This window comes from Sedimenticola hydrogenitrophicus (assembly GCF_029017505.1).
GTDB classification, from domain to species: domain Bacteria; phylum Pseudomonadota; class Gammaproteobacteria; order Chromatiales; family Chromatiaceae; genus Sedimenticola; species Sedimenticola hydrogenitrophicus_A.
The window spans coordinates 1-114,602 of sequence record NZ_JAQGEI010000011.1 but is presented as its reverse complement, the minus strand read 5'-3'; the positions used below and the strand labels follow the sequence as shown (position 1 = coordinate 114,602).

The 114,602-nt window shown below is 62.9% G+C and carries 106 protein-coding genes, 5 tRNA genes, 1 other RNA gene and 2 riboswitches (1 of these 114 running past the window's edge); of the genes, 58 read left to right on the top strand and 54 right to left on the bottom strand.

What is annotated here, in order from left to right; genetic code table 11:
- The 21 genes from rplD to O9K64_RS08890 form a co-directional block, all read right to left on the bottom strand.
- Positions 1 to 192, bottom strand: partial view of a 50S ribosomal protein L4 gene (gene rplD, locus O9K64_RS08990; protein ID WP_275097732.1) — the beginning only. It extends 423 nt beyond the left edge of the window; the window shows 192 of its 615 coding nt (coding positions 1–192); the start codon lies at positions 190 to 192; its stop codon lies beyond the left edge, outside the window.
- 6 nt (positions 193 to 198) lie between these two features.
- On the bottom strand, positions 199 to 846 hold the full coding sequence (gene rplC, locus O9K64_RS08985; protein WP_275097731.1) for a 50S ribosomal protein L3: 648 nt from the start codon (positions 844 to 846) through the stop codon (positions 199 to 201).
- Between the two features lie 10 nt (positions 847 to 856).
- Positions 857 to 1,168 carry a 30S ribosomal protein S10 gene (gene rpsJ, locus O9K64_RS08980; protein WP_029134315.1) on the bottom strand — a complete coding sequence of 104 codons (312 nt, stop codon included), beginning with the start codon at positions 1,166 to 1,168 and terminating at the stop codon, positions 857 to 859.
- 5 nt (positions 1,169 to 1,173) lie between these two features.
- Positions 1,174 to 2,364 (bottom strand): elongation factor Tu, encoded by a 1,191-nt coding sequence (tuf, locus tag O9K64_RS08975; protein ID WP_275097730.1) that lies wholly within the window; start codon positions 2,362 to 2,364, stop codon positions 1,174 to 1,176.
- A 17-nt stretch (positions 2,365 to 2,381) separates the two neighbouring features.
- Positions 2,382 to 4,472 (bottom strand): elongation factor G, encoded by a 2,091-nt coding sequence (fusA, locus tag O9K64_RS08970; protein WP_275097729.1) that lies wholly within the window; start codon positions 4,470 to 4,472, stop codon positions 2,382 to 2,384.
- Between the two features lie 62 nt (positions 4,473 to 4,534).
- Positions 4,535 to 5,005 carry a 30S ribosomal protein S7 gene (rpsG, locus tag O9K64_RS08965; RefSeq protein ID WP_275097728.1) on the bottom strand — a complete coding sequence of 157 codons (471 nt, stop codon included), beginning with the start codon at positions 5,003 to 5,005 and terminating at the stop codon, positions 4,535 to 4,537.
- A gap of 33 nt (positions 5,006 to 5,038) precedes the next feature.
- On the bottom strand, positions 5,039 to 5,413 hold the full coding sequence (gene rpsL, locus O9K64_RS08960; protein ID WP_144360289.1) for a 30S ribosomal protein S12: 375 nt from the start codon (positions 5,411 to 5,413) through the stop codon (positions 5,039 to 5,041).
- Between the two features lie 322 nt (positions 5,414 to 5,735).
- Positions 5,736 to 9,956: a DNA-directed RNA polymerase subunit beta' gene (gene rpoC / locus O9K64_RS08955; protein ID WP_275097727.1), complete on the bottom strand. Its 4,221-nt coding sequence runs from the start codon at positions 9,954 to 9,956 to the stop codon at positions 5,736 to 5,738.
- 70 nt (positions 9,957 to 10,026) lie between these two features.
- The gene (rpoB, locus tag O9K64_RS08950) at positions 10,027 to 14,103 is read right to left on the bottom strand and encodes a DNA-directed RNA polymerase subunit beta (protein ID WP_275097726.1); all 4,077 of its coding nucleotides are present in this window, start codon (positions 14,101 to 14,103) and stop codon (positions 10,027 to 10,029) included.
- A gap of 328 nt (positions 14,104 to 14,431) precedes the next feature.
- Positions 14,432 to 14,809 (bottom strand): 50S ribosomal protein L7/L12, encoded by a 378-nt coding sequence (gene rplL / locus O9K64_RS08945; RefSeq protein ID WP_275097725.1) that lies wholly within the window; start codon positions 14,807 to 14,809, stop codon positions 14,432 to 14,434.
- A 61-nt stretch (positions 14,810 to 14,870) separates the two neighbouring features.
- Positions 14,871 to 15,398: a 50S ribosomal protein L10 gene (gene rplJ / locus O9K64_RS08940; protein ID WP_275097724.1), complete on the bottom strand. Its 528-nt coding sequence runs from the start codon at positions 15,396 to 15,398 to the stop codon at positions 14,871 to 14,873.
- A gap of 240 nt (positions 15,399 to 15,638) precedes the next feature.
- On the bottom strand, positions 15,639 to 16,334 hold the full coding sequence (gene rplA, locus O9K64_RS08935) for a 50S ribosomal protein L1 (protein ID WP_260295830.1): 696 nt from the start codon (positions 16,332 to 16,334) through the stop codon (positions 15,639 to 15,641).
- A gap of 3 nt (positions 16,335 to 16,337) precedes the next feature.
- Positions 16,338 to 16,769, bottom strand: a complete 432-nt coding sequence (rplK, locus tag O9K64_RS08930) for a 50S ribosomal protein L11 (protein WP_260295832.1) — start codon at positions 16,767 to 16,769, stop codon at positions 16,338 to 16,340.
- Between the two features lie 98 nt (positions 16,770 to 16,867).
- Positions 16,868 to 17,401, bottom strand: coding sequence for a transcription termination/antitermination protein NusG (gene nusG / locus O9K64_RS08925; protein WP_275097723.1), 534 nt, complete (start codon positions 17,399 to 17,401; stop codon positions 16,868 to 16,870).
- Positions 17,402 to 17,410: 9 nt separating this feature from the next.
- Positions 17,411 to 17,779, bottom strand: coding sequence for a preprotein translocase subunit SecE (gene secE, locus O9K64_RS08920; protein WP_275097758.1), 369 nt, complete (start codon positions 17,777 to 17,779; stop codon positions 17,411 to 17,413).
- Between the two features lie 41 nt (positions 17,780 to 17,820).
- Positions 17,821 to 17,896 (bottom strand) — tRNA-Trp (locus O9K64_RS08915).
- Positions 17,897 to 17,986: 90 nt separating this feature from the next.
- Positions 17,987 to 19,177 carry an elongation factor Tu gene (tuf, locus tag O9K64_RS08910; protein WP_275097722.1) on the bottom strand — a complete coding sequence of 397 codons (1,191 nt, stop codon included), beginning with the start codon at positions 19,175 to 19,177 and terminating at the stop codon, positions 17,987 to 17,989.
- 79 nt (positions 19,178 to 19,256) lie between these two features.
- A tRNA-Thr gene (locus O9K64_RS08905) sits at positions 19,257 to 19,332 on the bottom strand.
- Between the two features lie 46 nt (positions 19,333 to 19,378).
- Positions 19,379 to 19,452: transfer RNA gene (locus O9K64_RS08900), tRNA-Gly, on the bottom strand.
- A gap of 40 nt (positions 19,453 to 19,492) precedes the next feature.
- A non-coding RNA gene (locus O9K64_RS08895) (RtT sRNA) lies at positions 19,493 to 19,628 on the bottom strand.
- Between the two features lie 48 nt (positions 19,629 to 19,676).
- Positions 19,677 to 19,761: transfer RNA gene (locus O9K64_RS08890), tRNA-Tyr, on the bottom strand.
- 375 nt (positions 19,762 to 20,136) lie between these two features.
- Here O9K64_RS08890 and O9K64_RS08885 point away from each other — a divergent pair.
- Positions 20,137 to 21,423 (top strand): OmpP1/FadL family transporter, encoded by a 1,287-nt coding sequence (locus O9K64_RS08885; RefSeq protein ID WP_275097721.1) that lies wholly within the window; start codon positions 20,137 to 20,139, stop codon positions 21,421 to 21,423.
- A gap of 383 nt (positions 21,424 to 21,806) precedes the next feature.
- Here O9K64_RS08885 and pth read toward each other — a convergent pair whose 3' ends face one another.
- The 6 genes from pth to O9K64_RS08855 form a co-directional block, all read right to left on the bottom strand.
- A complete protein-coding gene (gene pth / locus O9K64_RS08880; protein ID WP_275097720.1) occupies positions 21,807 to 22,397 on the bottom strand; it encodes an aminoacyl-tRNA hydrolase in 591 nt (196 codons plus the stop codon).
- Between the two features lie 236 nt (positions 22,398 to 22,633).
- On the bottom strand, positions 22,634 to 23,260 hold the full coding sequence (locus tag O9K64_RS08875; RefSeq protein WP_275097719.1) for a 50S ribosomal protein L25/general stress protein Ctc: 627 nt from the start codon (positions 23,258 to 23,260) through the stop codon (positions 22,634 to 22,636).
- Positions 23,261 to 23,508: 248 nt separating this feature from the next.
- Positions 23,509 to 24,462: a ribose-phosphate diphosphokinase gene (locus O9K64_RS08870; protein ID WP_260292095.1), complete on the bottom strand. Its 954-nt coding sequence runs from the start codon at positions 24,460 to 24,462 to the stop codon at positions 23,509 to 23,511.
- 86 nt (positions 24,463 to 24,548) lie between these two features.
- Positions 24,549 to 24,623, bottom strand: a tRNA-Gln gene (locus O9K64_RS08865).
- 54 nt (positions 24,624 to 24,677) lie between these two features.
- Entirely contained in the window at positions 24,678 to 25,559 is an 882-nt protein-coding gene (gene ispE / locus O9K64_RS08860; RefSeq protein ID WP_275097718.1) for a 4-(cytidine 5'-diphospho)-2-C-methyl-D-erythritol kinase, read from the bottom strand.
- 64 nt (positions 25,560 to 25,623) lie between these two features.
- On the bottom strand, positions 25,624 to 27,390 hold the full coding sequence (locus tag O9K64_RS08855) for a tetratricopeptide repeat protein (protein WP_275097717.1): 1,767 nt from the start codon (positions 27,388 to 27,390) through the stop codon (positions 25,624 to 25,626).
- A gap of 470 nt (positions 27,391 to 27,860) precedes the next feature.
- On the opposite strand from O9K64_RS08855, the gene hemA reads away from it, so the two are divergent.
- The 7 genes from hemA to O9K64_RS08820 all read left to right on the top strand — a co-directional run bounded on the left by hemA (position 27,861) and on the right by O9K64_RS08820 (position 33,882).
- Positions 27,861 to 29,126, top strand: coding sequence for a glutamyl-tRNA reductase (gene hemA / locus O9K64_RS08850; protein WP_275097716.1), 1,266 nt, complete (start codon positions 27,861 to 27,863; stop codon positions 29,124 to 29,126).
- A gap of 70 nt (positions 29,127 to 29,196) precedes the next feature.
- A complete protein-coding gene (gene prfA / locus O9K64_RS08845) occupies positions 29,197 to 30,273 on the top strand; it encodes a peptide chain release factor 1 (protein WP_275097715.1) in 1,077 nt (358 codons plus the stop codon).
- A 15-nt stretch (positions 30,274 to 30,288) separates the two neighbouring features.
- Entirely contained in the window at positions 30,289 to 31,173 is an 885-nt protein-coding gene (prmC, locus tag O9K64_RS08840; protein ID WP_275097714.1) for a peptide chain release factor N(5)-glutamine methyltransferase, read from the top strand.
- A 62-nt stretch (positions 31,174 to 31,235) separates the two neighbouring features.
- Entirely contained in the window at positions 31,236 to 31,646 is a 411-nt protein-coding gene (locus O9K64_RS08835; protein WP_275097713.1) for a hypothetical protein, read from the top strand.
- A gap of 94 nt (positions 31,647 to 31,740) precedes the next feature.
- Positions 31,741 to 32,484, top strand: coding sequence for a HesA/MoeB/ThiF family protein (locus O9K64_RS08830; RefSeq protein WP_275097712.1), 744 nt, complete (start codon positions 31,741 to 31,743; stop codon positions 32,482 to 32,484).
- A gap of 6 nt (positions 32,485 to 32,490) precedes the next feature.
- The gene (locus tag O9K64_RS08825; RefSeq protein WP_275097711.1) at positions 32,491 to 33,102 is read left to right on the top strand and encodes a class I SAM-dependent methyltransferase; all 612 of its coding nucleotides are present in this window, start codon (positions 32,491 to 32,493) and stop codon (positions 33,100 to 33,102) included.
- A gap of 159 nt (positions 33,103 to 33,261) precedes the next feature.
- Entirely contained in the window at positions 33,262 to 33,882 is a 621-nt protein-coding gene (locus tag O9K64_RS08820; RefSeq protein WP_275097710.1) for an ANTAR domain-containing response regulator, read from the top strand.
- Positions 33,883 to 34,009: 127 nt separating this feature from the next.
- Here the strand turns inward: O9K64_RS08820 and gatB are convergent, their stop codons facing one another.
- The 3 genes from gatB to gatC all read right to left on the bottom strand — a co-directional run bounded on the left by gatB (position 34,010) and on the right by gatC (position 37,386).
- Positions 34,010 to 35,446, bottom strand: coding sequence for an Asp-tRNA(Asn)/Glu-tRNA(Gln) amidotransferase subunit GatB (gene gatB / locus O9K64_RS08815; protein ID WP_275097709.1), 1,437 nt, complete (start codon positions 35,444 to 35,446; stop codon positions 34,010 to 34,012).
- Positions 35,447 to 35,470: 24 nt separating this feature from the next.
- Entirely contained in the window at positions 35,471 to 36,925 is a 1,455-nt protein-coding gene (gene gatA, locus O9K64_RS08810) for an Asp-tRNA(Asn)/Glu-tRNA(Gln) amidotransferase subunit GatA (RefSeq protein WP_275097708.1), read from the bottom strand.
- Between the two features lie 173 nt (positions 36,926 to 37,098).
- Entirely contained in the window at positions 37,099 to 37,386 is a 288-nt protein-coding gene (gene gatC / locus O9K64_RS08805) for an Asp-tRNA(Asn)/Glu-tRNA(Gln) amidotransferase subunit GatC (RefSeq protein WP_275097707.1), read from the bottom strand.
- Between the two features lie 415 nt (positions 37,387 to 37,801).
- Between gatC and O9K64_RS08800 the strand changes: the two genes are divergently transcribed.
- From O9K64_RS08800 to O9K64_RS08740, 13 genes are all read left to right on the top strand, one after another.
- Positions 37,802 to 38,851 (top strand): rod shape-determining protein, encoded by a 1,050-nt coding sequence (locus tag O9K64_RS08800; protein WP_275097706.1) that lies wholly within the window; start codon positions 37,802 to 37,804, stop codon positions 38,849 to 38,851.
- A gap of 41 nt (positions 38,852 to 38,892) precedes the next feature.
- On the top strand, positions 38,893 to 39,801 hold the full coding sequence (mreC, locus tag O9K64_RS08795; RefSeq protein ID WP_275097757.1) for a rod shape-determining protein MreC: 909 nt from the start codon (positions 38,893 to 38,895) through the stop codon (positions 39,799 to 39,801).
- A complete protein-coding gene (gene mreD / locus O9K64_RS08790) occupies positions 39,798 to 40,286 on the top strand; it encodes a rod shape-determining protein MreD (RefSeq protein ID WP_275097705.1) in 489 nt (162 codons plus the stop codon). Before mreC ends, mreD begins: the two co-directional genes overlap by 4 nt.
- A 3-nt stretch (positions 40,287 to 40,289) precedes the next feature.
- Positions 40,290 to 42,134, top strand: coding sequence for a penicillin-binding protein 2 (mrdA, locus tag O9K64_RS08785; protein WP_275097704.1), 1,845 nt, complete (start codon positions 40,290 to 40,292; stop codon positions 42,132 to 42,134).
- Positions 42,134 to 43,270: a rod shape-determining protein RodA gene (gene rodA / locus O9K64_RS08780; RefSeq protein ID WP_275097703.1), complete on the top strand. Its 1,137-nt coding sequence runs from the start codon at positions 42,134 to 42,136 to the stop codon at positions 43,268 to 43,270. Before mrdA ends, rodA begins: the two co-directional genes overlap by 1 nt.
- A gap of 37 nt (positions 43,271 to 43,307) precedes the next feature.
- Positions 43,308 to 44,327, top strand: a complete 1,020-nt coding sequence (gene mltB / locus O9K64_RS08775; RefSeq protein WP_275097702.1) for a lytic murein transglycosylase B — start codon at positions 43,308 to 43,310, stop codon at positions 44,325 to 44,327.
- A complete protein-coding gene (locus tag O9K64_RS08770; protein WP_275097701.1) occupies positions 44,327 to 45,184 on the top strand; it encodes a septal ring lytic transglycosylase RlpA family protein in 858 nt (285 codons plus the stop codon). Before mltB ends, O9K64_RS08770 begins: the two co-directional genes overlap by 1 nt.
- Positions 45,185 to 45,360: 176 nt before the next feature.
- On the top strand, positions 45,361 to 46,515 hold the full coding sequence (locus O9K64_RS08765) for a D-alanyl-D-alanine carboxypeptidase family protein (RefSeq protein ID WP_275097700.1): 1,155 nt from the start codon (positions 45,361 to 45,363) through the stop codon (positions 46,513 to 46,515).
- Between the two features lie 2 nt (positions 46,516 to 46,517).
- Positions 46,518 to 47,396, top strand: coding sequence for a D-amino acid aminotransferase (locus tag O9K64_RS08760; RefSeq protein ID WP_275097699.1), 879 nt, complete (start codon positions 46,518 to 46,520; stop codon positions 47,394 to 47,396).
- 5 nt (positions 47,397 to 47,401) lie between these two features.
- On the top strand, positions 47,402 to 47,674 hold the full coding sequence (locus O9K64_RS08755; protein WP_275097698.1) for a YbeD family protein: 273 nt from the start codon (positions 47,402 to 47,404) through the stop codon (positions 47,672 to 47,674).
- On the top strand, positions 47,671 to 48,342 hold the full coding sequence (gene lipB / locus O9K64_RS08750) for a lipoyl(octanoyl) transferase LipB (protein WP_275097697.1): 672 nt from the start codon (positions 47,671 to 47,673) through the stop codon (positions 48,340 to 48,342). The genes O9K64_RS08755 and lipB overlap by 4 nt, the downstream gene beginning before the upstream one ends.
- The gene (gene lipA / locus O9K64_RS08745; protein WP_275097696.1) at positions 48,335 to 49,321 is read left to right on the top strand and encodes a lipoyl synthase; all 987 of its coding nucleotides are present in this window, start codon (positions 48,335 to 48,337) and stop codon (positions 49,319 to 49,321) included. The genes lipB and lipA overlap by 8 nt, the downstream gene beginning before the upstream one ends.
- Positions 49,322 to 49,324: 3 nt before the next feature.
- Positions 49,325 to 50,083: a YdcF family protein gene (locus O9K64_RS08740; protein WP_275097695.1), complete on the top strand. Its 759-nt coding sequence runs from the start codon at positions 49,325 to 49,327 to the stop codon at positions 50,081 to 50,083.
- Positions 50,084 to 50,407: 324 nt separating this feature from the next.
- Here the strand turns inward: O9K64_RS08740 and murI are convergent, their stop codons facing one another.
- Together murI and O9K64_RS08730 are read right to left on the bottom strand one after the other, a co-directional pair.
- Positions 50,408 to 51,223: a glutamate racemase gene (gene murI / locus O9K64_RS08735; protein ID WP_275097694.1), complete on the bottom strand. Its 816-nt coding sequence runs from the start codon at positions 51,221 to 51,223 to the stop codon at positions 50,408 to 50,410.
- Entirely contained in the window at positions 51,213 to 51,659 is a 447-nt protein-coding gene (locus tag O9K64_RS08730) for an FxsA family protein (RefSeq protein WP_275097693.1), read from the bottom strand. The genes murI and O9K64_RS08730 overlap by 11 nt, the downstream gene beginning before the upstream one ends.
- Positions 51,660 to 52,040: 381 nt before the next feature.
- Here O9K64_RS08730 and cutA point away from each other — a divergent pair, with 381 nt between their 5' ends.
- From cutA to purD, 13 genes are all read left to right on the top strand, one after another.
- The gene (cutA, locus tag O9K64_RS08725; RefSeq protein ID WP_335342260.1) at positions 52,041 to 52,352 is read left to right on the top strand and encodes a divalent-cation tolerance protein CutA; all 312 of its coding nucleotides are present in this window, start codon (positions 52,041 to 52,043) and stop codon (positions 52,350 to 52,352) included.
- The gene (locus O9K64_RS08720) at positions 52,331 to 54,679 is read left to right on the top strand and encodes a protein-disulfide reductase DsbD (RefSeq protein WP_275097691.1); all 2,349 of its coding nucleotides are present in this window, start codon (positions 52,331 to 52,333) and stop codon (positions 54,677 to 54,679) included. The genes cutA and O9K64_RS08720 overlap by 22 nt, the downstream gene beginning before the upstream one ends.
- Positions 54,676 to 55,209: a TlpA family protein disulfide reductase gene (locus O9K64_RS08715; protein ID WP_275097690.1), complete on the top strand. Its 534-nt coding sequence runs from the start codon at positions 54,676 to 54,678 to the stop codon at positions 55,207 to 55,209. Before O9K64_RS08720 ends, O9K64_RS08715 begins: the two co-directional genes overlap by 4 nt.
- Positions 55,210 to 55,510: 301 nt before the next feature.
- Entirely contained in the window at positions 55,511 to 55,951 is a 441-nt protein-coding gene (gene aroQ / locus O9K64_RS08710) for a type II 3-dehydroquinate dehydratase (protein ID WP_275097689.1), read from the top strand.
- Positions 55,952 to 55,977: 26 nt separating this feature from the next.
- Entirely contained in the window at positions 55,978 to 56,427 is a 450-nt protein-coding gene (gene accB, locus O9K64_RS08705) for an acetyl-CoA carboxylase biotin carboxyl carrier protein (protein ID WP_275097688.1), read from the top strand.
- Between the two features lie 14 nt (positions 56,428 to 56,441).
- A complete protein-coding gene (accC, locus tag O9K64_RS08700) occupies positions 56,442 to 57,782 on the top strand; it encodes an acetyl-CoA carboxylase biotin carboxylase subunit (RefSeq protein ID WP_275097687.1) in 1,341 nt (446 codons plus the stop codon).
- 53 nt (positions 57,783 to 57,835) lie between these two features.
- Positions 57,836 to 58,714, top strand: coding sequence for a 50S ribosomal protein L11 methyltransferase (gene prmA / locus O9K64_RS08695; RefSeq protein WP_275097686.1), 879 nt, complete (start codon positions 57,836 to 57,838; stop codon positions 58,712 to 58,714).
- Positions 58,715 to 58,730: 16 nt separating this feature from the next.
- A complete protein-coding gene (locus O9K64_RS08690) occupies positions 58,731 to 59,864 on the top strand; it encodes a zinc-ribbon and DUF3426 domain-containing protein (protein ID WP_275097685.1) in 1,134 nt (377 codons plus the stop codon).
- 394 nt (positions 59,865 to 60,258) lie between these two features.
- Positions 60,259 to 61,245 (top strand): tRNA dihydrouridine synthase DusB, encoded by a 987-nt coding sequence (gene dusB, locus O9K64_RS08685; RefSeq protein WP_275097684.1) that lies wholly within the window; start codon positions 60,259 to 60,261, stop codon positions 61,243 to 61,245.
- The gene (gene fis / locus O9K64_RS08680) at positions 61,242 to 61,538 is read left to right on the top strand and encodes a DNA-binding transcriptional regulator Fis (RefSeq protein WP_275097683.1); all 297 of its coding nucleotides are present in this window, start codon (positions 61,242 to 61,244) and stop codon (positions 61,536 to 61,538) included. The genes dusB and fis overlap by 4 nt, the downstream gene beginning before the upstream one ends.
- Before the next feature lie 248 nt (positions 61,539 to 61,786).
- Complete coding sequence (gene purH / locus O9K64_RS08675) at positions 61,787 to 63,346, top strand: bifunctional phosphoribosylaminoimidazolecarboxamide formyltransferase/IMP cyclohydrolase (protein ID WP_275097682.1); 1,560 nt, start codon at positions 61,787 to 61,789, stop codon at positions 63,344 to 63,346.
- 214 nt (positions 63,347 to 63,560) lie between these two features.
- Entirely contained in the window at positions 63,561 to 64,337 is a 777-nt protein-coding gene (gene lpxA, locus O9K64_RS08670; RefSeq protein WP_275097681.1) for an acyl-ACP--UDP-N-acetylglucosamine O-acyltransferase, read from the top strand.
- A gap of 116 nt (positions 64,338 to 64,453) precedes the next feature.
- The gene (gene purD, locus O9K64_RS08665; protein WP_275097680.1) at positions 64,454 to 65,746 is read left to right on the top strand and encodes a phosphoribosylamine--glycine ligase; all 1,293 of its coding nucleotides are present in this window, start codon (positions 64,454 to 64,456) and stop codon (positions 65,744 to 65,746) included.
- Between the two features lie 177 nt (positions 65,747 to 65,923).
- On the opposite strand, the gene O9K64_RS08660 is transcribed toward purD, so the two are convergent.
- Entirely contained in the window at positions 65,924 to 66,907 is a 984-nt protein-coding gene (locus tag O9K64_RS08660; RefSeq protein ID WP_275097679.1) for an aminoglycoside phosphotransferase family protein, read from the bottom strand.
- Between the two features lie 266 nt (positions 66,908 to 67,173).
- Here O9K64_RS08660 and lptD point away from each other — a divergent pair, with 266 nt between their 5' ends.
- From lptD to pdxA, 3 genes are read left to right on the top strand one after another with little or no spacing between them, the layout of a single operon-like run.
- The gene (lptD, locus tag O9K64_RS08655; RefSeq protein WP_275097678.1) at positions 67,174 to 69,987 is read left to right on the top strand and encodes an LPS-assembly protein LptD; all 2,814 of its coding nucleotides are present in this window, start codon (positions 67,174 to 67,176) and stop codon (positions 69,985 to 69,987) included.
- Between the two features lie 11 nt (positions 69,988 to 69,998).
- Positions 69,999 to 71,318, top strand: a complete 1,320-nt coding sequence (locus O9K64_RS08650; protein ID WP_275097677.1) for a peptidylprolyl isomerase — start codon at positions 69,999 to 70,001, stop codon at positions 71,316 to 71,318.
- 19 nt (positions 71,319 to 71,337) lie between these two features.
- Positions 71,338 to 72,327: a 4-hydroxythreonine-4-phosphate dehydrogenase PdxA gene (gene pdxA / locus O9K64_RS08645; protein WP_275097676.1), complete on the top strand. Its 990-nt coding sequence runs from the start codon at positions 71,338 to 71,340 to the stop codon at positions 72,325 to 72,327.
- Between the two features lie 125 nt (positions 72,328 to 72,452).
- Here the strand turns inward: pdxA and O9K64_RS08640 are convergent, their stop codons facing one another.
- On the bottom strand, positions 72,453 to 72,806 hold the full coding sequence (locus O9K64_RS08640) for a TusE/DsrC/DsvC family sulfur relay protein (RefSeq protein WP_275097675.1): 354 nt from the start codon (positions 72,804 to 72,806) through the stop codon (positions 72,453 to 72,455).
- A 179-nt stretch (positions 72,807 to 72,985) separates the two neighbouring features.
- On the opposite strand from O9K64_RS08640, the gene cysB reads away from it, so the two are divergent.
- Positions 72,986 to 73,960 (top strand): HTH-type transcriptional regulator CysB, encoded by a 975-nt coding sequence (cysB, locus tag O9K64_RS08635; RefSeq protein WP_275097674.1) that lies wholly within the window; start codon positions 72,986 to 72,988, stop codon positions 73,958 to 73,960.
- A 235-nt stretch (positions 73,961 to 74,195) separates the two neighbouring features.
- Positions 74,196 to 74,588: a hypothetical protein gene (locus tag O9K64_RS08630; protein WP_275097673.1), complete on the top strand. Its 393-nt coding sequence runs from the start codon at positions 74,196 to 74,198 to the stop codon at positions 74,586 to 74,588.
- A gap of 181 nt (positions 74,589 to 74,769) precedes the next feature.
- Here the strand turns inward: O9K64_RS08630 and O9K64_RS08625 are convergent, their stop codons facing one another.
- The 4 genes from O9K64_RS08625 to O9K64_RS08610 all read right to left on the bottom strand — a co-directional run bounded on the left by O9K64_RS08625 (position 74,770) and on the right by O9K64_RS08610 (position 77,856).
- The gene (locus O9K64_RS08625) at positions 74,770 to 75,885 is read right to left on the bottom strand and encodes a DegT/DnrJ/EryC1/StrS family aminotransferase (RefSeq protein ID WP_275097672.1); all 1,116 of its coding nucleotides are present in this window, start codon (positions 75,883 to 75,885) and stop codon (positions 74,770 to 74,772) included.
- Positions 75,886 to 75,991: 106 nt separating this feature from the next.
- The gene (locus O9K64_RS08620; protein WP_275097671.1) at positions 75,992 to 76,939 is read right to left on the bottom strand and encodes a Gfo/Idh/MocA family protein; all 948 of its coding nucleotides are present in this window, start codon (positions 76,937 to 76,939) and stop codon (positions 75,992 to 75,994) included.
- A 104-nt stretch (positions 76,940 to 77,043) separates the two neighbouring features.
- A complete protein-coding gene (locus O9K64_RS08615) occupies positions 77,044 to 77,205 on the bottom strand; it encodes a hypothetical protein (RefSeq protein ID WP_275097670.1) in 162 nt (53 codons plus the stop codon).
- Positions 77,206 to 77,400: 195 nt separating this feature from the next.
- A complete protein-coding gene (locus O9K64_RS08610) occupies positions 77,401 to 77,856 on the bottom strand; it encodes an ankyrin repeat domain-containing protein (RefSeq protein ID WP_275097669.1) in 456 nt (151 codons plus the stop codon).
- A gap of 154 nt (positions 77,857 to 78,010) precedes the next feature.
- Between O9K64_RS08610 and apaG the strand changes: the two genes are divergently transcribed.
- From apaG to O9K64_RS08595, 3 genes are all read left to right on the top strand, one after another.
- Positions 78,011 to 78,394, top strand: coding sequence for a Co2+/Mg2+ efflux protein ApaG (gene apaG, locus O9K64_RS08605; RefSeq protein ID WP_275097668.1), 384 nt, complete (start codon positions 78,011 to 78,013; stop codon positions 78,392 to 78,394).
- Positions 78,395 to 78,577: 183 nt separating this feature from the next.
- Positions 78,578 to 79,207: a DUF2238 domain-containing protein gene (locus tag O9K64_RS08600; protein ID WP_275097667.1), complete on the top strand. Its 630-nt coding sequence runs from the start codon at positions 78,578 to 78,580 to the stop codon at positions 79,205 to 79,207.
- Position 79,208: 1 nt separating this feature from the next.
- On the top strand, positions 79,209 to 80,042 hold the full coding sequence (locus O9K64_RS08595) for a symmetrical bis(5'-nucleosyl)-tetraphosphatase (RefSeq protein ID WP_275097666.1): 834 nt from the start codon (positions 79,209 to 79,211) through the stop codon (positions 80,040 to 80,042).
- On the opposite strand, the gene folA is transcribed toward O9K64_RS08595, so the two are convergent.
- On the bottom strand, positions 80,043 to 80,546 hold the full coding sequence (gene folA, locus O9K64_RS08590; RefSeq protein ID WP_275097665.1) for a type 3 dihydrofolate reductase: 504 nt from the start codon (positions 80,544 to 80,546) through the stop codon (positions 80,043 to 80,045).
- Positions 80,547 to 80,813: 267 nt separating this feature from the next.
- On the opposite strand from folA, the gene O9K64_RS08585 reads away from it, so the two are divergent.
- On the top strand, positions 80,814 to 81,833 hold the full coding sequence (locus O9K64_RS08585; protein ID WP_275097664.1) for an ornithine cyclodeaminase: 1,020 nt from the start codon (positions 80,814 to 80,816) through the stop codon (positions 81,831 to 81,833).
- Here the strand turns inward: O9K64_RS08585 and O9K64_RS08580 are convergent.
- The 3 genes from O9K64_RS08580 to lgt all read right to left on the bottom strand — a co-directional run bounded on the left by O9K64_RS08580 (position 81,728) and on the right by lgt (position 84,447).
- Positions 81,728 to 82,696 carry an arginase gene (locus O9K64_RS08580; protein ID WP_275097663.1) on the bottom strand — a complete coding sequence of 323 codons (969 nt, stop codon included), beginning with the start codon at positions 82,694 to 82,696 and terminating at the stop codon, positions 81,728 to 81,730. The genes O9K64_RS08585 and O9K64_RS08580 overlap by 106 nt on opposite strands.
- 110 nt (positions 82,697 to 82,806) lie before the next feature.
- Positions 82,807 to 83,601 (bottom strand): thymidylate synthase, encoded by a 795-nt coding sequence (locus O9K64_RS08575; protein WP_275097662.1) that lies wholly within the window; start codon positions 83,599 to 83,601, stop codon positions 82,807 to 82,809.
- Positions 83,602 to 83,604: 3 nt separating this feature from the next.
- Entirely contained in the window at positions 83,605 to 84,447 is an 843-nt protein-coding gene (gene lgt / locus O9K64_RS08570) for a prolipoprotein diacylglyceryl transferase (protein WP_275097661.1), read from the bottom strand.
- A gap of 577 nt (positions 84,448 to 85,024) precedes the next feature.
- Between lgt and O9K64_RS08565 the strand changes: the two genes are divergently transcribed.
- Positions 85,025 to 85,363, top strand: coding sequence for a helix-turn-helix domain-containing protein (locus tag O9K64_RS08565; protein ID WP_275097660.1), 339 nt, complete (start codon positions 85,025 to 85,027; stop codon positions 85,361 to 85,363).
- A 102-nt stretch (positions 85,364 to 85,465) separates the two neighbouring features.
- Here O9K64_RS08565 and O9K64_RS08560 read toward each other — a convergent pair whose 3' ends face one another.
- Positions 85,466 to 86,662, bottom strand: coding sequence for a class I SAM-dependent rRNA methyltransferase (locus tag O9K64_RS08560; protein ID WP_275097659.1), 1,197 nt, complete (start codon positions 86,660 to 86,662; stop codon positions 85,466 to 85,468).
- Positions 86,663 to 86,784: 122 nt separating this feature from the next.
- Between O9K64_RS08560 and O9K64_RS08555 the strand changes: the two genes are divergently transcribed.
- The 11 genes from O9K64_RS08555 to O9K64_RS08505 all read left to right on the top strand — a co-directional run bounded on the left by O9K64_RS08555 (position 86,785) and on the right by O9K64_RS08505 (position 99,758).
- Positions 86,785 to 87,330 (top strand): PadR family transcriptional regulator, encoded by a 546-nt coding sequence (locus O9K64_RS08555; protein ID WP_275097658.1) that lies wholly within the window; start codon positions 86,785 to 86,787, stop codon positions 87,328 to 87,330.
- Complete coding sequence (locus tag O9K64_RS08550) at positions 87,327 to 88,361, top strand: efflux RND transporter periplasmic adaptor subunit (RefSeq protein ID WP_275097657.1); 1,035 nt, start codon at positions 87,327 to 87,329, stop codon at positions 88,359 to 88,361. The genes O9K64_RS08555 and O9K64_RS08550 overlap by 4 nt, the downstream gene beginning before the upstream one ends.
- Before the next feature lies 1 nt (position 88,362).
- A complete protein-coding gene (locus O9K64_RS08545) occupies positions 88,363 to 91,497 on the top strand; it encodes an efflux RND transporter permease subunit (RefSeq protein ID WP_275097656.1) in 3,135 nt (1,044 codons plus the stop codon).
- A gap of 173 nt (positions 91,498 to 91,670) precedes the next feature.
- Positions 91,671 to 92,006, top strand: coding sequence for a hypothetical protein (locus tag O9K64_RS08540; protein ID WP_275097655.1), 336 nt, complete (start codon positions 91,671 to 91,673; stop codon positions 92,004 to 92,006).
- Positions 92,007 to 93,164: an MFS transporter gene (locus O9K64_RS08535; protein WP_275097654.1), complete on the top strand. Its 1,158-nt coding sequence runs from the start codon at positions 92,007 to 92,009 to the stop codon at positions 93,162 to 93,164.
- Positions 93,165 to 93,222: 58 nt separating this feature from the next.
- Complete coding sequence (locus O9K64_RS08530) at positions 93,223 to 94,077, top strand: ATPase (RefSeq protein WP_275097653.1); 855 nt, start codon at positions 93,223 to 93,225, stop codon at positions 94,075 to 94,077.
- 12 nt (positions 94,078 to 94,089) lie between these two features.
- Complete coding sequence (gene metA / locus O9K64_RS08525; protein WP_275097652.1) at positions 94,090 to 95,160, top strand: homoserine O-succinyltransferase MetA; 1,071 nt, start codon at positions 94,090 to 94,092, stop codon at positions 95,158 to 95,160.
- A 332-nt stretch (positions 95,161 to 95,492) separates the two neighbouring features.
- Positions 95,493 to 97,613 (top strand): thioredoxin domain-containing protein, encoded by a 2,121-nt coding sequence (locus O9K64_RS08520; RefSeq protein ID WP_275097651.1) that lies wholly within the window; start codon positions 95,493 to 95,495, stop codon positions 97,611 to 97,613.
- A gap of 203 nt (positions 97,614 to 97,816) precedes the next feature.
- On the top strand, positions 97,817 to 98,362 hold the full coding sequence (locus tag O9K64_RS08515) for an RNA polymerase sigma factor (RefSeq protein WP_275097650.1): 546 nt from the start codon (positions 97,817 to 97,819) through the stop codon (positions 98,360 to 98,362).
- A complete protein-coding gene (locus tag O9K64_RS08510; RefSeq protein ID WP_275097649.1) occupies positions 98,359 to 99,078 on the top strand; it encodes a hypothetical protein in 720 nt (239 codons plus the stop codon). The genes O9K64_RS08515 and O9K64_RS08510 overlap by 4 nt, the downstream gene beginning before the upstream one ends.
- A 242-nt stretch (positions 99,079 to 99,320) precedes the next feature.
- Positions 99,321 to 99,758 (top strand): DsrE family protein, encoded by a 438-nt coding sequence (locus O9K64_RS08505; protein ID WP_275097648.1) that lies wholly within the window; start codon positions 99,321 to 99,323, stop codon positions 99,756 to 99,758.
- 220 nt (positions 99,759 to 99,978) lie between these two features.
- Here the strand turns inward: O9K64_RS08505 and O9K64_RS08500 are convergent, their stop codons facing one another.
- The 11 genes from O9K64_RS08500 to gcvT all read right to left on the bottom strand — a co-directional run bounded on the left by O9K64_RS08500 (position 99,979) and on the right by gcvT (position 109,751).
- Complete coding sequence (locus tag O9K64_RS08500) at positions 99,979 to 100,614, bottom strand: LysE family translocator (protein ID WP_335342259.1); 636 nt, start codon at positions 100,612 to 100,614, stop codon at positions 99,979 to 99,981.
- Between the two features lie 460 nt (positions 100,615 to 101,074).
- Entirely contained in the window at positions 101,075 to 101,533 is a 459-nt protein-coding gene (gene moaE, locus O9K64_RS08495; protein WP_275097646.1) for a molybdopterin synthase catalytic subunit MoaE, read from the bottom strand.
- A 95-nt stretch (positions 101,534 to 101,628) separates the two neighbouring features.
- Positions 101,629 to 101,883 carry a molybdopterin converting factor subunit 1 gene (moaD, locus tag O9K64_RS08490; protein ID WP_275097645.1) on the bottom strand — a complete coding sequence of 85 codons (255 nt, stop codon included), beginning with the start codon at positions 101,881 to 101,883 and terminating at the stop codon, positions 101,629 to 101,631.
- The gene (gene glp, locus O9K64_RS08485) at positions 101,880 to 103,091 is read right to left on the bottom strand and encodes a gephyrin-like molybdotransferase Glp (RefSeq protein WP_275097644.1); all 1,212 of its coding nucleotides are present in this window, start codon (positions 103,089 to 103,091) and stop codon (positions 101,880 to 101,882) included. The genes moaD and glp overlap by 4 nt, the downstream gene beginning before the upstream one ends.
- A 92-nt stretch (positions 103,092 to 103,183) precedes the next feature.
- A complete protein-coding gene (moaB, locus tag O9K64_RS08480) occupies positions 103,184 to 103,702 on the bottom strand; it encodes a molybdenum cofactor biosynthesis protein B (RefSeq protein ID WP_260292271.1) in 519 nt (172 codons plus the stop codon).
- Positions 103,703 to 103,723: 21 nt separating this feature from the next.
- Complete coding sequence (locus O9K64_RS08475; RefSeq protein ID WP_275097643.1) at positions 103,724 to 104,656, bottom strand: carbohydrate kinase family protein; 933 nt, start codon at positions 104,654 to 104,656, stop codon at positions 103,724 to 103,726.
- Positions 104,657 to 104,889: 233 nt separating this feature from the next.
- Complete coding sequence (locus O9K64_RS08470; RefSeq protein WP_275097642.1) at positions 104,890 to 105,258, bottom strand: diacylglycerol kinase; 369 nt, start codon at positions 105,256 to 105,258, stop codon at positions 104,890 to 104,892.
- The gene (gene gcvPB, locus O9K64_RS08465; protein WP_275097641.1) at positions 105,259 to 106,716 is read right to left on the bottom strand and encodes an aminomethyl-transferring glycine dehydrogenase subunit GcvPB; all 1,458 of its coding nucleotides are present in this window, start codon (positions 106,714 to 106,716) and stop codon (positions 105,259 to 105,261) included.
- A gap of 18 nt (positions 106,717 to 106,734) precedes the next feature.
- Entirely contained in the window at positions 106,735 to 108,132 is a 1,398-nt protein-coding gene (gene gcvPA / locus O9K64_RS08460) for an aminomethyl-transferring glycine dehydrogenase subunit GcvPA (RefSeq protein WP_275097640.1), read from the bottom strand.
- Between the two features lie 16 nt (positions 108,133 to 108,148).
- Positions 108,149 to 108,544, bottom strand: a complete 396-nt coding sequence (gene gcvH / locus O9K64_RS08455) for a glycine cleavage system protein GcvH (RefSeq protein WP_275097639.1) — start codon at positions 108,542 to 108,544, stop codon at positions 108,149 to 108,151.
- A gap of 115 nt (positions 108,545 to 108,659) precedes the next feature.
- A complete protein-coding gene (gene gcvT, locus O9K64_RS08450) occupies positions 108,660 to 109,751 on the bottom strand; it encodes a glycine cleavage system aminomethyltransferase GcvT (RefSeq protein ID WP_275097638.1) in 1,092 nt (363 codons plus the stop codon).
- Between the two features lie 156 nt (positions 109,752 to 109,907).
- Positions 109,908 to 110,003, bottom strand: a riboswitch (glycine riboswitch).
- A 15-nt stretch (positions 110,004 to 110,018) separates the two neighbouring features.
- Positions 110,019 to 110,106: riboswitch (glycine riboswitch) on the bottom strand.
- A 363-nt stretch (positions 110,107 to 110,469) separates the two neighbouring features.
- Between gcvT and O9K64_RS08445 the strand changes: the two genes are divergently transcribed.
- The 3 genes from O9K64_RS08445 (at position 110,470) to O9K64_RS08435 (ending at position 114,575) form a co-directional block, all read left to right on the top strand.
- The gene (locus O9K64_RS08445) at positions 110,470 to 111,486 is read left to right on the top strand and encodes a Fe(3+) ABC transporter substrate-binding protein (RefSeq protein WP_275097637.1); all 1,017 of its coding nucleotides are present in this window, start codon (positions 110,470 to 110,472) and stop codon (positions 111,484 to 111,486) included.
- A 361-nt stretch (positions 111,487 to 111,847) separates the two neighbouring features.
- Positions 111,848 to 113,521 (top strand): iron ABC transporter permease, encoded by a 1,674-nt coding sequence (locus O9K64_RS08440; protein WP_335342258.1) that lies wholly within the window; start codon positions 111,848 to 111,850, stop codon positions 113,519 to 113,521.
- Entirely contained in the window at positions 113,496 to 114,575 is a 1,080-nt protein-coding gene (locus O9K64_RS08435) for an ABC transporter ATP-binding protein (RefSeq protein ID WP_275097636.1), read from the top strand. The genes O9K64_RS08440 and O9K64_RS08435 overlap by 26 nt, the downstream gene beginning before the upstream one ends.
- Positions 114,576 to 114,602 lie beyond the last annotated feature (27 nt).

Genomic DNA, 114,602 nt, shown 5'->3' with positions numbered 1-114,602 from the left:
ACGAAAAGGCTTGATACCGCCACCGCTCACATCAGACCGGCTTTTTCCTGCCTTGGTGCCGGACCGTGCCGCCGCCATATACGCAGTGACCACCTGATGGATCAGTGCTTCATTATAATCGGCCGCAAATACCGCATCCGAAACCTGGATAGTCTCGGTGCCGCCATTGCCAGCCTGTACATTGAGGTCCATTTTTTATTACCCCTTGTTCAGCATCTTGATCGCGGGCGTGATGATCACATCACCGCCACGGGAACCTGGCACAGCCCCTCTAACCAGCAACAGGTTGCGCTCGGTATCGACTCTCACCACCTGGAGATTCTGAATGGAGCGTTTCACGTTGCCCATATGGCCTGCCATCTTTTTACCCTTGAATACACGGCCCGGCGTCTGACACTGTCCGATCGAGCCTGGCGCCCGGTGAGACAGTGAGTTGCCATGCGTGGCATCCTGCATCCGGAAACCATAACGCTTGACCGCGCCCTGGAATCCCTTACCGATGGTGATACCGCGCACGTCGACAATCTGGCCGGCCTCGAACATGTCGACCTTGATTTCACCGCCGACTTCAAAGCCATCGACCTCACCTGTAGAGAGACGGAACTCCCACATGCCGCGTCCGGCCTCGACTCCCGCTTTCGCCAGGTGTCCGGCTTCCGGCTTGGATACCCTGGAGGCCTTGCGGCTTCCGGTGGTCACCTGAACCGCGCTGTATCCATCGTTTTCGATAGTACGCAACTGGGTAACACGATTGGGCTCTACTTCAATGACCGTCACCGGTACTGAAACGCCTTCCTCGGTGAACACCCGAGTCATGCCGACTTTTCGTCCTACTATTCCTAACATCGTCATCACCTCAGTTCAGCTTGATCTGAACGTCAACACCCGCCGCCAGATCCAACTTCATCAGCGCATCTACCGTTTTGTCGGTAGGATCAACGATATCCATCAGCCGTTTGTGAGTACGGATTTCGTACTGATCACGCGCGTCTTTGTTTACGTGTGGCGAAATCAGCACCGTGAACCGCTCCTTCTTGGTAGGTAGCGGAATAGGTCCGTGGACCTGCGCCCCGGTACGCTTGGCGGTATCGACAATCTCACGTGCGGACTGATCGATCAGACGATGATCGAATGCCTTCAGTCGAATACGAATTCTCTGGTTGGCCATATTTATTACTCTATGATCTTAGCAACAACGCCGGCGCCGACGGTACGGCCACCTTCGCGGATCGCGAAACGCAGACCCTCTTCCATCGCAATCGGTGCGATCAGCTTTACCGACATCTTCACGTTGTCACCCGGCATCACCATCTCCACCCCCTCGGGCAGGTCACAGGCACCGGTCACGTCGGTGGTACGGAAGTAGAACTGCGGACGGTAGTTATTGAAGAACGGCGTGTGACGGCCTCCCTCGTCCTTGCTCAGCACATACACCTCGGCCTCGAAGTGGGTGTGCGGGGTGATGGTGCCCGGCTTCGCCAGTACCTGCCCACGCTCCACCTCTTCACGCTTGGTGCCGCGCAGCAGCACACCCACGTTGTCGCCCGCCTCGCCCTGATCCAGCAGCTTGCGGAACATCTCCACGCCGGTGCAGGTGGTCTTCATCGTGTCCTTGATACCCACGATCGACACTTCGTCGCCCACATGGACAATGCCGCGCTCGATTCGACCGGTCACCACGGTGCCACGACCGGAGATCGAGAACACGTCCTCGATCGGCATCAGGAACGGCTTGTCGGTGTCACGCTCCGGGGTCGGAATGTAGCTGTCCATCGCCTCCACCAGCTTGACGATTGACGGCGCACCGATCTCCGAGGTATCGCCTTCCAGCGCCTTCAGCGCCGAACCCACGATGATCGGGGTGTCGTCGCCCGGGAATTCGTACTGGTCCAGCAGCTCGCGAATCTCCATCTCCACCAGCTCGAGCAGCTCTTCGTCGTCCACCATGTCGGCCTTGTTCATGTACACAAGGATGTAGGGAACGCCAACCTGGCGCGACAGCAGGATGTGCTCGCGGGTCTGCGGCATCGGGCCGTCGGCCGCCGACACCACCAGGATCGCGCCGTCCATCTGCGCCGCGCCGGTGATCATGTTCTTCACATAATCCGCGTGCCCCGGGCAGTCAACGTGCGCATAGTGGCGCGCTTCCGACTCGTACTCGACGTGCGCGGTCGCGATGGTGATGCCACGCTCACGCTCTTCCGGTGCATTATCGATGTCAGCGTAGTTTTTAAATACTCCACCCCGCGCTTCCGCCATCACCTTGGTGATCGCCGCCGTCAACGTGGTCTTACCGTGGTCAACGTGACCAATGGTTCCCACGTTTACGTGGGGTTTTGTACGCTCGAATTTTTCCTTGGACACGGTTTACCCCTTCCAGATTACTGTTTCTTCACAGCCTCAGCGATATTCGCCGGGACTTCACTGTATTTAGCAAATTCCATGCTGTACGTTGCACGACCCTGCGTGGCCGAGCGAAGATCCGTCGCATATCCAAACATCTCGGACAGCGGAACCTCCGCCTTGATTTGCCGACCCGCCGGACAATCATCCACACCCTGAACTACACCACGTCGCCTGTTCAGGTCACCCATCACATCACCCATGTAATCCTCGGGCGTTATGATTTCGATTTTCATGATCGGCTCAAGGAGCACCGGCCTGGCATTGCCCGCCCCTTCTCTAAAGCACATCGACCCAGCGATCTTGAATGCCATCTCGCTGGAGTCCACATCATGGTACGACCCATCAAACAGGGTGACCTTGACATCCACCATCGGGTATCCAGCCAGAACGCCATTCTTCATCTGCTCCTGGACACCCTTGTCAACGGCGGGAATGTACTCCCTGGGCACCACACCACCCACAATGCCGTTGACGAATTCATAGCCGCTACCGGTCTCCGCGGGCTCGATCCGCAGGTATACATGGCCGTACTGACCGCGTCCGCCCGACTGCCTGACGAACTTGCCTTCCTGCTCCACGACCGAGCGAATGGTCTCGCGGTAGGCGACCTGAGGGGCACCGACGTTGGCCTCAACGCTGAACTCCCGGCGCATCCGGTCGACGATAATCTCCAGATGCAGTTCGCCCATGCCGGCGATAATGGTCTGTCCCGACTCCGGATCCGTCGTTACCCGAAACGAGGGATCTTCATGCGCCAACTTGGACAGCGCAACCGACATCTTCTCCTGGTCGGCCTTGGTTCTGGGTTCCACCGCCACGGCGATCACCGGCTCCGGAAAATCCATTCGTTCCAGGGTGATATGCGCATCGAGCGCACACAGCGTGTCGCCGGTGGTGACATCCTTGAGACCGACCGCTGCCGCGATATCGCCTGCGTGCACCTCCTTGATCTCTTCGCGCGAGTTGGAGTGCATCTGCAGTATCCGGCCGACCCGATCCTTCTTTCCCTTGACCGGATTAAAAACACTGTCGCCTGACTTGAGGACACCGGAATAGACGCGGAAGAACGTCAGATTACCGACAAAAGGATCGGTCGCTATCTTAAACGCCAGGGCAGCAAAGGGCGCGTCATCGCTGGACGGGCGCTCGGCCACGCTCTCCTCATCATCCAGCACACCCTTGATTGCCGGCACGTCAACCGGGGCCGGCATGTATTCGATAACGGCATCGAGCAGGGCCTGCACGCCTTTGTTTTTAAAGGCGGAGCCGCACATCATCGGCGTTATCTCACTGGAGAGCGTCCTGATACGCAATCCGGACTTGATCTCTGCGACGGAAAGCGCACCGGTATCCAGGTACTTTTCCATCAGCGCATCATCCGCTTCAGCGGCCGCTTCAACCAGCTTTTCGCGCCACTCGGCGGCCAGCGACTGAAGCTCGGCGGGAATTTCCTTTTCCTCGAAGGTCATGCCACGGGATGCCTCATCCCAGTAGATCGCCTTCATTTTGATCAGGTCAACCACCCCCTGAAAGGCCTCTTCCGCGCCGATGGGAAGCTGCAGGGGCACCGGATTGGCACCGAGCCGGGCGCGCACCTGCGCTACCACGCGCAGAAAGTCGGCACCCATGCGGTCCATCTTGTTCACGAAGGCGATGCGCGGGACGCCGTACTTGTCAGCCTGCCGCCACACCGTCTCGGACTGCGGTTCAACGCCGCCCACCGCGCAGAACACCGCGCAGGCGCCATCCAGGACACGCAACGAGCGCTCGACCTCGATGGTGAAATCGACGTGCCCCGGAGTATCGATGATATTGATACGATGCTCCGGAAATTGCTGATCCATCCCTTTCCAGAAACAGGTTGTTGCAGCGGAAGTAATGGTGATACCACGCTCCTGCTCCTGCTCCATCCAATCCATAGTCGCCGCACCATCGTGCACTTCACCGATCTTGTGAGAGACCCCGGTGTAGTACAGAATGCGCTCGGTGGTGGTGGTCTTACCCGCATCAATATGCGCCATAATCCCAACATTCCGATACCTATCAATAGGTGTGCTTCGCGCCACGACTCAATCCGATCAACAATGTAAAAGAGCAAAAAAAGGTAAAACGGGTTTAAACGCGTTTCTTACCAGCGGTAATGCGAAAACGCCTTGTTGGCTTCGGCCATGCGATGCGTATCCTCACGCTTCTTGACCGCGGAGCCGCGCTGCTCGGAGGCATCCGCCAGCTCGCCCGCCAGGCGGTGCGCCATCGACTTCTCGCTGCGCTTGCGCGAGGCATCGATCAACCAGCGCATGGCCAGCGTATTGCGACGACTCGCCCGCACCTCAATCGGCACCTGGTAGGTCGCGCCACCCACACGGCGGGACTTGACCTCTACCATCGGACGCACGTTCTCGAGCGCTTTCTCAAGAACATCCATCGGCTCGCCGCTGGTGCGCTCACTCACGCGATCCAGGGCGTCATAGATGATTTTTTCGGCCACCGATTTCTTACCATCAACCATGATCATGTTGATGAACTTCGCGAGCAACTGACTTCCGAACTTGGGATCAGGCAGGATTTCGCGTTTTGCTGCAACTCGTCTTCTTGGCATGACTTATTAACTCAGTCCTGTTAGTGAACCCAATCAGCTCTTAGGCCGCTTGGCACCATATTTCGAACGCCCCTGGCGACGCTTGTCCACACCGGAGGTGTCCAGGCTACCGCGCACAACGTGATAGCGCACGCCGGGCAAGTCCTTTACACGACCACCGCGAATCAGCACCACCGAGTGCTCCTGAAGGTTGTGCCCCTCACCACCGATATAGGTACTCACCTCGAAACCGTTGGTCAGACGCACACGCGCAACCTTACGCAATGCGGAGTTCGGTTTCTTCGGGGTGGTCGTATAGACACGTGTACAGACGCCACGCTTCTGCGGGCACGCCTCCAGCGCAGGCACATTACTTTTTTCTACTTTGCGCATGCGTGGCTTGCGCACCAACTGATTGATTGTAGCCATTAAATCCCGTCTCCAGAGAAGTGTCTTAGGCACCCTCTATCGCACCAGAAAAGCGCGCGGTCGGCACCCATCCGGTCATCTGACCGGAGCGCGTCAACCACAGGCTTAAACCTTGTCCCCGAGGCGGATAGCGCCTGGGAATTATCCTGAACCCCGGGCCAGAAGAGTACTTCAGCCCAAGTGAAGAGCGCGCATTCTACGCGCCTGGCAAGGAGGTGTCAACACTACCATGGCCACCCTGATTGTTGGACAAGGTGGCCGCCCAAGTTCTTTAGAATATAAATAACAGAGGGGCGACACGACGCCCCTCTGGGTTCGGCGATTACTCGCTATCCGCGGTATTCAGCGCCTGCTTGATAGCCTCGGCGACTTCATCCGCATCCATCTCCACCTTGGCCTCCACCGACTCGGCACCCAACTCCTCACCTCTGCGCTTGTGGCGATCGTTGTGATAGGAGAGACCGGTACCCGCCGGAATCAACCGGCCGACGATGACATTCTCCTTCAGACCCACGAGCGAGTCGCTGGAACCGCGTACCGCCGCTTCCGTGAGTACGCGCGTGGTCTCCTGGAACGAGGCCGCCGAAATAAACGACTCGGTGGCCAGCGAAGCCTTGGTGATACCCAGCAATATCGGGGTCCAGAGCGCCGGGTACTTTCCCTCCGCCTCGACCTGCTCGTTGTCTTCCAGCACCCGGGCCTTTTCGGCCTGCTCACCACGCAGGAAGCGCGTGTCACCCGCCGCGGTGATCTCCACCTTGCGCAGCATCTGGCGGATGATCACCTCGATATGCTTATCGTTGATCTTCACGCCCTGCAGCCGATACACATCCTGAATCTCCTTCACCAGGTAGTCCGCCAGCGCGGTAACCCCTTTCAGGCGCAGGATATCGTGCGGGTTGAATTCACCATCGGACACCACCTCGCCCTTGGCCACATGCTCACCCTCGAACACATTCACATGCCGCCACTTGGGGATTAGATCCTCGTGCTGCTCGCCATCCGCATCGGTAATGATGAGCCGCTGCTTGCCCTTGGTGTCCTTACCGAAGCCGACGGTACCGGTCGCCTCCGCCAGGATCGCCTGATCCTTCGGCTTGCGTGCCTCGAACAGGTCGGCCACCCGCGGCAGACCACCGGTGATATCACGCGTCTTGGACGACTCCTGCGGGATACGCGCCAGGGTGTCACCGATCTGCACCCGACCACCATCGGTCACGATGACCACCGCCCCGGAAGGAAGGTAGTAGTGGGCGGGGATGTCGGTTCCGGCAATATTCAGATCCTTGCCCTCGTCATCCACCAGCTTGACCATCGGCCGCATGTCCTTGCCGGCGGTGGGACGCTGTTTGGGATCGATAATCGCCAGCGAGGAGAGGCCGGTGACATCGTCAACCTGCTTCTGCACACTGACGCCGTCGGCGAATTCGACGAACTGCACCGTACCGGCCACCTCGGTGATCACCGGATGGGTATGGGGATCCCAGTTCGCCACCATCTGACCACCGGTAACCTGTTCGCCGTCCGCGGCGCGGATATTGGCACCATACGGCACCTTGTAGCGCTCACGCTCGCGACCCACCTCGTCGACCACGGTCAGCTCACCGGAACGGGAGACCGCCACCAGGGTGCCGCTGTGATGCTGCACCGTCTTGATGTTGTGCAGCCGCACGGTACCGGCGGTCTTCACCTCGATACTGTTGACCGCCGCCGCACGCGACGCGGCACCACCGATATGGAAGGTACGCATGGTCAGCTGGGTACCCGGCTCACCGATGGACTGCGCCGCAATCACACCGACCGCCTCGCCCATATTGACCTTGTGGCCACGCGCCAGGTCGCGCCCATAGCACATGGCGCAGACACCGACCTTGGATTGACAGGTGATGGCGGAGCGCACCCGCACATGATCCACACCCAGCTTCTCAAGCCGCTCCACCGAGGCCTCGGTAAGCAAGGTCCCGCGATCGAACACCATTTCATCACTGCCGGGCGTAAACACAGGTTCGGCCAGAACCCGACCGAGAATCCGCTCACGCAGCGGCTCGACCACATCGCCACCCTCGATGATGGGATGCATGTCCAGCCCATCTTCGGTACCGCAGTCCGGCTCAAGGACCACCATATCCTGGGCCACATCGACCAGGCGGCGTGTCAGGTATCCGGAGTTGGCCGTTTTCAGCGCGGTATCGGCAAGACCCTTACGGGCACCGTGGGTGGAGATGAAGTACTGCAGTACGTCCAGGCCCTCACGGAAGTTGGCGGTAATCGGCGTCTCGATGATCGAGCCGTCCGGCTTGGCCATCAGACCACGCATACCGGCCAGCTGCCGGATCTGCGCCGCCGAACCACGCGCCCCCGAGTCGGCCATCATGTAGATCGAGTTGAAGGAGTCCTGCTGGACCTCCTTGCCCTCGCGATCCACCACCGTCTCTTTGCCCAGGTGTGACATCATCGCCTTGGCTACCTGGTCATTGGTATGCGACCAGATATCCACCACCTTGTTGTAGCGCTCGCCGTTGGTCACCAGACCGGAGGCATACTGATTCTGGATCTCCTTCACCTCGCGCTCTGCGGCCGCCAGGATCGGCCCCTTCTCCTTGGGTATGGTCATATCGTTCATACCAATGGAGACGCCGGCACGGGTGGCGAAACGGAAGCCCATGTACATCACCTGATCGGCGAAGATCACGGTCTCCTTGAGGCCGACCCGGCGATAGCAGGCGTCCACCAGATTGGAGATGGCGCGCTTGCCCATGGCGTTGTTGATCAGTTCGAACGGCAGCCCCTTGGGCAGAATCTCCGACAGCAGCGCCCGACCGATGGTGGTATCAACCAGGCGGCGGACCGTCTGCTCCTGGCCGTTCTCGTCCGTCACTTTTTCGCTCAGGCGTACCTTGACCTTGGCCTGCAGGTCCACCATGCGCGATTCATAGGCGCGGTGCACCTCGGCCAGATCGGAGAACACCATGCCCTCGCCCTTGGCGTTGATGCGCTCACGGGTCATGAAGTAGAGACCCAGCACCACGTCCTGGGACGGCACGATGATCGGCTCGCCGTTGGCCGGTGAGAGGATATTGTTGGTCGACATCATCAGGCTGCGCGCTTCCAGCTGCGCCTCGATGGAGAGCGGTACGTGCACGGCCATCTGGTCGCCGTCGAAGTCGGCGTTGAAGGCGGTACAGACCAGCGGATGCAGCTGGATCGCCTTGCCTTCCACCAGCACCGGCTCAAACGCCTGGATACCCAGTCGATGCAGGGTCGGCGCACGGTTCAGCATCACCGGGTGCTCGCGGATCACCTCTTCGAGGATATCCCACACCTCGCCGGTGCCGCGCTCAACCAGTTTCTTGGCCGCCTTGATGGTGGTGGCCAGGCCGCGCAGTTGCAGTTTGGAGAAGATGAACGGCTTGAACAGCTCCAGCGCCATCTTCTTCGGCAGACCGCACTGGTGCAGTTTCAGGGTCGGTCCCACCACGATCACCGAACGACCGGAATAGTCGACCCGCTTGCCCAGCAGATTCTGCCGGAAGCGCCCCTGTTTGCCCTTGATCATATCCGCCAGGGATTTCAGCTGACGCTTGTTGGTCCCGGTAATGGCACGCCCGCGCCGGCCGTTGTCCAGCAGCGCATCGACCGACTCCTGCAGCATGCGCTTCTCGTTGCGCACGATAATGTCCGGCGCATTCAGATCCAGCAGCCGTTTCAGCCGGTTGTTGCGGTTGATGACCCGGCGATACAGGTCATTCAGGTCGGAGGTGGCGAAACGGCCGCCATCCAGCGGTACCAGTGGCCGCAGCTCCGGCGGCAGTACCGGCAGCACGGTCATCACCATCCACTCGGGACGGTTGCCGGAGCCATGCAGCGACTCGATCAGTTTGAGACGCTTGCTCAGCTTTTTCAGCTTGGTTTCCGAGTTGGTCCCCTGGATCTCCTCGCGCAGGGTCTCGATCTCCTTGGGCAGGTTCAGCGAGGTGAGCAGTTCATAGACCGCCTCGGCGCCCATGCGGGCGTCGAACTCGTCACCGTTCTCCTCGATGGCTTCCAGGTACTGGTCGTCGTTCAGCAACTGACCGCGCTCCAGCGGCGTCATGCCCGGATCGACCACCACGAAGGACTCGAAATAGAGCACCCGCTCGATATCCCGCAGGGTCATATCCAGCAGCAGGCCGATCCGCGAGGGCAGCGATTTCAGGAACCAGATATGCGCTACCGGACTGGCCAGCTCAATGTGGCCCATGCGTTCACGCCGCACCTTGGCCAGGGTCACTTCCACGCCGCACTTCTCACACACCACGCCGCGATGCTTGAGGCGCTTGTACTTGCCGCACAGGCACTCGTAGTCGCTGGTCGGGCCAAAGATCTTGGCGCAGAACAACCCTTCGCGCTCGGGTTTGAAGGTCCGGTAGTTGATGGTCTCAGGCTTTTTAACTTCGCCGTAGGACCATGATCGGATCATGTCGGGTGAAGCCAGACCGATTTTGATGGCGTCAAAATCCTCAGTCTGCCCTTGCTGCTTCAGAATTTTTAATAGATCTTTCAAGATCGTATCTCCTGCTGTCGGGTTCCGGTATTCGTCTCGGTATGCGCTACGTTACAACGCGTGCCGGACCCTATTCCCGCTCCAATTCAATATTGATGCCCAGTGAGCGTATCTCTTTCACCAGCACGTTGAAGGACTCCGGCATGCCGGCCTCCATCTGGTGGTTACCGTCCACGATGTTCTTGTACATTCGCGTACGGCCGGTCACATCATCGGACTTCACGGTAAGCATCTCCTGCAGAGTGTAGGCGGCGCCATAGGCTTCCAGCGCCCATACCTCCATCTCACCGAAGCGCTGCCCGCCGAACTGCGCCTTACCACCCAGCGGCTGCTGGGTGACCAGACTGTAGGGACCGGTTGAACGGGCATGCATCTTGTCATCCACCAGGTGGTTCAGCTTCAGCACATACATGTAGCCGACCGTCACCTGGCGATCGAACGCCTCACCGGTCCTGCCGTCAAACAGCGTCGTCTGCCCGCTCTCCGGCAGATCGGCCAGCTTCAGCAGCGCCCGGATCTCCTCCTCGGTGGCACCATCGAACACCGGCGTCGCCATCGGCACGCCACGCTTGAGGTTACTGGCCAACTCGACAATCTCGTCATCGCTGAAGCTGTCCAGATCCTCCGGCTTGCCGCTGGCGTTGTAGACCTTATCGAGATACTTGCGCAGCTCGGCGATCTTGGCCTTCGCCTCCAGCATCTTGCCGATCTTCTCACCGACGCCCTTGGCAGCCCAACCCAGATGGGTCTCCAGGATCTGTCCGACGTTCATACGCGACGGCACGCCGAGCGGATTCAGCACGATATCCACCGGCTGGCCGTTCTCGTCGAACGGCATATCCTCGACCGGCTGGATCATCGAGATGACACCCTTGTTACCGTGTCGGCCGGCCATCTTGTCACCCGGCTGGATGCGCCGCTTCACCGCCACATAGACCTTCACCATCTTCAACACACCCGGTGCCAGGTCGTCACTGGTGGTCAGCTTGCGCTTCTTCTCCTCGAACTTCTCGCGGAACTCCTCGCGCTGCTGCTTCACCTGCTCGGCAATGGCCTCCAACTGGGCCGCCGCCTCTTCATTGTGCAGACGGATCTCCAGCCAGCGGTCCTGATCCAGTTCGGCCAGATAGCCCTTGGTGATCTTGGCGCCGGCCTTCAGCTGATTGGGCCCGCCGTCGGCCACCTTGCCCAGCAGCATCTTCTCGACACGCTGGAAGGTATCCTCTTCCATGATCCGCAGCTGGTCGTCCAGGTCCTTCTTGACCCGTTCCAGTTCGGCATTCTCAATCTGCAGGGCGCGGGCGTCCTTCTCGACCCCGTCACGGGTGAACACCTGCACATCGATGACCGTACCGACCCGGCCGGAGGAGACGCGCAGCGAGGTGTCCTTCACATCCGCCGCCTTCTCGCCAAAGATGGCGCGCAGCAGCTTCTCTTCCGGGGTCAGCTGGGTCTCGCCCTTGGGGGTCACCTTGCCCACCAGGATGTCGCCCTCCTTCACCTCGGCTCCCACGTAGACGATGCCGGACTCGTCCAGCTTGGCCAGCGCGGCCTCACCGACATTGGGGATATCGCCGGTAATCTCCTCGGAACCCAGCTTGGTGTCCCGGGCCATGCAGGTCAGCTCTTCGATGTGGATCGTGGTGAAGCGATCCTCCTGAACCACCCGCTCGGAGACCAGAATGGAGTCCTCGAAGTTGTAGCCATTCCAGGGCATGAAGGCGACGCGCATATTCTGCCCCAGCGCCAGCTCACCCAGATCCGTGGAGGGACCATCGGCCATCACATCGCCCCGGGTGATGATGTCGCCGGGCTTGACCAGGGGACGCTGGTTGATACAGGTATTCTGGTTGGAGCGGGTGTATTTGGTGAGGTTGTAGATATCCACGCCCGCCTCACCGGCGACCGTCTCTTCGTCATTGACCCGCACCACGATACGCGCGGCATCGACCGCATCCACCAAGCCGCCACGCTTCGCCACCACCGTCACACCGGAGTCGACCGCCACGGCGCGCTCCATGCCGGTGCCTACCAGCGGCTTTTCGGCACGCAGGGTCGGCACCGCCTGACGCTGCATGTTGGAACCCATCAGCGCGCGGTTGGCATCATCATGCTCCAGGAACGGAATCATCGACGCCGCCACCGAGACGATCTGCTTGGGCGAGACATCCATATACTGGATCTTTTCCGGACCAGTGAGCATGGTCTCGTTCTGAAACCGGCAGGGAATCAGCTCCTCGAACAGATACCCCTTGTCATCCACCGCGGCACTCGCCTGGGCGATGACGTAGCGTCCCTCTTCAATCGCCGAGAGGTAGTCGATCTCATCGGTTACCAGGCCATCCTTTACCACCCGGTAAGGGGTTTCGAGGAAACCGTAATCGTTGGTACGGGCATACACCGCCAGCGAGTTGATCAGTCCGATATTCGGGCCCTCAGGGGTCTCGATGGGACAGACGCGGCCGTAGTGGGTCGGATGCACGTCGCGCACCTCGAAGCCGGCACGCTCACGCGCCAGACCACCCGGGCCAAGCGCGGAAACACGCCGCTTGTGCGTCACTTCCGAGAGCGGGTTGTTCTGGTCCATGAACTGGGACAGCTGGCTGGAGCCAAAGAACTCCTTGATCGCCGCGGAGACGGGCTTGGCGTTGATCATCTCCTGCGGCATCAGCCCTTCGGATTCCGCCAGGGTCAGACGCTCGCGCACGGCCCGCTCGACCCGCACCAGGCCGACGCGGAACTGGTTCTCCGCCATCTCGCCTACCGAACGGATGCGCCGATTGCCCAGGTGATCGATATCATCGACGATGCCGTGGCCGTTACGGATATTGATCAGCTCTCTGAGCACATCAACAATATCCTCATTGGAGAGCACCCCTTCACCGGTCACCTCGTCGCGGCCCAGACGCTTGTTGAACTTCATCCGCCCGACTGCGGACAGGTCGTACCGATCGGCACTGAAGAACAGGCTGTTGAACAGCTTCTCGGCCGCCTCCTTGGTGGGTGGCTCACCGGGGCGCATCATGCGATAGATCTCCACCTGTGCCTCCAGGGCATTGGCAGTGCTATCGATGCGCAGCGTGGTGGACAGGTAGGGACCCTGATCAAGATCATTGGTGAACAGGGTTTCAATCTTCTTGATGCCGTTCTCTATCAGGCTCTCGAGCAGCTCGGCAGTCAGCTCGTCATTGGCCGAAGCGAGCAGCTCACCGGTATCCTGATCGATCACGTCATGGGCAATGGTCTTGCCGTAGAGGAAGTCAAACGGTACGTCGAGGGACTTGACCTCGGCCTTTTCCAGTTCACGGATATGCCGCGCGGTGACCCGGCGGCCCGCCTCAACGATGACACTCTTGCCGACCTTGATATCGAAAGTGGCGGTCTCGCCGCGCAGGCGTTCCGGGACCAGGGTCAGTTTCGCCGACTTCTTGCTGAGCGCGACCTTGTCGGTCTCGAAGAACATGGCCAGCATCTGCTCGGTATTGAAGTCAAGCGCCCGCAGCAACACGGTCGCGGGCAGTTTGCGGCGCCGGTCGATACGCACAAAGACGTTGTCCTTGGGGTCGAATTCGAAGTCCAGCCAGGAACCGCGGTAGGGGATCACCCGGGCGGAAAACAGCAGCTTGCCGGAACTGTGGGTCTTGCCCTTGTCATGATCGAAAAACACGCCCGGCGAGCGGTGCAGTTGGGAGACAATTACCCGCTCGGTGCCGTTGATCACGAACGTGCCGTTATCGGTCATCAGGGGCATCTCGCCCATGTAGACCTCCTGCTCCCGGATATCCTTGACCACCTTGGACTTGGCCGGGGCATCCTTATCGTAGATCACCAGGCGCACCAGCACGCGCAACGGCGCAGCATAGGTGGCACCCCGCAACTGGCACTCCCGTACATCGAAGACCGGGGTACCCAGACGATAGCTGACATACTCCAGAACCGCGTTTCCGGAATAACTCTCAATGGGGAAAACCGATTTAAAGGCGGCATGCAGTCCCACATCCGCGCGGTCTGCTACTGCGACACCCTCCTGGAGAAACTTGCGATATGAATCGATCTGTGTCGCCAAAAGAAAAGGTACTTCCAGGATACTCGGACGCTTGCCGAAATCCTTACGAATACGCTTTTTCTCTGTGAAAGAATAGGCCATGTTGCCGTCCCTCGATTTCTTGAGATCCCGTGGATCTTCGAAAAGATACTCTTAATATTTTGCTTCCAGCTCATTCCCTGCCGGAACACTTCCCTGTAGCTGTGTTCCTACCCAACGCCCGCATCAGGTATATGCCAACGAACCATTCATTCTCTAACCCTGTAACATCCTGAACAGAAACAGTGCCGCCTGACTGTCTCTAAAACCTGCTTTCCAAAAGCATCCGCGGCAGCGCTTGGAAAGTAAGTCTAGAAGCGGGAAAAGGCCGGTGACGAAAACGCCACCAGCCCCAACCTCACGAGCGTGTGCAACTGTATGAAATCAAGAATTATTTGATCTCAACTGCAGCACCCGCCTCTTCCAGCTCTTTCTTCACGCTCTCAGCCTCGTCCTTGGAAACACCTTCCTTGACCGTGGTGGGAACGCCTTCCACAGCATCCTTCGCTTCCTTCAGACCGAGGCCGGTCAGACCACGCACGGCCTTGATGACGGAAACCTTGTTGGCGCCGAACGATGTCATGACAACGTCGAACTCGGTCTGCTCTTCAGCAGCGGCGGCTTCGCCACCAGCGGCAGCCGGAGCGGCAGCAACGGCAGCCGCGGCGGAAACACCAAACTTCTCTTCCATGGCGGAGATCAGTTCGACAACCTCCATAACGGTCATACCGGCGATAGTCTCCAGGATATCTTCTTTAGAAACGGCCATTGTAAAACTCCTGATAATGGGTTAACACTTACAACGTGTGTAGATTAAGGGATAAAAGCTATTAAGCAGCCTCTTTCGCATCACGGATCGCAGCCACGGTGCGGACCAACTTACCCGGTACCTCATTAATGGTACGCGCAAGTTTTTCCACCGGAGCCTTCATGACAGCCATAAGCATACTGACAGCCTGCTCGTAAGTAGGCATCTTGGAAAGCGCCTCAAGATCGGAAACGGCAAGCAGCTTGCCCCCGATTGAAACCACTTTCACAACCAGCTTGCTGTGATCTTTGGCAAAGTCTTTGATCACGCGCGCAGCAGCACCTGGATCTTCCTGTGAAAAAGCGATGACAAGCGGACCCGTCAACCCCTCTTTCATACATTCAAAATCCGTATTCTCGACCGCACGACGAGCCAGCGAGTTCTTGACTACACGGACGTAGACCCCTGCTTCACGCGCCTTGGCACGCAACTCAGTCATCTCACCCACGGTCAGACCCCGATACTCGGCGGCTATCGCGGAATAGGCAGTACTTGCTACTTCAGCGACTTCGGCGACGACAGCTTTCTTTTGCTCAAGATTGAGTGGCACTCGTCACCTCCTAACAAAATGACAACGTCATTTTACCTATCAGACCCTCACCCTTGCGGGTTTGGGCACTCCACTACAACGTGCACCATCATCAGAATTCAGAAAACCGAATCAGGAGCACCGTCTGCGCAGGCAATGATTAAGCCCATCAGGCGCCTGCGGTCTTTGACGGCATCCGGCCTGCTGGCCGGTGCCCCAAAGTTCCTTGGCGGCAGGAGGTACACCCCCTGCCCGCAACAATCAGATATCCAGCGAAGAGAGGTCCACCTGCAGCCCCGGACCCATGGTCGAGGAGACAGTCACCTTCTTCATGTACACACCCTTGGCGGCACTGGGCTTGATCTTTTTCAGATCGGCCAGCAGCGCCTCAAGATTCTGCTTCACCGCGGCCGGCTCAAAGCTGACCTTGCCGATGGTGCAGTGAATGATGCCGCCCTTGTCGGTGCGATAGCGCACCTGACCAGCCTTGGCGTTCTGCACCGCTTCGACCACGTTCGGGGTCACGGTTCCCACCTTGGGATTCGGCATCAGGCCACGCGGACCGAGAATCTGTCCCAGCTGACCGACCACGCGCATGGCATCGGGGGTGGCGATAACCACATCGAAATCCATCTTGCCGGCCTTGACATCGGCCGCGAGATCATCGAAACCGACCACGTCGGCACCCGCCTCTTTGGCGGCTTCGGCGTTCGCGCCCTGGGCGAATACGGCCACTCGTACCACCTTGCCGGTGCCGTTCGGCAGCACGGTGGAGCCACGCACGTTCTGATCCGATTTGCGCGGATCCACGCCCAGATTGACGGAGACATCAACCGCCTCGCCGAACTTCACGGTGGAGATCTCCTTCAGCAGTGCGACCGCGTCCAGAATCCCATACTGCTTGCCTGCCTCGACCTTCTCTTGGATGGCGCGGGCGCGCTTGCTCAACTTGGCCATGGCTTATACCCCCTCTACATCAAGGCCCATGGAACGGGCGGTACCGGCGATAGTCCGAACAGCCGCATCCATATCGGCAGCGGTAATATCGGGCATCTTCACGCCGGCGATCTCTTCCAACTGCTCGCGGGTCACCTTGCCCACCTTGACGGTGTTGGGTGTACCCGAGCCCTTGGCGACGCCGGCGGCCTTCTGCAGCAGTACCGCTGCCGGAGGGGTCTTGGTGATGAAGGTGAAGCTACGGTCGGCGTAGACGGTAATCACCACGGGAATCGGCAACCCCTTCTCAAGACTCTCGGTCTTGGCGTTGAAGGCCTTGCAGAACTCCATGATATTCACACCGTGCTGACCCAGCGCTGGACCGACCGGTGGACTGGGATTGGCCGAACCGGCCTTAACCTGCAGCTTGATATAAGCTTGAATTTTCTTTGCCATTTCTTACTCCTGGTCGGGTGCAAACGCCTTTCGGCTCCCCGGATACATAGGTGAGCGGGTACGCCGGCCCCGCACGAGGCCGGCAGACAGGGACCCGCTCAGCTTTTCTCCACTTGGCCGAACTCGAGGTCGACCGGGGTGGAGCGCCCAAAAATCAGCACGGAGACCTTGAGGCGACTCTTGTCATAGTCAACATCCTCAACCACGCCGTTAAAGTCGTTAAAGGGCCCATCAACAACGCGCACCACCTCACCCGGCTCGAACAGCACCTTGGGACGCGGCTTCTCCACACCCTCCTGAACCCGCTGCAGAATGGCATCGGCCTCACGCTCGGTGATCGGCGCGGGTCGATCGGCGGTACCGCCGATAAAGCCCATCACCTTGGGGGCATCCTTGACCAGGTGCCAGGTCTCGTCGGTCATCTCCATCTGCACCAGCACATAGCCCGGGAAAAACTTGCGCTCACTGCGCCGCTGCTGCCCGCTGCGCATCTCGACCACCTCTTCGGTGGGAACGAGTATCTGACCGAAATTCGACTCCATGCCGAAACGCTTGATACGCTCCTCAAGGGAGCGCTTAACCTGCGCCTCAAAACCGGAGTAGGCGTGAACCACATACCACCGCAATGCCATAGTATTCTCCTATCCGGTTACAGCCTGAACGATCGCCATCAATACCATATCGAACACCCAGAGCACGATACCGATCAATAACACCATGGCAAACACGATTAGCGTAGTCTGGATGGTCTCCTGCCGGCTCGGCCAGACAACCTTCCTTACCTCGGTTCGCGATGCCCTGGCAAAATCCCAGACACGACGACCCGCGACCGACTGCAGTGCGATAAACACCGCCACGCCAGTCACCGCCAACAGACCAATAACCCTTACCAGGGCAGAGTATTCATCTAGAAAATAGAACAGCGCTATGCCACCCACCAGCAGAATCACTGCCAGTAACAGCTTTACTGTATCCATCCCTGAACTTTCGACTTCAGCCTTTGCGTTCATTCCTGCCACTGAGCACCTCTTTGCAAAGGCGCCTTATATAATGGCAGGCCAGGAGGGACTCGAACCCCCAACCTGCGGTTTTGGAGACCGCTGCTCTACCAATTGAGCTACTGGCCTGTAAAAAAATTGTTAGTTGCCAGACGAAGAGGCGGCAGGACCTTGCGATCCGCCGCTTCTCCAGAGCCAGCTACAGATAACTAACAATGATCACTCTATGATCTTGGCAACAACGCCGGCGCCGACGGTACGGCCACCTTCGCGGATCGCGAAACGCAGACCCTCTTCCATCGCAATCGGTGCGATCAGCTTTACCGACATCTTCACGTTGTCACCCGGCATCACCATCTCCACCCCCTCGGGCAGGTCACAGGCACCGGTCACGTCGGTGGTACGGAAGTAGAACTGCGGACGGTAGTTATTGAAGAACGGCGTGTGACGGCCTCCCTCGTCCTTGCTCAGCACGTACACCTCGGCCTCGAAGTGGGTGTGCGGGGTGATGGTGCCCGGCTTCGCCAGTACCTGCCCACGCTCCACCTCTTCACGCTTGGTGCCGCGCAGCAGCACACCCACGTTGTCGCCCGCCTCGCCCTGATCCAGCAGCTTGCGGAACATCTCCACGCCGGTGCAGGTGGTCTTCATCGTGTCCTTGATACCCACGATCGACACTTCGTCGCCCACATGGACAATGCCGCGCTCGATTCGACCGGTCACCACGGTGCCGCGACCGGAGATCGAGAACACGTCCTCGATCGGCATCAGGAACGGCTTGTCGGTGTCACGCTCCGGGGTCGGAATGTAGCTGTCCATCGCCTCCACCAGCTTGACGATTGACGGCGCACCAATGTCCGAGGTATCGCCTTCCAGCGCCTTCAGCGCCGAACCCACGATGATCGGTGTGTCGTCGCCCGGGAATTCGTACTGGTCCAGCAGCTCGCGAATCTCCATCTCCACCAGCTCGAGCAGCTCTTCGTCGTCCACCATGTCGGCCTTGTTCATGTACACAAGGATGTAGGGAACGCCAACCTGGCGCGACAGCAGGATGTGCTCGCGGGTCTGCGGCATCGGGCCGTCGGCCGCGGAGACCACCAGGATCGCGCCGTCCATCTGCGCCGCGCCGGTGATCATGTTCTTCACATAATCCGCGTGCCCCGGGCAGTCAACGTGCGCATAGTGGCGCGCTTCCGACTCGTACTCGACGTGCGCGGTCGCGATGGTGATGCCACGCTCACGCTCTTCCGGTGCATTATCGATATCAGCGTAGTTTTTAAATACTCCACCCCGCGCTTCCGCCATCACCTTGGTGATCGCCGCCGTCAACGTGGTCTTACCGTGGTCAACGTGACCAATGGTTCCCACGTTTACGTGGGGTTTTGTACGCTCGAATTTTTCCTTGGACATCGACTCAATCTCCGAAAGGTTCGCTCTAAAACTTATGACAAATAAACCCGCGCACGGTGCGTGCCCGGGACTAGATTAATGGAGCCCATGAGCAGATTCGAACTGCTGACCTCACCCTTACCAAGGGTGTGCTCTACCAACTGAGCTACATGGGCCTTGCACTACGTACCATCATAATAAGCCCTGCCGAAGGACTTGATATGGAGCGGGTGATGGGAATCGAACCCACGTATTCAGCTTGGAAGGCTGAAGTTCTACCATTGAACTACACCCGCGCTGCCAAGCGACGGATCGCTTACCACAACCGCTTCAAATTCGGTGGTGGGGGGGGATTACTCCGGCCTGCGGCCTTCGCCCTCCGGGCCGTTGCGCTACGCGCAACGTTCGGGTCGCTGCGCGCCCCGTCGAACCTCTTATCGGTTCGCCTCCTCCCCCACAACCAACGCAGGAGAGCCTTCCACCTACCGTACCGCGCCACATCGCACAGTACAATTTAAGTTGGTGGAGGGGGGAGGATTCGAACCTCCGAAGGCGGAGCCGTCAGATTTACAGTCTGATCCCTTTGGCCACTCGGGAACCCCTCCACGAAGCCCGGCATTCTGCTTGATCACAGGGGTGGTGTCAATATCTTTTCCAAGAATTTAGCGAACCATTCGACCCCGCCAATCCGCCTCCCCCGACGCATAAAACCGCACCCTCGTCCGCCTCTTCCCGTGCTATTCTACCGGCCCTAGGGAAAACCTCCATACAATCCAATCAATTCACCTATAACATCCGTTAATAGACATAAGTTACTAATATTCTAATATTTTTTCTAGTTGACATTCATCAAATCGATGCGCATTATGGCGACGCAGATAACAAGAAGAATAGCAATACCAAGACAACCAAAAACAGTAGCGACCCTTATGCCGCAGCCACCCAGGTAGCGCCAGGCATAGTAGCGGAGGAATTAACAAATGCATTTCAAGAAACAGCTGCTCGTAACAGCGATCTCTTCCCTTTTCGTCTCCAGTGCCTGGGCCACCGATGGTTACTTCTCCCACGGCGTCGGGCAGAAAGCCAAAGGCATGGGCGGCGTCGGCGTCGCCTATTCCCAGGATGCGCTGGCCGGCGGCGTCAACCCGGCCGGCATGGTCCATCAGGGCAACCGCGTGGATATCGGCATCGAGTGGTTCCGGCCGATCCGCAGCTCGGATGTGTCCGGAAGTGGCGCGGGCGTTGACGGCCACTACGACGGCAGCGACACCAAGAACTTCCTGATCCCCGAATTCGGTTACAACCGGATGCTGAATGAGAACAGCTCCTTCGGCGTCTCGGTATTCGGCAACGGCGGCATGAACACCGACTACAAGAACGGCTTTGCCCTCTTCAACGGCGCGGCCTTCCCCTCCCGCACCGGTGTCGACCTGGCCCAGCTGTTCATCGTCCCCACCTACGCGTTCAAGCTGAACGAGAACCACTCGTTGGGCATCGGCCTGAATCTGGCGGCGCAGGCCTTCGAGGCACAGGGCCTGCAGAATTTTGCCCAGGTGGGTCCGGGCCAGTTCTCATCTGATCCGGGCAATGTCACCAACAACGGCCATGACTTCTCCTACGGCGCCGGGCTGCGTATCGGCTGGCAGGGCAAGGTCGCGGACAGCGTGACCCTGGGCGCCACCTACCAGACCCGCACCTACATGACCGAGTTCGACGACTATGCCGGCCTGTTCGCGGAGCAGGGCGACTTCGACATCCCCGAGAACTTCGCCATCGGTATCGCCGTCCAGGCCACGCCGAAACTGGTCATCGCCGCCGACGTGGTGCGCATCAACTACAGCGAGGTGAACGCGATAGGTAACGGCGGCCCCTCCACCAACCCAGGTTTCGGCACAGCCGCTGGCCTGCTCGGTGCCGACGGCGGCCTGGGTTTCGGCTGGGAGGACCAGACCGTCTACAAGCTGGGCGTTGCCTACCAGTACAGCAAGCAGCTCACCTTGCGCGCCGGTTACAACCACGCCGATCAGCCCATCCCCGCGGCGGAGACCCTGTTCAACATGCTCGCCCCCGCCACGGTCGAGGACCATCTGACCCTGGGCGCCACCTGGACCCTGGACAACGGCTCGGAACTCACCTTCAGCTATATGCACGCCTTCGAGAAGAAGGTGAAGGGCTCCGGCTCCATACCCGCCGCATTTGGTGGCGGCGAGGCGGACCTGAAGATGTACCAGGACTCCATCGGCGTCGCCTACAATTGGAAGATGTAATCTGATCCGGAGGATGCACGGACAGGCCGTCTGTCCGCGCATTCATCCCTAAAAAACCCCGTACGGATAATCCGTGCGGGGTTTTTTCTTGGCGGTAGCTGTAGGGGCAGCGCTCCTCGCGGTGAACAGCCCATTGCGCCAGAGGTGCATCTACTGGGAGGGAAGGTTGTAACTCAAATTTCGGGGTTCAACAGGCGTCGCTCAGGGCGGGCGTCCCCCTTGCCGGGACCGTCGGAGGCATTTGTGCCGACGCCGAGGGCATCCAGATACGTATTCACAGCGTGTCCCGGAAAGGGGTGGCCCACCTGGTGTCTGGAACTGAACTCCGATACTTGAGCTGTAAACACCACCGCGGAATATTCACCCATGCCGAGGCGCCACCATCAACCCGAGTGCAGTGAATTCATCGCCTGTTGAAACCGGCCCTCGACCAGATCCGGCAGCACCCGTTCGCTTTCTCCCAGGGCCCCGGCAATGGCATCGGCATCCTGCTTCGAGGGACGACCCAGCACATAGTTGACAACTTCACGGGCGTTCCCGGGGTGATCGATACCGATGCGCAGCCGCCAGAACTCCTTGCCGCCCAAGGCGCTGACAAGATCCCGCAGGCCATTGTGCCCGGCGTGACCGCCACCAAACTTGAGACGCACGACACCCGGCGGCATATCCAGCTCATCGTGGGCCACCAGGATCTCCTCAAGGCCGATCTTGTAGTATTTGGCCAGACTGGATACCGACTGCCCGCTGCGGTTCATGAAGGTGGACGGCTTGAGCAGCCAGCACTCCCGCCCCTTGACCAGGATGCGACACACCTGGCCATGGAATTTCGACTCCGACCTGAACACACCGCCATGCCTTTCCGCCAGGAGATCCACGAACCAGAATCCCGCGTTATGGCGCGTCGCGGCGTAATCGCCCCCCGGATTACCGAGGCCGACAATCAGGCGAATGGGTTGTGAGGGTTGGTTACTCATATGGGACTGTCACTTTCTCAAGTTTCGGAGTTCAGTTCCAGACACCGGACGGGCTTCGTCTTGCTCATCCTACTCCCCGCACCTCGAAACGCCAGGAGGCGAGAACGACATCCACGCAGCGGCGTGCGGACAAAGCCGCTCCCGGCCATCCCTGGCCTCCGCGGCATATGTCCATCCCTGGACAAAACAGATGGGCCGGGCATTGCCCGGCCCATCAGCTGGTACAGGAACGCGGATCACTCCTCCGCTGAACCCTCTTCTTCACCCGCCTCTTCCTCGGCCACCACATGCGCGGCGTGGATAGACACCACCTGCACATCCTGCGGCTCGTCCTGCGCCAGCGCCGGCAACTCGACGCCCTTCGGCAACGCCAGCTCGGACAGCAGGACCGCATCGCCAATTGCCAGCGCGGCGACGTTGACCTCGATATACTCAGGCAGATCGCCCGGCAGACAGCTCACCTCGACCTCGGTCAGCAGATGCGAGACCACGCCGCCGGCCTTGACACCGGGCGCCACCTCTTCACCCACGAAGTGCAGCGGCACGTGGGTCTTCAGCTTCTCCTTGGCACTGACCCGCAGGAAATCCGCATGCATGACAAACGGACGGGCCGGATGACGCTGCAGATCCTTCAGGATCACCTGCTCCGGCTTGCCATCGATATTCAGGCTCAGAATGTGTGAATAAAAAGCTTCGTGGTCCAGATGCTGAACCAGATCACTGTGCACCATAGAGATCATGGCGGGGTCCTGGTGGGCACCATAAACGATACCCGGAACCAGCCCGGCATGACGCAGGCGGCGGCTCGCACCCTTCCCTGTATCAGTGCGCAGCTGCGCGTTAACAACAAATACTTCTTTCATGATTTTCTCCAAACCATCAAGTTACGGATCTGTCCATAAATAACTACCACATCTTGCTGGTCTTTTCGTCCGCCTTCGGCGTTACGGCAAGACTTACATAGAACGACTATGCGCGCCTTGCCGTGCCTTGAAGGCAAACGCCCCTTCAAGTTAAAAAAAGCCCGGCGCAATATGCGGCAGTTATTTCTTTCCAAATCCTAAATAATCACTGCCTTCCGCGACCAGATTGGGCAGTGAAGGATAGGCGGTCACTCCATGAAGAGTGAGGTCACCGATTCATTCAGGGCGATCCTGCGCATGGTCTCCGCCAGCAGCTCCGCGATGCAGATCTGGCGAATCCGGGTGCAGTGCCGCGCCTCTTCGTGCAGCTGGATGGTGTTCGAAACCACCAGCTGATCGAGCACCGAATTCTCGATATTGCGGATCGCCGGACCCGACAACACCGGATGGGTACAGTAGGCGATCACCTGTTCCGCGCCCCGCTCCTTGAGCGCCTGGGCTGCCTTGCACAGGGTACCGGCGGTATCGACCATGTCATCTATCAGCACGCAGGTCCGGCCCTTGACATCACCAATGATATTCATCACTTGGGCGTCATTGGCCTTGGGTCGACGTTTGTCGATGATCGCCAGGTCCGCGTCATCCAGCTGCTTGGCCAGTGCCCGGGCGCGCACCACGCCACCCACATCCGGTGACACCACCATCAGATTGGGATACTTCTGGCGCCACACATCGCCCAGCAGCACCGGCAGTGCGTAGATATTGTCCACCGGAATGTCAAAAAAACCCTGGATCTGATCGGCATGCAGATCAACGGTAACCACCCGATCCGCACCCGCCGCCGCGATCTGCTTGGCCACCAGGCGGGCCGTGATCGGCACCCGGGCGGAGCGTGGCCGGCGATCCTGACGCGCATAACCGAAATAGGGGATCACTGCCGTGATACGCTCTGCCGACGCCCAGCGTAGCGCATCGATCAGCACCAACAGCTCCATCAGGTTGTCATTGGTCGGCTGCGAGGTGCTCTGAATGACGTACACATCACGTCCGCGCACGCTCTCCTGTATCTCGGCCATCGCCTCGCCGTCGCTGAAACGACCGACGATCGCCTTACCCGTACGCAGACTGAGCCGAGAGGTGATCTCGCTAACAAGTTCAGGATTGGAATTTCCTGAAAAAACCATCATGTGGCTATCTGGCATAACAAGCCTCTCCACCTGTCTGACTAACTAACGGGACTATATGCGGGCCGATTCAGGCGCCTGCCGTGCAGATACCTTAAATAATATGGCTGGGGCGGTAGGATTCGAACCTACGTATGCCTGGATCAAAACCAGGTGCCTAGCCGCTTGGCGACGCCCCAAAAAATCTTACTGGTCACCCTAATTCGAGTAGGGTAGATAAACCCGAAGGGCTCCTAGCCGCCTGACGACGTCTCGGGATACGGGTTCCGGCCCGCCACCCGCTCCAGCAACGGCGAGCTGTCCAGCCCCCGGGCGACAAACGCCTTATACAGGTCAGGGACTTGCTGCAACACCCGCCGCGCCTCGGCTTCCCCGGCAAACTCTGCGAAAACGGCCCCGCCGGTACCGGTCAACCGCGCGGGCGCGAAGGTTTCCAGCCACCGTACAGCCGCAGCGACCTCGGGATAGTGATTCAATACAACCGGCAGGCAGTCATTAACCTGACTGCCAGCGAGAAAGTCGCGTATTGTCGTTCGAGGCGCGTTCCGTGTCAATTGCGGATCATTAAAAACATCGGCCGTGGAGACATGGCAATCGGGCACCACCACCAGATACCAGGCCGGCGGCATCCGCAGCGGCGTCAACAGTTCGCCGACTCCCTCGGCCCAGGCCGCCTGCCCGCGAACAAAGACCGGCACGTCGGCACCCAGGCGCAGGCCCAGTTCGGCCAGCTTCTCCAGGGAATAATCGACCTGCCACAGACGATTGAGCGCCACCAGCACGGTCGCCGCATCGGAGCTGCCACCCCCCAGCCCGCCGCCCATGGGGATATTCTTCACCAGGGAGATATCCGCACCCAGAGAGAGGCCGGCTTGCTGCTGCAGCAGCCGGGCCGCCCGGACCATCAGGTCCTCCGACTCCGGCACCGCGGCATTTCCCAGTGGCCGCCGGATCGCCCCGTCCGACCTGATCCGGAACGCGATCCGGTCGCCATAATCGACAAAGCGGAACACCGTCTGCAGCAGGTGGTAGCCGTCTGGCCGGCAACCGACGACCCGCAGCATGAGATTGAGCTTGGCCGGCGCCGGCCACCAGTCGGTATCAGCGGTTAACATGGCGGATTGCAGGGCGTGGGCAGACGACAGGAGGGGTAATGACGCGGAGATTCATCGGACAGGATCAGATCTCGAGGCGCCGCATCACTTCCAGCACATGTTCACTTTGCGGGGTTTTGTCGAGGATACCCTGCCAGATCTCCCTTGCCTGCTGCTGCTCCCCGGTCACCCAGAGCACCTCTCCCAGATGCGCGGCGATCTCCGCGTCAGGCAGCTTGTCATAGGCCTGGCGCAGATAGCCTATCGCCTCCTGGTTCCGCCCCAACCTGAACAGCACCCAGCCCATGCTGTCCAGGATCGCCGCTGAATCCGGTTTCAGCGCCAATGCACGCTGAATATAGTCCAACGCCTCCTGATGCCGGGCGGTCTGATCGGCCAGGGTGTAACCGAGCGCATTCAGGGCATCGGCATGTTTGGGATCGTTGGCGATCACCCGCAGCAGGTCCCGCTCCAGGATATCCACCCGTTTCTGGGTGGCCGCATACAGGCCGCGGGCGTAGAGCAGTTCGTTGCTCTCAGGCAGTGCACCGATCGCCGTATCGAACAGCGCCATCACCTGCGCCGGCGTTCCGTGTTCGCGCAGTAGCTCCACCTCGATCAGGTAGTACCTGGCCGCCTGATCCGGATACTGGATACGCATCCGCTGCAGCCAGTCGAACGCCTCACGGGTCTCACCCATGGCCGCCATCAGCCTGACGCTGCGTACCTGGGCCTCGGCAAGGTATTCACCGCCGTCCACCCGCTGATACCACTGCACGGCCTGCCGCGACTGTTCCCTTTTTTCCGCGATCCGGCCCAGATAGTAGGCGGCGACGTCCGTCTGCTTATCGAGATCGAGCAGCCGCAGAAAATGTCCGCGCGCCGCCTCATCCTCGCCCAGCTCCAGGGCGATCAGCCCCAGCCAGTAGCTGGCATCCCCCCCTTCCGACTCTATCTCCTCCAGCCGCAGGAACTGTTCATAGGCCGGCTGCAGCTCCTTGGCATCCACCAGCAGCCGCGCATAAGCGGATAACAGGAACGGGTCGGCCGGAAAACGGCGAACGGCATCCGCCAGCAGCCCCCTGGCCTTCGGCTTGTCATCCTGGGACAGATAGACCCGGCTCAACACCAGGTAGCCCTTTGGCCAATCGGGATGGGCAGCGACCAGCCGGTCCGCCTCCTGTTCAGCCGCCGTATAATCCTTGTCCACCAGCGCGGCAATGGCCATGGCGTAACCACCACGGGGATCGCCGGGAAACTCCAGCACCAATCTGCGCATCAACCCCATGGCCGACTCCCGCTTCAGCTCGCGGTTGATGGCCGCCATCACATTGAGAAAACCATTCTCATCCTTGCCTTCACTGATGCGCACAATGGTCTTGAGATGATCCAGCACAGGCGCGTTTTCATCCTGGCGCAACATCAGCACCACCAGCAGCTGACGCGCCGTGAGATCCTCCGGCGCCAGCTCCACCCAGAGACCGGCCGCCTTGACGGCGAGCTCGCCCTTATTCAGATGCAGGGCCAGGCGGGTCGCCCGCTCGGCGGCGGTAGCGTCACCGGACAACAGGGCGGCCTGGAACTGGTGCGCATACGCCTCATCCAACGCCCCGCGTTGCGCGGCCACCTCGCCCGCCAACAGGTTGAACACGATATCCTCGGTCAGCTCAGGGGTCCCAGCCGCCGGAACCCCCGTGGGAATGGGGGTGTCAAGGGTGAGCCGTGGTGCTGCCGCCTGCCGCGGTAGCGGCTTGGCCGCGCTCTCGGGAACAGGGCCGACCGGGCTGGTTTGGCAGCTTACAAGTATCCAGGAAAATGCGAGGGTGAGAACCAGTTGAAGCGACTGCCGCATGAATATTACACCTGAAAAACGCCCAGCCCAGGGCCTGTTAGTGAGAATAGATGATAACCGAGTTTACAGCCACCGGACGACATTTAACCTCGGAACCACGTTATCTAAACACGCAACTGTTTGTGAGTGCGGATCTGACGGGTTGATTGACGGGTGTCTGCGGCCATGAATGGCCGCGGCAAGCCCCCCAGGGATCGGTTTCCGGCGTCCCGGCAAGCAAGCAGGCAGATCCGCGCCCGGTACAGCGTCAGATGACGTCGTCCTGCATTAAACGCCTAAAAAGTGCCCTGCGACTTGTATTTAACCTTTTGATAATACAAAATTTCACTTTCCTGGGTCCGGTAGACAACCGCTTGGCCCTGTCGTGGCCTGATGGAACCGACGCCTGAACCGGCTGCAACCAACCGGGGCGGGATGCGAATCCACCCCTAGCGAAATACTGAGACTGCCCTGATACGCGATAAGTTCATATGGCACTGATTACACTCGGCCTTAACCACAAGACAGCACCCATCGACATCCGGGAGCGGCTCACCTTCGGCCCGGATATCATCGTGGCGGCGCTGCGCAGCCTGTCGGAACAGCCCGGCATCGACGAAGCGGTGATTCTCTCCACCTGCAACCGGACCGAGCTCTACTGCGCCCACACCCGCTCCAGCCGGGAGGATATCTGCGCCTGGCTGGGTGGATTTTATGGCCTGGAGCAGGAGACCATCTCCCCCTTCCTGTACAGCCATCAGGACCAGGAGTGTGTCCGCCACCTGTTGAAGGTGGCCAGCGGATTGGACTCCATGGTGCTCGGGGAGCCGCAGATCCTGGGACAGGTGAAACAGGCCTTCCAGACCGCCAATGACGCCTCCAGTACCGGCAAGTTTCTCGGCCGCCTGTTTCAGCACACCTTCTCGGTGGCCAAACAGGTGCGCACCGACACCGCCATAGGCCACAGTCCGGTTTCGGTCGCCTTTGCCGCCGTCAGCCTGGCCCGCCAGATCTTCAGCGACTTGTCACAACAGACCGCGCTGCTGATCGGTGCCGGCGAGACCATCGAGCTGGCGGCCCGCCACCTGCATCAGCACGGCATCGGCCGGATCATCGTGGCCAACCGGACCCTGGAGAAGGCGCATCAGCTGGCCGGTCAGTTCGACGGCTTCGCCATCGGCCTTACCGAGATCCCCAACCACCTGGCGGAGGCGGACATCGTCATCTCGTCCACCGCCAGCCCGCTCCCGGTGGTCGGCAAGGGCACCGTGGAGAGCGCCCTGAAAAAACGCAAGCACCAGCCGATCTTCATGGTCGATATCGCCGTTCCCCGGGATATCGAAAGCGAAGTGAGCGAACTCAATGATGTCTACCTCTACACGGTCGACGACCTGCAGGAGGTGATCCAGGAGAACCTGCGCTCACGCCAGGAGGCGGCGGAACAGGCGGTGGAGATTGTCGATCTGCATGTCGATGAGTTCATGGGCTGGCTGCGCTCCCTGGATGCGGTGGGGATGATCCAGGACTATCGCCGCCAGGCAGAACGGATGCGCGACGAGGTGCTGGAGCGGGCGCTGAAGCAGATGCAGTCCGGCAAATCCCCCGAGGAGAGCCTCCGGTTCCTCGCCCACACCCTGACCAACAAGCTGCTGCACACCCCCAGCACCCAGATCAGGCAGGCCGGTTTCGAGGGCCAGTCGGAGATCCTGGAGGCGGCCAACACCCTGTTCCAGATCAGTGACAAAAACACTCAATGAAAAATTGGCAGGAGAGACAATTTTCACGGCCGAAGGCCGCCCGTCAGGGTGCGGCACAGGGATGTGCCGCATGAACGCATCCATACGCAGCAAGCTGGAGCAGATTGCCGAACGTTTTGAAGAGATCACCGCCCTCCTCGCCGAGCCGGAAGTCCAGCACGATCAGAACCGCTACCGAGTACTCGGCCAGGAGTATGCCCTGCTGGAGCCGGTGGTGGAGTGCTTCGGCCGCTACCGCGACCTGGAGGGTGAAATCGCCAGCGCCCGGGAGATGCTGGGCGACCCGGAAATGGCCGATCTGGCCAGGGAGGAGCTGAGCGAAGGGGAGCAGAAGCTGCACCGGCTGGAACCGCAACTGCAGCTGCTGTTGATCCCCCCCGATCCCAACGATGATCGAAACATCTTCCTCGAGGTGCGCGCCGGCACCGGGGGGGCGGAGGCGGCGCTGTTCGCCGGCGATCTGCTGCGCATGTACCTGCGCTATGCCGAGCAGATGGGCTGGCACACCGAGACCATCAGCCAGACACCTGGGGAACAGGGCGGCTACAAGGAGGTGGTGAGCCGGGTCTCCGGGTGCAATGTCTACTCGCGGTTGAAATTCGAGTCCGGCACCCACCGGGTCCAGCGGGTCCCGGAGACCGAATCCCAGGGCCGGGTGCACACCTCGGCCTGCACCGTGGCCATCCTGCCGGAGGCAGCCGAGGTCGACAACGTGGAGATCGGCAACAACGACCTGCGCATCGACACCTTTCGCGCCTCCGGGGCCGGCGGACAGCATGTCAACAAGACCGACTCGGCGGTGCGCATCACCCACCTGCCGAGCGGCATCGTGGTGGAGTGCCAGGACGAGCGCTCCCAACACAAGAACAAGGCCCGCGCCCTCTCCCTGCTGCAGGCCAAGCTGCTCGCCGGCATCCACGAGAAGCAGGCCAGCGAACAGGCCGAGTCGCGCAAGCTGCAGGTGGGCAGCGGCGACCGCTCGGAGCGGATCCGCACCTACAACTTCCCACAGAACCGGCTCACCGATCACCGCATCAACCTGACCCTGTACAAGCTCGACGAGATCATGACCGGTGCGCTCGACCAGGTGATCGATCCGCTGACCCAGGAACACCAGGCGGAGCTTCTCACCTCCCTGGCCCACTGAGCCTTGAATCCGCGCATGACTGCCGACAAACCGCTCTCCATCGCTGCGGCACTGCGGCAGGCCGCGCAGACCGCCGGCCTCGCCGCCCTGGAGGCGCAGGTGCTGCTGGCCCACGTCCTGCAACGCCCGCGCAGCCATCTCTACGCCTGGCCTGAACAACCCCTGACCGCGGATCAGCAGGCACAGTTCCTGGCCCTGCTGGCACGCCGCGAGCAGGGCGAACCGGTGGCCTACCTCACCGGCCACCGGGAGTTCTGGTCGCTCTCCCTGAAGGTCACGCCGGACACGCTGATCCCGCGCCCCGAGACCGAGCTGCTGGTAGAGTGTGCGCTGGCGCTGCTGGGAGCGGGAGAGGGCGCATGCGTGGCCGACCTGGGAACCGGCAGCGGCGCCATCGCCGCCGCCATCGCCAGCGAATGCCCCCTGGCACGGCTGATCGCCACGGATCTATCGGCGGCCGCCCTGGCGGTCGCCGCCGACAATTTCCAGGCGCTCGGCCTGACCCGTATCGAGCTGCGCCAGGGGAGCTGGTTCGCGGCATTGCACGACGGGGAACGCTGTGACCTGATCCTCAGCAACCCCCCCTACGTGGCCGAGGGCGATCCCCACCTGCTACGCGACGGCCTCCCCTGGGAGCCGGCCACCGCCCTGAGTTCAGGCGCCGACGGCCTGGATGACATCCGCCGGTTGATCCACGGCGCACCCCCCTACCTGCAGCCCGATGGGTGGCTGATTATCGAACACGGCCTGGATCAGGCCGCTGCCGTGCGCCGGCTCTTCGAACAGGCCGGGTATCGGGAGACGACGACACACCAGGACCTGGCGCTGCGCGACCGGCTCACCCGGGGCAAACGGCCGCTGCATAACACGGCCCAATCCCAGGGATATCATACCCTTTAAATTCATACCAAAATGTGTGCGCAACGCTTGATAATTTCTGCGTAGTGTTTAGGATCAACACTATGGAAAGCGGCGATAGCGACGTCATCAAGTTCCGGGAAATCGTTTTCACGGAGCTTCACCCCGACCCTGGGCAGGCACACTCGGCCGCCAGGCTATTGGACGGGATCGACGGCGTCATCGAGGTCCATCCCGAGACCCGGCTGCTACTCAAAGTGCGTTACCACGTCCTCAAGATCTCACTGGAGCACATCGAAACCGCGCTGATCGATTGCGGTTTTCATCTCAGCAGCAAACTGATCTATAAGATCTCGCGCGCCCTCTATTACTACACCGAGGAGATCCAGCGCGCCAACAACGGCTGCAGCGACGAGGACCACAACAGCACACGCAAGATTTTCATCAACCGCTACGAACATAGAAATCACGGCTGTTCGGACCACCGGCCCGAACACTGGCGAAAATATCTGTAGCAGGACCCTACAGCGAACCATACCCTACAGGGACCGGAAGGCGGGAGTTGCCATTCCGGGTCACGCCTGAGCATAGATAATTTGACCTCGACCTATGAATGACGACCAACTCCTCCGCTACAGCCGCCAGATCATGCTCCCCAGCATCGGCATCGAGGGACAGGAAAAACTGCTGCAATCCCGGGTAGTGATTTTCGGACTGGGGGGGCTCGGATCGCCCGCCGCCATGTATCTGGCCGCCGCCGGCATCGGCGAGCTGGTGCTGGTGGATTTCGACCGCGTCGACCTGACCAATCTGCAACGCCAGATCATCCACACCACCGGGAGCATCGGGCAATTGAAAGTGGATTCCGCCCGCCAAACCCTGCGCTCGCTCAATCCCGAATGCCGGATCGAGACCGTCTCCAGCCGGCTCGAGGGCGAGGAGCTGGAGCGGGAGATCCGGCGTGCCGACCTGGTGATCGACGGCACGGACAATTTCACCACCCGCTTCGCCATCAACGCGGCCTGCGTCGCTCACCGCATTCCGCTGGTCTCGGGCGCCGCCATCCGCATGGAGGGACAGGTCTCGGTCTTCACCGGCCAGGCGGACGAGCCGTGCTATCGCTGCCTCTACGGCAGTGCCGCCGAAATGGATGAAACCTGCTCCGCCAACGGCGTCCTGTCACCGCTGGTGGGCATTATCGGCAGTGTGCAGGCGCTGGAGGCGATCAAGGTGCTCACCGGTTCGGGCCATGCGCTGGTGGGCCGGCTGCTGGTGCTGGACGCCCTGGAGATGCAGTGGCGCACCCTGATACTGAAAAAAGATCCCGCCTGCAAGACCTGCGGCGGCCATTAGTCACCCATGAACAGAATAATAATCCCCGAGAATACCGTCACTTACCTGAACAATCTGCGCCGGGACATCGTATTCCGGGAGACCCTGCGCGGGCAGACCCTCACCTATCACACCACCTGGGGCCTGTTCTCCCCGAAAGGGATCGACGAAGGAAGCCGCCTGCTGCTCGATCACCTGGAGGTGCGGGAGAGTGACGACACCCTGGACCTGGGATGCGGCTATGGGCCGCTCGGCCTGACCCTGGCCCGGCTGGCGCCGTTGGGGACCAGTGTGCTGGTGGACAAGGATTTCGTCGCCATCGACTACAGCCGGAAAAATGCCGCGGTCAACGGCATCACCAATACGGAGATCTTTCTCAGCAACGGCTTCGATCAGGTGGGCGAGCGCCGTTTTGACCTGATCATCTCCAACCTGCCGGCCAAGACCGGCAAGGAGCTCTACTACCTCTACTTTTACGATGCCCTGGTACGCATGAACCCCGGTGCCCGCTTCTACGTGGTGACCATCAGCGGCCTGCGCAAATTCATCCAGAAGGCCTTCATCGAGGTGTTCGGTAATTACAAGAAACTCAAGCAGGGGGCGACCTATACGGTGGCCATGGCCAGTGTGCCGGATTAGGGTGCGGACATGCGGATTTGGGCTTCCCTGTTACATGCTTTATAATCCCGAGCGATAACGGGCGGCCGGCCACCGGGCGGCTGTTAGCTTCCTGATACCCGTCACCTGCATCCCTCGTGGATACGGAAGACCTAGCACACGGATCGGCCAGAGATCACCATGACCCAAAACAAAATCCTGGTTGCCGATGATGATCCGTTTACCCTCACCAGCATTACCAGCGGCCTGAGCGAGGCGGGCTACCAGGTTATCTCCGCCCAGGACGGCCGGAGCGCGGTCCGCCTGGGCCTGCGGGAGCGGCCCGATCTCGCCATTCTGGATATCCGCATGCCCGGCATGAGCGGAATCGAGGCGGCCCGGGAGCTGAAGGAGCGGGGGCGCATCAGCACCCTGTTCCTCAGCGCCTACGCCGATCGTGAGGTGGTGGAGGTCGCCACCCGCGAGGGGGCGCTGGGCTATCTGGTCAAGCCTATCAACACCCAGCAGCTGATACCGGCCATCGAGGCGGCCCTGAAGCGCTCCGCCGAACTGCAGCAGCTGCAGCAGAATGAGTCCGACCTGCTGGAGGCGATCAACCGCAACCGGGAGATCAGCGTGGCCGTGGGCATCTACATGCAGCGCTATGCCGCGGATGAACAGTCGGCGTTTGACGCCATCCGCGCCTTTGCCCGCTTCAAGAGCCTGAAACTGGCCAACCTGGCGCACGCGCTGGTGCGGGAGAGTGCCAGCCGGAATGGCCTGTTCGAGGCAATCTTCCAGCACGCACGGAAACCGCGCTGATTCAGCCCCGATCCGGTGGTCAGAGCAGGGGTCGGGCTCCATCCAGGCTACAAACTGAACAGGTTTTAAGCTTGGCGTACTTCGCGGTTATTCTGACAACCGGAATCCGTGACTTGGCTGACTGCGCTCAGAGCTTTTTCAGCAGCAGTTCGTTCACCTGTTGCGGATTGGCCTTACCCTTGGACTGCTTCATCACCTGGCCGACAAAGAAGCCGAGCATCTTGGGCCGCTTCTGCTCGTCCGCGTTGCGGTAGTTGGCCACCTGCTCCGGATTGGCCTGCAGTACCGCGTCCACCACCGCCTCGATCGCCCCGCTGTCGGTGATCTGCTTCAGCCCGCGCGCCTCGATAATCCGGTCGGCGCTGCCTTCGCCGGCCCACATGGCCTCGAACACCTGTTTGGCGATCTTGCCGGAGATGGTGTTGTCAACGATGCGCAGCAGCATGCCACCCAGCTGTTCGGCGCTGACCGGACTCTGCTCCAGGGCCAGCCCGGCCTGGTTCAGGGCCCCGGAGAACTCCCCCATCACCCAGTTGGCCGCCAGCTTGGCGTCGCCCGCCACCTTGGCCGCCAGTTCGAAATAGTCCGCCAGCCCCTTGCTGGCGGTGAGGACCGCGGCGTCGTAGCTGCTCAGTCCGTAATCCCGGGCAAAGCGGGCCCGCTTGGCGTCGGGCAGCTCCGGCATGCCCGCCCGGACCGATTCAATCAGGCCCGCATCCAGCTCCACCGGCAGCAGATCCGGGTCGGGAAAATAGCGGTAATCGTTGGCCTCCTCCTTGGAGCGCATGGAGCGGGTCTCATCCTTGTCGGCATCATACAGCCGAGTCTCCTGCACCACCGCGCCGCCGCCCTCGATCAGGTCGATCTGGCGCTCCACCTCGATATTGATGGCGCGCTCCAGAAAGCGGAAGGAGTTCAGATTCTTCAGCTCGGCGCGGGTACCCAGCGGCCCACCCTTGGGCCTGACCGAGACATTGGCATCGCAGCGGAATGACCCCTCCTGCATGTTGCCGTCGCAGATCCCCAGATACTGGACGATCTGATGGATCTTCTTCGCATAGGCCACCGCCTCCTTGGCGGAACGCATATCCGGCTCCGAGACGATCTCCAGCAGCGGCGTGCCGGCCCGGTTCAGGTCCACCCCGGTCATGCCGTGAAAATCCTCGTGCAGCGATTTCCCTGCATCCTCCTCCAGGTGGGCGCGGGTCACCCCGACCGGCTTCAGCGTGCCGTCTTCGAGCTCGATCTCCACCCGGCCCTTGCCGACGATCGGCAGCTCGAACTGGCTGATCTGGTAGCCCTTGGGCAGGTCCGGGTAGAAGTAGTTTTTGCGCGCGAATACCGAACGCGGGGCGATCTCCGCCTGGATCGCCACGCCGAAGGTGATGGCCATGCGCACCGCCTCCTGGTTCAGCACCGGCAATACCCCGGGCAGGCCGAGATCGATAGTGCACGCCTGGGTATTGGGTTCCGCCCCGAAGGCGGTGGAGGCCCCGGAAAAGATCTTGGATCTGGTCGCCAGTTGGGCGTGGATCTCCAGCCCGATTACGGTTTCCCATTGCATATGCTGTCTCTATATCCGTCTATGTTACTCAAAACCGGCCGGCGTGGCGCTGTGCCAGTTGGTCGCCTGCTGCAGCTGGTGGGCCACGTTCAACAAGCGCGCCTCCTGGAAATAGTTTCCGATCAGTTGCAGACCCACCGGCATGCCGTTGACCGGCCGCACCGGCACCGACATCCCGGGCAGTCCGGCCAGGTTCACCGCAATGGTGTAGATATCCGAAAGATACATGGTGACCGGATCGGCCGATTTCTCGCCAATGCCGAAGGCGGTCGAGGGCGCGGTCGGCCCCATGATCACGTCCACCTGCTCGAAGGCGGCGCGGAAATCGTCCGAGATCAGGTGGCGGATCTTCTGCGCCTTCAGGTAGTAGGCGTCGTAATAGCCGGCCGACAGGGCATAGGTACCGATCATGATGCGCCGCTTCACCTCGGCCCCGAAGCCCTCGCCGCGGGAGCGCTTGTAGAGATCCTCCAGGTCGCGCGGTTCGCTGCAGCGGTAGCCGTAGCGTACCCCGTCAAAGCGCGACAGGTTGGAAGAGCACTCGGCCGGCGCCACCACATAGTAGGTCGGCACGCCCAGGTGGGTATTGGGCAGGCTGATATCCACCAGCTCCGCCCCCTGACGGACAAACTCGCCCAGCGCCGCCTGAATGGAGTCGGCAATCGCCGCCTCCAGCCCCTCGCCCAGGTACTCCTTGGGCACACCGATACGCAACCCCTTCAGGTCATCGTTCAGGGTCGCGGAATAGTCGGGAACCGGCTGTTCGGCGCTGGTGGAGTCGCGGCCGTCGAAACCGGCCATCACCTGCAGCAGGGCCGCGGCATCCGCGGCACTGCGCGCCATCGGTCCGCCCTGGTCCAGGGAGGAGGCGAAGGCGACCATGCCGTAGCGGGACACCCGGCCATAGGTGGGTTTCAGCCCGGTGATGCCACAAAAGGCGGCCGGCTGGCGGATCGACCCGCCGGTATCGGTGCCGGTGGCGGCGACACAGAGGCGCGCCGCCACCGCGGCGGCCGACCCCCCGGAGGAGCCTCCCGGGACGGCACCCGCCTGCCAGGGATTGTGCACCGGTCCGTAGAAACTGTTCTCATTGGACGAGCCCATGGCAAACTCGTCCATATTGGCCTTGCCCAGCATGACCACCCCCGCCTGCTTCAACCGGGAGACCACATGGGCATCATAAGGGGCGATGAAGTTATCCAGCATTCTCGAGCCGCAGCTGGTTTTCACCCCGTCGGTGCAGAAGATGTCCTTGTGCACGATCGGGATGCCGGCCAGCTGGCCAACATCACCGGCGCGAAGCCGCCGGTCCGCCAGCTCCGCCTCCTGCAGCGCGCCCTCTTCGCAGACGCTGACCAGGCAGTTCAGCGTCGGGTTGTGACTGGCGATCCGGTCGAGGTGGACCCGGGTGAGCTCAACGCTGGTGAATTCACCGGTCCGCAGGCCGTGCGCCAATTCCGAAATACTTTTGTTATGCATACACTCTACCCATCACAAACATTAACCACACCGGTGGCCGGAGGAGCCGCGGGGTGGATAAGCGGCAGCGCATCGACCAAACCACCCAGGGGGGGAGTCCAGCCGCGCACCGGCGCGAAAAATTCTTCCTGGTCCGAGCGGCTTGACTCCGCCCCCCTCCCCCGAAAACAGGCCTACTCGATCACCCGGGGCACCAGATAGAGCCCCGCCTCGGTGAGCGGCGCGATCGCCTGGAACTTTTCCCGCTGATCCGTCTCGCTCACCGCATCCTCCCGCAACCGCTGCACCATGTGCAGCGGGTGGGCCATGGGCTCGACCCCCGCGGTATCGGCCAGCTCCATCTGCGCTACCAGGTGCAGGATGTTCGACAGATCGGCGGTGACCGCGTCCAGCTCATCCTCGCTCACGGCCAGACGTGCCAGATGGGCAATCTTCTCAACATCGGATCTTTGCAGCGACATGACTTCCTCGATATACAGGCGGTTGATCTGGGGCTATGATGGTGCGGTGATGCTTCGGGAGCAGGCAAACAGGGGGAACGCAGCTCCCCGTTTCCGCACGTCCATGAGCTTCACGGCATCAGTCCATTGCCGGACAAAAGACTGCCTCCCACACAGGCCGATCACAACCGGGATAACATAAGTACTCTGTCAGGATGATATTGACTAGAGTGCAAGAGGGGGAAATTAACACATTTAGTACCGCAGGTGCAGGTGCAGAAATGATAAACACACCCCCAAACCGGTATATTTTCCAGCAGAGTTCCTTGCCCAATGCCCCCCGCGATTGCTAGATTACGTCTTTTTCCGGGGCATCGCGATGGAAGTGGCGCCCTGCCATGATTAACAACACATCTCACGGGATATCAATTTCGCAATGTTCAGACGCATACGCGGGCTTTTCTCCAACGATCTGTCGATCGATCTTGGGACTGCCAATACCCTGATCTATGCACGCGGCCAAGGCATCGTGCTCAATGAACCCTCCGTAGTAGCCATCCGTCAGGACCGAGGGCCGGGGAGCGGCAAGTCTGTCGCCGCGGTAGGCGAAGAGGCGAAGCGGATGCTGGGGCGCACCCCCAACAACATCACCGCGATCCGGCCGATGAAGGACGGGGTGATCGCCGACTTCACGGTTACCGAGAAGATGCTGCAGCACTTCATCCACAAGGTGCATGAAGCCAAACTGATCCGTCCCAGCCCCCGGGTGCTGGTCTGCGTCCCCTGCGGCTCGACCCAGGTGGAGCGGCGCGCCATCCGCGAATCGGCCGCCGGCGCCGGCGCCCGCGAGGTCTACCTGATCGAGGAACCGATGTCCGCCGCCATCGGTGCCGGCCTGCCGGTGAACGAGGCGCGCGGCTCCATGGTGCTGGACATCGGCGGCGGCACCTCGGAAGTGGCCATCATCTCCCTCAACGGCATCGTCTATTCCAACTCGGTGCGGGTCGGCGGTGACCGTTTCGACGAGGCGATCATCAACTATGTGCGGCGCAACTACGGCACCCTGATCGGTGAAGCCACCGCTGAGCGGATCAAGAAGGAGATCGGCTCCGCCTTCCCCGGCAACGAGGTGAGGGAGATGGAGATCAAGGGCCGCAATCTGGCCGAGGGCATCCCCCGCAGCTTCACCCTGACCAGTAACGAGATTCTGGAGGCGTTGCAGGAACCGCTCTCCGGTATCGTCGGCGCGGTGAAGGCGGCGCTGGAGCAGACGCCACCGGAACTGGGGGCGGATGTGGCCGAGTGCGGCATCGTCCTGACCGGCGGTGGCGCCCTGCTCAGGGATATCGACCGACTGCTGGAAGAGGAGACCGGCCTGCCGGTGCTCATCGCGGAAGACCCGCTGACCTGCGTTGCGCGAGGCGGCGGCCGGGCCCTCGAAATGCTGGACGAGCGGGGTGGAGAGTTGCTGTTCACAATGGAGTAATGCCGTCAGGCGCTGATCAGAAGTCAAGAGGCTGATCCCCTATTAAACCGATCTTTACACAAGGTCCGTCCACCAGTATCCGCGTACTGCTCGCCGTGGTGCTTTCGCTCGTCCTGATGATTGTCGATCACCGCCAGCACCATCTGGAAGCGGTCCGCTCACTGCTCTCCACCGTCACCTACCCGTTGCAGTTTGTGGCCAATCTGCCCATCGCCATCGGCTACTGGGCCTCCGAGACGTTCGCCACCCGCACCCACCTGCAGGAGGAGAACCGCGAACTGCACCGGGAGAACCTGCTGCTGCAGGGCCGGCAGCAGAAACTGGCGGCCCTGGAGGCGGAGAACATGCGCCTGCGGGATCTGCTCGACTCCTCTTTCAAGCTCGGCGACCGGGTGCTGATCGCCGAACTGATCGCCGTGGACATGGACCCGTACCGCCAGCTGGTGCTGCTGAACAAGGGCTCCAGCTCCGGCATCTACAAGGGCCAGCCGGTGCTGCACGCCAACGCGGTCATGGGCCAGGTGGTGCACGTCAACCGCTTCACCTCCTCGGTGCTGATGATCACCGACGCCAGCCATGCACTGCCGATCCAGGTGAACCGCAACGGCCTGCGCACCGTGGCCATCGGCACCGGGCACATCAATGAGCTGGAGCTGCCGAATCTGCCGAACAATGCCGACATCGAGGTGGGCGACCTGCTGGTCACCTCCGGGCTGGGCGGCCGCTTCCCGTCCGGCTACCCGGTCGCCACGGTGACCACCATTAGCCGCGAACCGGGCGAACCCTTCGCCCGCATCAGGGCCCAGCCCAGCGCCCACCTGGAACGCGCCCGCGAGGCGCTGCTGGTGTGGACGCTGACACCGCCCGGCCAGGACACCGCCGAGGAGACCGAAGCGCCCCCGGAGACGTCCGGGCAGGCCGCGGCACAGACGCCGGCGGGGGAGCCATGACGCTGACACCCCGAAGCGGCACACCGGTCATCATTGCCAGCTTCTGCGTCGCCCTGCTGCTGGCCATCCTGCCGCTGCCCGACTGGGCGCAGATGCTGCGCCCGCAATGGTACACCCTGGTGCTGATCTACTGGACCATGGCGCTGCCCCTGCGGGTCGGCGTCGGTGTCGGCTGGCTGCTCGGCATCGTGGTCGATGTGCTCTCCGGCACCCTGCTCGGGCAGCACGCCCTGTCGCTGGGGCTGATCGCCTACATCACCTTCGAGATGCATCTGCGGATCCGCCTGTTTCCCCTGTGGCAGCAGTCGCTGACCATCCTGGTACTGCTGCTGCTGGAGAAACTGCTCTCCCTCTGGGTCATGGGTGCCGTGGGTCAGCCCACGCCGCCGCTCTCCTACTGGGCGCCGCCCCTGGTCGGCATGCTCCTCTGGCCCTGGGTGTACATCGTGCTGCGGGATCTGCGGCGCAAGTTCCAGGTCAGCTGAGCCATGTATCCAAACACGCTGAAGGATTACCTGCGCGAGAGCCGCCTGTTCCGCGCCCGCGCCGGCACCGCGGCCCTGATCATCCTGCTGCTGCTGCTGCTGCTGATCCTGCACCTCGCCAAGCTGCAGATCACCGACCACGCCCACTTCACCACCCTGTCGCGGGACAACCGGGTCAAGGTGGAACCGCTGCCGCCGACCCGGGGGCTGATCTATGACCGCAACGGCGTCATCCTGGCCCAGAACCTGCCCACCCACAGCCTGGAGATCACCCCGGAACGGGTCAAGGACCTGGACCGGACGCTACAGGAGCTGGGCCAGATCATCGACATCAGCGACAACGACCGGAAACGCTTTGCCCGGCTGAAAAGTCATCAGCGCCGCTTCGAGAGCATCCCCATCCGGGTCCAGCTCAGTGACGCGGAGGTGGCGCGCTTTGCCGTCAACCGCCACCGCTTCCCCGGCGTGGATATCCAGGCCAAGCTGCTGCGGGATTATCCGCTCAAGGATGTCACCGCGCATATCCTCGGCTACGTCGGCCGCATCAACAAGCGGGAACTGCAGAGTATCGATACCTCCAGTTACTCCGGGACCACGCACATCGGCAAGAACGGCATCGAGAAATACTATGAAGCGGAACTGCACGGCAAAGTGGGTCTGCAGCAGGTCGAGATCAATGCCCTGGGGCGGGTGATCCGGATCCTGGAAAGCGAACCGCCGGCCCCGGGCATGGACCTGCACCTCACCCTGGACGCCTCGCTGCAGCGGGTGGCCATGGAGGCGTTCGCGGCGGAAAACGGCGCGGCCGTGGCCATCGACCCGCGCACCGGGGATATCCTGGCCATGGTCAGCAAACCGGGCTTCGACCCCAACCTGTTTGTCGAGGGGATCTCCTCGGCGGACTATGACGCGCTGCAGAATTCGGACGACATGCCCCTGTTCAATCGCGCCATCCGCGGCCAGTACCCGCCCGGCTCCACCATCAAGCCCTTTATCGGCCTGGGGGGACTGGAGATGGGCGTCATCACCACGAACCAGAAAAAATACTGCCCCGGTTACTTCCAGCTGCCGAACCTCAGCCACAAATACCGTGACTGGAAAAAGGCCGGCCATGGCTCCGTCGACCTGGACAAGGCCATTACCCAGTCCTGCGATGTCTATTTTTACGATCTGGCACAGCAGATGGGGATCGACCAGCTGTCCGAGTACCTGGCGCCGTTCGGATTCGGCAAGAAGACCGGGGTCGATATCACCGGCGAACTGGGTGGATTACTGCCCTCCCGGGAGTGGAAAAGGGCGACCAGGAACCAGTCCTGGTATCCGGGCGAGACCCTCATCACCGGGATCGGCCAGGGCTACTTCCTGACCACGCCGCTGCAGCTGGCCAGCGCCACGGCCACCCTCGCCAGCCGCGGCGCACGCGTCCGCCCGCGGATTGTCCGATCGATCCGCCGCAACGGTGAGCCGGACCCGCAGGAGCAGCCGGTCAGCCAACAGCTGCAGATCGCCCGGCACTCCGATGCCAATTGGGATAGTATCGTCGAGGCGATGCTGCAGGTCACCGAGGGAGCGCGCGGGACCGCCCGGCTGGTCCGCAACGAGCATTATCGGATTGCCGGCAAGACCGGCACCGCCCAGGTGTTCACCGTCAAGCAGGAAGAGAAATACGAGGAGGAGAAGCTGGAGAAGAAGATGCTCGACCACGCCCTCTTTATCGCCTTCGCCCCGGCCGAGGCGCCAAGCATCGCCGTCGCCGTGATCGTCGAGAACGGCGGTCACGGCGGCTCGGTGGCCGCCCCCATCGCCAAGGCCATCATGGACCACCAGCTGCTCAAGGAGTCCCGCTGATGGCGCGCTACCAGCCGAGCGGCCTGCCGGAATCCAACCCGACCCGGGCCGAGGGTCTGCTGGCGGACCTGCACCTGGACCTCCCGCTGTTGACCGGCCTGATCCTGCTGTGCGGATTCGGCCTGCTGGTGCTGTACAGCGCCAGCGGCCAGGACATGACGGTGATCGAGCGTCAGGTGATCCGCCTGGGGATCGCCTTCGCGGTGATGGTGGTGGTCGCCCAGGTTCCGCCCGCCACGCTACGCCGCTGGGCCCCCTGGCTGTTTGCCGCCGGCATCCTGATGCTGATCGCGGTACTGGTGGCCGGACAGGTCGGCAAGGGCGCGCAGCGCTGGCTCAACCTGGGGCTGTTCCGCTTCCAGCCGTCCGAACTGGTCAAGCTGGCGGTGCCCATGATGATCGCCTGGTTCCTGGCGGAGAAATCCCTGCCACCGCGCTGGAGCCGGCTGGTCATCGCCGGACTGATGATCCTGGTTCCGGTACTGCTGATCGCCCGCCAACCCGACCTCGGCACCTCGCTGCTGGTGGCCAGCGCGGGCATCTTCGTGCTGTTTCTCGCCGGGCTCAGCTGGCGCTTCATCGGCGGCATGACCGTCACCGCCATCCCGGTCTCCTGGGTGCTGTGGGAGTGGGGCATGCGCGACTACCAGCGTAACCGGGTCCTCACCTTCCTCAATCCGGAGCGGGACCCGCTGGGCACCGGCTATCACATCATCCAATCGAAAATCGCCATCGGCTCCGGCGGACTCTTCGGCAAGGGGTGGTTGAACGGCACCCAGTCCTATCTGGAATTCCTCCCCGAGGGGACCACCGACTTCATCTTCGCCGTCCTCTCCGAGGAGTTCGGCTTCACCGGCATCCTGCTGTTGCTGGCGCTCTATCTGGCGATCATCCTGCGCGGCCTGTATATCGCCGCCCAGGCCCAGGACACCTTCAGCCGGCTGCTGGCCGGGGCCGTCACCATGGTCTTTTTCGTCTACCTGTTCGTGAATACCGGCATGGTCAGCGGTATCCTGCCGGTGGTCGGGGTGCCGCTGCCCCTGGTCAGCTACGGCGGCACTTCGCTGGTGACCATCATGGCCGGTTTCGGTATCCTGATGTCCATACACACCCATCGCAAACTGCTGCCCACCTGACAGGCAGCGGGGCGCGGAACCGCAAAAGGAACACGGCATGTTAAGCACCCTGACCAAAATCGGCACTCTGGCGGCCCTGCTTTACTGGCACGGTGCGGTCCTGGGGGCGCCCCCGGCAGACGAGGTCGAAGCGCTGATCCAGGATCTGGCCGCGGAGAAGGGGTACCCCGTGGAGACCCTGCGCGAACTGCTGCAGGGAGCCAGCCGCAACCAGCTGGTGATCGACAGCCTCGACCGTCCGGCCGAGACCATCCATACCTGGAAGAGCTACCGGCCGATCTTCCTCCAGCCCAACCGCATCGAGGAGGGGGTCGCCTACTGGGAGAAACACCGGACCACCCTGGAGCGAGCCCAGGCGGTCTATGGCGTGCCGCCGGAAATCATCGTGGCGATCATCGGTGTCGAGACCTTCTACGGCAAGCGGCCCGGCAGCATCCCCATCCTCGACGCCCTCTACACTCAGGCCTATCACTATCCGCGACGCCATGAGTTCGGGCGTACCCAGCTGAAGGCCTTCCTGCAGATCCTGATGGAGGAGCGAATGGAGCCGGCCATGGCGCTGGGCTCCTATGCCGGCGCCATGGGCACCCCCCAGTTCATCCCCACCAGCTACCTCAGCTATGCGGTGGATTTCGACGGTGACGGCAAGCGCGACATCTGGGGCAATGACGCCGATGTCATCGGCAGCGTGGCCAACTACTTCAGCCGCCACAACTGGCGCCAGGGGGAGGCCGTGGCCCTGCCGGCCCGACCGATCGAACCGGGGCAACCCCATTATATAGAGCCGGCCCAGCGGGCGGCGCCACCCAACACACCGCTGCTGGAGCTGGCGGCGGCCGGCGTCGTCACCGCCCCCCCCGGTGTTGCGGATGACACCAAGGCGACCATTCTCCACCTCCAGGGCGACGCCGGCGCCGAGTTCTGGCTGGGACTGAACAACTTCTATGTCATCACCCGGTATAATCACAGCAACCTCTACGCCATGGCGGTCTACCAGCTGAGCCAGGAGATCCTGGCGCTGAAAAACGGGGCGCTGAAAAACGGGACGTCCGGCTGATGGCCGCCGCCATGCCGGGAAAACTGCTGCTCCTGGGGCTGGCCTGCGCCACGCTGCTGGCGGCCTGCTCGACCCGCCCCTCCCTGCCGCCCGGCTTTCCGGACAGCGGCGACAGTGCACCGGCGCGGCGACTCGATCCCCATGCCATCGCCGATGCCACGCCGCGGGCCGAGCCGGTCAGCCGGCGCGGCAACCCGGCCACCTATGTGGTGCTCGGCCAGCGCTATCAAACCCTGCCGAGCAGCCGGGGCTACGTGGAGCGGGGCATCGCCTCCTGGTACGGAACCAAGTTTCACGGCCGCGCTACCAGCAGCGGCGAACCCTATGACATGTACGCCATGACCGCCGCGCACAAGAGCCTGCCGCTGCCTACCTATGTCCAGGTGACCAATCTGCGCAACGGCCGCACGGCCATCGTCAAGGTGAACGACCGCGGCCCGTTCCATGACAACCGGCTGATCGACCTCTCCTATGCGGCGGCCACCAAGCTGGGCATTCTCGGCGAAGGCACCGGCCTGGTGGAGGTGCGGGCCCTCGATCCCGGCATCCCGCCCGGACAGGCTCCGGCTGCGCCTCCGTCAGCCCCGGTCAGTCCGCTCATCCAGGCCAGCCATCCGGCGGCCCCCGGGCTGTTCATCCAGGTTGGCGCCTTCAGCAGCCGGCACAACGCCGACCAGCTGAGCCGGCGACTGGCCGGTTCCCTGGGCGAGAGGGTGCGCATCCAGCAGATCGACAACCGGGGGCAGCCGCTGTTTCGGGTGCAGATCGGCCCCCTGGCCGGCGTGGAACAGGTGGACAGCCTGAGCGTCAACCTGGCTTCGCTGGGCATTGTCGAGACCCAGGTCGTCATCGACTGACGACCACGCCGGGCGGCGCGGGTGAACCGGCGCACAGAAACGGCGACTCCGCTCGGATGGCGTCGGCCATCAGAAGCAGTTTTGACCCCGCATTCGGGTTAGAATAAACGGACAACCGACAGAACCTCGCCAGTTTTATGCTGTCTTCAGGTCCAAGTAACCGACAAAGGAATACCATGTTTGCACGTACCACCAGAGCCAACCGCCTCGCCCTGTTCGGTCTCTTCTGGACCGCCCTGATCGCCCTGCCCACCAATGCCGCGCCGGTACCGGCCCCACCCAGCGTCGCCGCCACCGGCCACCTGCTGATCGACTTCGACAGTGGCCATGTGATGGCCGAGAACAATGCCGAACAGCGCCTGGAGCCCGCCAGCCTGACCAAGATCATGACCGCCTATGTGGTCATGAAAGAGATCCAGGCGGGTCAGGTGACCCTGCAGGACCAGGTGCTGGTAAGCAAAAAGGCCTGGCGTACCCCCGGTTCGCGCATGTTCATCGAGGTGGGGAAAAAGGTTGCCCTTGAGGTGCTGCTCAAGGGCATGATCATCCAGTCCGGCAACGACGCCAGCGTCGCCCTGGCCGAGCATGTGGCCGGCAGCGAGGAGACCTTCGCCAACCTGATGAACGACCACGCCAAGCGCCTGGGGATGGTGAACACCCACTTCGTCAACAGCACCGGACTGCCGCACGCGGAGCACTACACCACACCACGGGATATCGCCCGGGTGACCCGTGCCACCATCCGCGAGTTCCCGGATATCTACCAGTGGTATGCCACCAAGGAGTTCACCTTCAACAACATCAAGCAGCACAACCGCAACAAGCTGTTGTGGCGCGACGACGCGGTGGACGGGGTGAAGACCGGTCATACCGAGGCCGCCGGATACTGCCTGGTGGCCTCGGCCAAAAAGGATGGCATGCGCCTCATCGCGGTGGTGATGGGAACCAGCAGCGAGGATAGCCGCGCCAGCGAGAGCCAGTCCCTGCTCAACTACGGCTTCCGCTTCTTCGAGACCCACCGGCTCTACAGTGCCGGCGAGAAGCTGACCAGTACGCGGGTATGGAAGGGCAGCCAGGAGCAGCTGCGCCTGGGGCTGGCCAGGGACCTCTACATCACCATCCCCCGGGGACAATACCAGAACCTGAATGCCGGGATGCGCATTGAGCCGCAGATCATGGCCCCGGTGGCCTCGGGACAGCCGCTCGGCGCGGTGACCGTCTCCCTGGACGGGCAGAACATCGTCGAGACCGAGCTGGTGGCGCTGGATTCGATCGCCGAGGGGGGAGTGGTGCAGATCGCCAAGGATACCGTCCTGTTATGGCTGGAATAACGATGACGGAGCGACCAGCGGAAATCTATCTCAATGGCCGCTTTCTGCCGCCGCAACAGGGCCAGATCTCGGTCATGGACCGGGGCTTCCTGTTCGGCGACGGGGTCTACGAGGTGATCCCCTGTTACAGTGGGCGACTGTTCCGGCTGGAGGAGCACCTGCGCCGGCTGGACAACAGCCTGCACGCCATCCGCATGCGCAATCCCCTGGAGCGGGATGAGTGGCGGGCGATCCTGAAACGCCTCATCAGCCAGCTGCCGGGGGCGGACCAGTCGATCTACCTGCAGGTCACGCGCGGCTCCAGCGGCCAGCGCGACCACGCCATCCCCGCCGGCATCGCGCCGACCGTCTTCGTCATGACCCAGCCGGCGCTCTACCCGGACCCCACCACCCTGGCGACGGGCATCAAGGCCATCACCCTGGCCGACAACCGCTGGCTGCGCTGCGACATCAAGGCGATCACCCTGCTGGCCAATGTGCTGCTGCGCAGCGAGGCGCTGGACCAGGGGGCGGGCGAGGCGATCCTGATCCGCGACGGACAGGCCACCGAGGGGGCCGCCAGCAACCTGTTCATCGTCCAGGCGGGGGAGCTCCTCACCCCGCCCAAGAGCGACCGGCTACTGCCCGGGATCACCCGCGACCTGGTGCTGGAGCTGGCGCACCAACACGGATTGCCCTGTCGTGAACAGGAGATCAGCGAGGCGATGCTCGACAGCGCCGACGAGATCTGGGTCACCAGCTCCACCAAGGAGGTGACGCCGGTGGTGGAACTGAACGGCCGCCGGGTTGGAAACGGCACACCCGGCCCCTTCTACACCCGCATGGCCGCCTGCTACGGCGAATACAAGGCCCTGCTCCAGGCGGGCCGGATACAATCCTGAGCAACATGAACGAACAGAAAGAGACCCTGCTGGAGTTCCCCTGTGAATTCGCCGTCAAGGCGATGGGGCTCGCCAGCCACCCGGACTTCGAGGCACTGGTGGTGGAGATCGTTTCGCTGCACGTGCCCGACCTGCCGCACCAGGCCAGCCGCAGCCGCGCCAGCAAGAACGGCAAGTACCTGTCGGTGACCGTCACCTTCCAGGCCACCAGCAAGGCGCAGCTGGACGCCATCTATTACGCTCTCACCGCCCACCGGGACGTGGTAATGAGCCTATGACGGCCGACCTCCCCACCCGGCCGCCGCTGATCCGGGAGCTTGGCCGCCAGCCCTACGAAACGGTGTGGCGGGAGATGCAACGCTTCACCGCCGAACGGGACGACACGACCCGCGACGAGATCTGGCTGGTGGAGCATCCGCCGGTATTCACCCTGGGCCAGGCCGGCAGACCGGAACACCTGCTTACCCCCGGCGATATCCCCGTCATCCGCACCGATCGCGGCGGCCAGGTCACCTATCACGGGCCGGGACAGCTGCTGGCCTACCTGCTGCTCAACCTGCGGCGTCACCGCCTGGGGGTGCGCCAGCTGGTCACCCTGATCGAGCAGAGCATTGTCGACCTGTTGCGGGACTACGGCATCGCCGCCTACGCCCGTGCGGACGCCCCCGGGGTCTATGTCGACGCCCGCAAGATCGCGGCCCTCGGGCTCCGCGTCCGGCACGGCTGCAGCTTCCACGGCCTGAGCCTGAATGTGGACATGGACCTGGAGCCGTTCAGCCGCATCAACCCCTGCGGCTTTGCCGACCTGCAGGTGACGCAGCTGCGCGATCTGGCGCGGCCGGAGGCGTTATTCAGGGTGGGTCACCGGTTGACCCGCCACATCCTCGGGCGACTCGGCTACAATCAACACCAACAGACGACAGGCGATCTCCCATCTCATGAGTAAAGTCGAAGACCACAACGCCCCGTCTCGGGCAACCCCCGAGACCCACCAGCGCGGCAGCGAGAAGCTGGCGAGAATCCCGATCAAGGTCGAGCCGACCCGGGTGATGCCGCGCAAGCCGGACTGGATCCGGGTCAAGCTGCCCAGCGGCGAACGGGTCAACGAGATCAAGCAGATCCTGCGCCAGAGCAAGCTCAGCTCGGTGTGCGAGGAGGCGGCCTGCCCCAATCTCGGCGAGTGCTTCAGCCACGGCACCGCCACCTTCATGATCATGGGGGATATCTGCACCCGCCGCTGCCCGTTCTGCGACGTGGCCCACGGCAAACCGCTGCCGCTCGATGCCAACGAACCGGCGGAGCTGGCCGAGGCGGTGAAGGCGATGCGGCTGCGCTACGTGGTGGTCACCTCGGTGGACCGGGACGACCTGCGCGACGGTGGCGCCGGCCACTTCGTCGACTGCATCACGGCGCTGCGCGAGCACAACCCGGAGACCCGCATCGAGATCCTGGTGCCCGATTTCCGCGGTCGTGTCGAGGTGGCGCTGGAGGCGTTTGCCGAAACCCGGCCGGACGTCTTCAACCACAACCTGGAGACCGTCCCCCGGCTCTACCGGCAGGCCCGCCCCGGGGCCGATTACCGGGGATCGCTGGAACTGTTGGACCGCTTCAAGCGGCGCCACCCCGAGGTGCAGACCAAATCCGGCCTGATGCTGGGGCTGGGCGAGACGCATGAGGAGGTGCTGGCGGTGATGCGCGACCTGCGCGACCACCAGGTCAACATGCTGACCCTCGGCCAGTACCTGCAACCGAGCCGGGAGCACCTGGCGGTGGACCGCTTCGTCACCCCGCGGGAATTCGATCAACTGCGCCAGGAGGGTGAGTCGATGGGCTTCTCCAACGTGGCCAGCGGGCCGCTGGTGCGCTCCTCCTACCACGCCGACCTGCAGGCCAACCCGCTGCTCGACCGCGACGAGCGGGGTTAGACGATGAATCAGGAGATCGTCTGGACCCTGAAAAATCTACTTCTGCCGCCCGGCATCCTGGTACTCCTCGGCCTGATCGGCCTGCTGATGGTCCGGCGGCTGCTTGGAAAGCTGCTGCTGTTGTGCAGTGTGGTCGCGCTCTACCTGGTATCGACCCCCTTTTTCTCCAGCCAGCTGATGGCTGGTCTGGAGTCCCTGCCCGCATTGACCGAGGCACAGATCGGCAGCTCCGACGCCCAGGCCATCGTGGTGCTGGGGGCGGGTCGGCGCGACGCGGCTGCGGAATTCGGGCCGGGGGACACCGTCAACACCCTGCATCTGGAACGGCTGCGCTACGCCGCCTGGCTATCGCGCAAAAGTGGCCTGCCCCTGATCACCAGCGGCGGCAAGCCGCTCAGCCGCGGCCTCAGCGAGGCGGCACTGGCCCGTGACGTACTGGAGAAAGAGTTCGGCGTGCCTGTGCTGACGATCGAAGAAGGGAGCCGCACCACCCGGGAACAGGCGCATGCCCTGAAGCCGCTGCTGGAGCAGCGCGGCATCCGCAAGATCCTGCTGGTGACCCACGCCTGGCACATGCTGCGCGCCCTGGATGTATTCGAGGCCGCCGGGATCGATGTACAGCCGGCGCCCACCGGTTTCGCCCACACCCCGGGCACCCAACCGAGCTACCACGACTGGCTGCCGAACGCGGGGGCGCTGCTGGACAGCTACTACGCCCTGCACGAGCAGCTCGGGCGCTGGTGGTATCGACTGCTCGGCTAAGGTAAGCACCAAGATAACCACCCCATAAGGGGTTGGGGCTCTTTTCCGTTTCGTATGGGTAATGCAGCGCCGTAGCCTGGATGAAGCCGCCACCGCCGAAACCGGAATGATCATGAGTGCCCGCGGCGGCGTAATCCGGGGTTTGGGGCAGACGCCGGGCAATGCCCCGGATTACGCCCGTCTGGGCTTGCGTGTCTATCGGGCTTTTGTGGGACGGGCTTCATCCGGGCTACAAACTGCCTCCCTTCCTACCCACACAATTCGGAAAGGACCCGGGGTTGGTAGTGGTTATCTTGGTGCTTACCGGCTGAGAGCTTGTGAAGATTACTCCACGCCGGCCGACAGCCGCTCCAGCGGACAGCCCGGCCGCCACAACCGGGCCAGTTGCATCCCGGAGGACTTGGGATCGCCGCTTACCCAGAAGTGTTCGCCGCCCGTCCCCGTCCCGCTCCGCAACAATCCCAGGGCATCCAGACGGCGCTGCAGCTCCCGGGCGATCGCCGGGCCGGTATCGACGATCTCCACTTCCGGTCCGGCCAGTTCCCGGATCAGCGGCGCCAGGAAAGGGTAGTGGGTACAGCCGAGCACCAGGGTATCCACCCCCTGTAGCCGCAGGGGCTGGATGATGGACGCCACCAGCTCCCAGGTCTCCTGACTCGCCAGGGCTCCCGACTCCACCTGTTCCACCCAGCCATGGCACGGCTGCACGATCACCCGGCGCTGTTGGCCATGGGTCGAGATGAGCCGCTGGAATTTTTCGCTACCCAGGGTACCCGCGGTAGCCAGGACCCCGACCACACCGCCACGGCTGCGGCTGATGCCCGGTTTCAGCCCGGGCTCGACGCCGATCACCGGCAGCGCAAACTGCCGCCGCAGCTCCGCCACCGCCACGGCCGTGGCGGTGTTGCAGGCCACCACGATGGCCTTCGCCCCCTGCTCCGCCAGGAACCGGGTGATCGCCAGGGAGCGGGCGACAACATAGTCCGCGGGCTTGTTGCCATAGGGAATATGGGCGCTATCGGCCACGTACAGCAGCGCCTCCGCCGGCAACAGCCGGCGAATCTGCGTCAGTACCGAGAGTCCGCCGATCCCGGAGTCGAATACGCCGATCGGCGCGGCCGCGTCCAGCTCACTCATCATCCCGACGGCATTCACCCTCGATGACGCGATGCTCCGTGTTGCGCTGTTGCGGATCATTCCCCGGAGCCGGATGCAAGGTGCCGGCGCGCTTCAGGAACCAGACGATCATGGCACGCCGTACCGGCGGCACCAGGCAGAGGAAACCGAACAGGTCGGTAAAGAAGCCGGGTAGCAGCAGCAGGATGCCGCTGAGCAGCAGCACCACCCCTTCCAGCATCTCGATCGCCGGTACCTCGCCCCGCTCCATCCCGGCCCTGACCCGCAGGGCGGTGGAGAAGCCTTGCAGGCGCACCAGCAGCCCACCCAGCACGGCGGTGAAGACGGTGAGGAAAATGGTCGGCAGGGCGCCGATCCGGGAACCGACCTCGATCAGGAAATAGAGCTCAACCAGGGGGATGCCGACAAACAGCAGCAGAAGCGCGAGTAATGGATTCATGGGGGCAGAGCTTACGCCCCGCCACTGCCCGTTTCAAGATGACCCCGACCAAACCGGCTCAGCCCGGATCGCCTGAATCTTTCTCCTGATGCCCCAACCCCCGCCCTCTTTACGCACGCCTGGTGCAGCACGAAGGCCGCCCCCCCGCCGGGTCGACTTAGGGCTCGCGCAAGAATAATTTCGCAGTACCGAGGGCGTAACTGGGCCACGCTGGCAAGGCACGCTTTGCAGGCAATGGCCGTTCCCTTGGCAAAAAGCGTAACGCCGCCAGCGGGGTTCAGTTGCGACCGAATACCGAAACTTATTTTTGCGCGAGCCCTTAACATTTTGCGCGCGAACGGGCAATCCTGTATCTTCCGCCACATGCCTGTGGACAAGCTTTTGATCTACTGTACCTGTCCCGACCAGGCAAGCGCCGACCGGATTGCCGGCCTCCTGGTTGAACAACGACTCGCCGCCTGCGTCAGCATCATCGCCCCGGTAAAGTCGATCTATACCTGGCAGGATAAGCTTGAGACGTCGGAGGAGTGGCTGCTGCTGATCAAGACCACGCAAGCGCGTTACGCGGACCTGCAGCAGGCCATTCTCTCCCTCCATCCCTATGAACTACCGGAGATTATTGCGGTCCCTGTACAACGGGGACTGCCGGCCTATCTCCACTGGATTGATGAATGCACACAACAACAAGATTGAATCTACTGACGCTGTTGCTGATCCTGCTGCTGTTACCGGGCCTCGCCGGCGCCCAGGAGGAACCGGACTACCTGCTGCCCCAGCAGGCGTTCAAACTCTCCGCCCTGGCCGAGGATGCCGGCAGCATCCGCGCGACCTGGCAAATATCCGACGGCTATTACCTCTACCGCGACAAGTTCAAGTTCACCAGCGAGACCCCCGGCATCACCCTGGGGGAGGCCGAATTCCCGGCGGGAAAAATCAAAACGGATCAGTTTTTCGGCGACATGGAGGTGTACCGTAACTCGGTATCCATGCGGATTCCCATCGAGCGCGCCCCCGGCGCGGACGCCACCCTGACCCTGGCCACGGTCTCCCAGGGCTGTGCCGATGCCGGTCTCTGCTATCCGCCGCAGAAGGAGACCGTGACCCTGTCGCTGGCCCCCGCCGCCAAGGCAGCCCCCGCCGCCACGCCGGCCCTCGCCGCCCTGGGTAAATTGGGCGGCAACCTGGGCCAGGCGCTGGGGCTGCAGGACGAGGACGAGATACTCACCCCGGAGCAGGCCTACCAGCTCTCGGCGGAAGTCGAGCGGCCGGACCTCATCCGCCTGATCTGGAGCATCGCCGACGGCACCTACCTCTATCAGGACAAGATCCATGTTGAACTGCTGAGCGGCGAGGGGGTACAACTGGGCCGCTTCCAGCTGCCACCCGCCGAGATGAAGCAGGATGCGCTGCGGCCCGACGGGACGATCGGCGATCTGCCGGTCTACCACAATGAGATCAACCTGCAGCTACCGCTGATCCGCAGCATCCCGGCCGCCACCGACATCCAACTCCAGGTGGGCTACCAGGGCTGCGCCGAGTTGGGAGTCTGCTATCCACCGATCCGCAAGACCCTGTCACTGGCGCTGCCGCCGCTGGCGGCCGCACCGGACACCCCCTCCCCCCTGCAGCAGGCGCAACAGGCGTTGATCGCCACCCAGACGCCCAACGCCGCCGTGGCCAGCCCCGTCGCAGCCAACGTGGCGGCGGAGCCGGTTTCCGAACTGGACAGCATCACCTCCGCCCTGGCCGGCGGCAACACCTGGCTGGTGATACCGCTGTTCTTCGGCCTCGGGCTGGCACTCTCCCTGACCCCCTGTGTCTTCCCCATGATCCCGATCCTCTCCGGGATCATCGCCGGGCAGGGCAGCCGCATCACCACCCGCAAGGCGTTCACCCTCTCGGTGGTCTATGTGCTGGCCATGTCCCTCACCTACACCGCCGCCGGGGTACTGGCGGGACTGTTCGGGCAGAATCTGCAGGCGGCCTTCCAGAACCCCTGGATTCTCAGCTTCTTCGCCCTGGTGTTCGTCCTGCTGGCCTTCTCCATGTTCGGCTTCTATGAGCTGCAGCTACCCAGCCGCTGGCAGAGCAAGCTGGCGGAACGCAGCAACCGGCAGAGTGGCGGAACCCTGGCCGGCGTCGCCGTCATGGGCTTCCTCTCGGCGCTGATCGTCGGCCCCTGCGTGGCGCCGCCCCTGGCCGGCGCGTTGATCTATATCGGCCAGACCGGCGATGCCATGCTAGGCGGCCTGGCGCTGTTTACCCTGGCCATGGGCATGGGCGCACCGCTGATCATCATCGGCACCTCGGCCGGCAAGTATCTGCCGCGCGCCGGCAGCTGGATGGACAAGGTGAAGGCGGTGTTCGGCGTCGGCATGCTGGCGGTGGCCATCATCCTGCTGGAGCGGATACTGCCGGTGGAGGTCTCGATGCTGCTGTGGGGCATCCTGCTGGTGGTGAGCGCCATCTACATGGGCGCCCTGCGCGAGCTGGCGGTGGAGGCCTCGGGCTGGGATCGTTTGTGGAAGGGCCTCGGCGTGGTGGTGCTGATCTACGGTACGCTGATGCTGATCGGTGCCGCGGCCGGCGGCCGGGATACCGTGCAGCCTCTACGTGGCCTGATGGCGGCCAGCGGCGGCAGTGAGGCGGCCCACCTGCAGTTTCGGCGCATCAAGAGCGTGGCCGACCTGCAGCGTGAGGTCGCTTCGGCCAGCGCCGCCGGGAGACCGGTGATGCTCGATTTCTATGCCGACTGGTGTGTCTCCTGCAAGGAGATGGAGCGCTATACCTTCAGTGACCCCAAGGTGATCGCCACGCTCTCCGACACTGTCCTGCTGCAGGCCGACGTGACCGCCAATGACGCCCAGGACGTGGCCCTGCTGCAGGGCCACTTCGGCCTGCCGGGCCCACCCAGCATCATGTTCTACGGCCGCGACGGCAAAGAGCGCAAGGGCTACCGCGTGGTCGGCTTCATGGGACCCGAAGACTTCAACAACCACGTAAGGAAGGCGCTGCAATGACGACCCGTTCTCTCCTGGGTTCCCTCCTGATGCTCGCCCTGCTCCTGCCGGGCCTCGGCCTGCTGGCCGGCTGTGAACAGGAGCCGCCGAAACCGAACCTGACCGGCAACGCCGAGAGCCGCATGCCGGCCTTCAGTTTTGCCAACCTGGAGGGTGAACAGCAGGCCAGCAGCCAGTGGAACGGCAAGGTTCTGGTGGTCAACTACTGGGCCACCTGGTGTCCCCCCTGCCGCAAGGAGATGCCGCTGTTTATTGAAACCCAGCAGAACTATGCCGACCGGGGGGTACAGTTTGTCGGCATCGCCATCGACGACCCGCTCATGGTGCAGGATTTCGTCGATATCTACGCCATCAACTTCCCGACCCTGATCGGCAATGCCGACGCCATCAGGCTCTCCAACCGCATGGGCAATCGCTTCGATTCGCTGCCGTTCACCGCCATCTTCGACCGCCAGGGCAACACCCGCTACATCCAGGTGGGCGAGCTGAGCCGCGAGGTGCTGGAGCGGGAGCTGCAACCCCTGCTGTAGTGGCAATTCCCCAGGTTGCAAACCGCCCATGGGGCGGGCCATGCCCGCCGCTCCACCCTGGCCCGCACACCGACAAAGGCGCCCACGGGACGCCCTATGTACCGGGGTATCCGAGGTGAGCGCCTTATGGGTAATCAAGTAATCCTTTTAATTCGCGATAAATTTTCGCCGAACGTGACGTTATCTTCGTTAAAATCTGGACAAACTGGAGCTGCTCCGTCAGAATTTGCCCTTAGCTGGAACTTTTTCAACCGCAGCATCACCGGTGCAGCGTCCGCGCGCACCGCTCAGGTAGACAATCATGGCGACCATCCTGGTACTGAACGGACCCAACCTGAATCTTTTGGGGACCCGGGAACCCGAGCTGTATGGCCGGGACACGCTGGCCGATATTGAAGAGCGGCTGACCCACCTCACCCAGGGTGCGGGACACAACCTCACCTTCACCCAGAGCAATGCCGAACATGAGCTGATCGAGCGCATTCACTGCGCCCGCGACGAGCAGATCGCCTATATCATCTTCAATCCAGCTGCCTTTACCCATACCAGCGTGGCGCTACGCGACGCCCTGCTCGGGGTGGGCATACCCTTCATAGAAGTGCACCTCTCCAATGTTCACGCACGGGAGCCGTTTCGCAGGCACTCCTATTTTTCCGATATCGCTGAAGGCGTCATCAGCGGCCTGGGGGTGCAGAGTTATGAACTCGCACTCGCCGCCGCCCTCAAGCGCCTCAGCCTCTAGCCACTGAACCGGGATTTACAGCCACAATGGATATCCGCAAAGTAAAAAAACTGATCGAACTTATCGAAGAGTCCGACGTCGCCGAGATCGAGATTCACGAAGGAGAAGAGTCGGTACGCATCAGCCGTGTCAGCTCGACCCCACCCACCATGTTCATGACCGCCCCGCAGCCCCAGGTGGCCGCGGCCGTGGCGCCGGTCGTTGCCCACGATGCCGTGGCCGAAACCAAGCCGGAGCTCACCGGCCACGCGATCCGTTCGCCCATGGTCGGCACCTTCTACCGCTCCCCCACCCCCACCTCAAAACCCTTTGTCGAGATCGGCCAGCACGTCAGCGTGGGTGAAACCCTCTGCATTATCGAGGCCATGAAGATCCTCAATCAGATCGAGTGTGACAAGTCCGGGGTCGTCACCCAGGTCCTGGTGGAGAACGGCCAGCCGGTGGAATACAACGAGCCCCTGTTTATTATCGACTAAAGGCCCCTGTCGCTATGATCGAAAAAATCGTCATCGCCAACCGGGGCGAAATCGCCCTGCGTATCCTGCGGGCCTGCCGTGAACTCGGCATCAAGACCGTGGCGGTCCACTCCGAGGCGGACCGGGAGTTGAAGCATGTCCGGCTGGCGGATGAGACCGTCTGCATCGGCCCCGCCCCCTCGGCCGGCAGCTACCTGCAGGTCCACTCCATCATCAGCGCCGCCGAGGTGACCGACGCCATGGCCATCCACCCCGGTTACGGCTTTCTCTCCGAGAATGCCGATTTCGCCGAACGCGTGGAGGAGAGCGGCTTCATCTTTATCGGCCCCAAGCCGGAAACCATCCGCCTGATGGGCGACAAGATCACCGCCATCGAGGCGATGAAGGCCGCCGGGGTACCCTGTGTCCCGGGCTCCGATGGCCCCCTCGACAACGATGAGCGCAAGACCCTGAAAATGGCCGCCGGGATCGGTTATCCGGTGATCATCAAGGCGGCCGGTGGCGGCGGTGGCCGCGGCATGCGCGTGGTGCACACCGAGGCGACCCTGCTCAACGCCATCTCCCTGACCAAGGCGGAGGCGGGTGCCGCCTTCGGCAACGATACCGTCTACATGGAGAAGTACCTGGAGAATCCCCGGCACGTGGAGTTCCAGGTGCTGGCGGATACCCACGGCAACGCCATCCACCTGGGCGAGCGCGACTGCTCCATGCAGCGCCGGCACCAGAAGGTGGTGGAGGAGGCGCCGGCCCCGGGCATCTCCGAAGAGCTGCGCAACCGCCTGGGCGAGCGCTGTGCCGAGGCGTGCCGCCGCATCGGTTACCGGGGCGCCGGCACGTTCGAATTCCTCTACGAGAACGGCGAATTCTATTTCATAGAAATGAACACCCGCATCCAGGTGGAACACCCGGTAACCGAGATGATCACCGGCGTCGACATTGTCAAGGAGCAGCTGCGCATCGCCGCCGGCGAGGCGCTCGCCTACCGGCAGTCCGACATCCAGATACGCGGTCACGCGGTCGAGTGCCGCATCAATGCCGAGGACCCGGTCACCTTCATGCCGAGCCCCGGTGACATCACCCATCTGCATATCCCGGGCGGCCCGGGTATCCGCGTGGACACCCACATCTATGACGGTTACCGGGTACCACCGCATTACGACTCCATGATCGGCAAGCTGATCGCCCATGGCGAGAACCGCGCCTCGGCCATTGCCCGCATGCGGACCGCCCTCGCAGAGATGGTGGTGGACGGCATCAAGACCAACATCCCGCTGCAGCAACGGATCATGGTGGACGAGGCATTCGTCAAGGGTGGCGCGAACATTCATTACCTGGAAAAGAAACTGGGTATCTAGTCGCAAGCGGCGGGCCCGCGGCGGAGACCGGGGCCGGCCAACAGGAGCTGAACGTGCCCTGGATACAGGCCCATCTGACCACCAGCAAGGATCAGGCGCCGCTGATCGAGCTGCTGTTTGAACACCTCGGCGCCCTCTCCACCACCCTGGAGGACGCCGAGGATGAACCGTTGCTGGAACCCAAGCCGGGCGAACTCCCCCTCTGGAAGCTGACCCGGGTCACCGGCCTGTTTGCTGGCGACATCGACAGCGACGAGCTGCGCCAGCGCATCAACCAGACCCTCAAGCGCGACGTCACCCGCAGCCTCGCCCTTGAGGTGCTGGAGGACCAGGCGTGGGAGCGCGCCTGGCTGGACAACTTCCACGCCATGTCCTTCGGCCGGCGGCTGTGGATCTGCCCTCAGGGCCGGCACGTAGAGCAGGACGACGCCATCGTCGTCGAGCTGGATCCGGGACTCGCCTTCGGCACCGGCACCCACCCGACGACCGCCCTCTGCCTGCAGTGGCTGGACCGCACCCCGCTGGAGGGGCTGGAGCTGATCGACTTCGGCTGCGGCTCGGGGATTCTCGCGGTGGCGGCGCTGAAGCTGGGGGCGAAGCGGGTGTACGCCACCGACCACGACCCGCAGGCGATGCAGGCCACCGTCGCCAATGCAGAGAAGAACGGCGTACTGGAGCGGCTGCAGCCTTGTGACCCCGCCGATCTGCCTGGACACCCGGTGGACCTGGTGCTGGCCAACATCCTCGCCGGCACCCTGATCGAGTTGAAGGAACAGCTGACCCGACTGACCCGGCCGGGCGGCCGCATCATCCTCTCCGGGATTCTCAGCGAGCAGGCACAGATGGTCAGCGACGCCTATGCCGAGGCCTTCAGCATGCAGCCGCCGCGGCAACAGGAGGAGTGGGTGCTGCTGGAGGGAACCCGGAAATGAACAGGACCCGCTGACCGTGCATACCCAGTGCCCCCACTGCCAGACCCTGTTCCGCATCAGCACCGAGCAGTTGAAAGCGGCCGCCGGCAAGGCCCACTGCTGCCGTTGCGACCGGGTGTTCAGCGCCCTGGACAACCTGCGCGACCCACCCCCGGCGACGGCCTGGCCGGAGTCCCGCCTGATCGAGGAGTATCCTCCACAACAGAACCTGGAACTGCCGTTCGACAGCCCTGCGCAGCAGATCAGTCCCCGGGAGATGCACAGCAGTCTGACCGAGCTGCTGCAGACCCTGCAGATCAGCCCGGAGACACCCACGCAGGAACCGGAGCAGCCGGAGGCCGCCGAGGGACTGGCCAGGGATGACGAGCGCGACCCGTTCGAGCCGCTCTATCACTTCGACGATCCGGATATGGACAGTGTCCGGATCGGCCTCGACTCGCAGCTGCATGAAGCTATCGACCCACCTGTCGGGCCGCTCGCCGAACCGGATCGCGAGGCCGACTCCGCACGCGAGCCGGCAACGGCCAGTGAGGCGACGGTCGATTCCGACACCGAGCCCGGCTATGCGGCGGCTGCGCCCCGCCCCGCCCGGGTTCCGTTCGACATCCCCCCCGACCTGCCAGAGATCCAGCCGGCCGAGACCGAGCCGCTCTCTCTGGAGGAGCGCCTGAAGGATGCCGGCGGCCGCCGTCGCGGCACCCTCGGCTGGTCACTCGCCATCTTGCTGCTGTTGCTGGTGGCCCTCGGCCAGCTCGCCTGGTTCGGCCGCGATCACCTGTTGCGCTATCCCGCCGGCCGGGAGCTGCTGGAGAGCGCCTGCGGGCTGCTGCTCTGTCAGCTACCGCCCCGGCATGAACCGGAAAAACTGCACGTGGTCTCCCGCGCCATCACCACCCACCCGGACCGGGAGGGCGCGCTGAAGTTGATGCTCATCCTGCGCAATGACGCCGACTTCATCCAGCCCTGGCCGCAACTGGAACTGAGCCTGCTGGACCGCAACGGCGACCTGATCGCCCGGCGCCGGTTCAGCCCGGAGGAGTACCACGATACGCCCAGGGGTCTGCTGCAGCCGGGCATTCCCGAGACCATCAACCTGGAGCTGGAGGACCCGGGCGACCAGGTTGTGGGTTTCCAGTTCGACTTCTACTGAGCTCCCGAACCACGGATCCACACGGATAAACACAGGTGGATTACCCCCGGCCGGGCACATATATGCCCTCCCGCACAGCCAACCGCCAGCGGGTAACTCCCCTATACAAAATCCGTGTGTATCCGCGTTCATCCGTGGTACTTCATCAGCAGATTGTATGGGCACGCTTTGTGTGCCCACATGGATGCTAATTCTACTCCATTAGATTCTGGCGCCGTGCGGAGATCTTCAGGCTGGATGGAGTCCAAGACGCACCGTAAACCCTTTCATGCTGCGCATGAAAGTCCGGCCCACCTATCCATGGGTCGGCGCTTGTTCCTCCCGGCGGATCGTCGTAACATAGCCGCCTCTCTTCGCGGCCGCTCCAGAATCAACCGACCTGTATAGACAGACGATGCGCATCGGTCCTTATCAACTCGACAACAATCTGCTGGTCGCGCCGATGGCAGGGGTCACGGACCGGCCGTTCCGCCAGCTCTGCCGCCGCCTCGGCGCCGGCATGGCGGTCTCCGAGATGATCTCCTCCGACGCCTCGCTGCGCGGCACCCGCAAGACGGTGCGCCGGCTCGACTTCGCGGGTGAGCCGGGCCCGGTCTCGGTACAGATTGTCGGCGCCGATCCGCGAACCATGGCGGAGGCGGCGCGGATCAATGTCGGCCATGGCGCCCAGATCATCGACATCAACATGGGCTGCCCGGCCAAGAAGGTGTGCCGGGTGGCCGCCGGCTCGGCACTGCTGGTGGACCCGCCCCTGGTGGGACGCATTCTCGACGCCGTGGTGCGGGCGGTGGAGGCACCGGTCACCCTGAAGATCCGCACCGGCTGGGACCCGGACAACCGTAACGGCCTGGAGATCGCGCGCATCGCCGAGGCCAGCGGCATCCGGGCCCTGGCGGTGCACGGCCGCACCCGCGCCTGCGGCTTCTCCGGCAGCGCCGAGTACCATACCATCCGCGCGATCAAGCAGGCGGTGGTTATCCCGGTGATCGCCAATGGCGATATCGAATCGCCGGAAAAGGCAAAAAAGGTGCTGGAACTGACCGGCGCCGATGCTATCATGATTGGCCGGGCCGCCCAGGGACGGCCCTGGATATTCCGCGAGATCGACCACTATCTGATGACGGGGGAAAAACATTCCGCTCCCCAACCGGCATGGATTCGCGATATCCTATTGGAGCACGTGGGGAACCTGTACACATTTTACGGCGAGTTTCAGGGGGTGCGCATCGCACGCAAACATATCGCCTGGTACAGCAGAACCCAACCGGGAGGCGCGCTCTTCAGACAGCGCATAAACACAACCGACTCAACGGAAAAACAACAAGCCCTGATCGTGGAGTTTTTCGATCAGCTGGCCATAAATAAGGAGCGGGCAGCATGACGATGGAAGCCTTACTGGCACAAGAAGCCAACAAACCACATTTTCCCGTGGCCAAGAACAAGGCGACAGAACCCCTGCGAGAATGCGTCAGGGATGCCCTGGCCAGCTACTTCAAACAGCTGGATGGTCACAGTGCGGCCAATATCTACCAGATGGTGCTGGCCGAGGTGGAGCAACCGCTGCTGGAGACCGTCATGACCCACACCGAGGGCAACCAGACCCGTGCCGCCGAGATCCTCGGCATCAGTCGCAGCACCCTGCGCAAGAAGCTGGCGCTGTATGACTTGGACTAAGGCAATTTCTGTCAATGAACATCCCGGCTTGCTGGTCTTTTCGTCCCCCTGCGGTGTTGCCCCAGGCATCACATAGTCCGACTATGCTTCGCCTGGGGCGCCTTGCAGGGAAACAAAAATCCTACGCAATCCAGGATGTTCATTTCCGTCAATCGCCTAAGACAATCAACCGAATTCCCTAACGAACCCATAACGCGGCCGGCCGGCCGCGTTTCCATTAATCATCCAGCAGAAGCAGGTTCAGGATCATGACAGCAATCAGCCGAGCCCTCATCAGTGTCTCCGACAAGTCCGGTATCGTGGAGTTTGCCCAGGCACTTCATCAGCGCGGCGTGGAGATCCTCTCCACCGGCGGCACCGCCCGCCTGTTGGCGGAACAGCAGATCCCGGTCACCGAGGTCTCGGCCCATACCGGATTCCCCGAGATGATGGACGGCCGGGTCAAGACCCTGCACCCGAAGATCCATGGCGGCATCCTCGGCCGGCGCGGCATCGATGACGCGGTGATGGCCGACAACGGCATTGCGCCGATCGACATGATCGTGGTCAACCTCTACCCGTTCGAGGAGACCGTCGCCAACCCGGACTGCGACCTGCCCACGGCGATCGAGAACATCGACATCGGCGGCCCCACCATGCTGCGCGCAGCGGCCAAGAACCACAAAGACGTCACCGTGATCGTGGATGCCGGGGATTACCCCCGCGTGCTCCAGGAGATGGACAGCAACGAAGGCCGCGTCAGCGACGCCACCCGCTTCGACCTGGCGATAAAGACCTTCGAACACACCGCCAACTACGACGGCGCCATCGCCAACTACCTGGGCGCCCGGGTAAGCGGCGAGACCGCGACGTTCCCGCGCACCATCAACCTGCAGTATCGCCAGGTGCAGACCATGCGCTACGGGGAGAACCCGCACCAGCAGGCGGCCTTCTTCGTCGAGCGCGACCAGCCCGAGGCGTGCATCGCCACCGCCCGGCAGCTGCAGGGCAAGGAGCTCTCCTATAACAACATCGCCGACACCGACGCCGCCCTGGAGTGCGTCAAGCAGTTCTACGAGGCCCCGGCCTGCGTTATTGTCAAGCACGCCAACCCCTGCGGGGTCGCCTTCGGCAGCGATCTGACCGAGGCCTACGAGCGCGCCTTCAGCACCGATCCGGAGTCGGCGTTCGGCGGCATCATCGCCTTCAACCAGACCCTGGATGCGAAGACCGCGCAGGCCATCGTCGACAAGCAGTTTGTCGAGGTGATCATCGCCCCGGAAGTCACGGACGAGGCGGTGGCGATCGTCGCCGCCAAGAAGAACGTGCGCCTGCTGGCCTGCGGCGCCTGGGACCGCGAGTCCAGCCACCGCCTGGAGATGAAGCGGGTCAACGGCGGCCTGCTGGTGCAGGATGCCGATTTGCAGCTGTACAACCAGCTCCAGGTGGTGACCCGACGCCCCCCCAGCGAAGCGGAGATGGAGGCGCTGCTGTTCAGCTGGCGGGTGGCCAAGTTCGTCAAATCCAATGCCATCGTCTATTGCCGGGACGGCATGACCATCGGTGTCGGCGCCGGCCAGATGAGCCGGGTCAATTCGGCGCGTATCGCCGCCATCAAGGCCGAGCAGGCCGGACTGGCGGTAGCGGGATCGGTGATGGCGTCGGACGCCTTCTTCCCGTTCCGCGACGGCCTGGACAACGCCGCCGCCGCGGGCATCCGCGCGGTAATCCAGCCGGGCGGCTCGATGCGTGACGAGGAGGTGATCGCGGCGGCCGATGAACATGACATCGCCATGGTCTTCACCGGCATGCGCCACTTCCGCCACTAGGCCGACACAGTCGATCTCTCGCCAACACGCCAAGAAGGCACGGATACCATGCAGATGTCGCAGAGCAGTTTTCGGATAGGGCAATGGACTGCGGTCCATGCGGAATTCCCTGTTTTTAAAACTTTGCGACCTTCGCGTCCTGGCGTGAATAGTGCGCTCCAGGTCTTCCCCTGATGCGGTAGCCTCCAGAGGGCACCTCTACAAAGCAATCGTTATGAAGATTCATCCAACCGCCATCATCCACGAAAGCGCCCGCCTGCACGAATCCGTTGAGGTCGGGCCTTACTCAATCATCGAGGCGGATGTCGAGATCGGCGATGGCTGCACCATCGAGAGCGGTGTGCGCATTTTCAGCGGCACCCGCCTGGGCAAACACAACCGGGTGTGCCATGGCGCGGTGCTCGGCTGCGAACCGCAGGATCTGGGCTTTGTCCCGGAAAACAGCCGCCCGCTGCTGATCGGCGACCACAACCAGTTTCGCGAAGGGGTGAACATCAGCCGCGGAGTGAAGACCGAGGGCGGCACCCAGATCGGCGACCACAACTATTTCATGTGCGGCTTTCATGCCGGCCACGACTGCCGGCTCGGCAGTCACAACGTGTTCGGTCCCAACAGCACCGTGGCCGGCCACGTCGAACTGGGCGAGCGGATCTTCATCTCCGGCCTGGTGGCGATCCACCAGTTCTGCTTTATCGGCGACTACGCCATGATCGCCGGCTGCGCCAAGGTGGTGAAGGACATCCCGCCCTATGTCACCTGCGATGGCAATCCGGCCCGGGTGATCGGCCTCAATACGGTCGGGCTGCGGCGTGCCGGCATGCCGGCGGCGAACCGCGCCGCCATCAAGCAGACCTACAAGATCCTCTACCACGCCGGATTGAATACCAGCCAGGCGCTGGCACGACTGAAACTGGAAGCCCCCACCCCTGAAACCGACAACATCACCCGCTTCTTCGAGCGCAGCGACCGCGGCGTGACCACGCACCGCTGACTGATACATTTTCTTGCTTGGTGATCTGACTCAGCCGCACCCACGAAAAAGATGCGCCGCGAGTGACCGCAAATGAACACGAATAACTTAATTTGAAAAATGCAGGGCAAACGAACATGAACATCCTGATTATCGGCGGCGGCGGCCGCGAACATGCGCTGGCCTGGAAGGCCGCCCAGTCACCCCTGGCGGAGAAGATCTTCCTGGCACCGGGCAATGCCGGCACGGCGCTGGAGCCGGGCATGGAGAATGTGCCGATCGGGGTGGAGGAGATCGACGCCCTCGTGGCGTTCGCCCGGGATCACCGGGTTGGCCTGACCATCGTCGGCCCGGAGGTCCCGCTGGTTCTGGGCGTGGTGGACGCGTTCACGGCCGCCGGCCTGAACTGTTTCGGGCCCAGCCAGGGGGCGGCCCAGCTGGAGGGCTCCAAGGCCTTCACCAAGGACTTTCTGGCGCGCCACCGGATCCCCACCGCCGCCTACGGCAACTTCACCGACATCGACCCGGCGCTAGACTACCTGCACCGGGTGGGCGTACCGATCGTCATCAAGGCGGACGGCCTGGCGGCCGGCAAGGGGGTGATCATCGCCGCGGAGATGAGCGTCGCCGAGGCCACGGTGCGCGACATGCTCGCCGGCAACAGCTTCGGCGAGGCCGGGCACCGGGTGGTGATCGAGGAGTTTCTCACCGGCGAGGAGGCCAGCTTCATCGTCATGGTTGATGGCGAGCACATCCTGCCCATGGCCAGCTCCCAGGACCACAAGGCGCGGGACGACGGCGACCAGGGGCCGAATACCGGCGGCATGGGCGCCTACTCACCGGCCCCGGTGGTCACCACCGAGATGCATGAGCGGATCATGAACGAGGTGATCCGGCCGACGGTGGCGGGCATGGCGGCCGAGGGGCTGCCCTACACCGGCTTCCTCTATGCCGGGGTGATGATCAACGCCGACGGCGTGCCCAAGGTGCTGGAGTACAACTGCCGCTTCGGCGATCCCGAGACCCAGCCGATCATGTTGCGCATGAAGTCGGACCTGGTGGCCCACTGCCTGGCCGCCCTGGAGGGCCGGCTGGATCGGGAACGGGCCGAGTGGGACGCACGTGCCGCCCTCGGGGTGGTGCTGGCCGCCGGGGGCTACCCGGACCGCTATCGCAAGGGCGATGTGATCAGCGGCCTGCCGACCCGGCCGGTGGCAGGCGAGAAGGTGTTCCATGCCGGCACCGCGACACAGGACGGTACGGTGGTCACCGCCGGCGGGCGGGTGCTGTGCGCCACCGCCCTGGGCGACAGTGTCGCCGAGGCGCAGGCGCGCGCCTACACCCTGGTTCGGCAGATCAGCTGGGATAACGTCTACTACCGCAGCGACATCGGCTACCGCGCGGTGGCCCGGGAACAGGCGGGCGAATAAACCGCCTGCGGATCGTAGGGTGGATGAGCCCGAAGGGCGCATGCCATCCTCAGGTCCGTAAACGGTACATCCCTGTACCACTACGCATGTACCACTCATCACCATTACCGCCGGGTATGCGTCCCCACGCGGAGCGCGGGAACGAGAGTACCCTACAAGGTGCCTGGAGCGCCTGAATTACAGCCGGGGCAGCACCCGCCGTTCAATCAGCTCGCCCAACCCCGCCAGCTCCGGATAGCGGCTGGCCACCTCGACGATATAACCCAGGGTGCGCGGTATATCCGCCAGATAACCGGGCTTGCCGTCGCGGTGGTTGAGGCGGGCGAAGATTCCGCTCGCCTTCAGGTGCCGCTGCACCCCCATCAGGTCGAACCAGCGCAGGAACCGCGCTTCGTGGGACGGCTGCAACACCCCCGACTGCACCGCTAGCTGGAAATAACCCAGAGCCCACGCCTGCACCCGCGCCAGCGGCCAGGCGATGTAACAGTCCTTGAGCAGCGACACCAGGTCATAGGTGACCGGCCCCAGCACCGCGTCCTGAAAATCGAGGATACCCGGACTGGGGGATCCGCTCAGCAGCAGGTTGCGGCTGTGGTAATCCCGATGCACGCAGACCCGGGGCTGTTCCAGGGCACTCGCCACCAGCAGATCAAAGCAGGCGTCCAGCCGCGCCTGCTCGGCCGCATCCAGGTTCAGTTCCAGATGCCGGCCCAGCAGCCAGTCGGGAAACAGCGCCATCTCCCGCCGCAGCAGCGCCTCATCATAGGGCGGAAGCCCATCGCGCGGCCCCACCGACTGCAGCACCGCCAGGGCGGCCAGGGCATCACCATAAAGCCGGTCCGCGGTCGCCGCGTTCAGCCGGTCCAGGTAATGCACCGTACCGAGATCCTCCAGCAGGATAAATCCCTGCGCCGGATCGGCGGCATGGATCATCGGCACATGCAGACCGACCGCACCCAACTGCGCGGCGATATGCAGAAACGGCACACAATCCTCCTGCGCCGGCGGGGCATCCATGGCGATCCGGGTCGCCCCGTCGGCCAGGGTAAGACGAAAATAGCGCCGGAAGCTGGCATCGTCCGAGGCCGGCTCGATACGGAAATCCCGCAGACCAATCTGCTCGGTCAACCATTGGGTCAGGGCGTGTTCTCTCTTGGGCATCACCGGTTCCGTACTGCGGCAGGCCGGCCGTCCCCCCCGCCTGACGAGTATCACGGTAGGTTGAAAGCCGTTGCGGCCATTGAAGAAAAGGCGATTCTATGCGATTTTATGCGGTTCTTGCCACGGCTTCTCATATTCGGAGGCCGCAGCGACCGCCAGGGGAGCGGCGCCCAGGGGCAGTATAGGGCGGGAGTGGCCGATAGGCCCCCTGCCGATCCAGCCAAATCAGAAGAATTCAGAGAGTTGCCGTGCCCGGAAAAAGAAGGATGCTACCACTTGCCATCAGTGGATTGCTGTTGGTTCCTGCCGCTCAAGCCGCTCCAAAATGGGATTGTCACGCATCCAGCGATGGCGGCTGGGAGTGCTTCCAGGATGGCCTACTGGTCCCTCCCGAACCGGTAGTGATCGAACGGCCCAGCGACAGGCCACCCACTACCAGCGGTAGTAGCGTGATGCAACCCGCTCAAGGGGGCGTCACCACCCAACCCCTGGAAGAGCCCCAGACACCCGGGGCGGTGGCGATCACACCGATGACGCCTGGCGGGGACGCCGAACAGGCCACGCAGGAGGAACAACCCACCTCCGGAACAGCCGCAGCGACGGAAGCCACGACGACCCCGCCCATGCAAGACAACGTCACCGAGGCGCCTGCGGCTCCGGTCGAGGTTGCGCCCGCGGTCATCACCACCAGTGAAACTGCCGCGTCGAATGATAACCAGGCGATGGAGCAGGCAGCCGAGGCTCCCGCGCCATCCACCCAGGCAGAGACGAATACTACCGCCAGCACGACACCCGTCATCCGTCCGCAAGCGCCGACCGCCGAGACACCCCCGGCCACGCCATCGGCGCCAGTGGTAGCTCGGCGCCCTGAAGCAACAATGACAGTCGCTTCATCACCTGCGGACGTAGCGCGGATCGACCGCGGCCTGGACTGGAGTCAGTGCGCCGCCGAGCGCCCCCCCCGGCGCCTGGCCACCCCGCAGATAACAGACACCAGCACCCGGATCGAGGCCGACGCGGCCGATCTCTACCGCAGTGAAGACCGTGCGGAATTCTCCGGCAATGTCCAGGTCGAACAGGGCAACGAACGCCTGGAGGCGGACCACGTCACTTACCTGAAAGGGAGCAATACCCTGGACGCCGAGGGCAACGTCTACCTGGAGCAGCCAGGGCTGCGAGTCACCGGCAGTGAAATGCACTACAACCTGAATACCCAGCAGGGCAGTGCGGAACAGGCCGAATTCCGCCTCACCGATCCGCTGGCGCGGGGCAATGCCGGCACGGCGGAGATATTGAATCCGGATCAGTCCCGCTATAGCGATGTCCGCTACACCACCTGCCCACCGGGAAACAGCGACTGGCAGGTAGAGGCCGAGGAGATCGAGATCGATCAGGCCAGCGGCGTGGGCGTGGCGCGCCACGCGAAACTGCGCTTCAAGGGGGTGCCCTTCATCTACCTCCCCTACGCCACCTTCCCGATCGATGACCGGAGAAAATCGGGTTTCCTGCCACCCTCCATCGGCAGCTCGGAGAACAGCGGCGCGGACGCCTCCATCCCCTACTATTTCAATATCGCCCCCAATCTGGATGCCACCTTCACCCCGCGCATCATGGGCAAGCGCGGCATCCTGCTGGGGGGTGAATTCCGCTATCTGACCGAGCACAACAAGGGCGAGGTTCGCGCCGAACTGCTGCCGAGCGACAGTGAACGGGGGCCGGGAGAGAACAGTACCCGTGGCGCGCTCAATATGCTGCTGAACGGCACGCCGGCGCCGCGCTGGAGCTATGACATCAATCTCAATTACGTCTCCGATAACGATTATCTCGAGGACCTGGGCACCAGTCTGGCCGCCACCAGCGCGCAACACCAGGAACGGCGCGGGGATATTCAATACTTTGGCGATGGCTGGAGTTTCCTCGGCCGCGTCCAACAGTTCCAGACCATCGACGATGCCATCGCCCTCAACGACCGTCCCTACAGCCGCCTGCCCCAACTGCTGCTCAACCTGGAGAAACCGGACCAGGCGATGGGTCTGACCTACCACCTGCGCAGCGAGTATGTCCACTTCGGCCACAGCTCGGACAGCAAGGTGAAGGGTGAGCGCTTCGATATGCAACCCGGGATCAGCCTGCCGCTACGCCGCCCCTGGGGCTTCACGACGCCCAAGCTGAGCCTGCGCCATACCCGCTACAGCCTGGAGAACCAGACCCCCGGGGCGAGTGACAACCCGAGCCGCACCCTGCCGACTCTGAGCCTGGACAGCGGACTCTACTTCGACCGCGGCGGCCGCTGGTTCGGCAACGCCATCACCCATACCCTGGAGCCGCGCCTGTTCTATCTCTACACGCCGAAGGAGGATCAGGGAGATCTCCCGGACTTCGACACCGGCGCGCTGGACTTCAGCTTTGCCAACCTGTTCCGTGAGAACCGCTTCAGCGGTGTCGACAAGGTGGGCGACGCCAACCAGCTCACCACCGCCCTAACCACCCGCGGGCTGAGCAGCGCCAGCGGTGAGGAACTCTTCCGCGCCAGTATCGGTCAGATCTTCTATTTCAGGGACCGGGAGGTACAGCTAAACAGCAGCGGCGCGGTGACCCAGGAGGACAGCTCATCGATCGTGGCCGAGGTGGCCACCCGGCTGAGCCGGGAGTGGCGCATGCAGGCGGGGCTGCAGTGGAACCCGCACGCCAGTGGCAACGAAACGGAAAAGGGGGCCTTCGGCGTTCACTACCTGGACGAGCGACGGCGCATCCTCAACCTGACTTACCGCTATACCAACGGCTCCATCGAGCAGACCGACCTGTCGGCACGCTGGCCGATCACCCACCGGTTGCATGCGGTCGGGCGCTGGAACTATTCGCTGCTGCATGAGACGAGCATGGAGACCTTTGCCGGGGTCGAGTACGAGAGCTGCTGCTGGGTCAGCCGTTTTGTCGTCCGCGACTACCGCACCGATGCCGATGGCGAAGGTAACCTCGCGCTGTTCCTGCAGTTGGAGCTGAAGGGACTCACCAGCCTCGGCGACAAGATTGATCAATTCCTGGAACGCGGTATCCTGGGCTATCACACAGACAACTGATTGACACATTCATGACCATTGGAAAGACCCTGTTAAACAACCTGGGGGCCCTGCTCCTGGGCGTGGCCCTCCTGTATGGACCAGCCACCTTCGCCCTCAGCCAGCCGATCGAACCGGTGGACGAGATCATCGCTGTGGTCGACGATGACATCGTCGTTCGCAGTGAACTGGACAGCGAGATCATGAAGATCGTCGCGCAACTGCGCCAGCAGGGACAGCGTCTGCCTCCCCAGGCGATTATTGAAAAACAGGTACTGGGAAGGTTAATCCTAAAGAAACTGCAGCTGGCCGCCGCCGCGCGGGCCGGCATCAATGTCAGTGAAGACATTGTCGCCCAGGCGATCAACAACATCGCCCGGAACAACAAACTGAGTCTGTCCGAATTCCGCCGCACCCTGGAGGAGGGCGGCATCAGTTTCCGCAGCTTCCGCCAGAACATCAAGGAAGAGATCACCCTGCAGCAGCTGCTGGACCAGGAGGTGCGCCGGCGCATCCGGGTCACCGACCAGGAGGTGGAGACCTATATCGCACGCCAGGCCGGCAGCCTGGGCGAGCGCTCCGCCTACCAGCTGCAGCATATCCTGATCGCCACCCCGGAGGCCGCCTCACCGGAGCAGATGGAGAGTGCGCGCCGACAGGCGGAGTCGCTGGTCGAATCGCTGCGCGCCGGCGCCGACTTCACCGATGTCGCGATCACCAAATCGGATGGCCGGCAGGCACTGGAAGGGGGCGATCTGGGTTGGCGGCCGGCCAACCAGCTGCCCACCATCTTCGTCGACCTGGTGATCAATATGGAGCGGGGGGAGATCAGTGACCCGATCCGCACCGCCAGCGGATATCACATCATCAAACTGAATGACTATCAGGGCGGTGAGCGCAATATCGTCACCCAGAGCCATGTCCGGCATATCCTGATCAGCACCAATGAGGTCACCTCCAACAAGGACGCCCGCACCCGTCTGGAGCAGTTGCGCCTGCGCATCCAGGGCGGCGACGACTTTTCCGCCCTGGCCCGCTCCCACTCGGACGACAAATCCTCCGCCATCAAGGGCGGCGATCTGGGCTGGGTCACCCCCGGCGCACTGCTGCCGCGGTTTGATGAGGAGATTGCCAAGCTGGCCCCCGGCGAGCTGACCCAACCGTTCCGCACCGATTTCGGCTGGCACCTGGCCCAGCTGCTGGAGCGGCGGGAACACGACAGCACCAGCGAGGTGCAGAAGGCGGAAGCCAGGAAGGCGATCAGCACTCGCAAGACATCCGAGGAGGGTGAACTCTATCTGCGTCGTCTCAAGGACGAGGCGTTCATCGACATCCGCCTCGGCGACTCCTGAGAGGGAAGCAGGATTGGGCATGCCGCTCCCACCTCTCGCCTTCACCCCGGGTGAACCCGCCGGCATCGGTCCCGACCTGTGCGTGCAACTTGCCCAGGAGACGCGGGAGTATCCGCTGGTGGCCGTCTGCTCGGCGCAGTTGCTGACGGAGCGGGCGGCCCGGCTCTCCCTCCCGCTCCACATCCGCCACTATGATCCCGCCCAACCGGCCGCACAGGCCGCCGGCAGCCTCAGTGTGGTTTCGGTGGACCTGGTCGAACCGGTCAGACCCGGCCTCCTGGAACCGGCCAATGCCGCTTATGTGCTGGAGACCCTGACCCAGGCAACGCGGGGCTGCCTGGCCAACCGCTTCAGCGCCCTGGTGACCGGCCCGATCCACAAGGGGGTGATCAACGACGCCGGCATCCCGTTCTCCGGCCATACCGAGTTTCTCGCCCGGCTGACCGATGCCTTCCCGGTGATGATGCTGGCCTGCCCCGGCCTGCGGGTGGCCCTGGCCACCACCCATCTGCCGCTCAAGGATGTCAGCGCCGCCATCACCCAGGCCTCCCTGGAACGCGTGCTCAGGATCCTGCACGGCGACCTGACCCGGCGCTTTGCCCTGCCCGACCCCGTGATCCTGGTCTGTGGACTCAATCCGCATGCCGGTGAAGGCGGGCATCTCGGCATGGAGGAGATCGACACCATCATTCCGGTCCTGGAGCGGCTGCGCCGCGAGGGTATGCATCTGGAGGGGCCACTGCCCGCGGATACCCTGTTTACCCCCCGGCACCTGAAACGGGCGGACGCGGTGCTGGCCATGTATCACGATCAAGGGCTGCCGGTACTGAAACACCTGGGTTTCGGCAATGCGGTGAACATCACTCTCGGCCTGCCGATCATCCGCACCTCGGTGGATCACGGTACCGCCCTCGATCTCGCCGGCAGCGGCCAGGCCGACATCGGCAGCCTGCACGCGGCCATAGTAGCGGCGCATCGGCTGGCAACGGCTGGAAAAAACGCTTCTTGATGGACAAAAAAACGCCCGGACGAACCGGGCAAAGGGAGGTATAACACGATGAAAGGGCGAGCCCTTAATACTGATACCGCCTTTCAGCGGTGCTGACCGGCCGGACCGGACAGAAAATTCTGGACTTAACTCAAATAGGTCCTGGCCTCTTCGCCCGGATTGGGCAGACCGGCGATGCGCCAGACCTGGAGGCAGCCGCCGAAAAGCGTCTTTACCTCGCTCCTTGAAAGCTCGCTGCTGCGGCATATCCGGCGCATGGGGGGGATGGCACCCAGCCGTAGAAAGCGGTCGCGCACGAAACGGATCACCCGCCAGTGGGCTGCCTGCAGGGGCGCGATGCCTTCCAACTCGGCAAGCCGCTCCGCCACCCGATCATCCCAATCCGCCACATCGCACAGGAAGCCATCCTCATCAAAACCGAGACTGGCCAATACGGGGCCGTTTCTTGCGGATTCATCTACTCTCTGTACTGCGCTCATTGAAAAGCTCCCTACAATGTAAATAGTCGCGGCGCGCATCCGGCTATTCCATCAACACGGAGCATGCTTGCATGAGACTATAGCGCGGCGCGACAATACATCAAAATAACTTTTCCGTCTATAGAAATAGTTGATTGTTATAGCGGTAATAAGAATCATTATATATATTGGGTCGTATCATGAAATTACAACAGCTCCGCTTTCTTCTGGCAGTCGCCCAGAATGATCTGAACATCACCGCAGCGGCCGAGCGCCTGTTCACTTCCCAGCCCGGCGTGAGCAAGCAGATCCGCCTGCTGGAAGAGGAGCTCGGTGTCACCATTTTCGAGCGTACCGGCCGCCAGCTGACCGGCATCACCGATGCCGGCACGGCGATCATCAGCCGTGCCGAGGCGGTGCTCAGGGAAGTGGACTCGATCCGCGATGTGGCTAGCGAATTCAGCGATCCGCGCGCCGGAAGCCTCTCCATTGCCACCACCCACACCCAGGCCCGCTACGTCCTGCCACCCGTGATCAAGGCGTTTCGCGCACGCTATCCCGCGGTCGACCTGCAGATGCACCAGGGCAACCCGGAACAGATTTCCGAGATGGCGGCCGGTGGCGCGGTAGATTTCGCCATCGCCACCGAGGCAACGGTGGACTTCGGCAACCTCATCATGATGCCCTGCTATCACTGGAACCGGACCATCATCACCCCCTGCGACCATCCGTTGCGGGAGGTTCACCCCTTGACCCTGGAGGCGGTGGCGGAGTACCCCATCGTCACCTACGTGTTCGGCTTTACCGGCCGTTCCCAGCTCGACAAGGCGTTTCGCCGTCACGACCTGGAGCCGAATGTGGTGTTCACGGCGACCGATGCCGATGTGATCAAAACCTATGTCAGACTGGGCCTCGGCATCGGCATCCTGGCCAAGATGGCCTACAGCCCTGATCAGGACAAGGATCTGTGCTCCCTCGATGCCACTCACCTGTTTCCCCCGAGCACCACCCGGCTCGGCTTCAGGCCGGGCCTGTTCCTGCGGGCATACCATTACGATTTCATCCAACTGTTTGCCTCGCACCTGACCCGGGAGCTGGTGGACCATGCCCTCGAGGCGGCCTCCGAGCAGGAGCGAAACGCCCTTTTCAGCGACCTGGTGCTACAGGAGTATTAGTCCCGCAACGGGGGCTATGGCCCGGCCCTCCAACGGGGTTCCGGAGGCAAAAACACAAGCCCAAAATTGCGCTAAAACTTCGTATCGGAAACTATTGTCGAACGCCTGATTTTAAAATAAGATCAGGCCGATTCCGCTCCTGCAGGCCCTGCATGACGCGGAGGTTTTTATCGCTATTCAGGCAGTTCTCCTCTGCGTTCCGCCTGGGAAAAAGGTTCAATGTTGCGGGGTAAAAATGAGCAAAAAGAATTATTGGCACGGTTTTCTTGAGGCTGGTACTAAAAGCTCACCGGTACTGCGCGATCTGAGCCTGGAAACGGGCAATGCCAATACCGTCTACCTCTATTCCCTGAACCGCAACAAGATCCTCGAATTCCAGGTGGGCATAGTCGAGCCCAAGCTGCGTGAGCTCACCAAGGATGAATCCTACCTGGTCAGCCTGCTCAATGCCGGTTATACCAAGGCGAAAAAGGAGTTCTCACCGCGTGCCTCCATGCGCCTGAAACAGGTGGAACTGACCCCCCAGCCCAGTACCGCAAAGGTGGAGTCGGAGGCGGAACTGGATGAGATCGAAGATCCGGGTCTGGAGGATGATCTGGATATCGATTTGGAGCTGGATGACGACTAAGGGCTCCGAAACCCGATCACAGGGCTCCCCATTGGCGCCGTCATCGGCGTGCGAGCCTGGATGGATCGGGGCGCATGGTCGGCCCTAGGGGCGGGATTGCATGCGTGAGCACCAGGATGTTGGCGTTTGTTCCTCACCCCAACGGACCATCCACCGGCCGCTCGATGCGGCCGGCAGCGTTTCAGATCCCGGCTACCCGGTCACAGACATAGTCGACCTGCGTCTCGGTCATGGCCGGGAAGATCGGTAACGACAGGGTCTCGCCACACAGGCGATCCACGACCGGCAGATCCCCGGGGCGATAGCCGAGCCCGGCATAGATCCGCTGCAGATGCAGCCCCAGGGGATAGCACTGGCTGTTGCCTATCCGGTGCTCATTCAGGTGTGCCCGCAGTGCATCCCGGCGGGGATGGCGGATGGTATAGAGATTGAACGCATGGCGCCCCCGGGCGGGGCGTAGCGGCGTCACCAGATCGAGTCCGGCAAGCCGCGCGTCATACCAGTCGGCCACCTGGGTGCGGGCGGCGATATCCTGCTCCAGCTTCTCCAGCTTGATCCGCAACAGGGCGGCCTGCACCTCATCCAGGCGGCTGTTATAGCCCAGTTCATCATGGGTAAAGGGTGCGCTGGCACCGTGATTGCGCAGTTTCAGCAGACGCTCCCGGGTCACCTCGTCGCTGGTACTGATCAGCCCGCCATCACCGTAGCAGCCCAGCACCTTGGTGGGATAGAAACTGAAACAGCCGCTGTCCCCCAGACTGCCCACGATGGACTCGCCGGCATGCGCGCCAAACGCCTGGGCACCATCTTCAATGACCTTCAGACCATGCTGCCGGGCCAGCTGGTTCAGCCGCTCCATATCCGCCGGGTTACCAAAAATATGCACCGGCAGGATCGCCCGGGTCCGCTCATTGATCCGGGCCGCCACGCTCTCGGGGTCGAGATTGAAACTCGCCTCGTCGATGTCGGCAAAAACCGGGGTCGCCCCGACGATGGAGATCGCCTCGGCGGTGGCGAAAAAGGTGAAGGGCGAGGTGATCACCTCATCCCCCGGACCGATATCCAGGGCGCGCAGCGAAAGCACCAGGGCGTCGGTCCCGTTGGCGACCGCCACGGCGAACTCGCTGCCGATATACGCCGCCGCCTCCTGCTCGAAGGCCCGCACATGGGGGCCGAGGATAAAGGCGCCGCCGGCGCCGATCGATTCGATGCGGCTGAACCACTCTGCCTGCAGGGAATGGAACTCCTGCTGCAGGCTGAGGTAGGGCACACCCTCGGGGGCTGTCTGTTGTGTCATTGTCGTTTCCGAAGCTGATTAAAGTGAATGGTTCCCGCCACGTCGCCGGCCCGATGCGATACAGGTCACCGGACCCCGGGGCGGCGGGGAGTGGATGAGAGACCGACTACGCCCCGAGACGCCCCATGATCTCGGCCTTGACCCGCATGGCCACGTCCAGCGCCTCAAGGCCTACCTGTCCGTCCACCAGCGGAGGCTCGCCGGAGATCACACTGGCGACGAAGGCCGCCAGCTCGGCATCCAGGGGTTTGACCGGCTCGATGGCCAGGCTCTCCATCACCACTTCGGGCCAGGCCTCGCCGGGTCGCGGCTTGGGATAGGCGGTCTCGATGCGCTGGTCGATAAAATCGAGCGACTCGTAGCGGTTCTCCTCAAACACCCGGATCCGCCGCATACGCTTTTCCGAGACCCGGCTGGCGATCACATTGGCCACCGTGCCGTTGGCAAATTCCAGGCGGGCATTGGCTATATCCACATGCGACGTGAGCACCGGCGTGCCCACCGCCGAGATGGCAATGATCTCCGACTTCACCAGCGAGAGGATGATATCGATATCGTGAATCATCAGGTCCGAGACCACGTCCACGTCGGTGGCGCGCTCGACGAAGCCGCCCATGCGGTGGGCCTCGATAAAACGCGGCCGGCGGATGCGCTCCGCCAGCGCCATGACCCCGGCATTGAAACGCTCGAGATGGCCGATCTGCAGAATGACGCCCGCGGCCTCGGCCAGTCGGACGATTTCCCGGCCTGCCTCGACCGTGGAGGCGATCGGCTTCTCCAGCAGCATGTGTACCCCGGCCTCAAGGAAGGGCCTGGCCTCATCCAGGTGGGCCGTGGTGGGCACCACGATACTGACCGCATCGACCTTTCCCAGCAGGTCGCTGCTGCTGCCGAAGGCGGTGCAACCGCACTCCTCGGCCACCCGGGCGGCGGTTTGCGGATCGATATCGACCACACCGACCAGCTCCACATTTTCCATTCGGGAATAGATCAGGGCGTGAAACCGCCCCAGATAGCCGACGCCGACGACCCCCACACGCAATTTTTTACTCATTGACCACCCGGATTCAGTTCAGGACTGTTCGCATAACGCCGCGAACCTGAAAAACCGGCTGATTTTAAACCATCTGGCCGGGAGTGGCACCTTCAGGAGGGCAATCAGCCCCGCGGATTGCTATAGGAGTGACTCTGATCAACTGCCGCCGGCCGATCCAGCAAGTGGAAATGGATCGACAGGGTCGCCAGCAGCGCCGCCCCGACCAGGGAATAGAGGAGAAGAAGAACATCCGGCTTGCGCCGGGGGTGTTGGGCTCTGAACACGCTACACCTCCTCCCGCATCACGGCTGCCAACCAGGGAGTGGAATCACCCGGGAGTAGAATCATAGGGATCGTGGGATATTCTGCTGCAAACGCGCCGTCGTGAAATTGACTCACTTCACATCGTCCGGCAATCACATCGGCGTCTGCGCAAAAATGCCAACCCACCCGCAAACACCGCCACTCCGGCGGCCGGCTCATTGGTCGGCCGCCTCGGTTGCGCCCGCTTCCTCCAGCAGCCTGATCACCGCCGGGTGCCTGCCCAGATTGGCCCGCTGCAAGGCACCGACGCCCACCTTGTTCTTGAGATTGACATCCGCACCGGCCTGGATCAGCGCCTCCACGGCCGCCGCATGGCCAAAGGCGGCGGCATCCATCAGGGCACTGTTGCCGACCCCATCCACGGCGTTCACATCGGCCCCGGCGGCCAATAACGCCCGCAGGGTACGGGCATTGCCATTGAATGCCGCCAGCACCAGCGCGGGACGGCCGGCGCCGTTCCGGGCATTGGCATCGGCACCCTGCGCCAACAGCGCCATCACCTGTCGCTCCTGTCCAAGACCGGCCGCCGACAGCAGCAATTGATTGGCATCGGCCGCCCACGCCGCCACACACCCCAGCCACAGCAGCAGGAATAATGATCGCTTGTTCATCCGCAGCATCCTATAGTCAACAGCGCACATCAGAGAATCTCTCAACTATCTAATTGAGCGACCGGACAACCAATATCTGAAGCTGTCATAATATCCACGAGTCTGTCGTTTCAGATAAAATCCCGTCCATTGGTAAAACGAGTCACACCTGTCCATGAGCAAATCAGCACGCAACAGCATTGAGGTGAAGGTACGCACCGCCTATGTCGAGGGAGAGTCCAATCCGGCAGAGGATCGCTATGTGTTCGCCTATACCATCACGATCCGCAATACCGGGGGGGCCGGCGCCCGACTGATAAGTCGCCACTGGCTCATTACCGACGCCAATGGCGACGTACAGGAGGTATTCGGCGAAGGCGTGGTGGGACAGCAGCCGTTTCTGCGCCCGGGTGAGGATTTCGTCTACAGCAGCGGCACGGCACTGCCGACCCCGGTGGGAACCATGCAGGGCAGCTACCAGATGCAGTCCGAGTCGGGCGAGCATTTTGACGCCCCCATCGCCCCTTTCTCCCTGGCGCTGCCGCGAATCCTGCACTAAGGCGATTTCTGTCAATGAACATCCCGGCTTACTGGTCGTTTCGTCCCCCTGCGGCGTTGCCCCAGGCATCGCATAGTCCGAACAGGCTGCGTCTGGGGCGCCTTGCAGGGAAACTAAAATCCTACGCAATCCGGGATATTCATTTCCGGCAATCGTCTAACGCTCATACCCCGGATTGAATGCATGAAGCGAACCGTCACCAAGGAACCGGCCGTGTTACTGCTGCTGGTCACCCTGTCGCTGCTGCTCAGTGCGATTGATCCGGTAGCCGACCGGCTCACCTGGTTCCTGGAGACCGCGCCGGTGATGCTGGGCCTGGTGCTGGCGACCTGGAGCAGACCCGTGTTCCCGCTGACCCCGCTGCTCTACCGGCTACTGGCCCTGCACGCCATAATCCTGATCATTGGCGGTTACTACACCTATGCCGAGGTCCCGCTGTTCAACTGGCTGCGCGACAGCCTGGATCTGTCACGCAACCACTATGACCGGATTGGCCATCTGGCCCAGGGGTTCATCCCGGCCATACTGGCGCGGGAGATACTGCTGCGCCGCTCGCCGCTGGCCCCGGGTGGCTGGCTGCTGCTCACGGTGACCAGCATCTGCCTTGCATTCTCCGCCTTTTATGAAATGATCGAGTGGTGGACCGCCCTGATCAGCGAGGAGGCCTCGGCGGCCTTTCTCGGCACCCAGGGCGACGTCTGGGATACCCAATGGGACATGTTCCTGGCACTGATCGGTGCACTGCTCTCCCAACTGCTGCTGGGCGGCGTGCACGACCGACAACTGACAACACTTCAGCGAGATGGATTCTAATATGGCGCTGTATGCCATCGGCGATGTTCAAGGCTGTTACCGGGAGCTGATACGGCTACTGAAACAGATCAGGTACAACCCCGACCAGGACACCCTCTGGTTTGCCGGAGACCTGGTCAACCGGGGCCCCGATTCCCTGAAAACCCTGCGCTTCGTCAAGGGTCTGGGGGACGGCGCCACCGTGGTGCTGGGTAACCATGACCTGCACCTGCTGGCGCTATCACAGGGCAACATGAAGCATGCGGAAAAGGACCACACGCTGTGCGCGGTGCTGAAGGCCAAAGACCGGGACGAGCTGCTGGAGTGGCTGCGCCACCGCCCGCTGATGCACCACTGCCCGGAACGGGGCTACAGCCTGATTCACGCCGGCCTGGCGCCGCAGTGGGACCTGGCCACCGCCCTGCGCTGCGCGGCCGAGGTGGAGGCGGTGCTGCATAGTGACGGACTCGGGGAGTTGTGTCTGCAGATGTACGGCAATGAACCCAGCCGCTGGTCGGATGAGCTGCGGGGCATGGAGCGTCAGCGTTTTATCATCAACTGCTTTACCCGCCTGCGCTTCTGTGACAACCAGGGCAACCTGGTGTTGAAGGAGAAACGGGCGCCGGGAAACCAGGCCCCCGGCTACCAGCCCTGGTTTGCCCTGCCCGGGCGCGCCACTCGCGACCAGCGCATCCTGTTCGGCCACTGGTCGACCCTGGGTTATCACCACAGCCACAACAGCTGGTGCCTGGATAGCGGCTGTCTCTGGGGAGGGAAACTGACGGCCGTGCAAATTCGCCGGGAGAAGCCGCCGAAGCCTACCCAGGTGGCCTGCAGCGGCTACAAGAAGCCCTGATCAGCGGTCGCTCCGCTCCAGCGTCACGAAGGTATAGGCAAACGGATTGCGCTCATCGGCACTGTGGTCCTCCCGTGCCAGCTCGCGCCAGGCGTCCACCGCATAGTCCGGAAACCAGGCGTCGCCCGCCACCCGGGTATGCACCAGCGTCAGATAGAGCCGGTCGGCCCGCGGCAACAACTGACGGTAGAGGTTGGCGCCACCGACAATCATGATCTCCGCTACATCACCGGCCGCCGCCAGCGCCTGCTCGACCGTGTGCACCAGCCGGCAGCCCTCGGCCCGGTAGGCCGGATTGGCGCTGATCACGATATGGCTGCGGCCGGGCAGCAGACCGGGCAGCGACTCCCAGGTTTTGCGCCCCATGATGATCGGCTTGCCCAGGGTCAGGCGCTTGAAATGTTGCAGATCGGCGGGGAGACGCCAGGGCAGGCGGTTATCACAACCGATGACCCGGTCTTCGTCCATGGCGGCGATGAGGGAAATGAGCGGCTTCTGTTGCATGCCGCGGAGCATACCACGTCCATGGTCTAAGCTTTACTCTAAGGACCCGCGCAAGAATAAGTTCCTGCATTCGGCCGCCCCTGTAACACGTCCACCGCGTTGCGCTTCTTGGTAAGGGAGCGGCCATTGCCTGCGAAGCGCGCCTTGTGGACGTGACCCAGGAACACCCTCGGTGCCACGGAATTATTCTTGCGCGGGCCCTAAACAACAGCCAAAAACTGATCGCATAATAGCGATAACACCAACTGACAACATGGGACTGACGGCATGCGGCTTATCACCATCAGCCACCTGAAACAGCTAATCCGGGAAACCGGGCTGGACCACTTCCTGCAACAGAATCTGGCATCCCTCGAAGCCGCCTTCGGGCGCTGGCACGAGTTCCGCAAATCCCCCCGCCACGCCACCCACTACCCGCAGGGGGTGATTGAACTGATGCCCTGCGCCGACGAGGAGTTGTACAGCTTCAAGTATGTCAACGGACACCCGAAAAATACCGCCGCGGGTCGTCTCAGTGTCGTTGCCCTGGGCATGCTGGCCAATGCGCGGAACGGCTACCCCCTGATGCTGAGTGAAATGACCCTGCTGACAGCCATCCGTACCGCCTCCACAACGGCGCTGGGGGCAAAATACCTGGCCCGCCCCGAGAGCCGTCACCTGGCGCTGATCGGCACCGGCGCCCAGGCGGAATTCCAGCTGCTGGCGCTCCGCCAGGTACTGCCGATCGAGCAGGTGTCCTATCTCGACAGCGACCCGCGGGCGATGGAGAAATTTGCCCGCAATATGGTCGGATACGCCACTCTGATCCCGTGTGAATCGATCGATGCGGCCCTGAGCGACAGCGATGTGATCATCACCGCCACTGCCGCCAGACGGCATAACCGGCTGCTGAAGCCGGGCATGATCCGCCCCGGCAGCCATATCCACGCCATGGGCGGCGACTGCCCCGGCAAGACCGAACTGGACCCCGCCCTGCTGGCGCAGTGCCGGATCGTGGTGGAGTATTTGCCGCAGAGCCTGGAAGAGGGAGAGATCCAGCTGTCAAAGGAGACCCCGGTGCACGCCGAACTCTGGGAGCTGGTCAACGGCAGCAAGCCGGGCCGGCAGGACCCCGGGGAGCTGACCCTGTTCGACTCCGTCGGCTTCGCCCTGGAGGACTTCGCTATCCTGCAACTGGTCTATCAGCTGGCCTGCGACCTGGAGATCGGCGAGGAGGTGGATTTGATCCCCTCGCCGGCCGATCCGAAGGATCTGTACAGCGTCCTGATCTCACCGCTCTCACCGTAAAGGGCGGCGATCAACCGGCCGATCAGCTGCACGGTCTTCTCTTCACGCTCATGCCGGGGACAGAACTCGGCGATCTCCATACCCACCAGCCGCGGGGCTCCCGCGATGGCGGCCAACGCCGCGACCAGCTCATCGCCGGCAATGCCGCCCGGTTCCGGCACCCCGACCGCCGGGGCGTCCCGGGGATCGACGGCATCCAGATCGATACTGATGCCGAGCACATCCACTTGCCGCGACAGGTGCGCCGCGGTCTCCACCAGCCGCGAACGCAGCGCGCCCGGCTCATTCAGCTCAGGCATACCGATCACCCGCACGCCGAGCCGTTCCAGCAGACGCTGTTCCGCCGGCTCATAACTGCGCACCCCGAGCAGCACCAGGTCTTCCGGTTGCAGGTGGCGCGTGCCGCCATAGACCCGGGTCAACAGCCGGTCCCCCTGCCCCAGCAGTCCGGCCACCGGCATGCCGTGGACATTGCCCGAGAGCGTGGTTTCGAAGGTATGGGCATCCATGTGGGCGTCGATCCAGATCAGGCCCAGCCGGTGACTCTCGGGAAGCGCCCCCATCACCCCCTGCCACACCCCCATGGCGGTGGCATGATCACCGCCCAGGAACAGGAACGGCCGGTGCTGACGCACCAGGGCCGAGGCGAAGCGCGCCACCTGCCGGCAGAGCCCGGTCACCGCCTCCAGCTTGCCGGCCCGCTCATCCGCCTGCAGCAGCGCATGCCAGACCAGCTGCAGCCCCTGGGCAGCGCAGTAGCGTTTCAAGCCCAGTGAATTGCGCAATACCAGGGGGCCGCGCCAGCATCCCCCATGCCGGCCCGCCTGGCCGGAGGCCACACCGACAGTCGCTATGCGCCGCATCAGCCACCTCCCGGAATCTATGCTTCAACAGTTTAGAGGCACACTATCCAGTATAGGTTTCCCTGTTGCATGACGCGGCGCTGGGTCGGTGCGGTAGGGATTGGTTGGTCTTAGACCGCCACCGGTGCCTTGATGTGGGGGTGACACTGGTACTGCTCCAGGGAGAAGTCGTCATAGACGAAATCGAACAGCGAGTCGACAGCGGGATTCAACCGCATGCGCGGCAGCGGAAAGGGGTCCCGAGCCAGCTGGGTCTCCACCTGCTCGAGGTGGTTGGTGTAGAGATGGGCGTCGCCGAAGGTATGGACGAACTCCCCCGGCTCAAGCCCGGTGACCTGGGCGATCATCAGGGTCAGCAGGGCATAGGAGGCGATATTGAACGGGACGCCGAGAAAGATGTCGGCACTACGCTGATAGAGCTGACAGGAGAGCCGGCCCTCCGCCACGTAGAACTGGAACAGGCAGTGGCAGGGCGGCAGTGCCATGCGCTCCACCTCGGCCGGGTTCCAGGCACTCACCAGCAGACGCCGCGAATCCGGATTGTGGCGGATATGCTCCACCAGCTGGGCGATCTGGTCGATGTGGCCGCCCTCGGGGGTCGGCCAGGAGCGCCACTGGGCGCCATAGACCGGCCCCAGGTCACCGTTTTCGTCCGCCCACTCATCCCAGATTCTGACCCCGTTCTCCTTCAGGTAGCGGATATTGGTCTCTCCCTTCAGGAACCAGAGCAGCTCATGGATGATCGAGCGCAGGTGCAGCTTCTTGGTGGTGACCAGGGGAAAGCCCGCGCCGAGATCGAAGCGCATCTGGTAACCGAACAGACTCAGCGTGCCGGTGCCGGTGCGGTCCTCCTTGCGGGTACCGTTCTCCAGGACATGGCGCATGAGATCGAGATATTGACGCATGATTCAATCCGTTCGTGTTCGGTTGCGATAGGCGAACCCGATCAGCAGGCCGCCGGCCAGCAGCATGGGCAGGGTCAGAATCTGCCCCATGGTGACCCAGTCGAAGGCGAGATAGCCGATATGGGCATCCGGCATGCGCACGAACTCGATGGCGAAACGGAACACTCCGTAGCAGACCAGGAACAGTCCCGAGACCGCCATGGCCGGACGCGGACGGGCCGAAAACAGCCACAGGATGGCAAACAGCGCTACTCCTTCCAGCAGGGCCTCATAGAGTTGATTGGGATGCAGCGGCGGGGTCATTGCCGTGCCGGGGGGCAGCTGCAATTTGTCCACGCAGAGCGCCATGAAGCGTTCGCAGGGTACCTGCATCGCCCAGGGCACTGAACCGGGCGCGCCCCACAACTCGCCGTTGATAAAGTTACCGATGCGCCCCGCCCCGAGACCCAGCGGAATCAGTGGCGCGATAAAATCGGTAGCGTGAAAAAAGCCCTTGTCATGGCGCCGTCCAAACAGCCACATGGCCACCAGCACCCCGAGCAGACCGCCGTGAAAGGACATCCCGCCCTGCCAGATCCGCAGCAGGGAGAGCGGGTCGCGCAGCAGCTCCTCGAAGCCGTAAAACAGGGTGTAGCCGAGTCGGCCGCCCAGCACCACGCCCAGGGCTATATAGAACAGCAGGTCATCCACCTGCTCGACACGCCAGCCGGAATCGGGCCGGGCGGCACGCCGGCGACCAAGCCACCAGCCCGCCACAAATCCCACCAGGTACATTGCACCGTACCAGTGTACCGAGACAGGCCCCAGGGAAAACAGCACCGGATCAATATTTGGGTAAGTCAGCATAGGGGGCTATCTTATGGTCAGGTTAAAAATAAATCACCCAAAGATTTCACGTGGCACGGGCCAGGCCTATACGACCGGCAAAGAGACGACCACCATCTCCGCAGAATGTGCACCATGTGGAGATAGCGACGCGGTAGCGGGCAACGCCTTCGAATCCAGCCGGACCGGTGATGTGAAAAGCGATACGCGTCAAGAATCGGGGCATTAAAATGAAATAAATGCTTTTGCAGGTACTGTTTTAGGACGCAAAATAGGGACAGCTTTAGGAAAAAGGGTTATGCTTAGCAGTGAGGATGATTATTCTCGTAAGATAATAATTTCCTTAATTTCAGTGATTGTATTCATTGATAGTTGATCGTGATGCAAAGAGCAAAACAGAAGCTGGTGCTCCTGAATGCGCGGGATTGTCGGGTAGACCGCCGGGCGATCCTGAAGTAATTGATGCGGTGGCTGGTCGTGCCCCGAACCCCCGGCATGACGGCGTGTGACAGGGGTCTGAAATAAAGACCCAAGAACAGCAATCGGTCACCCGACAGGGAGCTATACTCAAAATTGGACAAACAACAGGTTGAAGAAAATGACTAATGAGAATCCCCAAAACCCCGGGAGTCTGGGTCAACGGATGCGCTTCAGGCGCCAGGAAAAAGGCTGGACACAAGAGCAACTTGCGGTGCGAGCCGGGACCAACCAGGCCGTCATCCAGAAGATTGAAAATGGAAAAAGCCTGCGTCCACGCAAAATAGACCAGATTGCCGCCGTGCTGGATGTCAACCCCGCCTGGTTGATGTTCGGCGATGAACTGGCCGCATCGCTTCCACCTGATGCCATGGCGGTGGCCGAGGCGTGGCATGCCATGCCGGAGCCGCATAAATCGAGACTACAGCGGGAGATCATGGACCTCTCCTCGAAAGGGTAGGCGTCCTGCCCATCCCTGTGTCCTGTTCGGCACAGGGATGGGTCTGCCCTAGTAGTCTGCCGGACTTAACGCTGATCTACTGCGGAAAAGCCCGACAGCCGCCTAGAAGCTCGGCAGGACCCGCAGGTAGAAGGTCTTGAGATAGGCCGTCTCCGGTATTGCCGGATGGACCGGGTGGTCTGGTGCCTGAAAACCGCGCTCAAGGAGTTGTAGCGAGCGGTCGGTGTGCCGTGCCGCCTGCTGGATTTCATGCAACAGCGCCGCCTCGCCCATGTGATGGGAGCAGGAAGAGGAGACCAGGATGCCGTCCTTGCTCAGCACCTGGAGCGCCAGCTGGTTCAGTCGACGGTAAGCCATAACGCCCTCTTTGGCGTCTTTTTTTCGCTTGATAAAGGCCGGCGGATCCACCAGCACCACATCGAAACGTTCATTGGCCTGGCGCAGTTCGCGGAGCGCATCGAAGGCATCCCCCTGCAACCCGGCCACCCGCTCCGCCACACCGTTTTCCAGGGCATTGCGATCGACCGCGTCCAACGCGGTTGTCGAGGCATCCACGCAAATCACCTCCGCCGCCCCTTTCACCGCCGCCAACACACCCCAGGCACCGACATAGCTGCATACATCCAGCACCCGCCTGCCGGGAACATACGGGATCAGGCGCCCCCGGTTCGCCGCCTGATCAAAGAACCAGCCGGTTTTCTGCCCCGCCTGGGAGGGCAGGGTGAAACGCACGCCGTGCTCTTCGAGCGTGAGTTCGTCCGGCCAGCCGCCCAGGGCATCTTCCACGTAGAGCGCCAGGCCCTCCAGCTCCCGCGCCGACGAGTCGTTGCGAAACAGCACGCCGGCGGGGCGCAGCACCTTGACCACCGCAGCCAGAATCTCCGCCTTGAGCCGCTCCATGCCGGCGGTGGTGACCTGGATCACCAAGTGGTCGCCGAAGCGGTCGATGACCAGTCCCGGCAACCCGTCGCTCTCGCCGAACAGCAGCCGGTAGAACGGCTTCGGGTAGAGCCGTTCGCGCAGACTCAAGGCCACTTTCAGCCGATGCACGATCAGCGAGCCGCTGAGCGGGTGCTGACGATCACGGCTGACCAGGCGTGCGCAGATCAGGGAGTGGGGATTGACATAGCCGGTGCCGAGCAACTTCTCCCGGTCGCTGTAGACCTCCACTGGCTGTCCCGGCTCCAGCCCCTGCAACGGGGTGAGTACGGTATCGATCTCATTGCTGTAGATCCAGCAGTGCCCGGCACGCAGGCGTCGATCCTCGTTCTTCTTCAATCGCAGCGGGGCAAAATTCATGGTTTGGGGTCCTGGGGTAAAAATGCGGACGCAAGATTAACAGATTTGACAGGGCGGCGCCCAATAAATATATTGCCCCGATATATAACGACCCGATATAACCGATTCCCGATGAACTCCCTATGAACACCAGCCAACTCTGTCTCGGCATTCTCTGTCTCGGTGACGCCAGTGGCTATGAAATCAAGAAGGCGATCGAGCGGACCTTCAGCCACTTCCAGGCCACCAGCTACGGCTCCATCTATCCGGCCCTGGCGAAATTGACCCACCAGGGGCTGGTCAGTTTTCACGAACAGACCCAGCAGAAGCGGCCGACCAAGAAGGTGTTCACCCTCACCGAGGCAGGCCGGATACAATTTTTTCAGACCCTGATGGCCACCGAGCCGACCGAGCAGCACCGCAGTGACTTCCTGTTCCTGATGATGTTCGCCCATCTGCTGCCGACCGAACAAAACAGGGCGCTGCTGGAGAAACAGACCGCCCATCTGCGGAGTGAACTGGACATACTGGAGCGCATCATCAATGAGTGCCCGACCCTCACCCCGGGCATGCGCTTCACCCTGGAGTACGGCATTGCCGCCAACCGGGCCCTGCTCCGGCTGATGCAGGGCCGCAGCACCGCGCTGCTCCGGGAGATCGATGCGGCAAGGAGCCCGACAGCATCATGAGAATGAAACAACCGACCGGGCACCTGCCCGGCCTGCTACTGGCAGGCCTGCTGACCCTCATCATGCGGCCCGGGGCGGCCGAGGAGCGGCCCATCCAGGTCACCACCGCGCGGCTGGGGGAGGTCACCATTTACCAGGAGTACTCGGCACCCGCCACCACCCTGAGCCTGAACGAGAGCCGGATCAGCGCCGAGACCACCGGCACCGTGCTGGACATCCCGGTACGGGTCGGCGACCGGGTGGAGCGGGACGCCCTGCTGACCGCCCTGGATTGTCGTGACAACCAGCTCAGGCTGCAGCAGGCCGAGGCGGGACTGGCCAGTATCGCGGCGCGGATCACCCTGGCCAGCCGCCAGATCGAACGGACCCGGCTGTTGCGCAAGAGCCGCAGCGCCTCCGAGGAGCAACTCAATCAACAGGAGGCCGACCTGCAGATCGCCGAGGCCGAGCGCCGGGCGCAACAGGCCAGCATCGCCGAGGCGAGACTCAACCGGCAGCGTTGTGAGATCCGCGCCCCCTTCGCCGGCGTGGTCCGGGAGCGGCTGGTCGGGGAGGGCGAATGGGTCAATCCGGGTCAGCCGCTGATCCGCCTGACCGACCTGGAACATCTGGAGATCTCCGCCCAGGTCTCCGTGGACCTGATCGGTTCACTGCGGGAGGCGGACACCATCGTGCTGGAGACCAACCAGGGCAGCTACCCGGTGCGGCTGCGCCGGATCGTCCCGGTGGTTGAAGCACTCGGCCGCAACCGCGAGGTGCGCCTGCAGTTCAGCGACGGCGGCACCCTGCCCGGCAGCAGTGGCCGCCTGCTGTGGCGATCGCTACGGCCCCAGGTGCCGGCCGACCTGCCGGTGCGGCGGGAAGGCCGCCTGGGGCTGTTCCTGGTCGAGCAGGAGAAGGCCCGCTTCTTCCCCCTGCCCGATGCCCTGGAGGGTCACCCGGCACGGGTGGACCTGCCGGCCGATACCCTGCTGGTCATCGAGGGACGCCAGGCCGTGACCAATGGCACCCGCATAGAGCAGACCAACTGACATGCTGGCACGCCTGTTCAGCAATCACGTGCTGGCCAACCTGACCTTCGGCCTGGTGCTGGTGGTCGGTTTTCTCTCCTACAACCTGATGCCGCGGGAGCAGGATCCCAGCATCAACTTCAACTGGATCGATATCACCACGGTACTCCCCGGCGCCGCCGCGGCCGACGTGGAGAAACGGGTCACCGAGGTGCTGGAGAAGCAGATCCGCCGCATCTCCGATATCAAGTTCGTCTCCAGCGTCAGCCGCGAGAGCATCTCCAGCATCCTGGTGCGCTTCGAGGATATCGAACCCGAGGTGTTCGACAAACGGGTGGCGGATCTGCGCCGCGAGGTGCAGAACGCCGACGATGAGCTGCCGGCCAATGCCACCACCCCGTTCGTGTTCGAGATCACCACCGCCAATGCCTTCCCCAGCGCCACCCTGGCAGTGGTGGGGCCGGCCGACGACGAGAACCTGCGCCGCCAGGCGGAGAACGTGAAGAAGGATCTGGAGCGTATCAAGGGGGTCGACCGGATACTCGACACCGCCCTGCGCGATCCCGAGCTGCAGATCAACTTCTATCCGGAGCGCCTGGAGGCCGCCGGCATCAGCCCCGGTCAACTGGCCGATACCGTCACCCGCAGCTTTCAGGATCTGGCCGCCGGCAGTGCCCGGGTGAACGACCAGAACTGGCTGGTACGCATCATCGGCCAGGAGAGTGATCCGGGCTATCTGGCCGCCCTGCCGGTGGCGGGGGTCAGCGGCGAGGTGCCGCTGGGCGATCTGGCCCAGGTGGTGCGGGCACGGGAGAAACAGGACAAGGCAGTGTTCTACCAGGGCCGGCCGGCGGTGATGCTGGCGATCACCAAGAAGGAGAGCGCGAACACCCTGGAGCTGGTGCGGCAGATCGCCGACTACGCCGACACGCGCAACCGCTTCCAGGACAAGACCGGGGTCGAGGTGGTGCTGATCGACGACCAGACCGAGATCACCCGCAACGCCCTCAACATCATGCAGACCAACGCCCTGCTGGGCTTGATCATGGTGCTGTTTGTCACCTGGCTGTTTCTCGGCAGCCGTATCTCCCTGCTCACCACTATCGGCATCCCATTCATCCTCGCCGGCACCTTCCTGGTGCTCAACGCCCTGGACCAGACCCTCAACGTGAGCGTGCTGCTTGGGGTGGTGATCAGCCTCGGCATGCTGGTGGACGACGCCGTGGTGGTGGTGGAGTCGATCTACTACCGGCTGCAGCGCGGCATGGCGGTGCTGCCGGCCACCCTGGAGGCACTGCGGGAGGTGTTCGCCCCGGTCACCACCGCGGTACTGACCACCATGGCCGCCTTCCTGCCGCTGATGCTGTTGCCCGGCATCCTCGGCAAGTTCATGCTGATCATCCCGCTGGTGGTGACCATCGCCCTGGCCATCAGCCTGATCGAGGCCTACTGGATACTGCCGGCCCATATGCTGGGGGCCAACATCAGCCTGCGCAATCCGTCGCGCCTGCAGCGCCGGCGCAGCGAGGCCCTGCACTGGATCCGCATCAAGTACACCAAACTGTTGGTGCGCGCCCTGCGCTGGCCGAAGACCCTGTTGATCGGCGTGTTGCTGATGTTTGTCGGCGCCGTCGTGGGCGCCACCAACGGACTGGTCAAGATCGACTTCTTCGCCTCCGACCCGATCCGCCTGTTCTATGTCAGCCTGGAGATGCCGGCCGGCACCCCGCTGGATGTCACCCGCGACAAGGTGTTGCAGGTAGAGCAGAAGATCCGCCGCCACATCCGCCCGGGCGAAACGCGCAACATTCTCAGCTACGCCGGGCAGCTGTTCACCGAGACCGCCCCCTTCTTCGGCGATCATTACGGCCAGGTGCTGGTGGCGCTCAACCCCAAGAGTAACGGTTTGCGCGGTGTGGATGCCATGATCGAATCCATGCGCGCCGATATCGAGGCCACCGCCGGCCCCGACAAGATCACCTTCCTGCGCCTGGCCGGTGGTCCGCCCACCTCGAAACCGATCCAGGTGAAGGTACGGGGGGATGATACCGGCACCATCCGTGAGGCGGTGGCGGAGCTGAAGTCTATCCTGCGGCAGAACCCGGCGATCCGCGATATCACCGACGACGACAGCCAGGGCCAGATGGAGCTGGCGCTGCGGGTGAACCAGGATGCCGCCCGCCGCGCCGGCATCAGCCCGGCCGAGGTGACCCGCACCCTGCGGATGCTGGTGGACGGCGAGATCGTCAGCCAGATGCAGGACCGGGGCGAGGAGCTGGAGGTGCGGGTGCGCGCGCTGCCGCGCACCCTGGCCACCATAGGCGCCCCGGGCAACTACACCCTGCCGTTGCCGGGCGGTGGGCGCATCGCCCTCAAGGAGCTGGTGCACAGCACCACCCGGCCCAGCGACAACAGCATTCGCCACTACAACTTTCGCCGTACCATCACCGTGGAGGCGGACCTGGACAAGCAGCAGATGGACACGGTGGCCGCCAATGCGCGGATCCAGGAGGCTTGGGACAAGATCGCGACGCGCTATCCCAGCATCGATCTCGACTTCTCCGGTGAGCTGGACGACATCCAGGAGAGCCTCGACGCCATTGCCGTGCTGTTCCTGTTCGGTGTCGGCCTCATGTACCTGATCCTCGGCACCCAGTTCAAGAGCTACTTCCAGCCACTGATGATCCTGGCCACCGTGCCCATGGCCTTCACCGGCGTGGTGATCGGCCTGGCCATCACCGCCAACCCCCTGAGCCTGTTCACCCTGTACGGGGTGGTGGCCCTGGCGGGTATCGCGGTGAATGCCGCCATCGTGCTGATCTCCGCCGCCAATGCGCGGCTGGCGCGGGGCATGAGCGTACTGCACGCCACCCTGTACGCGGCCCGCCGCCGGGTGATCCCGATCCTGATCACCTCCCTGACCACCATCGCCGGGCTGTTCTCCCTGGCTACCGGGCTGGGCGGATCGTCCCTGATGTGGGGGCCGGTGGCCACCGCCATCGTCTGGGGCCTGGCCGTCTCCACGGTGCTGACCCTGTTTGTCATCCCGCTGCTCTACCGGCTGTTCATGGGCGCCGGCTGGGTCACCCGGCGGCGCCTGGCGGCCCAATTCAACGCCCAATCCGCACTACGGGCGGGCGCCCTGGATCGGTTATAATCCCCGACCTGAGCTGCAGGGGTCGGAGTCAAACCAACCTGAACGGGCAGGTGATCTCACCGCACCCGCCAGATTGCTTGCAACCCCTCGCACCCGGACCCGTTGACTCCGACCCACGGGGAAAAAGGACCGCCGATATTCCACAGTGGGCACCACCTTATATTTCGAGAAACATGAGTAATCCATTCACCGCCACCTGGAGCGAACAGGGCCACCTGATCTGTCTCGGCCGCTGGGAGATCCGCTACCGGGGGCGCCCCCTGGAGATCCCGGCCCCGCGCCATGAGGAGGACATGGGCACCCACGGCATCTACTCTTTCCTCTATCCCGACGACCCGGTATTCGCCGAGGGACTGGAGGAGGATGACTGGGTGCTGGAGAACATCGACTGGCTCAGCGACCTGTTCATCGCCCACGACATCCCAATCGACGAACAGCACGCCCGCTGGTTCTTCCAGGCGGTCAACGCCAGCGACTGGCGCTGCGGCAGCTGCGGCGGCTGCACCTGAATGAGTAAGGACTCACATCTGCGCCTGCAGCTGGTGGTATTCGCCCTGGTGGCCGCCTCCTTCACCAACGTCTACCTGACCCAGCCGGTGCTGCCGGTGCTGCAGGCGGAGTTCGCCGCCAGCACCTTGCAGGTCTCCTTCACCGTGGCCGCGGTGATCCTCGGCATCGCCCTCTCCAATCTGCCGTTCGGGGTGCTGGCGGACCGCCTGCCGATCCAGCCGATCATCCTCACCGGCGGCATCGCGGTGGCGGCCGGCGGCCTGATCTGCGCCTTCACGGATAACCTCTGGGTGCTGATCGGCGCCCGTTTCCTGCAGGGGCTGTTCATCCCGGCGCTGACCACCTGCATCGCCGCCTACCTGGCCAAGACGCTGCCGATCGAACGGCTCAACGTGGTGATGGGCGCCTATGTCTCGGCCACCGTGGTGGGCGGTCTGGGCGGCCGCCTGCTGGGTGGCTGGATCCACCCGCCGCTGCACTGGCGCTACGCCTTTGTCTCCGCCGCGGTGCTGATCCTGGTGGCCACCTTCGTGGCGTTGAAGCAGCTGCCCCGGCAGCCGAAGGTGGACAGCGTGGTCACTGAACAGCCGCGCTTTCTCAGTCTGCTGCGGCGCTGGGAGCTGGTGCGTATCTACCTGGCGGCGGCCGGCGGCTTCTTTATCTTCTCCTCGGTATTCAACTACCTGCCGTTCCGCCTGGCGGCCGAACCCTTCTCCTTCTCCACCGAGCTGATCACCCTGCTCTACCTGGTCTATGTGATGGGCATCTTCATGGGCCCGCTGTCGGGCCGCATCAGCAACCGCATCGGCAGCGGCAACACCCTGATCGGCGGCACCCTGCTGCTGGGCGCCTCGGTGGCGCTGACCCTGCTGCCCTCCATCAGCGCCATCATTCTCGGACTGCTGGGACTGTGCGCCGGCTTCTTCGCAGTGCACGCCGCCGCCGTCGGCTCCCTCAACCGGCGCCTCACCGGTGGCCAGGGCCGTGCCAACGCCCTGTACGTACTCTTCTACTACGTGGGCGGCTGGATCGGCATCACCGGCAGCGGCTTCGCCTACACCCGCTGGGGCTGGCAGGGGGTGATCCTGATCTGCCTGCTGCTGCTGTTACTGCCATTTATGGCAGGTATAGGAGAGCGTAGGGACGCCCGCCGCTGATTTGGGTTATATTATGTCGCTTGAGCATCACCAACCCTTATAGAGAAGGCCGTAATCCGTGAAGTTGAGTCTGCAAGAGTTCCTCGCCTGGAAAAACAAGAGCATCACCCTGCTGGGCATGTCCGGCGTGGGCAAGACCCACCTCTCCAAGATCATGCGCCGCTACAACTGGTTTCACTACTCCGGCGACTACCGTATCGGCACCCGTTACCTGGACGAGGCGATCCTCGACAGCATCAAGCAGGAGGCGATGCGGGTGCCGTTCCTCAAGGAGCTGCTGCGCAAGGACTGGATCTACATCCGCAACAATATCAAGGTGGATGACCTGGGCCCGGTGCTCTCCTACGTCGGCAAGCTGGGCAACCCGGAGCTGGGCGGCGTGCCGCTGGAGGCGTTCCAGCAGCGCCAGGCGCAATACCGCCAGGCCGAGATCAACGCCATGCGCGATGTCCCCGAGTTCATCCGCAAGGCGCGGGAGATCTACGGTTACCAGCACTTCGTCAATGACGTGGGCGGCAGCCTGTGCGACATGGAGGAGCCCGGGGTGATCGACCTGCTGGCCGAGCACAGCCTGATCCTCTATATCCAGGCCACCGCGACGGACGAGGAGGCGGAGCTGGTGCGGCGTGCCCAGGACGACCCCAAGCCGCTCTATTTCCGCCCCGCTTTCCTGCGCCAGCAGGTGCAGGCCTATCTCCTGGAGCAGGGCCTGCGCTACACGGCGCAGATGGACCCGGATGACTTCACCCGCTGGGTGTTTCCGCGCCTGTTCCGTTCGCGCCTCCCCCACTACGAGGCGATCGCCGGACCGCTCGGTTACACCGTCACCTCCCTGGAGGTGGCCCAGGTGCGCGACGAGGCCGATTTCCTGGCCCTGCTGGAGCTGGCCATTTCACGCAAACAACCGGATTGACCGGGAGCCGCCATGCCACTGGTATCACACAACAACCTGCCCACCTTCGAGCGCCTGAGAAAGGCCGGCCAGACCGTGCTGGAGCCGACCCGGGCCCAGCACCAGGATATCCGCGAACTGCACATCGGCCTGCTCAACATGATGCCGGACGGCGCCCTGGAGCCGACCGAACGCCAGTTCTTCCAGCTGATCGGCGAGAGCAACCCGATCGCCCAGTTCTACGTCCACCCCTTTACCCTGGACGAGCTGCCGCGCGGTGACAAGGCGCGCCGGCATATCGACCAGTACTACGAGCCGCTGGCGAAGATCCAGGAGGAGGGGCTGGACGCCCTGATCATCAGCGGCGCCACCCCGGTCCACCCCAACCTGGCCGACGAACCGTTCTGGGAGCCGCTGGAACGGGTGGTGGAGTGGGCCTATGCGAATGTCACCTCGACCCTCTGCTCCTGCCTGGCCACCCATGCGGTGCTGGAGGCGCGCCACGCCACCAAACGTCAACCCCTCGGCTTCAAGCGCTGGGGGGTGTTTCCCCACCGGGTGGTGGACCGGGTGCATCCGCTGGTGAACGACGTGAACACCCGCTTCGACGTGCCCCACTCCCGCTTCAACGAGATCTCCCGCCAGCAGTTCGAGGCAGCCGGCCTGCATATCCTGGCCGAGAGCGAGGAGGCCGGGGTGCATCTGGCGGTGAGCCAGGACGGCTTCCGCATGGTCTATTTCCAGGGCCATCCGGAATACGAAACCATCAGCCTGCTGAAGGAGTACAAGCGCGAGGTGCTGCTCTATGCCGCCGGCAAGCGGGAGAGCTACCCGCCCTTCCCGGACAACTACTTTATGCCCCGGGTACAGGCCATCTTCAACGAGTACCGGCTCTATCTGCAACGCGCCCTGCAGGAGGGCAGCGAGCCACCCGAGTTCCCGGAAGCGTTGATCAGCGCGGAGCTGGACAACACCTGGCACGACACCGCGGAGGGCATCGTCGGCAACTGGATGGGCCTGGTCTACCAGATCACCCACAGTGACCGGCGCCTGCCGTTCATGGCGGGGATCGACCCGCACAACCCGCTGAATCTGAAGTGGTAGGCAATCGATAACGGATAGGCGCAATTAGGGGTCGGAGTCAAACCGCACAATTACACGGGATTGCCTGGCTGCCAGCGCCTAGGCTTTGACTTCGCCCCCGCCCAACACCCGCCGGCCAATTCCACCGGGAATTGCCGGTTGAAGCGGCTATAGTTTCTGTCATGATCCCAGAAACATCCGGAGGGGCGGCGGGACCATGTCTATTGACTAAAATCCGTAGCATGCGGTGAGCGCTACGAACCGCGTCATGCGCGACCGGTGCGCATCGCCACGCACCTTCCCGAACCCTCATGCCACCCATCCGAATACCTTAAAGACCGACAGGATAACCCATGCCCAGCAATCACCTGAGCCAGTGCACCAGCCCCTATCTGCTACAGCATGCCGACAATCCGGTGGAGTGGTATCCCTGGGGCGAGCAGGCGCTGGAAAAGGCGCGCCGGGAGGATAAGCCGATCCTGCTCTCCATCGGCTACTCCGCCTGCCACTGGTGCCACGTGATGGCCCATGAATCGTTCGAGGATGCGGCCACCGCCGCGGTGATGAACCGGCTGTTCGTCAACATCAAGGTGGACCGGGAGGAGCGTCCCGACCTGGACCGGATCTACCAGTCGGCCCACCAGCTGCTGGCCCAGCGTCCCGGTGGCTGGCCGCTGACGGTGTTCCTTACCCCGCACGACCAGACCCCGTTCTTTGCCGGCACCTACTTCCCCAGGGAGGAGCGCCACGGCCTGCCCGGTTTTGTGGCGATCCTGGAGAATATCGCCACCGCCTACCGCCAGCAGCGCCCCGACATCGAGCGCCAGAACCAGGCGCTGATCCGCGCCATCCGTCAGCTCGACCCGATTTCCGGCGGTCAGGCCGCAACCCTCGATTCGACCCCGCTGGAGACCGCCCGCCAGCAGCTGGGCAGCAGTTTTGACGAGACCCATGGCGGCTTCGGCAACGCCCCTAAATTCCCCCATCCCAGCAGCCTGGAGCAGCTGCTCAGGCACTGGGCGGCCACCGACTCCGGCGACCCCCGCTCCCTCTACATGGTGGACTTCACCCTGACCCGGATGGCCCTGGGCGGGATCAATGATCAGCTCGCCGGCGGTTTCTGCCGCTACTCGGTGGACGACCAGTGGATGATCCCCCACTTCGAGAAGATGCTCTACGACAACGGCCCGCTGCTGGCCCTCTATGCCGACCTCTGGCAGGCCACCGGCAAGCCATTGTTTCGCGACACCGCACGGCGGACCGCCCACTGGGTGATGAGCGAGATGCAGTCCCCGGAAGGGGGCTTCTACGCATCCCTGGATGCCGACAGCGAGGGCCACGAGGGGCGCTTCTACGCCTGGGACCGGGACGAGGTCGAACAGCTGCTGGACAAGCAGGAGTACCGCCATTTCAGCCACTTCTACGGACTGGACCGGGAGGCCAACTTCGAGGGCCGCTGGCACCTGCATGGCGATATCGATCTCGCCACCCTCGGCCGCGAGCTGGGCAGCAGCCCGGAGCAGGCCCGGGAGCTGCTGCAACAGGCCCGGGAGAAACTGCTGGCGCGGCGGGCGTTGCGGGTACGCCCCGGGCGGGACGAGAAGGTGCTCACCACCTGGAACGCGCTGATGATCAAGGGGCTGGCGCGGGCCGGCCGTCTGCTGGACGAACCGGGACTGATCGCCTCGGCGCGCCGCGCCGTCGACTTCATCCAGCAGCAACTATGGCGCGACCGCCACCTGCTGGCCGCCTGGAAGGACGGCCAGACCCACCTGAACGGCTATCTGGACGACTATGCCAACCTGATCGATGCCCTGCTGGAGCTGTTGCAGGCACAGTGGGACAGCCGGCTGCTGGCCTTCGCCAGCGACCTGGCCGACACCCTGCTGGAGCGCTTCGAGGACCGCGAACAGGGCGGTTTCTACTTCACCTCCAACGACCACGAGGCGCTGATCTACCGCCCCAAGCCGTTCGGCGATGAGTCGATCCCGGCCGGCAACGGCGTGGCCGCCTCGGTGCTCACCCGGCTTGGCCACCTGCTGGGCGAGGTGCGCTATCTGCAGGCGGCCGAGCGCACCCTGCAGTGCGCCTGGGAGCACCTCAGGCAGATCCCCCACGCCCACTGCACCCTGCTGAAGGCGCTGGATGAGCTGATCAACCCCACCGAGCTGATCATCCTCCGGGGCGAGGCGGCGGTCATGCAGCCCTGGCTGCAACGGGCCAACCGGCACTATGCGCCGCGCCGCCTCACCTTCGCCATCCCCGCCACGGCCAGCGGCCTGCCGGAGGCCCTGAACCTCAAGCCGGCCGGCGCGGATTGCAGGGCCTATCTCTGTCACGGCTCCCGCTGCGAGGCCCCGATCCACGCCTTCGCCGAGTTCGATAAGGCCCTGCGCGGCAGCGAGGCGACGGCCGACGCGGAGAGCCAGCGGTTCGACGGCGCGGTGGGCTCGTTCAAACGTTTCCGGGAATAGTCGCGACGCGTAGGCTGGGGTGAGGAACGAACCCCAACATCATGGCGCACCCGCATGAAACCCCGTTGGGGTTCGCAAGCTCACCCCAACCTACGCGCTTCGGTCCGGAGGCGTGGCGGGTCGGGTAATCGATAAAAAAGATGGAATAAATCCACCGGCTGCCGCGTCTTATTCACAACAACTGGAAAGGGGACGGCTGTTTGATGTTCACCGCGTGGCGCAACGAGAGCAAAAACCGGCAGCGGCTGGCGGCACTGAGCCCGCGGCTCCGACGCCTGGCACTGGGCTGGTGCGGCGAGGAGAGCCTGGCCGATGACCTGGCCCAGGAGGCGCTGACCCGGGCGCTCGCCGGGCTCGCCTCGCTCAAGGACGGGGCGGCGCTGGAGGGCTGGGCCTTCGCCATCCTGGCCAACTGTTTTCGCGATCACTGCCGGCGCCAGCGGCCGGCCGATCGCTTCGACGAGTGCATCGACCCCACCCTGCAACCCGCCGACGAGCAGCTGTTGCAACAACAGACAGTAGACCGGGTCCGCCAGGCCGTCGCCCGGCTCAGCCCGGCGCGGCGGGAGGTGCTGATGCTGGTGGATCTGGAGGCCTGCAGCTACGCCGAGGTGGCGGAGATCCTCGGCATCCCGGTGGGTACCGTGATGAGCCGGCTGAGCCGCGCCCGACAGCAACTGAAACAGCTGATGGCGTCGGAAACGCGGGCAAAAACCGACGGCCGGCCCTTCATGGAGCGTATCAAATGAACGCGGACCACTACAGCGACGAACAGCTCAACGCCTTCATCGACAACGAACTGGCCCCGCAGGAGCGCCTTGAGCTGCTGCGCGCGGCCGCCGATTCCGATCCGCTGCGCAGGCGGCTGTTGCAGTTGCAGTACCTGAAGGAACTCACCCGCGCGGCCTATCCGCTCAGCGGGCCGAAGAACGGCGAACGGCGGGCGTTGGCCGCCGGCGGGGGCCTGACCCGTTATCTGACGGCCGCCGCCATCGGCGGGCTCTCCCTGTTCGCGGTGCAGCTGGTGACCGAGGCGCCCTCCTCTTCCGATCACAACCGGCGGGCACCGCTGGCCGCCTTCGGCGACGCCCGGACGTCACAGACCCGGGTGGTGTTCCACATCAGCAGCGACAGCCGCGAGGACGCGGCGCTGCTGCTGGATCAGGTGGAGACGGTCCTCGAGGAGCATCGCGCCAGCGGGCAGCCACTGCGCCTGGAGGTGGTGGCCAACAACCAGGGGTTGCGGCTGATGCAGCAGGGGCTTTCGCCCTTTCCGGAGCGGATCCGGCGGTTGAGCGAGACCTACCCCAACCTGGTATTCGCCGCCTGCGGCAACACCCTGGAGCGCATGACCAAGGAGACCGGCGAGCAGATTCAGATTGTGCCGGAGGCGGTGATCGTCCGCTCCGGGATCTCTTATATTACCCGGCGCCAGCAGACCGGCTGGGCCTATATCAAGGTCTGATTCAGACCATTACCAACTGCAGTAAGCGGCCGCTACCCAAAGAGCCAAACGCTGCAGACCATAAGGCGATTGCCGGAAATGAACATCCTGGATTGCGTAGAATTTTCGTTTCCCTGCAAGGCGCCCCAGGCGAAGCATAGTCGGATTATGTGATGCCTGGGGCAACGCGGCAGGGGGACGAAAAGACCAGCAAGCGGGGATGTTCATTGACAGAAATCGCCTAACCAAAGAGAGGATGAAAGATGAAAACCATAAACCATAGCCTGATGGCCCTGCTGCTGTTTTTCGGCCTGTTCACCGGACAGGCCCTGCTGGCCGCGGAAGGCGCCCCCCACAAGGTGGTGATCCAGGTCAGCACCGACGACCCCCGCACCCAGACCATCGCCCTGAACAACGCCGTCAATCTGCAAAATGCCCTGGGACAGGACAATGTCCAGATTGAGATCGTCGCCTATGGGCCCGGACTCGGCATGCTCACCAGCGAATCCAAAGTGGGACAACGTATCACCAGCCTGGCGATGCAGGACATCCAGTTCAGTGCCTGCGGCAACACCATGAAGGCTGTGGAAAAGAAGACCGGGACAATGCCGGTGCCCCTGGAAGGGGTCTCGGTGGTCCAGGCCGGCGTGTTGCGCATCATGGAACTGCAGGAGCAGGGTTACGCCTACGTTAGGCCGTAATTCAAGTAGTCAAACCGGTGCGACCACACTCCCGTGGCGCACCAGTAAAATAACCGGCCCGGCAATGCCGGGCCGGTTATTTTAACTACCGGGGGGTTACAGGCCAGACGGCCGCTCGAACGGATAGTCCTGCACGCTGCTGAAATGCCCCTGCATCGGTTTTTCTGCCATCCTGCCGGCGCGGTAGCCGGCAGCCAGGTCAGGTCCTCTGACTGCGCCGTCAGCCGAACGCCAGCCAGACGCCCACCCCTATCATCAGGCTGCCTGCCAGGCGATTGAGCAGACGCACATTGCCGCGCTGCCGCAACAGCAGGCTCAGGCTGCGGCCGCCACTGGCATAGAGCACCAGACAGCTGAACTCAATCAGCAGGATCAGACCCAGCAGCACGCCGAGCTGCGGAACCATCGGCTGCTGGTCACTGATAAAGGGCGGCAGCAGGGAGATGAAGAAGGCCCAGCCCTTGGGGTTGGCCACGGCGGTCACGAAGCCCTGCAGCGCCAGCGCCATCCCGGTGGCAGGCGCCTGCCGCGGGCCATCGAGATTGATCGCCAGCTTGCCGCGCGAACGCCACATCTTGAGACCGAGATAGCCCAGATAGGCGCCCCCCCCGTACTTGAACAGCTCGAACAGCAACGGGTAGTTCAGCATCAGGGTGGCCACGCCGATCACCGCGGCGGCCGCCACCAGCCCCACCCCGAGCAGTTCGCCCGCCATCATCCAGAAGGTGCGCCGCAGGCCGATGGTCATACCCAGGGTCATGGAGAGGGTCATGCACATCCCCGGCGTCACGGAGACAATAAAGAAAGTGGGTATGAAGACCCCCAGCAGGGTGGGATTGAGGGTGGTGTTCATCATTCCAGCCTGGTGATTCGATAAAGCGCTCGCAAAGACGCCAAGTACGCAAAGATAACACGGAGAGGATGTGGATTTATCCCCGCAAATATCAGGGAAGGGAGTGTGCCGCTATCCACCTCAAAAGTTCTTGATTCTAACCTTTGTGGTAGCCACTCACCCGAGGTGTCCTTAAAGCCTCACCAATGCACCACGGAGGCACAGAGGACACAGAGGACACAGAGGACACAGAGGTTAACTGAACAATGTAGCGTGCGGATAATTGGAGCAGCCATTGCACTCAGTGCTGGAATGTACAGCTTACGGACTACAGGATGCAGGAGTGGTACAGGGGTATACCGTTTACGGACCTGAGGATGGAGCCCGCAGGAGAATCTTGTGGTTTCTCTGTGCTCTCTGTGTCTCCGTGGTGAGGATAGGGGTGAGCAGTTACCCTTTGCGTACTTTGCGAATACAGCTGCCGCTAGGATCTTTTCCAGCGCCGCTCCGCTGCATCGTCGCTGTGGCGTGCATCAACCCAGCGCTCGCCCTCCGCGGTCTGCTCCTTTTTCCAGAACGGCGCCCGGGTCTTGAGATAGTCGATCACGAACTCGCAGGCCTGGAACGCCTCGCCGCGGTGGGCGCTGGCCACCGCCACCAGGACGATGGGATCCAGAGGGTGCAGCGGGCCGACCCGGTGGATTACACGGATGCCCAACAGTTGCCAGCGCGCCCCGGCCTCGTCGACGATCGCCTGCAACGCCTTCTCGGTCATACCGGGGTAGTGTTCCAGGGTCATGGTGCTGACCCGGTCGCCCTCGTTGATGTCGCGCATCTGGCCGAGAAAGGTGACCACCGCGCCGATGGCCGGATTGTCCCGCCGCAGCTCCTCCTGGATCGCCGCGAGATCGAAGGGTTCGGTCTGTATTTTGATCTGGTTCATGGAATTTTACCGTGATCTGAAGGGTTGAACAGATCCGCAGGAAGAGACGCCCCGCTACGCTAAACCCACTATCTACAACAGAGTATAGATGCTGCCTAACCGCCGGTGACCGGCGGGAAAAAGGCCACTTCGTCGCCATCCTTCACCGCCGTCGACAAGTCGCACATCTCCTGGTTCACCGCCACCAGCACGGTCTGGTCATCGGCGAATACCTCACCCCAGGCGTCGCCACGTCCCTTCAGCCGTTCGACTATGGCGCTGACCGAGGTCAGTTCGGGAGTGTAGTCCAGGGTCTCCGAGCCGGTCTGGAGCGCCTCGCGCAGGCGCGCGAAATAGAGCATATGAATCATTTGAGTAACTCGCTGAAAGGCAGGAATTGCACCATCTCTCCCCGGGCCAGGGTCTGCTGCTCGGGGAGTATTGCCAGGCCATTGGCCCAAGTGAGGGAGTTGAGCACCCCGGAGGAGCGACTGGAGAACAGGCTGATCTGCGCCTGGCCCCGGGCATCCAGATTGAGCTGGGCACGGGCGAACTCGCGGCGCTTCTCCGCCTTGGGCCAGTCGAAATCGGCCTTGGCCAGGAGCGGCGTGGGCGCCAGTTCCACCTCCCTGACACCCTGGGCCTTGAGGATGAAGGGGCGGGCGAACAGGCAGAAGGTGACAAACAGGGAGACCGGGTTGCCGGGGGTACCGATGAACGGGGTGCCCTCGATATGGCCAAACGCCAGCGGCTTGCCCGGGCGGATGGCGATCTTCCACAGGTCCAGCGAACCCAGCGCCTCGACCGCCGGCTTCAGGTGGTCCTCTTCGCCGACCGACACGCCACCGGAGGTCATCACCAGGTCGGCCTGGGCGGCGGCCTTTGATAGCGCCTGGCAGGTCGCCTCGAAGGTATCCTCCACAATGCCCAGGCTGACGATCTCGCAGCCCAGCGCCTGCAGCAGCGCCTGCAGGGTGTACTCGTTGGAGTTGTAGATCTGGCCCGGGCCCAGCGGCTGACCGGGGTTGATCAGTTCATCACCGGAGGAGAACAGCGCCACCTTGAGCCGGCGATAGACCACCAGCTCGCCGACGCCGACGGAGGCCGCCAGCCCGAGATGCTGGGCGCCGAGACGGGTGCCCGCCTGCAGCACCTCCTGGCCGATGCGGGTGTCCTCGCCGGCATAGCGGATATTGGCACCGGACTCCGGCATCTGGTTGACAATGACCTGGTCGCCCTCCTGCGCGCACACCTCCTGGATCACCACGGTATCGGCGCCCGGCGGTACCGGTGCGCCGGTAAAGATGCGCGCCGCCGTGCCGGGCGCCAGCGGTTGCGGCGCGGCACCGGCCGGGATGCGCTGGGAGATGGCCAGACGGCAGGGCACCTCCCCCAGGTCGGCACTCTGCACTGCGTAGCCGTCCATGGCGCTGTTATCCCAGGGCGGCATGTTGATTTTGCTCACCACCGGCTCGGCCAGGATACGCCCATTGGCCTCGGCCAACGGCACCAGCTCACGCTCGCCCACCGCCCGGGCGTGGGAGAGCAGCAGGGCCAGCGCCTCTTCCAGCGGTTTCATTCCCGGCTCGGCTACGGAGGAACAACCACACTCACTCATCGATCTCTACTCCCGATTCTGTTGCTGGGCCCGGCGCTGGCGCCGGGCCGGGATCAGGCCCGGAACATCTGGGCGAAGTTGCAGGGGCGGGTGCGGTGATCCAACTGCGGATTGAGGATCTTGTCCCAGCCGGTGCGGCAGGCCCCGGTGGAACCGGGCAGGCAGAACACCAGGGTCTGGTTGGTCAGCCCGGCGATGGCCCGGGACTGGATCGCCGAGGCGCCGATCTCCTCCAGCGAGACGTGGCGGAACAGCTCGCCAAATCCCTCAATGGACTTCTCCAGCAGCGGCATGACCGCCTCCGGGGTGCTGTCGCGGCCGGTGATGCCGGTGCCGCCGGTGCTTAGCACCACGTGCACTTCCGGGTCGGCGATCCAGCGCGAGAAGATCGCCCGCATCTGGTAGACATCGTCCTTGACGATCGCCTTCTCCACCACCCGGTGGCCGGCGGCCTCGGCCCCCTCCTGGAGGATCCTGCCCGATTTGTCGGTCTCTTCGGTGCGGGTGTCCGAGATGGTCAGTACCGCGATGTTCAGGGGCACGAAGCCCGATTCGTCATAATGTCCTGTCATCATCTACTCACAAGGTCCGGGTCAGAGGGCGTAACCGAAGGCGATCTTGAAGCACTGGGCGAACTCATCGCACTGGAAGCGGTGGTTCTGCGGTCCCGCCTCCTCGATCTTGATGCCGCCCATCAGCGAGGCGATACGGCCGGTGGTCTCCCAATCCATGCCATTCATCAAACCATACAACAGGCCGGCCCGATAAGCATCACCACAACCTGTGGGGTCAACGATGTTGGCCACCGGTGCGACCGGGATCTCATACAGCTGGTCGCGGGTATAGATCAGCGAGCCCCGCCCGCCCCGGGTGATCACTACCGCCTCCACCCGCTCGGCCATCTGTGCCGGGCTGAGTCCGGTGCGCTCCTCCATCAGCTTGGCCTCGTAGTCGTTGAAGGCGAGCCAGGTGGCCTGCTCGACGAAACGGGTCAGCTCGTCGCCGTCGAACATCGGCAGTCCCTGACCGGGGTCAAAAATGAAAGGGATTCCCTGCTCCACGAACTGCTCGGCATGCTCGATCATCCCCTGGCGGCCGTCTGGCGAGATGATGCCGATGCTGCAATCCTTCGCCTCCGCGACCCGGTTCAGGTGGGAGTGGGACATGGCGCCCGGATGGAAGGCGTTGATCTGGTTGTCGTCCCGATCGGTGGTGATGTAGGCCTGGGCGGTATAGCTGTCCTCGATCACCTTGATGTGATCGCGGCTGACGCCGTTCTCGTCCATCCAGCTGGCATAGGCGCCGAAATCGCCACCGACGGTGGCCATCGGCTTGCCCTCCCCGCCCAGCAGTTTCAGGTTATAGGCGATATTGCCGGCGCAGCCGCCGAACTCGCGACGCAGCTCCGGCACCAGGAAGGAGACGTTGAGGATATGCACCTGTTCCGGCAGGATGTGGTTCTTGAACTGGTCCTGGAAGACCATAATGGTATCAAAGGCCATAGAGCCACAAATCAGCGCAGACATTCCGTCCTCCATTGATGTTATTCAAGCCGGGGATTCTACACCGATCAGTGTAGGGTTGGGTAGAACACCGCTCTCGGCCATGGCATCCTCGGCTCCGTATACGGTACGTCCCTGTACCACTTCTCCTGGCCTACGCGGTATAAGTCCATCCCTGGACAAAACTGCCAGCCGGTAGCCCGGCTGGCAATGATCCAGATCAGACCCGGGGCTCGCGGATGGAAAAATTCAGCTCCTCACCACCGGGGGGAGAGTATCAGCAGCCAGATGACGACGGCCATCGCGATGGCCAGGAACACCGCGGCCGAGCCGACATCCTTGGCCCGACCGGAGAGTTCATGGTGTTCGTTGCCGACACGGTCGACCACCGCCTCGATGGCGGAGTTGAGCAGCTCCACCAGCGGAACCAGCAGCAGACTGCCCGCCAGCAGGGCCCGCTCCACCCCGCTCCGGCCCAGATAGAGGGCCAGCGGCAGCAGCGGTACCAGCCCCAGCAGCTCCTGCCGGAAGGCGGCCTCGTGCCGCCAGCAGGCGCGGAATCCGGCCAGGGAGTAGCCACCGGCGTTGATAATACGACGCAGCCCGGTGGCCTTCTGTTCCGCCACTTAGCCGGCGTCCCGTTGCTGCCAGGCCAGATCCAGCTCGCGCGCCGCCTTCACGTCATCCAGCCGTTTCACCGGCAGGGTATGGGGCGCACCCTTCACCAGCCCAGGTTCTTGTGTTGCCTCCTCCAGGATGCGGCCCATGGCGTCGATAAAACCATCCAGCGTCGCCATATCCTCGGTCTCGGTCGGCTCGATCAGCAGGCACTCCGGCACCAGCAGCGGAAAATAGGTAGTGGGAGCGTGGAAGCCGTAATCCAGCAGCCGCTTGGCGAAGTCCATGGTATTGACCCCCAGCTCCTTGGCCTGCTTCTTCAGGGTGATGATGAACTCGTGGGTGGCGCGCCGCTGCGGATAGGCGGCCTGGAAACCGAGCGCCTGCAGCCGTTTGAGCATGTAGTTGGCATTCAGGGTGGAGAACTCGGCCACCCGGGGCATCCCCTCACGACCCAGCATGCGAGCATAGATATAGGCGCGCAACAGCACCCCGGCGTTACCGGCAAAGGCGGTCAGGCGGCCGATGCTCTCGGGGCACTCCCGCTCGGTGAGCCAGCGGTATTCATCCCCCTCCCGGGTCACCATGGGTACCGGCAGGTAGGGCACCAGGCGTTCGCTCACCCCGACCGGACCGGCCCCCGGACCGCCGCCGCCGTGGGGAGTGGAGAAGGTCTTGTGCAGGTTCATGTGGATTACGTCGAAGCCCATGGTCCCGGGGCGCACCTTGCCGAGGATGGCGTTCAGGTTGGCACCGTCATAGTAGAGCAGCCCGCCCGCCTGGTGCACGGTCTTGGCGATCGCCTCGATGTTGCGATCGAACACCCCGAGGGTGGAGGGGTTGGTCAGCATGATACCGGCCGTGTGCGGCCCCACCACCGCCTTCAGCGCCTCCAGGTCCACATCACCGTCCGGGCCGGTGGGGATCTCCCGCACCTGGTAACCACACATCACCGCCGAGGCGGGATTGGTGCCGTGGGCCGCGTCCGGCACCAGGATTTCACACCGCGCGCTGTCGCCCCGAGCCTCGTGATAGGCGCGGATCATGGCGACCCCGGCAAATTCGCCCTGGGCACCCGCCGCCGGACTGAGTGACACCGCCCGCATGCCGGTCACCTCGCGCAGCATCTCCTGCAGCTCATACAGGCAGGCCATGAAGCCCTGGCTGTGGCTCTCCGGCGCCTCGGGATGGCGCGACAGCAGGCCCGGCAGGCTGGCCAGGCTGTTGCAGGCGCGCGGGTTGTATTTCATGGTGCAGGAACCCAGGGGATAGAATTGGGTATCGATGGAGAAGTTCTTGCGCGACAGGCGGGTGTAGTGGCGCACCGCCTGCATCTCGGAGACCTCCGGCAGGGCCGCCGACCGCCGGCGCCGGAACTGTGCCGGGATAGCGCTGATATCCGCCTTGTCGAGCGGGGACTGGGCCGGGGCATAGCGACCGGCCTTGGATTGTTCAAAGATCAACATGCTGACAGATTCTCCCGATTACTCTTTCGGCACCAGACCACAGGTGACACCACCCTGCAGCTGGATCACCCGGGCCAATTTTTCCGCGTAGGCGGCAATCTCCTCCGCGGTGCGCTGTTCGGTGGCACAGACCAGGATCGCCTCGCCCAGCTCCGGATAGTCGCGGGAGAGATCGAGCCCGCCCAACACATTGTGCGCCGCCAGGGAACGCAGCACGCCGGCGGCCGGTGCCGGCAGCCGCAATACCCGCTCGTGGAAGGCCGGGCGGTCAAACAGCGGCGCCACCCCCGGAATGGCGCTGAGGGCCTCCACCAGCGCGCGGGTATTGGCATAACTGGCGGCGGCGGCCCGCTCCAGCCCCTCGCTGCCCAGCAGGGCCATGTGGATGGTGGCGGCTGTGACCATCAGCCCCTGGTTGGTGCAGATGTTCGAGGTCGCCTTGGAACGGCGGATATGCTGCTCGCGCGCCTGCAGGGTCAGGGTGTAACCCACCTTGCCATCCAGGTCCTGGGTGCGCCCGATGATGCGCCCGGGCATCTGCCGCACGTGCGCCTGCTGGCAGCAGAGGAAGCCGAAGTAGGGGCCGCCGGAGGCGAGCGGCGCGCCCAGCGGCTGCCCCTCGCCACAACAGATATCGGCACCCTGGCCGCCCCACTCACCGGGCGGGCTCAGCAGCGCCAGACTCAGCGGATTGACCACGCCGATCGCCAGGGCGCCATTGGCATGGGCCCAGTCGGTCAAGGCGTCCACCTCCTCCAGCACGCCGAAGAAGTTGGGCTGCGGAATTACCAGGGCGGCGAAATCCTCGCCCCGGTACTGTTCCAGCACGGCCGGATCGGTGTGCCCGCCCTGGGGGTCGAACGGCAGCTCCACCAGCTCAACCTGCTGGTTCTTGACGATATTGTGCACCACCCGGCGATAGGCCGGATGCACCGTGCGCGGCATCAGGATGCGTTTGGATTTGGACTTGCGGTTGGCCCGCACCGCCATCAGCACCGCCTCGGCCAGGGCCGAGGCCCCGTCATACAGCGAGGCGTTGGAGACATCCATGCCGGTCAGCGCCACCATCATCGACTGATACTCGTAGAGCAGTTGCAGGGTGCCCTGGCTCGCCTCGGCCTGGTACGGGGTGTAGGCGGTGTAGTACTCACCCCGGCCGGTGATCTGCCAGACCGCCGCCGGGATATGGTGGTCGTAGGCGCCGGCGCCAAGGAAGCAGACCGGCTGCCCGTCCTGCTGCGCCCGTTTGCCCATCAGGTGGCCGATCTCCATCTCCGACAGCGCGGTCGGTATGGCATCCAGCTGGGAGAGCCGCAGGCTGGCCGGTATCTCTTCGAACAGATCGTCCAGGCTGCCGACACCGATGGCCGCCAGCATCTCCTGGACCTCTTGCTCTGTATGGGGGATAAATGGCATGTCTCTCGGGGTCCTCTCAGTGCGCTTCCGATTCCATTACATCGCTGTAGGCGTCGGCATCCAGCAGATCATCCAGTTCGGCCGGTGCCGAGAGTCTGACCTGGAACAGCCAGCCATCACCGAACGCATCCTGATTGACCGTCTCCGGGGTGTCCACCAGGGTTTCATTGATCGCAATCACCTCACCGGACACCGGGCTGTAGACATCGGACGCGGCCTTTACCGACTCGACCACCGCGCATTCGGCACCGGCATCCACCGTATCGCCCACCTCCGGCAGCTCGACGAAAACCAGATCCCCCAGCAGCTCCTGGGCGTGATCGGTAATACCGATGACTACCGTGCCATCCTCTTCATCACGCACCCACTCGTGGGTTTTGGCGTATTTCAGATCGTTGGGTACATTGCTCATCTCTAGGCCCTCTATTCGCTAAACGGGTTGTTATCTTGATTTGTTACTTTTCAGCTATTCGGTAAAAAAACCTGAAATCATCAGGAGTCTGTCAGACTCGGTCGGCGGTAGCCGATCAGACTTCAACGCGCGCCTTGCCGTTGCGTACAAAGGGTGGGCGTACCACCCTGGCAGGCACCCGCTTACCACGGATCTCCACCTCACACTCCCCACTCACCTCCGGCGATACCCGCGCCAGGGCAATGGATTTCTCCAGTGTAGGCGCAAATCCGCCGGATGTGATCTCGCCCGCCTCCCGATCGTTGAAAAAGACCTTTTGATGGTCACGCAGCACCCCCCGGCCGATCAGCACCAGACCGACAAACCGCCGATTGGCGGGATCGCCCTTGCGCGCCTCCAGAGCTTGACGGCCAATGAATGCCCGTTCGGCCGGCTCCCAGGCGATGGTCCAGTTCAACCCGGCCTCAAGCGGCGAGATGGTCTCGTCCATATCCGAGCCGTACAGGTTCATGCCGGCCTCCAGGCGCAACGTGTCCCGCGCCCCCAGACCGCAGGGCCGCACCCCGGCATCCGCCAGCGCCTGCCAGAAGGCGACCGCCTCGGTCTCCGGCAGCATGACCTCGAAGCCATCCTCACCGGTATAACCGGTGCGCCCGACAAACCAGTCCGCCGCCGTGGCCGCATAGAAGGGCTGGAGATCGGCGGCCGGCTCTTGCAACGGCACAGGCAGCTGCAACAGCGCCTTGTGTCGGGCATGGGGGCCCTGAACCGCGATCATGGCCAGATCGTTACGCGGATTGACCGTGACATCGAAGGCCGGGGCCTGGCGGTTCAGCCAGGCCAGATCCTTCTCGGTGGTGCCGGCATTGACCACCATGCGAAACCAGGTTTCATGCATGAAGTAGACGATCAGGTCATCGATCACGCCGCCCTGCTCATTCAACATGCAGCTGTAGAGGGCCTTGCCGGACTCTTGCAGACGGGCCACGTCATTGGCCAGCAGATGGCGCAGAAACGCGCGCACCCGGTCGCCGGTAAGATCCACCACCGTCATATGACAGACGTCAAACATCCCGGCATCCTTGCGTACCGCGTGGTGTTCTTCGAGTTGCGAGCCATAGTGCAACGGCATATCCCAGCCGCCAAAGGGGACGATACGCGCACCCATGCTGTTGTGGGTGTCAAAAAGGATGGTTCTGTTTCCCATGGGATTCTCCACCAGTCAAAAACAACGCCGCTCCCGGCCATCCATGGCCTCCGCGGCCCGTAGGGGCAGGCCCCTGTGCCTGCCCTTTGTCCGGGCAACCACGGGGGGGCTACGGCCATCCCTGGACAAAAAAAGGGCGGCGCAAGGATCCCCCTGCGCCGCCCCTCTGTCCTGAACCTGAGAGTTTGAAACCGGAATCACCGGTCCCTGCCCCGTCGGTGGGCCTGACGGCCACTCTCCAGAGTCAACCCGGAAGGAGACTTCCCTCCCCACACCGCGGTCCTTCTGCCTGAGCGATTCCGGACGGTTTGCGCCTTCGGCGTCGGCCAGGGCCGATCTCTCCCACAGTGGTTTGGATTGAGGGCTCGACTATACCCGTTGAATATCCCTTTGCCAATATTAAGGCTACCTGAATACCCATCCAACTCAGCTATACCGAGAAAACATTTTAGCCGCGAGGAGTGGTGCAAGAGGAGTGGTACAGGGATGTACCGATAACGGAGCCGAGGATGCAATGCACCGTTTACGGACCTACGGATGGAATATACACAAATAAATGCGAATAAGGTTACTGGGATAGTATGCAGATAAACTTGCGTACCACAGCATTCACGGTAAGGCTGTCCTGGACAAAATAAAAGAACAGCGGGTATTGATAACGCGAATGATTATTAATAGAATGCGCATCAAAGCTAACAATTCCTGGAGATCAAAAAACATGAATATCCGCTTCAAGCTAGCCCTCTTTACCACCGCCCTCACCCTCTGCAGCAACGCGCTAGCAGCCGAGGTGAACGTCTACTCCGCCCGCAAGGAGGCCCTGATCAAACCGCTGCTGGACCAGTTCACCAGCGAAAGCGGCATCAAGGTCAACCTGGTCACCGGCAAGGCGGACGCCCTGCTGAAGCGGCTGCAGAGCGAGGGGGCCAACTCCCCAGCCGACCTGTTCATTACCGTTGACGCCGGACGCCTGCACCGCGCCAAGGAAGCCGATGTGCTGCAGCCGATCTCCAGCGAAGCCCTGAGTGCCGCCATCCCTGAACACTTCCGCGACCCGGAAGGTTACTGGCATGGGCTGTCGGTACGTGCCCGGGTCATCACCTACGTCAAGGACCGGGTCGATCCCAAGCAACTCTCCAGCTATGAGGCGCTGGCGGACCCGCAATGGAAAGGCCGTATCTGTATCCGCGGCTCCGGCAACATCTACAACCAGTCGCTGGTGGCGTCGCTGATTGCGACGAACGGCGAGGCGGCCGCCCAGCAGTGGGCCGACGGTTTGGTAAAGAATTTTGCTCGCGACCCCAAGGGCGGCGACCGGGATCAGGTGAAGGCCGCCGCCGCGGGCGTATGTGATCTGGCGATCTTAAACACCTACTACCTGGGCGCCATGCTCAACGGCAAGGATGAAAGCGAGCGGGCAGCCGCCGCCAAGGTAGCCCTGTTCTGGCCAAACCAGAATGGCCGGGGCACCCATGTCAACGTCAGCGGCGCCGGCGTCACCCGTTCCGCCAAGAACAAGGAGGCGGCGGTGAAGCTGCTGGAGTTCCTGGCCAGTGAAAAGTCACAGGGCTGGTATGCCAGCGTCAATCACGAATATCCGGTGCGCCCGGGAGTGGAGTGGTCCGAGACCCTGACCCAGTGGGGAACCTTCAAGGCCGACACCCTGAACCTCTCGGTACTGGGTAAAAACAATCCCGCGGCCGTTCGGCTGATGGACCGGGCCGGCTGGAAATAAGGATCGAAGGGGTCGGAGTCAAGCCGCCCGGATCTGGAAGCATTTCCCCCCACCGGTGCTCGGCTTGACTTCGACCCCTGTGGGTACGCGGCTTGCACAATCGCACCGAACCCCAGAAAATAGACCCTTCACGCCTCAGCGCCATTCTCGACGGATGGCGTTGAGTTTTTTGTTTCACCTGAATCCGTGACTTCAGGGCATGTTCCGGAGGTCTTGGGTGAGTGTATGCCGCAGGGATGCGGCATCCAAGCCTACAGGGATGTATTCACGGCGTCTCACCCAAGGCTTCCGGGATATGCCCACGAATACATAGGGTTGGCAGTCAAGCCATGGGTCCAGGTTTCAGTCATTCGGTGAAGCCGTGGCATCTGGCAACTACAGGAGAGCAACAGCGCCGCTGTCGTGGCGGATCAGCATTATCGGCACCGCCCTGTTGCTGGCCATGCCGGTGCTGGTGGTCTCCAGCTATGCCCTGGTACCGGCCGGGGAGGTGTGGCGGCACCTGGCCGACACCGTGCTCGCGGATTATGTCGGCAACACCCTGTTGCTGATGCTGGAGGTGTCCGTCGGCACCCTGCTGATCGGCGTCTCCACCGCCTGGCTCACCACCATGTGCCGCTTTCCCGGCCGAACTGTTTTCGAGTGGGCCCTGCTCCTGCCCATGGCCATGCCGGCCTATATCATCGCCTACACCTACACCGGCATGTTCGATGTGGCCGGGCCTATCCAGACCGCCTTGCGCGAGTGGCTCGACCTGCGCTACGGCGACTACTGGTTTCCCGACATCCGTTCGCTCTGGGGCGCCGGCGGGATGCTGTCACTGACCCTCTATCCCTATGTCTACCTGCTCTCCCGCGCCGCCTTTCTGGAGCAGTCGGTGTGTGTCCTGGAGGTCAGCCGCTCGCTCGGCAACGGACCCTGGCGCACCTTCTTCCGGGTGGCCCTGCCGCTGGCCAGGCCGGCGGTGGTCGCCGGCCTGAGTCTGGCCTTAATGGAGACCCTGGCCGACTACGGCACGGTGCAGTACTTCGGCGTCGGTACCTTCACCACCGGCATCTTCCGCACCTGGTTCGGCATGGATGACAGCGCCGCCGCCGCCCAGCTCTCCACCGCGCTGCTGCTGTTTGTGTTCACCCTGGTCCTGCTGGAGCGCTGGTCGCGGCGCAAGATGCGCTACCACCACTCCAGCCAGCGCCATCAGGCACTGCCTGGTTTTGTGCTCAAGGGCCGGCAGCGATTCGGCGCCGTGCTGATCTGCTCCGCGACCCTGTTCCTGGGCTTTCTGCTGCCCGCCGGTCAGCTGCTGTTGTGGGCGATAGCGACCCGGGAGATGATCGATTATGACTTCCTGCAACTGACCCTGAACACCGTAGGTCTGGCCGCCGGTACCGCGCTGCTCGCCCTGCTGCTGGCGCTGCTGATGGGTTATGGACGCCGGCTCAGCCCCGACCGGCGTACCGTGGCCGCCGTGCGGGTGGCCGGTATGGGATATGCGGTTCCCGGTACGGTGATCGCGGTCGGCGTCATGCTGCCGCTGGCCTGGATCGACAACAGCATCGACGGCTGGCTGCGGGCGCACTTCGGCATCTCCAGCGGACTGCTGCTCAGCGGTACCCTGGTGGCGCTGGTGTTCGCTTACCTGGTACGCTTTCTCGCAGTCTCGCTGCAGACGGTGGAAGCGGGGCTGGGCAAGATCAAACAGAGCATTGACGAAAGCGCCCGCACCCTGGGGGCATCGCCAGGCGAGGTGTTGAAGCGGGTGCACCTGCCGATGCTCAAGGGGAGCCTGCTCACCGCCCTGCTGCTGGTCTTCGTGGATGTGATGAAGGAGTTGCCCGCCACCCTGGTGCTGCGTCCTTTCAACTTCAACACCCTGGCCGTCAGGGCCTTTGAACTGGCCTCGGACGAGCGCCTGCAGGATTCCGCCAGTGCCGCCCTGACCATTGTCCTGGCGGGGATCATCCCGGTGATCCTGCTGAGCCGCTCAATACGCAATTCAAGAGAGAAGCATGACCTACCAACTGGAACTGAATGAGGCATCGATCGCCTTCGGCTCAACCGATGTGGTCAAGCAAGTCAGCCTCAAACTGAGGGAGGGGGACATCGGCTGTCTGCTGGGTCCCAGCGGCTGCGGCAAAACCTCCCTGCTGCGGGCGATCGCCGGATTTGAACCCCTGCGCCAGGGCAGCATCGCCCTGCATGGCAAAGTGGTCTGTGACACGCAACAAATGATTGCCCCCGAGCAGCGCCGGGTGGGTATGGTATTTCAGGACTTCGCGCTGTTCCCCCATCTCAGCGTGGCCGAGAATATCGGCTTTGGCCTGCGCGGACGGACGGCCCAGGCCAAGCAGGCCAGGATTGCCGAATTGCTGACGTTGGTCGGCCTGACCGAATCCGCCCGACAGCACCCGCATCAGTTGTCCGGGGGGCAGCAGCAACGGATCGCCCTGGCCCGGGCGATGGCCCCGCGCCCGGAAATCCTGCTGCTGGACGAGCCGTTCTCCGCCCTCGATCCGGAGCTGCGGGGACAGCTGGCAAGTGAAGTGCGGATGCTGCTGAAGGAGGATGGGATCACCGCCATTCTGGTGACCCACGACCAGACCGAGGCCTTCACCATGGCCGACCAGATCGGCGTCATGAACCAGGGGGTGCTGCATCAGTGGGACAGCGGTTACAACCTCTACCATCACCCGGCCACCACCTTCGTCGCCGACTTCGTCGGCCGCGGGGCGCTGTTCGCCATCACGGTTGCCGACCGCAACAGCATCGACACCCCGTTCGGACGGCTCAGCGGGAAACTGCCGGACTGTAGCCAACCCGGCACCGGCCTGCAATTGCTGATCCGCCCCGACGATATCCACCTCACCACCAAGGATGGCGCTATCAGCGCCCGGATCAGCGAACGCCTGTTTCAGGGCGCGGAGTATCTCTACACCCTGCAACTGGAGAGCGGCGACCGCTTTCAGTGTCTCGCCCCCAGCCATCAGCAACATAATATCGGTGACACCGTCACCCTGAAGCTGGATATGCAGGACCTGGTGCTGTTTTCGGATAACGGACAGGCGCTCTCGCTCCCCGGGAAGCCCTAAGGACCCGCGCATGATGCGGTTCGCAAG

What these genes read in the sequence shown, in the direction of transcription:
- rplC (WP_275097731.1), bottom strand. Translation starts at nt 846, where the DNA reads ATGTTAGGAATAGTAGGACGAAAAGTCGGCATGACTCGGGTGTTCACC.
- rpsJ (WP_029134315.1), bottom strand. Translation starts at nt 1,168, where the DNA reads ATGGCCAACCAGAGAATTCGTATTCGACTGAAGGCATTCGATCATCGT.
- rpsG (WP_275097728.1), bottom strand. Translation starts at nt 5,005, where the DNA reads ATGCCAAGAAGACGAGTTGCAGCAAAACGCGAAATCCTGCCTGATCCC.
- rpsL (WP_144360289.1), bottom strand. Translation starts at nt 5,413, where the DNA reads ATGGCTACAATCAATCAGTTGGTGCGCAAGCCACGCATGCGCAAAGTA.
- rpoB (WP_275097726.1), bottom strand. Translation starts at nt 14,103, where the DNA reads ATGGCCTATTCTTTCACAGAGAAAAAGCGTATTCGTAAGGATTTCGGC.
- rplL (WP_275097725.1), bottom strand. Translation starts at nt 14,809, where the DNA reads ATGGCCGTTTCTAAAGAAGATATCCTGGAGACTATCGCCGGTATGACC.
- rplA (WP_260295830.1), bottom strand. Translation starts at nt 16,334, where the DNA reads ATGGCCAAGTTGAGCAAGCGCGCCCGCGCCATCCAAGAGAAGGTCGAG.
- rplK (WP_260295832.1), bottom strand. Translation starts at nt 16,769, where the DNA reads ATGGCAAAGAAAATTCAAGCTTATATCAAGCTGCAGGTTAAGGCCGGT.
- nusG (WP_275097723.1), bottom strand. Translation starts at nt 17,401, where the DNA reads ATGGCATTGCGGTGGTATGTGGTTCACGCCTACTCCGGTTTTGAGGCG.
- secE (WP_275097758.1), bottom strand. Translation starts at nt 17,779, where the DNA reads ATGAACGCAAAGGCTGAAGTCGAAAGTTCAGGGATGGATACAGTAAAG.
- tuf (WP_275097722.1), bottom strand. Translation starts at nt 19,177, where the DNA reads ATGTCCAAGGAAAAATTCGAGCGTACAAAACCCCACGTAAACGTGGGA.
- O9K64_RS08885 (WP_275097721.1), top strand. Translation starts at nt 20,137, where the DNA reads ATGCATTTCAAGAAACAGCTGCTCGTAACAGCGATCTCTTCCCTTTTC.
- pth (WP_275097720.1), bottom strand. Translation starts at nt 22,397, where the DNA reads ATGAGTAACCAACCCTCACAACCCATTCGCCTGATTGTCGGCCTCGGT.
- O9K64_RS08875 (WP_275097719.1), bottom strand. Translation starts at nt 23,260, where the DNA reads ATGAAAGAAGTATTTGTTGTTAACGCGCAGCTGCGCACTGATACAGGG.
- O9K64_RS08870 (WP_260292095.1), bottom strand. Translation starts at nt 24,462, where the DNA reads ATGCCAGATAGCCACATGATGGTTTTTTCAGGAAATTCCAATCCTGAA.
- ispE (WP_275097718.1), bottom strand. Translation starts at nt 25,559, where the DNA reads ATGTTAACCGCTGATACCGACTGGTGGCCGGCGCCGGCCAAGCTCAAT.
- O9K64_RS08855 (WP_275097717.1), bottom strand. Translation starts at nt 27,390, where the DNA reads ATGCGGCAGTCGCTTCAACTGGTTCTCACCCTCGCATTTTCCTGGATA.
- hemA (WP_275097716.1), top strand. Translation starts at nt 27,861, where the DNA reads ATGGCACTGATTACACTCGGCCTTAACCACAAGACAGCACCCATCGAC.
- prfA (WP_275097715.1), top strand. Translation starts at nt 29,197, where the DNA reads ATGAACGCATCCATACGCAGCAAGCTGGAGCAGATTGCCGAACGTTTT.
- prmC (WP_275097714.1), top strand. Translation starts at nt 30,289, where the DNA reads ATGACTGCCGACAAACCGCTCTCCATCGCTGCGGCACTGCGGCAGGCC.
- O9K64_RS08835 (WP_275097713.1), top strand. Translation starts at nt 31,236, where the DNA reads ATGGAAAGCGGCGATAGCGACGTCATCAAGTTCCGGGAAATCGTTTTC.
- O9K64_RS08830 (WP_275097712.1), top strand. Translation starts at nt 31,741, where the DNA reads ATGAATGACGACCAACTCCTCCGCTACAGCCGCCAGATCATGCTCCCC.
- O9K64_RS08825 (WP_275097711.1), top strand. Translation starts at nt 32,491, where the DNA reads ATGAACAGAATAATAATCCCCGAGAATACCGTCACTTACCTGAACAAT.
- O9K64_RS08820 (WP_275097710.1), top strand. Translation starts at nt 33,262, where the DNA reads ATGACCCAAAACAAAATCCTGGTTGCCGATGATGATCCGTTTACCCTC.
- gatB (WP_275097709.1), bottom strand. Translation starts at nt 35,446, where the DNA reads ATGCAATGGGAAACCGTAATCGGGCTGGAGATCCACGCCCAACTGGCG.
- gatA (WP_275097708.1), bottom strand. Translation starts at nt 36,925, where the DNA reads ATGCATAACAAAAGTATTTCGGAATTGGCGCACGGCCTGCGGACCGGT.
- gatC (WP_275097707.1), bottom strand. Translation starts at nt 37,386, where the DNA reads ATGTCGCTGCAAAGATCCGATGTTGAGAAGATTGCCCATCTGGCACGT.
- O9K64_RS08800 (WP_275097706.1), top strand. Translation starts at nt 37,802, where the DNA reads ATGTTCAGACGCATACGCGGGCTTTTCTCCAACGATCTGTCGATCGAT.
- mreD (WP_275097705.1), top strand. Translation starts at nt 39,798, where the DNA reads ATGACGCTGACACCCCGAAGCGGCACACCGGTCATCATTGCCAGCTTC.
- mrdA (WP_275097704.1), top strand. Translation starts at nt 40,290, where the DNA reads ATGTATCCAAACACGCTGAAGGATTACCTGCGCGAGAGCCGCCTGTTC.
- rodA (WP_275097703.1), top strand. Translation starts at nt 42,134, where the DNA reads ATGGCGCGCTACCAGCCGAGCGGCCTGCCGGAATCCAACCCGACCCGG.
- mltB (WP_275097702.1), top strand. Translation starts at nt 43,308, where the DNA reads ATGTTAAGCACCCTGACCAAAATCGGCACTCTGGCGGCCCTGCTTTAC.
- O9K64_RS08770 (WP_275097701.1), top strand. Translation starts at nt 44,327, where the DNA reads ATGGCCGCCGCCATGCCGGGAAAACTGCTGCTCCTGGGGCTGGCCTGC.
- O9K64_RS08765 (WP_275097700.1), top strand. Translation starts at nt 45,361, where the DNA reads ATGTTTGCACGTACCACCAGAGCCAACCGCCTCGCCCTGTTCGGTCTC.
- O9K64_RS08760 (WP_275097699.1), top strand. Translation starts at nt 46,518, where the DNA reads ATGACGGAGCGACCAGCGGAAATCTATCTCAATGGCCGCTTTCTGCCG.
- O9K64_RS08755 (WP_275097698.1), top strand. Translation starts at nt 47,402, where the DNA reads ATGAACGAACAGAAAGAGACCCTGCTGGAGTTCCCCTGTGAATTCGCC.
- lipB (WP_275097697.1), top strand. Translation starts at nt 47,671, where the DNA reads ATGACGGCCGACCTCCCCACCCGGCCGCCGCTGATCCGGGAGCTTGGC.
- lipA (WP_275097696.1), top strand. Translation starts at nt 48,335, where the DNA reads ATGAGTAAAGTCGAAGACCACAACGCCCCGTCTCGGGCAACCCCCGAG.
- O9K64_RS08740 (WP_275097695.1), top strand. Translation starts at nt 49,325, where the DNA reads ATGAATCAGGAGATCGTCTGGACCCTGAAAAATCTACTTCTGCCGCCC.
- murI (WP_275097694.1), bottom strand. Translation starts at nt 51,223, where the DNA reads ATGATGAGTGAGCTGGACGCGGCCGCGCCGATCGGCGTATTCGACTCC.
- O9K64_RS08730 (WP_275097693.1), bottom strand. Translation starts at nt 51,659, where the DNA reads ATGAATCCATTACTCGCGCTTCTGCTGCTGTTTGTCGGCATCCCCCTG.
- O9K64_RS08720 (WP_275097691.1), top strand. Translation starts at nt 52,331, where the DNA reads ATGCACACAACAACAAGATTGAATCTACTGACGCTGTTGCTGATCCTG.
- O9K64_RS08715 (WP_275097690.1), top strand. Translation starts at nt 54,676, where the DNA reads ATGACGACCCGTTCTCTCCTGGGTTCCCTCCTGATGCTCGCCCTGCTC.
- aroQ (WP_275097689.1), top strand. Translation starts at nt 55,511, where the DNA reads ATGGCGACCATCCTGGTACTGAACGGACCCAACCTGAATCTTTTGGGG.
- accB (WP_275097688.1), top strand. Translation starts at nt 55,978, where the DNA reads ATGGATATCCGCAAAGTAAAAAAACTGATCGAACTTATCGAAGAGTCC.
- accC (WP_275097687.1), top strand. Translation starts at nt 56,442, where the DNA reads ATGATCGAAAAAATCGTCATCGCCAACCGGGGCGAAATCGCCCTGCGT.
- dusB (WP_275097684.1), top strand. Translation starts at nt 60,259, where the DNA reads ATGCGCATCGGTCCTTATCAACTCGACAACAATCTGCTGGTCGCGCCG.
- fis (WP_275097683.1), top strand. Translation starts at nt 61,242, where the DNA reads ATGACGATGGAAGCCTTACTGGCACAAGAAGCCAACAAACCACATTTT.
- purH (WP_275097682.1), top strand. Translation starts at nt 61,787, where the DNA reads ATGACAGCAATCAGCCGAGCCCTCATCAGTGTCTCCGACAAGTCCGGT.
- lpxA (WP_275097681.1), top strand. Translation starts at nt 63,561, where the DNA reads ATGAAGATTCATCCAACCGCCATCATCCACGAAAGCGCCCGCCTGCAC.
- purD (WP_275097680.1), top strand. Translation starts at nt 64,454, where the DNA reads ATGAACATCCTGATTATCGGCGGCGGCGGCCGCGAACATGCGCTGGCC.
- O9K64_RS08660 (WP_275097679.1), bottom strand. Translation starts at nt 66,907, where the DNA reads ATGCCCAAGAGAGAACACGCCCTGACCCAATGGTTGACCGAGCAGATT.
- lptD (WP_275097678.1), top strand. Translation starts at nt 67,174, where the DNA reads ATGCTACCACTTGCCATCAGTGGATTGCTGTTGGTTCCTGCCGCTCAA.
- O9K64_RS08650 (WP_275097677.1), top strand. Translation starts at nt 69,999, where the DNA reads ATGACCATTGGAAAGACCCTGTTAAACAACCTGGGGGCCCTGCTCCTG.
- pdxA (WP_275097676.1), top strand. Translation starts at nt 71,338, where the DNA reads ATGCCGCTCCCACCTCTCGCCTTCACCCCGGGTGAACCCGCCGGCATC.
- O9K64_RS08640 (WP_275097675.1), bottom strand. Translation starts at nt 72,806, where the DNA reads ATGAGCGCAGTACAGAGAGTAGATGAATCCGCAAGAAACGGCCCCGTA.
- cysB (WP_275097674.1), top strand. Translation starts at nt 72,986, where the DNA reads ATGAAATTACAACAGCTCCGCTTTCTTCTGGCAGTCGCCCAGAATGAT.
- O9K64_RS08630 (WP_275097673.1), top strand. Translation starts at nt 74,196, where the DNA reads ATGAGCAAAAAGAATTATTGGCACGGTTTTCTTGAGGCTGGTACTAAA.
- O9K64_RS08625 (WP_275097672.1), bottom strand. Translation starts at nt 75,885, where the DNA reads ATGACACAACAGACAGCCCCCGAGGGTGTGCCCTACCTCAGCCTGCAG.
- O9K64_RS08620 (WP_275097671.1), bottom strand. Translation starts at nt 76,939, where the DNA reads ATGAGTAAAAAATTGCGTGTGGGGGTCGTCGGCGTCGGCTATCTGGGG.
- O9K64_RS08610 (WP_275097669.1), bottom strand. Translation starts at nt 77,856, where the DNA reads ATGAACAAGCGATCATTATTCCTGCTGCTGTGGCTGGGGTGTGTGGCG.
- apaG (WP_275097668.1), top strand. Translation starts at nt 78,011, where the DNA reads ATGAGCAAATCAGCACGCAACAGCATTGAGGTGAAGGTACGCACCGCC.
- O9K64_RS08600 (WP_275097667.1), top strand. Translation starts at nt 78,578, where the DNA reads ATGAAGCGAACCGTCACCAAGGAACCGGCCGTGTTACTGCTGCTGGTC.
- O9K64_RS08595 (WP_275097666.1), top strand. Translation starts at nt 79,209, where the DNA reads ATGGCGCTGTATGCCATCGGCGATGTTCAAGGCTGTTACCGGGAGCTG.
- folA (WP_275097665.1), bottom strand. Translation starts at nt 80,546, where the DNA reads ATGCAACAGAAGCCGCTCATTTCCCTCATCGCCGCCATGGACGAAGAC.
- O9K64_RS08585 (WP_275097664.1), top strand. Translation starts at nt 80,814, where the DNA reads ATGCGGCTTATCACCATCAGCCACCTGAAACAGCTAATCCGGGAAACC.
- O9K64_RS08580 (WP_275097663.1), bottom strand. Translation starts at nt 82,696, where the DNA reads ATGCGGCGCATAGCGACTGTCGGTGTGGCCTCCGGCCAGGCGGGCCGG.
- O9K64_RS08575 (WP_275097662.1), bottom strand. Translation starts at nt 83,601, where the DNA reads ATGCGTCAATATCTCGATCTCATGCGCCATGTCCTGGAGAACGGTACC.
- lgt (WP_275097661.1), bottom strand. Translation starts at nt 84,447, where the DNA reads ATGCTGACTTACCCAAATATTGATCCGGTGCTGTTTTCCCTGGGGCCT.
- O9K64_RS08565 (WP_275097660.1), top strand. Translation starts at nt 85,025, where the DNA reads ATGACTAATGAGAATCCCCAAAACCCCGGGAGTCTGGGTCAACGGATG.
- O9K64_RS08560 (WP_275097659.1), bottom strand. Translation starts at nt 86,662, where the DNA reads ATGAATTTTGCCCCGCTGCGATTGAAGAAGAACGAGGATCGACGCCTG.
- O9K64_RS08555 (WP_275097658.1), top strand. Translation starts at nt 86,785, where the DNA reads ATGAACACCAGCCAACTCTGTCTCGGCATTCTCTGTCTCGGTGACGCC.
- O9K64_RS08550 (WP_275097657.1), top strand. Translation starts at nt 87,327, where the DNA reads ATGAGAATGAAACAACCGACCGGGCACCTGCCCGGCCTGCTACTGGCA.
- O9K64_RS08545 (WP_275097656.1), top strand. Translation starts at nt 88,363, where the DNA reads ATGCTGGCACGCCTGTTCAGCAATCACGTGCTGGCCAACCTGACCTTC.
- O9K64_RS08540 (WP_275097655.1), top strand. Translation starts at nt 91,671, where the DNA reads ATGAGTAATCCATTCACCGCCACCTGGAGCGAACAGGGCCACCTGATC.
- O9K64_RS08535 (WP_275097654.1), top strand. Translation starts at nt 92,007, where the DNA reads ATGAGTAAGGACTCACATCTGCGCCTGCAGCTGGTGGTATTCGCCCTG.
- metA (WP_275097652.1), top strand. Translation starts at nt 94,090, where the DNA reads ATGCCACTGGTATCACACAACAACCTGCCCACCTTCGAGCGCCTGAGA.
- O9K64_RS08520 (WP_275097651.1), top strand. Translation starts at nt 95,493, where the DNA reads ATGCCCAGCAATCACCTGAGCCAGTGCACCAGCCCCTATCTGCTACAG.
- O9K64_RS08515 (WP_275097650.1), top strand. Translation starts at nt 97,817, where the DNA reads ATGTTCACCGCGTGGCGCAACGAGAGCAAAAACCGGCAGCGGCTGGCG.
- O9K64_RS08510 (WP_275097649.1), top strand. Translation starts at nt 98,359, where the DNA reads ATGAACGCGGACCACTACAGCGACGAACAGCTCAACGCCTTCATCGAC.
- O9K64_RS08505 (WP_275097648.1), top strand. Translation starts at nt 99,321, where the DNA reads ATGAAAACCATAAACCATAGCCTGATGGCCCTGCTGCTGTTTTTCGGC.
- O9K64_RS08500 (WP_335342259.1), bottom strand. Translation starts at nt 100,614, where the DNA reads ATGATGAACACCACCCTCAATCCCACCCTGCTGGGGGTCTTCATACCC.
- moaE (WP_275097646.1), bottom strand. Translation starts at nt 101,533, where the DNA reads ATGAACCAGATCAAAATACAGACCGAACCCTTCGATCTCGCGGCGATC.
- moaD (WP_275097645.1), bottom strand. Translation starts at nt 101,883, where the DNA reads ATGATTCATATGCTCTATTTCGCGCGCCTGCGCGAGGCGCTCCAGACC.
- glp (WP_275097644.1), bottom strand. Translation starts at nt 103,091, where the DNA reads ATGAAACCGCTGGAAGAGGCGCTGGCCCTGCTGCTCTCCCACGCCCGG.
- moaB (WP_260292271.1), bottom strand. Translation starts at nt 103,702, where the DNA reads ATGACAGGACATTATGACGAATCGGGCTTCGTGCCCCTGAACATCGCG.
- O9K64_RS08475 (WP_275097643.1), bottom strand. Translation starts at nt 104,656, where the DNA reads ATGTCTGCGCTGATTTGTGGCTCTATGGCCTTTGATACCATTATGGTC.
- gcvPB (WP_275097641.1), bottom strand. Translation starts at nt 106,716, where the DNA reads ATGTTGATCTTTGAACAATCCAAGGCCGGTCGCTATGCCCCGGCCCAG.
- gcvPA (WP_275097640.1), bottom strand. Translation starts at nt 108,132, where the DNA reads ATGCCATTTATCCCCCATACAGAGCAAGAGGTCCAGGAGATGCTGGCG.
- gcvH (WP_275097639.1), bottom strand. Translation starts at nt 108,544, where the DNA reads ATGAGCAATGTACCCAACGATCTGAAATACGCCAAAACCCACGAGTGG.
- gcvT (WP_275097638.1), bottom strand. Translation starts at nt 109,751, where the DNA reads ATGGGAAACAGAACCATCCTTTTTGACACCCACAACAGCATGGGTGCG.
- O9K64_RS08445 (WP_275097637.1), top strand. Translation starts at nt 110,470, where the DNA reads ATGAATATCCGCTTCAAGCTAGCCCTCTTTACCACCGCCCTCACCCTC.
- O9K64_RS08435 (WP_275097636.1), top strand. Translation starts at nt 113,496, where the DNA reads ATGACCTACCAACTGGAACTGAATGAGGCATCGATCGCCTTCGGCTCA.